Origin of the sequence: Paenibacillus montanisoli, from assembly GCF_003268025.1 — a bacterium.
Taxonomy (GTDB): Bacteria; Bacillota; Bacilli; order Paenibacillales; family Paenibacillaceae; genus Paenibacillus_Z; species Paenibacillus_Z montanisoli.
On the sequence record NZ_QLUW01000004.1, the window covers coordinates 519,044 to 634,386 of the forward strand.

Sequence of the window (115,343 nt, forward strand, 5' to 3'; positions counted from 1 at the left end):
GTATAGAATTCCTCGCGGTACCGCGAAAGATTGTCTTCTTGATCCAGTTGTTCAGCGTAGTCCGCTGTGGGTTGAAACGCTCCTGTTGGCATAGCTGCTCCCCCATTTTCCAGTCATAGTCACGTTCTGTGCCGATCATATCAATGAATATGACATCGTGTCAACATTATAGTTTTGGCATCCTTTCAGCGCACTTCCTCATCTTATGTATATGGCTCAGAATGCCCAGCCGCACCGCCCGCCTTCCATTTTGCCGGAAATTCTTATATGCTATCATGAAACAGACAGAGGGGGATTGTCGATGGGCACAGAAGCCAAAACGGAAGATAGACGCCACTTGCGGTCGGCATTGACTCGCCAGAAGCTGCTAGCCTCCGCCAAGAAGGTGTTTTTGGAGGAAGGATTTCAGAAAGCGACCATTTCGCAAATGATTAACGACGCTAAAATAGGATACGGAACCGCTTATGTCCATTTTCAAGGCAAAGAGGACTTGCTTCGCGTATTGATGGAGAACGTGATGGAGCAATTTTACGAAATCGCCGCCATCTCCTTCACGCCCCAAACGAAGGAAGAAGCGCTTCGGACGATCCGGCATCAAACCTTGGCTTTTCTGAAAATGGCGGAGGCCGAGCGTAACATGATGCGCATCTTCGAGCAAGCCATCGGGGTTTCAACCGTCATTGCCGATAAATGGAAAGCGATCCGAGAGCAGTTTATCGAAAGTATCGCATGCGATATCGCCTATTCCCAGCAGCATGGGCTGGCTAGGAAGGATCTCAATCACCTGCTAGTCGCGCGCGGCTGGTTCTATATGAATGAAATGTATCTGTGGGAAATCGTGCGGGACGAGCAGCAGAGCACAGTTGAAGAGATCGCCGCTACGATTACGGAGCTGTATACGACAGGGCTCTATCTATAACCATATAAAAAGGCCTCTGCACATTGCAGAGGCCTTTAAGCTATTGAGAAAGTCTCGAGGGTCTAGCCCGAAACGTCTAACGGACATGGATGTCCGTTAGAGTCCTACATGCCTATCGACGCCAGCGAATCGTCGTGAAAAACCGGCGCAGTTCGTTGCGATGCGTGTAAGCGAAAAACAGAAAATTGATCCACCCGAACAGCAGGATGGTACTGGAGTACCCGACATAGCCCAAATAGATCATGAGCAGCAGCATGCCAAGCACCACTTGAAAGCCGTCCATATCCGAAGAGGTAGGCCTGCCTTTGTTCAGCCGCCGGGCTGCAGCCAGCAGCAGCGCCAAAATAATGGCGTAAACCACAGCCGCGGAAAATGCCGTGAGCGCGCTCCACACCCCAAAGGATACCGCGATCCCTTTGCCTCCCCGCCCTTTCATGAATGGAGAAAACGCATGGCCGAGAAGCGCGGCTGCCGCGGGGAACACGACCCACAAGCCAGGCAGAGCCTTGGTCTGCACGAGCAAGAATACCGGCACATAGCCTTTCATAAAATCAAGCGTGATGCCGACCAGCCCATACGTGTAACCGGCCGCCCGCCATAAATTCAAGCCGCCCGGGTTGCCGTCGCCCACCTCCTTCAGATTGTGGCTGGTCAGCAGGCCGAGCCAGTAGGAGAACATAAGGGAGCCGGATAGAAAAGACAGCAAGGTCCACCACAGGATGTTCATCGCTTGGACCCTCCCCCGACATCAATCCGCCTTCCCTTCCAGGCGACCCGTCCGAACACGACAACCTGATAGACCGAATACAGCATGATATAGAGAAAAAAAGCGGTGCTCAGCAGATGAACCGCCGGCAGCCATCTTCCGAAACTGCCGGTATATCGGATCAAAAAATAGAGCTGCGCCGTATAGAGCACATAACCGGCCGCAAGCGGCAGCGCCCATGATGTGCCGATGAAGAAAGGCGCCGACTCCGCCGCAAGCAGGCCGAGGAGCCAGACGGCGACGAGCAGCGTTGTGCCGATGCTCAGCTTGCTGGTGCTTAGTACCGCCCCTTTGCTAAAGCCCTCCACTTCGCTGCGGATGCCGCCCGGGTACATCCGGAAGGATACCGCGCCGTGCCCGATGAAGTTGCGAACCGGAATACCGGCCGCCATAAATTTGCCTCCGAGGTTCAAATCGTCCAGCAGCTCGCCTTTGATCCCCTCGTGGCCGTTAACCGTTTCATAATCCGGCCTTGCCGTGACGATGCAGGAACCGTACATCCCTTTCGCGGGATTCGTCCGTTCGAGCGGAGATGTAAACGCGAATAAGCCCAATACATTCGGGATGAGCGCCAATCGCTCATAGAACCGTTCCGCCTGATGGTAGGGCACGACGGAGACGGCCCCTCCCGCTTCCTCTCTCGCAGCGAGAAGATTATGCAGGGCATGCGGGGCAAGCCGGACATCGGCATCCAGAAAGGCGAACAGATCGCCGGTTGCCGCTAAATAGCCGTTCCATACGGCCCAGTTTTTGCCTGTCCATCCTGACGGAAGTGGCGGGCTTGCAATGACTTTGACTCCATAGCCCTCTGCTACCGCCCGGGTCCGATCCTCGGAATGATCGTCCACGACGATGATTTCGATGGAACCAATCGTTTGAGCTTGAAGAGAGCTTAGCAGGTGAGGAAGATTGCCTTCCTCGTTGCGGGCCGGAATAATAACGGACAGCTTTCCGGGGATTGAGGGGCGGTGACGGCCATCCGGAATCGTATTCCGGCGAAAAAGGAACCATCCCGCCGCCCACGCGGCCAACAGCAGAACGAAAATCAGCATTCCCGCGCACCTCCGCAGCATTATGATCGTTAACCGCCTATATGTAACTATATGGCTCCGGACTCCCGTTCTATGATCCAGGCCCATCAAAAAAACCACATCCTGAAAGGAATGCGGTTTTTTGGACGGGCCTGAATGCAAGCTCTGGCGTGCCGCCTCCAGCTAACGAACCGTATAGTGCTTATTTGCACATAATCGGCCGAAATTCGGAGCTAACGAATCGCAGCGACGCTATTTGGTTGTTTCCGGGTGCCTTTGACCTGATTCACATCAAATAACGTTTCTGGAGTTCGTTAGATCGCAGGAACCGGTTATTTTGTTGAAATAGCGCTGTTATGGTTCGTTAATCGAACAAGCACTGGTCTACAGTCCACTACAGGCAGCACTTCTTAAATTTCTTTCCGCTTCCGCAAGGACACGGCTCGTTTCGGCCGATCTTCGCGGATCCGGCGGCCGGAAATAAGACTACGTTGTCCTTCGGAGCGGCCGGCTTCGGCTGCGGGTTGAGCTCGGCAGGCGTAAAGCCGCGATTCGCCCATGTTCTCGTGTGAGCATAAACGTTATAAATAAGCGGCTGGAGCTCCTTCAACTGCTTCTGGCTCAAGCGGATGCCGCGGCGGTCAAACTCGCCTATCAGAGCATCAAGCGGCTCTTCCATCGAGCACGCAAGCTGCACGTCATCCACAATCGCGTCCGCAAGCTGCTCCACTTTGCCCAGGCTCTGCATGATATAGCGCTTCAACGCCTCCAGCTGAGGCGTCATTTCGAAATAATCGATATCCGCGTACTGCAGCAGTTCTTCTTTCGGCGGTATGTAGTATGGCTTGTCCTTTACGCTTTCCAAGAACGCCCCAAACTCATCCACGCTTTCCCCGTTCAGCGAATCGCTAAAGAGATATCCGTCCTTCACTTCCCAGGTGCGGACTTTCTCGGCAACTGACGCGCAGATAGCGCCAAACGCCTCCTCCGTCAGGCCGTCCCCATTCTGAGCGTTGTAAATCTCGATCAGCTTCTGTACCGGGCAGATTCCATATAGAGAAACCGCCGCTTCTATATATTGAAGCACCAGCTGGCTGTAGCCGCGCTCTTCATGGAAGGCGTGCCGGTCAAGCTTCCGGTAAATGTCCTTGATTTCCTCCGGGATCACATAGTACAGCTTGTCCTGCTCCATAAAGCTGTACACCAGGCCTTTATCCATCAGGAACAAATAGGCATCCGGAAATACCTCGTCGTCCTGAACGTATGGGGCTTCAAGCAGCCGATTTACGAACGCCCACTCCTGCGGCTCCGCCGTAAGGAACGCCGCCCGTACCTCCTTCTCGTCCGTAATCCGCTCGTACAGCGCATCCGCGAGCTCCTGCTTCTTCAGCTTGGAACGCCCCGAAAGCGCGCAGCCCGCGGCAATGAAATTCAACCGATCCTTCGTCAGCCGAAGAAGGATCTCCTTCAAGCTTGTCGTAACCGCACCTTTAATCGCATTCGCGACATTCAGCTGCCGTATTTCTTTCTGTAACTCCAAATCCATACCTTAACTCCTTTACATGTCAAAAAAACCTTATACGATTGTACCCTAACCTGACCTGTAATTGAAGGGAGTGGGATTATTAGCTAATCCCGGGACTAATTGTCCTGCTCCAGCTCGACGCCGAGGCCAAGCTGCAGTGCGCGCTGCCAGTAGTAGCCGGCAATCGCGATATCAAATGCGCCTAGCCCCATCGGGTTGAAAAATACCGCCTCGTCGGCAGCGAATTCCGCCATCGCCCCCCGGCAAACGACGTCCGCGATCGTGCGCGCATCGGACTCGCTTAATCCAGCCTGCTCATGAAGCTTCTCGATGTCGGTGTTCTCGCGGCATACCTCCCGCCAGTCGTCCACAATAACCGCATTCACCTTTGCCACGCTTGCCGGCTTGTAATCGCGAAGGGACACGTTCAGCAGCAGCGCGCCAGCCGGCGGCTGTTCATCGATGTAGCGCTCCGCCGCTACCGTGCACGTAGCGGTTACATTGGAACCGCGGTATACCGCTCTCCAATCGGCGGCAATCTCCGTCCGGTCTCGCAGCTGCAGCGGTATCGTATCGGGATCGATTCCTTTTAGGTCATTAAGCATGACCTGTTTGAGGCGGTTTCCGAACAAGGCCGCGCACATCTCGAGATGGCGGCGGCCGATCGGCCCCCAGCCGATAATGCCGAGCCGCAGCTCCTCGGGCTGCCGCGCCGCCATATAGGCTTGCATCATAAGCCCGCTGACCGCGGCCGTACGCAGGCCGTTCAGCAGCTCGCTGCGAAGCAGCGCCACAGGACGCCCCGTAGCCGTATCGTTCAGAATGATCGTATTATGCGCCCGCGGAAGACCATGGCGGCCATTATCCGGATAACTCGCAATCCACTTGAGGCCGGCCAGCCCGAAGGAGCCGCCGACAAAAGATGGCATCGCAATGATCCGGTTTTTCAGGTCATGAAACCGCAAGTATGTCTTGAGCGGACTGACGGTATCCCCGGCGTCCCGCGTCCGTATGACCTGTTCGACAATGCCGGTAAGCTGTCTCCAATCCATCCCCATGTCGCGGATATGTCCATCGTGCAAGTAGATCATGTCTTCACCCTTCCTGCCAGGAGCCGGAGTCCAAACCGAGCTCGCGCCTGACCCACTCGTCGTTGTATACCGTATCCAAATACCGTTCGCCCCGATCAGGCAAAATCGCCGCGCACACTGCCCCATCCGGGATGCTGGCGGCCATCCGCCGAATCGCCGCCATGACGCCGCCTGAGGAAGCGCCGGCTAAGATCGCTTCGCTGCGGACCAGCTCCCGGCAGCCCTGCACGCAATCGGCATCCGTTATTTTGACCACAAGGTCTGCCATATCGTCGCGGTAAAGCTCCGGCACCCTCGCGGCGCCAAGGCCCGGGAACTTGCGCGGACCGGCCGCTCCGCCGAAAAGAATGCTTCCCTCCGCATCTACGGCAACGATCTTCGTCGGCCAGTTCCGGCTCCGGATATACTCCATGCAGCCGCGGATCGTTCCGCACGAGCTGACCCCGCAGAACAAATAATCAACGGCCCCTAGACGCTCCCCGATCTCAAGCATCGTCGTTTCCGCATGGGCAAGCGCATTGTCCGGATTGCCGTACTGATTCGTCCAAAACGCCTTCGGCAGCTGCTGCAGCAGCTCTTTCACCCGCTGGATCCGCGCCGGCAGAAACTCTCCCGTCTGCGGGTCCGGCTGCGTCACCAGCTCGATCTCCCCGCCGAAGCTTCGGATGATTCGCATGTGCTGCTCCGTCGTCCGCGGATCCACCACGCAGATGAACCGCAGCCCCAAATATCGGCACAGCTGAGCCAGGCTGATGGCCAAATTGCCGGAGCTCGACTCGATGACGACGCTGCCGCTAGTCAGCTCTCCGCGCTCGATCGCCTTCTTGATCATGTAGAGCGCGGGGCGGTCCTTCGCGCTGCCGCCCGGGTTCATCCACTCCAGCTTGCCGTATACCTCAAACGGCTCGCCGCGGAACAGCTGCCGCAGCCGAATAAGCGGCGTGCCGCCAATCGCATCGGAAATACCGCCATCCAGCTTCAAAGGCATGGGCATCTTCCCCTTAGGTGTAGTAAATTTTTTTGTTCTTCACCGAAGTTCGGCTAAGCGAGTCGTCAAACGGCTCGGCGATGACCCGGATGCCGTCCAGAACTCCGCCTTGAATCATGGCATGGATTTCGGGAATATAAAGCTCTAAATCTTCTTTGATGCGTCCCAGCACGTCGGCCGTTGCCAGAGGGCTGCTGACATGCACGCTAAGCGCGTTATCCGCTACCGATACGCGCACGCCTGCATCGCTTAGATGGCGGTAGACGATGTTGTCGATGTCGTAGATGCTTATTTTCTCGCCATGCTTCAAATCCGGCCCGATGCGCTTTACGATGCTTTGAAAGCTAGGCCTCAGCACGCCGTCCGCTTCAATGGGCCGCAGATCGCGCACGACATCGTAAGTGACGTAACGAAGCGCGGGGAAGGATTCCCTGACGGTCGAGGTCAGGACAAGCACCTGCTCTCCCTCCGACAACGGCTCCAAATTTGCCCCAAGCGCCTCTGTCCCGATGCCCTCGGGGATGATCCCCTCCGCGAACAAATACCGGCCGTGCCGGTGAGAAAAGTAGGCGATCGTGCCGATCTCGATGGAGCCGAGCGTATCCGTCACCCGATCCGGGCCGATGTTAAGCCGCTGCGCGACCCGAGCGATCCAGCCCGGCGAAGCCGTCTCGCCTACAAGCACCACATGCTTAATGCCGAAGGCAGCCGGATCTTCCGCGGCCAGCAGGATCCGGTCCATGATGGATGGCATCGTATACAGCACCTCCGGCTTGATCCGCTCCAGCCGTTCGATATGCTGCTCGATCGGAAGCCGAAACGAGAAGGAGTGGACGTCCATCCCGAGCTGGCGGAATACTTGAACGGCCGTCGCTTCCGCATGCCCCGTTCCCATGTCCGCGACGGCGGTCCGGTATCCGTACGGCTCCAGAATGGTTTTGAAAATATCCAGCTTAATGCGCAAATACGCCTCTTCGTCCCGCTCCGAATAGTAGATCGTTTTCCGCCTTCCGGAGCTTGTTCCCGACGTTCGGTAGCCGTACAAGTCCGTCCGCTCCGCCAGCGGATTGTCCGCCGAATAATAATGGGCTTCCAGCACGGAAGCCGTCATAAGCGGAAGGGCCTCCAAGGAAGGATCCCCCGACTCAAGCAGGCGCTCATACCAAGGGAAGCTTCGCTTCATCCCGTCGATTAGCGCCATTAATTCCGGCATAGGCATGACATGAACAGCCCCTTCTCCGCAGCTGTAATCGTAAAGCGTAATGCTATACGATATGTCGGCTTGCCATGCCGCGTTCTGGCCTGCGGCTGCCGCATACGATAAAATGGGTGCTCGCAGCGAGCTCATGTAGGCCATTCCCCGCGTATGATGAAGGAATACTTGCCTTTGATGACGAGAGATGAGGTGATGTTCCCCTTGGGGAAAAACAATCACGTTGATCGAGTGTCCAGCAAGCTTGCGAAAACGAAAGTCCTGCTGCAAAACCGCACTTTGGCGAAGTATGTTCCGACCACCCGGCCGTACTCCCCTAAACAATTGCTCGCTATGCTGCGGCAGCATGGCATGGTGTATGTCAAACCCGACACCGGCTCGCTTGGGATAGGCGTCGTACGGGTCGATCGAACAAAAAGAGGGTACCGCTACCAAAGCGGAACCCGCACCTATACGTTCAAAACATTCCGCGCCATGCGCCTCTCGCTCCAAAAGAAAATCTCCGGCAGGTGCTACTTAGTCCAAAAGGGGATCCATGTGCTGCGGCGTCAGGGACGTCCGTTCGACTTCAGGATCATGATCCAGAAAAATCCTTCCCGGCGCTGGGAATGCACCGGCACGGCCGGCCGTGTCGCCCACCCGAGCAAAATCGTCTCCAACGGCAGCCAAGGCGGCACCATTTATTCGGCTGCGGCGCTTATGAACCCGATTGCCGGCAAGAGAAGGACGGCTCAGCTTCAGCGCAGCATGAACCGGATTGCCCTTGCAACGGCAGCCCAGTTCGGACGCACTTATCCTGCCATGAACGAGCTAGGCCTCGACCTCGCGGTTGACCGCAAGTTAAAGCCTTGGATTCTGGAGGTCAATACGCGCCCCGACCCCTGCCCGTTCACCAAGCTGAACAATACGGCCATCATCCGCAAGATTGTCCGCTATGCGAAAGCGTACGGCCGCCGCTATTGTTTAACGTGCTCAAAGGCTAAGAAGGCGAATTAATAGAAAATACCGTCTGCAATCGTCATTGGACGCTTGCAGACGGTATTTTTGCTGTTCAGTATTGCCGCGCAAAAAGAGGCCGTTCCTTTCCCTGCCGTCATCAAGGCCTTGATCATGGCGATCGCCTTTGCTACTAACGCGATTTATTCTTGCTTCTTCCATGCCTTCTCGCGCACGCCGATACGAGGACGCGGCTGGTCAACTATACGGTCACATACTTCATAAATCTGTGTTCGCCAAGCCACTTCTGCATCCATCCAATACAAGGCCCCGTTAGCATGACCGCTAGCACGGTTACAATGCCTAAACTACCGCCTAGTAAAAGGCCAACAACCGTATATAACGTATCGGTTACGATCCGTATCCGCTTGTAAGGAACTTTGGTCGCTTCTGAAATCATCAGACCTACGCTGTCTGCCGGGCTAGCGCCTAACCGGGGAGCGATATACAGATAGATACCGAAAGCTAGCAAGAGAATACCCGCTGCTATGATGAGGAGCTTCAGATATATGGAAAGATCAGGCTGGATCGCTGTCCCGATCCATGCGTTGTAAAGATCGATCAACGGACCTGAAATACATAGCGATAGAAAGAGAGAGACATTCAGATACTTTCTCTTGGTGAACAATATAAATACAACAATGATACCATTCAATAGCATATTGGCTTGACCATAACTGATTCCCAGCTGCTTATGCACAGCTATTGCAAAGACCTGGTAAGGATCTGCCCCCATATTGATCTTATAGAACAGGGAAGCGCTGAAACAAGTAATGGCAATGCCTATGACGCTAGTCATAAATTTGATCCAATAGTTAGAGTCTTTCAACATGATTACCATATGAAAAACCCGTTATCTTTTAACCGTGTAATGGCCTCTAACAAGTAGTAATCCCCGTAAATAATCGGAACGTGCGTCTCCTCTTTTCGGTGGTAGGCAACGGTCCCCCCGCCAACGATACCGTCCGTCTCCACATTCCAGTCACAATAGTTAGCTTCGATCGCTCTTAAAATCGACATTGCTCCATTGATATAGAGCTGCTTTTCATACTCGCCTACATGCTTGCTGATCTCCAGCATGCCGCATGCGGCGCATACGCCAGCGGTTGTATCCCATTGCTCTGGCTCTGCAGGAGCTCGGAAATCGACTCGGGGAATTAAGCCTGATTGCGATACTTGAGCCAGGAAATAGTGGGCCGTTCGCTTCGCAATATCCAGATAACGCGAATCGCCCGTATGATGATAATTCAGCGCGAATCCGTAAACCGCCCAAGCCTGACCTCGTGACCATGAGGAACCGGAAGCATAGCCTTGTCCAGCCGGATGCTCCAGCAACTCGCCATTCATAGGATCCAGCACAGCAATATGATGAGCGGAACCGTCAGGACGGATTAAATAGTTGATCGTTGTATCGATATGGTTTTTTGCGACATGCAGAAATCTCGGATCTTGACTCTCCTTAGCTGCCCAATAAAGCAGGGGAAGATTCATCATACAGTCGATGATCATCCAGCCTGGACGATTCTCATTCCAGGCCGAGATATACCGGCCGCTGGCATTGTAGCGTCCCAGCAATAGATTGGCCGCGTGCATGGCGCGTAACTTGGCGGTTTCGCAGCCCGTCAAGCGATAATTCGCCACGGCCGTATGCAACCACATAAATCCTACATCGTGATGCAAGCCGTTAAATTCAATCATGGCCGCGTCGAGGCGCTGCTCCACAACTACCGCTGATTTTCGATACTTCTCCTCACCTGTTGCTGCATACAGCTGCCAGAGCATGCCTGCCCAGAAACCATTCGTCCAGAACGAAATATCTATTTCCCCATAATCGATATACGTGCCATCGATCGGAATATAAGGAATTTTATGTCCCATCCGATCGCATTGCAGCGAAAGTTTGGTTAGCAGTTTATCGTAAACATGATTGACCCATTCTCGATCTGTTAGTTTAATTGGATAAGACATACAGGCTCCCTACTCTTTGAAACAACGGATCAAATAGTTGCCAATATCGGCTACATGCGCTGTCATCGTTCTGCGAAGCTCAACCGGCAACGGGCTTGAAAAAGCCTGAATTTCGTAAGTGAAATCGCCTTTATAGTTGATTTCTTTAAGTACGCGCATCATATGGTGCCAATCTACATGGCCATAAAACGGCGCCAAATGCTCATCCGCAAGTCCGTGATTGTCCGCAATATGCGTCGATTTCAAACGCGATCCAATTTTGCGCAGCTCGGCAGCCTGGTCTCTTACGCTGAGATTGGCATGTCCGAAATCCCAGCATACGCCCACGTTCGGACGATTCAAAGCATCCACTAGTTCGGCAAGGTCTTCCCCATTGCATGCAAATACATAATTTTCGTCCCACTGTACCATGTTTTCAAGAGAAATTCCGTAACCCATCTTTTGCGCCTCATCCAGGATCGGACCAAAGAAATCCAGGTTGGCTTGCACATATTGCTGCCTCGAGTAATCCGGCCGATGCTGATGCAAGGGATGAGCGACTGCCCATTCTGCTCCAAGCACACCCGAGCAAACGATTGAACGATGCAGCAGCTCTTGTTCCCAGGCATGATCGGTAACCGAAGGGTCTTTCGGATCGTACATATGCAGGTGCGTTTGCGAGAACGTGACGCCCAGCTCATCAGCGAATTTCTTGAAGTTTACAATGTACTCGTACCAGTCGTCTTGGGCAATCGGACGGCCTGGTCTGCCTTGATCGCAGAAGTTAAAGTCAAATACCTTAAAACCCGCTTCCAAGCCTTGCTCCAGACAGCTTTCTGGGGAAATAACGCCAAAATCGAAATATACTCTGTCCAATAAGTTTGTTGACGTGGATAAACGCATGATGGAGTCCTCCTTTATTTTGACAAAAAAAGATGCGTACCGGACAGCACTTACCGGGTACGCATCCATTATCAAAAATATCGTCGACTCGAACAACCTTGAAAATCAATGTTCAATCACCATAATTATTCAATCTGCGCTGCTAAGCGGGAGATTGACCCGAATCTTCGTCCCTTCCCCTGGCTTAGACGTCATGCGAACCCCGTATTTTTCACCGTAATACAGCTTCAATCGATGGTGGACACTTGCAAGACCAAAGTGCTTTTTATTTACATTAATATCATATTGCTGCACATAATGGATCAATGCATTCAGCTCCCTCTCTTCCATTCCAATTCCGTCGTCTTCAACAACAAATGACAGCTCATCCCCGTCGATATCCCCCCGAATCGTAATATGTCCCTGCTTTCTGCCCTTGAACCCGTGCTTAAAGCAGTTCTCTGCAAGCGGCTGGAGAATAAACGACGGTACGTTCAACTGCTGGATCTCTTCTTGGAATTCGATATGAAACGAGATCAGATCGTCCTTCAAGAACGATTCCAGCTTACAATACGAGACTAATTCAGCCGACATGTCCGAGACGAGCATAAACTCTTTGTTTGCATGAAGGGTATGATGCAGAAAGGTCGAGAAATCCTGAATGACGTCGGTCACTTTCGTATAATCTTTAAACTTCATCGTCCACGTAATCGAGTCTAAAATATTGTAAATGAAATGCGGATTAATGCTATTGCGGTAGACGCGCAGCTGTGTTTCTTTTTTATACAAATCAGCCTTATAGACCTCGTCTATCAACTGATCGATCCGCTGAACCATCTCATCCAGGCTTTGGAACAAGAAGGAAAATTCATCTTTGCGTTCCGTCTTAAATCGGACCTTCTCATTGCTGTTCTTACGATACTTCCTGATCATCGCAGACAACAGATAAATCGGGGCCGTGAGATGGTCCAGCACCCGATACAGGAAGATCAGCATCACAACAAAAAATAGCAGGGCAACGATGAGCAGCATATGTCGAATCTCGTACACGCCAGAGAACACTTCTTTCTCCAGCAGCAGCTTGTTATATTTCCAGCCGTTTGTATCGGACTCACCGCTAATCACGATATAGGACCGATCGTCTATGACAACCCTTCCCCCTGGCCGTACGTCTTGAATCTTCTCCATCACGGCTGCTGGATCATCGCTGCCGCTAGTTGCGACAACCTGATTGTGCCGGTCGCTAATGATCTGAATCGAATTCGGATACACCTTATCTTTCACTACGATTTCTTTAAACGAATATTGAAGTATATTCACCGAAAGCAATGCCACAGGTTCTTCAAAATAATTCCGTTTCATTTGCCCGGCAAGCGATACGAAAGCAGCATCTCCTGTTGACAGATCCCGAGTATGGATCAGTCCGGGGTGCTTCAGTTCTTCCTCCGAGAATCCTTCGATCCAGAAGTCCGCTTTATGCCTCACAATGCTGGAATCATCAGTAGAGATAATGACACTGTTGCGAATATCTTTTAAATAAATGGAATGCACCTGGTAATTCGTCGAAAACAAGACCTTGTCCAGCATCGTTAATATGCGATGATAATTCACCTCTTCTGGCGCTTTGGACAATTCTCTAATGATATCCTCATCAAAGGCAATGGTGTAGTAGGCTAAATCCAAGTAATTAAACTGTTCTTCAATCTGCTTAATAGCAAAATTTATTTCCAAATTAGCGTTTTGAATCGCCTGTTTCTGCAAATCCGATTCGATAATGCGATAGACAATGCTTCCTGAAATCACCATCGCGATGGTGAAGAACGCAATAATGGTAAAGTAGGTTTTCCATTTAATTGTATGGAACACAGGCACTCCTTACTACTAAATCACGTTAAGTATATGTTTATTTTGATATTCTTTCGGCGTCTTCCCGACGTGCTTTTTGAATAAAACGTAAAAGTTTTTCTGTTCTAGCCCGACACGCGTACAGATCTCGCTTATTTTGGCGTGCGGTGAGGATAACAGCTTCTTCGCCAGTTCAATTCGATACAGATTCATATATTCCGTATAGCCAACCTGATAATCCTCTTTAAAAGCTTTGCTCAAATAGACATAGCTTGTATTTAATTCACTGGCGATTGATTTTAGACTCATCCCCACCTCTTCAATATGCTCCAAGGAATAGGACAGGGCCAGCTTGACAATCGGCCGGATTTTTTGGGATTTATGTTTCTTTACCTCGTCTGATATTAACTTCAGTTTGTCCTTCATATAGCTTCTAAGCTCGGCAAGACAAGTAATCAGTTCGAGCTCTGCCAATACATGTTCCGGCGCTAATGTGTCGGCATGGATCGACAGCTCTGTCGTTAATCTGGAGATGCTGTCGCTGCATTGATTGATCATATGCGTAATGTTGCTGTTGACGGCTTTCCACTTCGCTAACATCGTATTGATGTATGTTTCCGCCTCATCGTCCCATTCCGCTTCCACGCACTTAATCAAATACGACGTATCCATATAAAGGGTGTGATCCTTCTTCTTCTCTACATAAAGGTCTTCATCGATTCGTTCATAGAACGTAATCATGTCCAGGCTATGCAGAAAACCATAACGATAAGCATGGAGCGCGCTTGTATACGATTCCTTCAATTGGGCGGGATGATGCACTTGAATGCCTACGCCAATTCGAATCTTCTTGCTGAATTTAAAGATATGGTAAAGGTTCTCGAAATAGCGCTTATCCAGCTTCTTATCGTCAAATATAATCCCTGCAAGCAAGGTCCCGCATTGCAGCAGCATGATTTTCTTCCCGGATCTTATGATCTCTTCCTTTAATTTGGGCATCGAGATCCGCTCTCCATATCCACGAATAACAAACATGGTCGCCCGAGTAAAATCCAGCTTATTTTGCAGCGTCTCAAAGGCTTGCTCCAGCATGGATGGATCAACGGCTCTGTTCATCAAATGGGCTTCCAGCGTTGTTGAAAGCTCCTGCAGCGTCATGAGTGAAGCGAGTGCGTGCGCTTCGCGATCTTTCATGATTTGATGCGTGGCATCAGCCACACGGTCCAGCAGCTCCTTATCTGCGATCGGCTTAAGCACATAAGAAAAAACACCATACTGAATCGCTTGATGAGCATAAGAAAAACGCTCATAAGCGCTAATAATGATGATTTTAACCGCGGGCATATGCTCGTGAATAAATGCCGAAAGCTCCATCCCCGTCCCGTTTTCCATCTCGATATCCGTAATGACAATATGAGCGTTATTGTGACGCAAGAACTCGATTGCTGCCTGCCCGCTGTCAAAGGCTCCAATTACGCGTGCGTTTATAGAGGTCCAATCAATCAACTGAACAAGGCCTTCGCGAGTAATCTTCTTATCTTCCACAATTACAACCTCAAACATTACATACGCCTCCGATTAAATCCACTGATATGAACGTTGACAGAAAGATCCCTTCACTCCTGTCTGCTGCTTGTTCCTATCAAACCATACCTTTGTTATCGCAGTGTTACTTTTAGGTCAACATTCAAGTCGGTTGATTTTCAGGATATTACGCTAATGTTTTGGATTGTGAGCGCAAATTGCAATTTGTTAAGCTTCAAGTGAAGTTACGGGAAGCAACGCCCCATCAGAAAGGAGAATGGAAGTTATTCGTACAAGCAACTCAGCGGTATCCGGTCCAACGCTTTCGAGAACGGCTTCGATCCTTCGAAGCATCAGCAAACAACGTCAGTTATTTTTCATTCTTGTGATTCCGCTAGCTGTTTACTTGCTGTTTGAGTATTTGCCTATGCTTAAGCTGCGCTGGGCATTTACCAATTTCGGAGAAGTACCGCAGTCACAGGTTTCCTATGTTGGTTTGAATAATTTCATTCGATTAATCCACTCGGCATCTTTCATGAATGCATTCAAGAATACGCTCATTATTAGCGCTATGAAGCTGGTATTCGGTTTCCCGATTCCGATCATAATCGCGCTCATGCTGAATGAAATTAATGCGAGGCTGTTCAAGAAAACAGTACAGACCATTATCTACTTCCCTCACTTCTTCTCTTGGGTTGTAATCGGAAGTATTTGGTTCCTGATCTTGGCTCCCCAAAACAGTGTAAACTCACAAATCGCCACACTGACGGGAGTAGAACCGGTCTACTGGTTCGCAAGCAAAGAACATATTCGGGAATTGCTAGTATTAACGGATATATGGGCGGGGGCCGGCTACGCAGCTATTGTTTATCTTGCTGCCATAACTTCCGTTGATCCGACGCTGTATGAAGCCGCCAAAGTGGATGGAGCGGGGAAGATATCGCAAATCTGGCATATTACGCTCGCTTCCATTCGTCCTACAATCGTCATTATGCTGATCTTTGAGCTCGGTAAAATTCTGAACATCTTCGACCAAGTGCTCATCATGGCAGCGCCAGTCGTGTATGAAACAGCCGATGTTATTCAAACCTATGCCTACCGCACGGGGATCAGTGAAATGAAGATCGGTTACGGTATGGCGGTCAGCATCTTTAAGGCCGCAATTGGCTTCACGCTCGTATTGATTACGAATAGATTCGCAAGAAAAATCAACGATGAAGGTGTATTTTAGCAAGAAAGGAGCGTTTCGTCATTGCCAACTAAACAGACTCTTGAGGATAAGACTGTAACAACCCTATCCTTCCTCGCGATGGGATTATTCTCCTTAAGTGTGCTGCTGCCGATTCTGTATATTATTCAGCTCACTTTTTCAACCTCTTCCGATGCGTCATTCCGCATCCTTCCTAGAGGGTTTACGCTAGATCACTATAAGTATGTGCTGGAAAACGAGCTCATTCAGAGACCTTTTCTAAACTCCTTGTTCGTAACCGCATGCAGCGTGGTTGTATCGATGGTCTTGACCATTGGCATTGCTTATCCGCTATCCAGGAAAGAGCTGATCGGAAGAAAATATTTGAATTTCATAGTCGTCCTGCCAATGCTGCTTAGCTTAGGCTTTCTGCCAAAATATTTACTCGTCAAAGACTTGGGTATGCTGGATTCGTATGCATCGCTCATTTTCCCTGCAGCCTTGAACACGTTCAACATCCTGATCATGCGGAACTTCTTGGAGAACATTCCAGCATCCCTAGTTGAAAGTGCCCGCATCGACGGTTGTTCCGAACTCAAAATATTGTTCAAAATCGTTCTTCCTCTATCTACTGCTGCTCTGGCAACGGTTGGACTATTTTACATGGTAGGTTCATGGAACAGCTACTTGGAGGTCATCCTTTATATCAATGAGCCTTCCATGCACACCTTACAGGTTGTGCTGCGCACGCTTGTCATGGAAACGCCTATGGATTCGAGCAGTACGGAGCAGATGCTGTTGAAGAACATTCAGTACACGACCATTGTGGTTGCATTAATCCCCATTATGATAGTGTATCCATTTCTGCAAAAATATTTTGTAAAAGGTGTATTGATTGGCTCCATAAAGGGCTGATACAAATAAACGACAAAGGTGGAGAAGACTTGAAACAAATCAAGAGTAAGCTCGCAATTCTGTTATCCTGCACAACGCTATTATCCGCATGCGGTTCCGTCAATTCATCAGAGAAGCCTGCAGCAGACAACGCCGCGGAGGAAGTAAAGCTCACTTCCATCTCTTTCTTAACCAAAGACTATTATAAAGATCCGGAAGTCGCGCAGATGCTGTCTGATCAGTTCAAGAGCAAAACAAACATTGCGCTTGAAATCAAGCATATTCCGCAAAATAACTGGGAGGACAAAGTTACGGCTTCCTTCGTATCGGGCGATATGCCGGATATCGCTCGCTTGCCGGCTAACCCTTACCCTTATGTAAAGCAAGATTTCCTCGTGCCGCTAGATGATTTTATTCAGAACAATGCAAAAGTAAAAGCCATTCTCGATGCGAATCCGAATGTTGTCGAGCCATTCAAGTTCTTCGGAAAAACATATGGCATCTCGGTTACGAATCAGAAATACATGAGCATGTGGCTGCGGTCCGATTGGCTGAACAAACTCGGCGTGCAACAGCCGAAAACGATGGATGAACTCGTTCAAATTCTTACTAAATTCCGTGACGGCGATCTCGATAACAACGGGAAAGACGATACGATTCCGCTGACTCTCTCGGCTGTATTGAAGGATCAGGATATGTTCGCTGCTTATTTCAACACGCGCAATGAGATTTATATGAAAGACGGCAAAGCGGTCGTGCCTTTCCTTACTCCCGAATACAAGGAATATCTCGATTTCATGAAAAAGCTCTACAGCGAGCGCTTGATTGATCTTGAAATGCCAACCAATACGAGCTACGGCGCGGTCAGAACCAAGTTTATGAACGGCGAAGCCGGCGGCATTATTATGTGGGACGATGTTTATGACACGCTTAAAGAAGGACTGGACAAAAACTTTAAAGACGCAAATCTTGAATTTATCAAACCGTTCGAAGGCGATAAGGGCGTATTCGGACTTTCCTACTACGAAGCCGACTCCCCAATCGGGATCACAAAAGCAAGCGAACATCCGAAAGAAACATTCGACGCTTTCTTCACTTGGCTGCTGACAGACCCGCAGGCCGTTATTTCCACTAGCCGCGGCATAGAAGGCTATCACTATAAACTGGTTGACGGCAAGCTCCTTCCAATTGAAGATAAAGGAGGCGTTGGCTTCCGTGGACAATCCTTCCCGCCACTGGATCGGAACTTTAAATACCCGTTCACATTCGACGAAGAAACGCAAGGTGAATATGACAGCATTATCGAAATCGCAAAGCTTGGCGAATCTTACAAAGATAAAGTGGCAACAGATCTGCCATCCAGTGAGTTTGCGCTCTATAGCAACGTTGTAGACGACCTGAAAACAAAAGTAACGGAGCAGTTTCACAACTATGTCATTGGCAATCTTGACTACGATAGCTACGTAAAAAACTTTACAGCCTATGCGAAGGAAATCAACCTTCAAGCTGCCATTGACGAAATCAATAAGTAAACGGAGTGGGAAGGACGGCTGATTGAAACAAGCCGTCCTTCCCATCTTCTTTCTACACATGGAGGCGAGAAGCAGTATGCTAAAAGAACTCATTTATGAGGTAACCAATACAGGTCAGATACGAACAAAATCATTTCCCGTGCGTTCCTTAAAACAATTCGCCCCCTTTCTCCGTTATGAGCAGCGAGCGAAATGGGCTGCGATCGATGAGCGAATCCGAAATCTCGTTCTAAGACAGGCAGAACCGTACAAAAACTTCGCATACCCCATGCTTAAAGCAACCGACTATAGAGAGTATTACCTGAGCGGCGATCGAGCGATCTATGAAACGCCGTACTTTGCCCGCCGACATGCGCTTGCTGCGTTGACGCTCGCAGAATGCTTCATTGGCGACGGCTCCTATCTGGACGATATTATAAATGGCATTTGGTGCATCTGTGAGGAAAGCTCTTGGGTGGTCTCTGCGCATAATTTCATCTATGAGCCTGAACCTGTTAATGGTGAACGAACACTGCCCGATATGGATATCCCTACACTCGATATCTTTGCCGGCGAGACCGGGATGACGCTTGCGCTGGTCTTTTACCTGCTTAAAGATCGTCTCGATCAGATCGAGCCGCTCGTTTGCCGCCGCATAAAGCGAGAGCTCAAACGCCGCATTATCGATCCTTTTTTAACGCGCTATGATTACTGGTGGATGGGCTACAGTGATCGGCGAGATATGAATAACTGGAATCCCTGGTGCGTCGTAAACAGCCTGACCTGCATTCTATTTTGTGAAGAAGACGATGATCTTAGAAAAAGAGGCATTGTCCGCGCTATGGATATGCTGGACTATTACCTGCAAGGCATTGACGAAGACGGCGGCATCGATGAGGGAGCCACCTATTGGGGAAGATCCTGCGGCATGCTGCTTGAAGGATTGTCTTTAGTCGATTATGCAACGAACGGTACGATTCAAACCTATCAGGAGCCTAAGCTCCGCAACTTCACCGATTACATTCGCAAGCTTTATATAGGTAAAGATTATGTCGTCAATTTTGCTGACGGCAGTGCCAGATGCAATCCAGCTGCCGAGATCATCTACACCGCTGGCATGCGGATGAACGATGCGCGTCTTGCAGGCTTTGGGGCATTTTGCTTCAACTATCAACTGGAACAGAACATTTTCCCGACACAATCCCTCTCAAGAGCTATGGCTTCGATCGGCAATGCGGAACACCTATTGCTTAAAGCACAGTCCGTTCAATTTGAAAGGGAAACATTCATCGAGAGCTTGGGGATTATGGTCGCACGGGAATCTGAACAGGCGGATAAAGGGCTGTTCCTATGTGTGAAGGCCGGAAGCAATGGGGACAGTCATAATCATAACGATGTTGGGCATTATGTCGTTTTTTATAATGCCCGTCCGATCCTCATAGATATCGGGGTAGAAGTTTATAGCCGAGAGTTTTTCGGACCAAACCGCTATGATATTTGGACAATGAAGTCGCAATATCATAATCTGCCAACCATCAATGGTGTGACGCAGCATGCAGGAGCCGAGTATCGTGCTGAGCAGGTAGACTATCATGCAACTGCGCATATAGCCAGTCTTTCGATGGACATTAGCAAGGCTTACCTGGCAGAAGCTAATATGAAACACTACAATCGCCATGTATCGCTCGACCGTACGAGACAACACATCATCATTCATGATCAATATGAGCTAATTCAGAATCATAGTTTGACGCATCATTTGATCACGCCTTGCGAAGTCAAGCTTACGGAGGAAGGCTTGTTGTTCTTATCGGATGATGATCGGGTAAAAATGAAATTCGATACGAGCAATTTCGCCGTTCGGTTCGAAGAAATCCCGTTAACGGACAGTAAACTCGTATCCAGCTGGGGCAGCAAAATCTATCGCATCGTGCTGGAACAGAAGCAGGTTCCAAAAAGCGGAGATATATGGTTTGCGATTGCAAAGGCCGATGACTCGGCATTATAGATCATGCTTTTCTTCAATACCTCTTTGTAAGAAGGCGAATTAAAAAATACCGTCTGCTTGCGATATCGCTCGCTAGCAGACGGTATTTCTTCGTATTGCAACGTTACGCTAAAGCGCCATGCCGGCGCAAAACCTCGAAAACATCCTTGGACCCCGATGCCACCTGGGGAACCGCCGAACCAGCCTTAATCAGTGCTTCCACAACCGCGGCATGGGCGCCTTTACGGCTGGTCGGACAATGCAGGGAGCCGTGGATCGCGCTGTTCAGCGGCATTCCGCCATAAGCGTTGGTCGCCGTCAGGGAAGCGCCGTGCGCGATAAGCACGCGGACCGTTTCGATATGTCCGAACCATGCCGCGAAATGAAGCGCGGTTCCAGGCTCCTTCTTGGCCGTTATGTCAAATCCGGTCTCCAGCATCAGGTTTACGGATTCGGCTTTATTCATCTCCGCAAATTCAAGCAGCATCAACCGGTCTTTGCGGGACATCGACGCAAGAAGGCCGGGTTCTTGCCTGAGTATTTCGCGGACCGCGATTTCGCCCGAAACTGCATATGCGCCGAACAACTCGTCTATGCGCTCGGCCTTGGCAGCGGCTCCGTGAATCCGCAGCATGTCGGCAATGTCCGTTCTTCCATAACGTACAGCCATCTGATAAACGGTCTTGCCGTCCGCCCCCGCTGCGTTAACATCGGCCCCATATTGAATGAGAAGCTCAATGATGGAGGCTGACCGACCGCGAAAGATAGCCCAATAAAGCGGCGGTCCAAGGGTGCCAAGCGTCAGATTCGGATCCGTCCCGTTCTCCAGAAACAGCCTCACGCCAAAATAATCCTCGAAATCGAGCTTACGCATAAGCGCAGGCGTCGCATTCGCATCAACTCCGTACTCGAACAGCAAGGTCAGGCATTCATGACTTGGCCATTCCGCCGCATGGTACAGCGACTCTCCATCATTGGGGTCGGCTCCCGCCTCCAGCAATATCTTGCCTACGGCTGCGTTGCCCGCTTGCCCTACCGCACCATATAAGGCGCTGAGCCGGCGTTCATGCGGATCGTCCTTTTGCGGGAGCGAAGCGTTGACGTCCGCGCCGTGCGCAATCAGCAGCCTAGCCGTCTGGACGAAGTGCTCCGTATACTGGGGATTGCTCAAAAAGCAAGAGAAGGCTAAGTACAACAGCGGCTCCCCGTTCGCCGGACCGCCCGGCTTCGCGGCAAGAGCGGCATCCCCCTGCAGCAGCAGACGAACGCTCTCCGCATCCCCAAGCGCCGCAGCCGCATGGATGCTCCTGCGGGGAATCTCCTTGTCCGCCGCCAATACCGCCCTTGCTTTGTCCTCGTTTCCGTTTACGGCCGCCGTCAGAAACTCATCCTGCCAATCCTTATTCGTTTCCAACTCAATCACCTCAATGATCGTTTTCAGATTTTCCGCATAGCCGTCCTGTTCTTGCCCGGCAATCCGTTCCGCTCCCTTAATGGCATTAACGACCCTCTGCATATGAGCGATTTTCTCTTCCATCCACTCCCGCTGCATGGCAAGCATCGAAGCGGCGTTCACCGACCGAAGCTCCAGAATGCCCTTGATCTGCTCCAGCGGGAATCCGATAAACTTCAAGGTTATAATTTGCTGCAGCCGCGCCAGATCATCGTCCGAATATAATCGCTGTCCCGCCTCGGACATCTCGGCCGGCTTCAATAATCCGATCCGGTCATAGTAGCGCAGCGTCCGCGTGGTAACACCGGACATTGCCGCGAATTGTCCCGTCCGGTAATACGAAGAGCTCATGATTCGACCTGCCTCCTTATTCGCTTGAGTATCACGATAGTCATCGTAACAGATGACGTAACGTCAAAGGCAAGCCTAAGCCAAAATCCGGTCAAGCTCCTGTTCGCATTCGGCGGCCGTGCGCCATTTGCTCTCCAGCAAACCTTGCACAAAAGCTTTTACCGCCGGCTCAAGCGCCAGCTCCTCCTCCCAGCCCCGCTCCTCCTGCCCTTCAAGCGGCTTGTAGCCTGCGTACATCAGAAACAAGAAGAGATGGCCAAGCCCGTACAAGTCGCTTGCCGGCTCGGGAACGCGCATCCGATGCTTCACGGCGCCCCAGCTGTCCGCAAACCCGATCGGCTCCCCTTCTGCCGCCGCTTCTCCAATTCGGCAGGCTAAGCCGACATCGATCAAATAAATGCGGTCGCCGCTAGCAAGCACATTGGGGATACGCACATCCCGGTGCACATAGCCGGCTTCATGCATATGTCTAATAGGCCGCAGCAATTGCCGGACAAGGTAAAGCGCCTCCTGCTGGGTGAACATCCGCCCCTGCTCCATAATCGCATGCTCGAGGTTATCGCCCTCGACAAGCTCCATGACGAGCACTTCCTCTTTCCGATGCGCGGCATAGTCCAGCCACTTCGGAATTTGCGGATGATCCAACCTTTGCAGCATATCGCTCTCCCGCTTCAGCATTTCTCTAGCGAGGCCTCGCTTGCTTGGCTTTCCCCGCTTCATGAGTACCGGCAATCCGCTCGACAGATCGATGCAGCGATAGGCTTGGCCGTAGCTTCCCATGCCAAGGAACCGTTCGACCCGGTACTTGCCCGCGTAAACCGCCCCCTGCCGGAGGGGATAATCCACCCAATTCTGCCACCGCTGCCGAAACCTTGTACCCAGCATTCCAATCCCTCCCTGCCTTCAACATACGGCCTTCGCAGCGTCGCGGTTTCTTTTTCACGAAGCCTGAAAATGGGTAGAATATAATGAAACCTTATTTTTGGAGCCGCGTACTATTGTATTAGACTAAGCGCTTTCACACGTAGGAAGCCTAACTAATCTGAGGAGGCCCTGTTTATGATAAGACACCTTCTGCAACGGCTCTTCCACTCTTTGCTTGGCCGCAAGCACCACGGACACGGTTATCAAGGCCACTATGGCCATAGCAGCAGCGATTATAAGAAAGGCAACTATTACCCGCCGCATCATTCCAATTACGGCCATGGGCACTATAAGAAGAAGCATGGCAGCTTCAGCAGCTAAGCAACCATAAAAACCCGACCATTACCGGTCGGGTTTATTTGTTGCCTTCAATATAGCAATTCGACTTTAATCTCTTTCTGCCTTCGGCAAACCGATATGTCCGCCGCAATGCGGTTATTCACCGAAACTTCCATATCGTCGTAGATGTGAACTTCCAGCACCGGATCGTACAAGTCGACCGGAGTGAGCGTGAACTGCTCGCAGAATCGGCCCTCTTCATCCGGGGCGTATACTAAGTTGCCATCGTATCGTTTACCGTGAAGCTCTCCGATGAGTTCCGCTTTCCAACGCGAGAAAAAACTAGATTTGGAGCTGTAATACACCATCCCGATGTCACCGTCATCGTAATTGATCTTCTCATATTTCACTTCACTCACCCTTTCAAGCTATTTTCCTCTATTATTGACGGATTAATAGCCATGTATTCGGGCAAAAGCAAACCCGGCCCTCGCAGGGACCGGGTCTTCGTCCTATTAATCTCGCAACAACGCATTCGCGATCAGCAAATCGAACTTGCGGACATCTACGCCTCGCTGCAGCTTCACTTTGATATGGCCGGCCCGGGTCCACAGCTCAACCTCCGCATTGAAGTCAAGCAAGCCTCCGGCATTTTCCGTAGACCACATATTGATCGAAGAATAAGGCAGGGAGTAGATCTCTACCTTTTTGCCCGTCAAGCCTTGCGCATCTCGAACGATCAGCCGCTTATTGGTGAAGATAGCCGTATCCCGAAAGGTTTTATAGGCCGCTACCGCCGTTTCTCCCGCCACGAGCAATGCGTTCACGTCTTGAGGGACGGGACATTCGGACACCAACGTCCATTCTAATATAGCCGCCATTCGCGCATAGCCTCCTTAAGCTGATTGTTGTTCAGTCTCCTGTTTGCGATCCAGTGTTCGGATTGCCGGGAGGAGCAGACCGAGAATTGCAATTCCGATAATCATTAGACCCGACAGCATGAACCACCGGTTCACACCGATTTGATCGGCAAAAGCACCGCCAATAACAAGACCGAGGGGCATCGCCAGCGCCATGACGCTCCCAAACAAGCCAAATACTCTTCCCAGGTATTCCGGTTGGATTTTTTCCTGAAATAGAGCAACCTGAATGCCATTATAGAATGGCCCGGATACCCCCATTAAGGCGCAGCAAGCCAGAAAAACGAGAAAGCCGGTTGCCGGCAATAGGCCAGCTATCAGCAGCGCGGCTCCCATGGCCAAGAGGGCGGCGACGATGGTGAGCGAACGGTTCTTGAAGCCTCCCCATTTGCCGAGCCATAAACCGCCGAGCAGCATGCCGACGGCAAAAATAACTTCCGCTGCCGACGCCTCTTTGATCGTGCCTCCGAAATAGTCCATCGTCATTAGAGGGAACAACGCGCTGATCGGCATAAAAGCAAAGATGAACAGACCGCCAATCCAAAGAAGTGCCACTAAGCCTTTGTGATGGCGAAGCGCCTTATAGCCTTCTTTCAGTTCCGCCGCAAAGCCGCTCTGCGTATCCGGCTTCTTGGCTTCCGGCCTTGGAATATGGACCATCGTGACCGCGCAGCAAGCCGCTGCGGCGCCAAGCGCATCAAGCGCAATCACCGCGTTCAAATCCCACATGGAATAGAGGAGGGCGGCGGCCGCCGGACTGATGATATAGCTGACCGATTGCACGGACTGGCTGTATCCGGCGCATTTGGCCAGCTGCTCCGCCGGTACGATCAGCGGCGTACTCGCATTCAGCGCGGTGGAATGGAATGCCGTACCGATACTGCGGACAAACAGCACAAGCATGATTACCCATACAGGCAGCTCCATATAGAACGCTACGACAGCCAATACCGCCGCGGCCGCCGCCACAAGGCCGTCAGCCAGCATCATCATGGTTTTGCGGCTCATGCGGTCTACCCATACGCCGATCATCGGGCCGCCGAGCGCCTGAGGAAGAAAGCCGGCAAGCGTCGCCATGGAAAGCACCATGGCTGAGCCTGTTTGGGCCGTCAGGTACCAGATGAGGGCCATTTGAAGAATGGCGCTCGTTATAATCGATATGGCCTGGCCCGCCCAGATGGTAAAGAACGGACGCTGCCAGTTTGTTTGATGTTGATTCATATTTATTATCTCCCCGCATTTTTTATTGGTCGTTTATTGATTTTCGGCAATAAAAAATGCAGGCCTCGGTCCATATTAATGGGCTAAGGTCTGCATTACCAACGAATAGGCATGGGGAAATAAAGGTATAGCAAAAGGAGGCCTGCTATTCCTGCTTCATCTATCCATGTTTGATCCCATTTCGAAAATAAGCACAACAAAAAAGCCCATGAAAATATGGAAAAGCCGCTTTTTTATTGCCTACTTATCTCCAGCGAATGGAATGCATGGATAGACAAACCTCCTTTGAAAACATCCAGATTCTTTATCATCCTATCATCATGGCATTTTGAATTCAAGACCTGCCGTAAAGCTGCCAGCGATTTCCGTGAAGCTGAAATTGACGGATGATTGATAGGTTCCGGTGTCTTTCACGCGAACCAGAATTGGAACCGGCGTATGGCCAGGCGGCGCATAGACGGCTGTTACCCGATAGGTGCCGACCGGGAGGTCGATCCCCAATTCCTCATAGGATTTCTTAATAGCAGCCCCCTCGTTGCCCGAGTTAATCGGAGTAAGGGTAAGGATCACATTTTTCTCGTAATCCCAATAGCCGTTATCAAATGCATCCTGGATATCCCAATACAAGGCCAAGGTTCCTCCCTTGCTTGATTCGGATGGACCTGGAGCCGGTGTTTCCGTACCGGGATTGGTGGAGCCGGATTGTCCGGACGGCGCTTGCCTCTTGACCTCGATCTCCGCCCTTTCGATGCCGGGAACGAACTCGCTGAACGTAAATACGGTTGATGCCATGTATTCCTTCGTATAGCGTACCCGAACTAGTGCTGGCTGCGGCACTTCACCCTCTGGCGCGTACTGGGCCGTTATCTTGTAGGTGCCAGCGGCAGAAAGCTCCTGCAATCCAAAGCCGCCCGGGAAGTTGTAGCCGCGCTTGGTGATCGGCTTTCCTTCCTTGCCGCCAACGATCGGGGTAACCGTCAACATAATATCCGATTCGCTGAAGTAATCGCCGATGTCCGAGTATACATACAGCTCGCCGATACTCGTTTCAGGATTCATGACGAAATTTCGGATGGCGCCGGTGTTTCCGGCAAATGGTTTATCCGTAACGGATTCCAAGTCGATCCGCAGCACCTTGCTGCCGGATTTAAGATTATAATAGCCGCCCATATTCCACGTGGTGGCAAGCAGCGGCAGTTCGATCCGGTAGTACCCTTGAGCATCCGTAACTACCGTAAGATTGCTGTTATAGATAAGCTGGTTATCGGCGAATACTTCCGCGCCTTCAACCGGTTTGCCGCTAGGGTCGACGACCCGTCCTTTTACCACATAGGGTTCAGCTTTCTCGCTGGTTCCGGAGCCGCCGGAGCCGATCGTAATGGTCGATACCGACCCTTTCGTCGTAAATGCGACCGTATTGCCGCTGTTCTCCGAGACGAATCGGAGCGGCACCATCGTGCTGTTCTTAATAATCTGAGGAGGAACGTCCAAGGTAACGATTTTCCCATTGACCTTTGCCTTATTGCTGCTCATCTTTAATTCAATCTTGAGGCCAGCCTTGGTGCCGGTCGCCTGCTGCAGGGAGCTGTTCCAATTCACTTGAAAGCCAAGGACTTCGAACAGCTTGCGGAAGGGAACCAGTACGCGTCCGTCTTTGATGACGGGCTGCGCGTGATCAAATTGAAGCTGCTTGCCGTTAAATACAACCCGCACCTCCGCAGCCGCATGCGCGGTTTGCTGCGTGAAGGACATGAACGCTAGAGCACCCATAACAATTGCCAAAAACATTGAAAGCCGTCTTTTTGCCAAACCGTATCTCTCCTCATTTCCATGTTAGATTTACGTCCCTATGTATATGAGCTTAGCTTGAGAACAGAATTTCCCGCAAGCTCTTTAGGGAAAATTTAACAAAACCACATCCTCATTCGGATGTGGTCTCGGCGGTGGTCATCGGTTGTTCTATATTCTATGATTTTGCAATAGAAATAGGACTAGAGTTGCTTCAATATCCAGTATTTAGGGTAATAATAACTAATAGTCTGTCTTGAGAGGAGTAATGATCATGTTCTTTCTATTCGCCTATGCCGGGGTGCTAAATATGATCGACGGATGGCTCACTTATATCGGGCTTAGCCAGGGGCTCATCGAAGAGTCGAATCCGCTCATGCGGAGCCTCTTTGAAGCCAACTCTCACTATCTGTGGGGATATAAGCTGGTGATCGGGATTCTGGCGATAGTTCTTGGTATCTTTTTTAAGCCTAAAAAGCCTTTTTTCTGGAGAATCGCGCTATCCTTCTGCTGTCTGCTCTATACGGGCATTATGGGTATTCATGCGTTCTGGCTGCTTCAAGTATAGGCCGGTTCCGGCCGCTAGCTTGCGGAAGAAGGAAGCAAAGGATTGCTCTTATTGGCCGGTTTCGGATATTCGACCCATGGCAGTCCGTTCTTTAATTCATCCATTTGCGATACATAGAAAGTGGATACCGTTACGGTAAATTTCATCCCGCTCCCGCCGGGTACTGCGCCGGCCGATTCTTGACCGCCGGTGAAGGAGAAGGAATCGATTTTGCTGACCCGCTGAAGCTCTTCCAGCTTCTTCACAAACTTCAGCATGTGACTGTAGTCCGGCGTGTTCACGCTTAAGCTGAACGTCAGCCTCTTAACCGCACTCGCATCGGGTGTCTGTTCCGCCTGTGGTTGCGCCTCTTGCGTCGTCCCCTGCGCTTCTTGGTTCCCGCCGGTGTCGGTTTGGACGTTTGCTGCTGCGGCAGCATTCGGATTCGCAAACAACGCAGCCGCATCTCCCTCGCTGATGCCAATGTTTTGCAGCTGGCTGCCCGACAACAATTCGACCTTCTCCAGATCAAGCAAATATTGATCGATTAACGGCTCCACCGGCAGCTTGCGCTGCAAGTTCAACGTGCTCTGCAGCTCGCCCTGCTGCTTGACCAACCGCTCGTCGACCGCTGCCAGCAGCTGCTTCTCCTGCTCCAATTGCTGCTTGGTTTGCTCAAGCTCCTTGCTGGGAGCGTGAATAACGAACGAGTAGGTCATGGCAAAAGCAACCCCAAGAAGCACAAAGAGGAGCGCCAGTGCCGCATTTCGTTTCTGTATACGTCCAACAGCCATTTATTTTCCCTGCCCTTCCATGTCCTTGAACGTCTGCTTATTCAGCGCAATCTGGAACGTCGTTGTGTATTTAGGCACTTGCTGCGCCGTGGATTCAACCGTCCCTTCGCTTCCTGCCGCAACCCCCGGGATGACCACGCCCTCCACCCAATCGGCGCGGTTCAGCTGGTTTAAGTACGCCGAGGTTTCTAGAAGCGTATCGAACTGCACCGTCATCGTGGCGGCCCCTTCACTGTATTGGTAATCCAGCACGAATCCCCGCTGCGGCAGCAGAGCCACGAGCCGATTGAGCACGGAGACCGCGGATACCGGCACTTGTTCCACCAATGGAATCATGGCGCTAAGGCCGCTCGCGGCGGAGCCGACGTTCCCTTGGACGATATTTTTCTCCTTCGCCGCATGGAGCTTCTTCGTCATATCGAGCTCTTGCTGAACGCGTTCCAAGCTATGAGTCACCGTGTAATATTGGATTCCGAGCCATGCCGGACCCAGAACCGCGCAGATCAGAAGAGCCGAAGCCGCCGCCTTGAAGGCATACCCGATCTTCTCGCGCCTCGGAAGCAGATTGATCTCCATTAATCTTGATGAGCTCATGCTTGTACCCCTTTCATGGCCAGACCCAGTGAGGCGTAATGACGGACCGGAAGCGCCATTCCTTTGGCTGTTTTCAGGCCGTGTTGATGCAAGGATTGCACGGGAACCTCCGTATTCGCCTGAATGCGTTCCTGTATCCCCGCAAGCTCGTAATGATCCCCTGTCAGCAGCATCTTCGTGATTTGATCCCTTCCCTGACTGAAGGTGTAGCGGTAATAGCTCATGACGCGTTCAATTTCCACGATCATATTGTTGATTTCCGCGATCAAGTAATCGGCATCGCCTGTCCAGATCAAGAACTCGTTGCCGAAATGATCCTTCTCCTTCTTCCATTCCCGGAGCGGTACGTTCATCTTCATCTGCCGCATGAACACCAGCTTGTTGTCTTTAAAAATACTTGCCGTGACATACTGGATGTCAAACTGCACGAGAAGCACACGGTCCGCCGCCTCTACCGTATCCAGCCGGTGAAACAGCCGGTATACCGCCAACGGGGAAACCTCCGCCGACACCGGTTCCAGCTTTAACGCCTTAAACAGCTTCGTGTAATCGTTCACTAAAGGCTCCGGCGCGGCATACAGCATGATATCCCTTTTCTTGTCATCGCGAGCCAGCGTAATGAGGTCGAAGACCGGCTGTTCGATCGGAATATGAATGCTGGTGCCCAGTTCCATGTAAATGTGGCTTTTCAGCTCGCGGTCCTCTACCTCCCCCGGAAGCTGCACGTTTCGTACAACGACCGCGGAATCGGGAAGCGTAAGCCGGATCTCCCTATGCTTGATGCCCCATTGCTTGACGCGCGGCTGCAGCAGCTGCTGCAGCTTATGTATGTCCATAATCTTCCCGTCGGCGATGAGCCCTTCCGGAAGGTAGCATTCGTCGAAAATTTTGATGGCGTCCACGTCCCGGCCTTCAAGAAACCGGATCACATGATCTTTGATCACCAAATTGGCAATGTCTTTCTTCTTTAATCCCCATTGAAAGCCCATTAGGAACACCCTCCATATGCCATCAAAAAGCGATAATAGTATAATACCAATGCAGAAACCGTTCGCCGAAGAAATATGCCGTCAACGTCCCCATCGCGATAGCGGGAGCAAAAGGCATCGGCTTGCCTACCCGCACCCTGCCTGCGATCATTCCGATGAGGCCCAAGATCGTTCCATAAAACGCAGCAATGACAAACGCGATCAAGACTAGCTTCCAGCCTAAAACCCAACCTAACACAGCAAAAAGCTTAATGTCCCCGCCGCCCATGCCTCCCTTGCTGAGGATGGCAATCAGCAGCAGCAACCCGAATCCGGCGGCGGCGCCTGCTAGCGGCTCCCACCAGGCAACTGCCGGTTGAACGAAGAAACGAAGAAGGATGAAGATCGTACCGAAGAAGAGCAGGATCTTATCCGGTATGAGCATGTAGGCAATGTCGGACACGGTGATAATGGTCAGCAACGAGATGAGCAGCCAAGCAATGGCTAATTCAGAGGACCATCCTAGGATGATCGGCGCTGCCACGAACAAAGCAGCGTTAACGAGCTCGATTAGCGGGTAGATCGGCGAGATGCGGTGGCCGCAGCCTTTGCATTTCCCCTTTAGGAAGAGGTAGGAAACGACTGGAATGAGCTCCCCTATCGTCAGCTTCCGTTGGCAATGACTGCAGTGCGAACCTGGACGGACAATTGATTCCTTCTTCGGAACCCGCAGGCCGACCACGTTGTAGAAGGAACCTGCAATAAGTCCGATCAAGAATGAATACGTGTAAAAGATGGCTGCCATTGGATCAGTCCTTTAAGGGAGGTGGGGGGACAACCCTCGGGGGAGGGTTGTCCTTTGACTTTCAAATTTATTAGTTAACTGCGCTGCGAGTAAGGTTAGCTTCCGCAATTGGATTACCGGCAGAAGGGCTGCCTGTTTGAACTCCACGGCCAGAAGAAGGAACTAATTTCACGTCATAGGTGAATTCAGTCGCTGGACTTGCAGCAAGGGATACCTTTACATACGATCCCGTAGGAACTGCACTTGTACTAACAACGTCTGCAGTTGGGGAATTATAGGTACCACCATCTGGATTCTTCAAGGCATCTAGATTGCCAGATGCACCTACGAGATAGTTAAGTGGAATATATACTTGACTGCCGTTACTTGGGCGAAGTGTAGCATCCCCTCCGGCAATTAACAATTTCGTGCTGTTAATCATTTGTACAGCATTTGCAACATGGGCGTCTTTCTTTGAGTTGTCAATGATTTTACCGATACTAGGTACTGCAATTGCAGAAACAATACCCAGAATAATTACAACAGCCAGCAGCTCAATCAGTGTCAAACCCTTTTGATTTTTCAGCAACCGTTTCAACATGTCTCATTTCTCCTTTTATAATTGTATTAATTTGTATAAGATCGACTTAGCGAGTAGCAGAATGATTAGTTAACCGCACTGCGAGTAAGGCTTGCCTCAGCAATTGGATTACCAGCAGAAGGGCTACCAGTTTGAATCCCACGGCCAGAAGAAGGAACTAATTTTACGTCATAGGTGAATTCAGTCGCTGGACTTGCAGCAAGGGATACCTTTACATACGATCCCGTAGGAACTGCGCTTGTACTAACAATGTCTGCAGCTGGGGAATTGTAGGTACCTCCATCTGGATTCTTCAAGGCTTCCAGGTTTCCAGATGCACCTACTAGGTAGTTAAGAGGAATATATACTTGACTGCCGTTACTTGGGCGAAGTGTAGCATCCCCTCCGGCAATCAACAATTTCGTGCTGTTAATCATTTGTACAGCATTTGCAACATGGGCGTCTTTCTTTGAGTTGTCAATGATTTTACCGATACTAGGTACTGCAATTGCAGAAACAATACCCAGAATAATTACAACAGCCAGCAGCTCGATCAGCGTCAAACCTTTTTGATTCTTCAACAACCGTTTCAACATGTCTCATTTCTCCCTTTATTATTATTTTTTATGTATTCTTTCTACTGCACGTGTTGATAGATATCAAACATCGGAACAACAATCGATAACACGATTACACCTACGACCCCTGCCATTATGACGACCATAATCGGCTCGATTAATGACTTTAATCGGTCAGCGGCCATGTCGACCTCGGTTTCATAGAAGTCGGCCACTTTGGAAAGCATGGTGTCTAATGAACCCGTCTGCTCGCCGATGCGAACCATCTGCGTGACAAGCGGAGGAAAAATCCAATGCTTGTTGAACGGCTCGCTCAGCATCCCCCCTCTCTCTAAAGATTGTTTGGACGTCTCCAGGACGTTTGCCATCACTTTGTTCAAGACAACCTTCTCCACGATCGTAATGGCTTGCAATATGGGTACAGAGCTAGAGACTAGAGAACTTAGCGTTCTTGCCATTCTAGCAATGGTTGCCTTCCGTATCAGCGCTCCGAATATAGGCATTTTCAACAGTGCATGATCCAAGTAATAAGAGCCTTGGGGATGTTTCTTCGCGATCACAATCGCAGCCACGCTCCCTGCAGCAAAGAGAAGGATCAGCCACCAAAAGCTTTGCATCCAATCGCTTGCTCCCATTACAAACTGCGTAATCTTCGGCAGCTCGGCATCAAAGTCCGCGAACATGGAAGCGAAGGTGGGCACGACGCTGGTCAGCAAATAGATCGCCGTACCTGCGCAAGCAATTGCCAGTATGATGGGATAGGCTAAGGCAGATTTGATTTTCTGTCGGGTAACGTGCTGTTTCTCGAAGGTTGCCGCGAGATTGTTCAAGGACTCGTCCAAGGTGCCGCTAAACTCGCTCGCCCGAATCATATTAATGAACAACACCGGAAATACTTTCGCATGCTTCTCCGCCGCATCGGAGAACGCCGTTCCCCCGCGGATGTCTTCCTCGACCTGCAGCAGCGCCTTCCTCAGTGCCTTACTCTCGGTCTGCTCGGCAAGGATTTTTGTGGAGTCTACGATGCTCACGCCGGCTTTAATTAACGTAGCGAACTGTCTGCAATAGGTGACGAAATGCTCCAGCTTCACCGGGTTCCCTATCGTGATATTGAGCTCTTTATTGAATAGATTGGTTTGCGCTTCCTGAAGGTGAGTAACGGCTATGCCCTTCTCCCTTAGCTTCAGGACGGCTTCCCTCCGGGACTCGCTGATTAACCTGCCTTTGGTTATCCTGCCGGTACGATGCCGGCCCACATATTGAAACTGCGCCATGGCTATACCGTCATCTCCCGCAAATAAGGTTCAGCGACTTCTCTGGACACGATGTAGTTCTGCATCAACTCGCGAAGCGACATTTCCAGGGTGTGCATCCCTAATGACCGGCTTGTTTGCATCACGTTAGGAATTTGATGCACCTTCTCGCTGCGGATCAGATTGGCCACGCCGGAAGTATTCACGAGAATTTCGGTAGCTGCCCGCCGCCCGGTGTGGTCGATGGTCGGCAACAGTCGCTGAGACAGTACGCCGATTAGTACGGAGGCGAGCTGGATGCGGATTTGCTGCTGCTGTCCCGGCGGGAAGACATCGATAATCCGGTCGATCGTGGACGGCGCATCCGTCGTATGCAAGGTGCCAAGCACCAGGTGTCCGGTTTCCGCCGCCGAAATGGCAGTCGATATGGTGTCCAAATCGCGCAATTCGCCGACGAGAATGACATCCGGGTCCTGCCGGAGCGCTGCCCGCAGCCCATTCGCGAAGCTTCGCGTATCCGCGCCGACTTCGCGCTGATCGATGATGCTTCGGTCATGCTTATGCAAATATTCGATCGGATCTTCGAGCGTGATCATGTGCTTTCGCGTGGTCTTGTTCATATAATCCAGCATCGATGCGAGCGTCGTAGACTTCCCGCTCCCCGTAGGGCCGGTTACCAAGAACAAGCCTTGCGGTTTCGTGCATACCTTGTGCAGGACATCGGGCATTCGAAGCTGCTCCAGCGAAGGAATGACGCTCGGAATGATCCGGATTGCCAAGCTGATATCTCTTCGCTGTGTGAAGACGTTAACGCGAAATCGGCTGATTTCCGGGATTGAGTAGGCCAAATCAATCTCGCCTTTTTCTTGAAACTGCTCCCACAGCTCGTCCGGGATCATGACTCGCGCTATCCCCTCCGTCTCCTGACTGGTGATCATTTGATCTCCGTGGTCCCGCAGATCGCCTTGAATCCGGAATATCGGCGGCGAGCCTGTGGTCAAGTGGATATCGGACGCTTTCTTATGAAAGGCCGTAAGTAACAGCTCATCAACCATCTCTTTCATCCGATCATCTCCTAATCCCCGATTGCCACTTGGAACACTTCTTCCGTGGTGGTCAACCCCTGGGTTACTTTCATCAGTCCATCGTCCATCAGAAAAATCGTTCCATTGCTCCTCGCATACTCCTGAATAGCCGAGAGCGAACTGTTGTCCATAATGAGCTTGCGTACGAAATCGTCGATCACCAAGACCTCATGGACGGCAATTCTCCCCTTATACCCGGTCATGTTGCAGTTTCCGCAGCCCTTTCCGCGAAAAATGCGTTCCACCTTCCGCCCGCGGGCGGTAAAGATCTCCGCTTCTCTGGCCGATGGCGGGTGAGGCTGACCGCAGTCGCGGCATACCCGGCGGACAAGCCTTTGAGAGACAATGCCGGCCAAAGACGCTGCTACGAGGAAAGGCTCAATCCCCATATCGATCAAGCGGGTGATCGTACTGACGGAATCGTTCGTGTGGAGAGTGCTGAGCACGAGATGGCCGGTCAAAGCTGCGCGCGTGGCGATTTCCGCCGTTTCGGTATCCCGGATTTCCCCGACCATCATGATGTTCGGATCCTGCCGCAGCATGGCCCGAAGACCTGCCGCGAAGGTTAAGCCTACATTGGCGTTGACCTGGACTTGAGAAATACCTTCCAGCTGGTATTCAACTGGATCCTCTACGGTGATGATATTGACTTTTTCGGTGTTAAGCCGGTTCAGTGCAGCGTACAGCGTCGAGGATTTCCCTGAACCTGTTGGCCCTGTAATGAGCACAATGCCGGTCGGACGTTCGATCATTTTCAGAAAGCGCCTGTAATTGTCCGGGTGAAAATCCATCTTGTCCAAATCCTTGACCGTGCTGTTCGCATCGAGAATCCGCATGACGACTTTCTCGCCATATATTGCAGGAAGCGTAGATACGCGAATATCGATGGGGTAACGCTCCAAGTTGAGCTTAATTCGCCCGTCCTGCGGGATGCGATGCTCAGTAATATTCAAGTTGGACATGATTTTAATGCGGGCGACGACCATGCTCTGCATCTGCTTGGGCAGCGTTTTATCCGTCACCATGGTACCGTCGATGCGGTATCGAATGACCACCTTCGATTCGTGCGGATCAATATGAATGTCGCTGGCTTTATGGGCGACGGCATTCATCAGGATCTGGTTGACCAGCTTCACAACCGGCGAATCATCCTCCAAAGCCTGTTCATCCCGCAGCTCTTGACTCGGCTGCGCATCCTCGAGCAGATGTTCCATCGTGTCGTCGTAGCCATAATATTTATTAAGTCCTCGAATGACGTCTTCTTTGGTGGCGAGAGCTCGCTCGATCTGATAGCCTGTGGCCATGCGCAGATCATCTACCGCGAAGAAATCCAGCGGGTCCACCATCGCGACATGGAGCTTGTTATTTTCGATTTTTAGCGGGAGGAGCAAATAGCGCTTGGCTAGCTGCTTGGGCACCAGACCCACTGCTTTTTTGTCGACAGCATATTGGTACAAGCCGACATACGGGATGCCCAGCTGCCGCTCGAGCGTACTCATCAACTGCCGCTCCGTAATGTAGCCATCTTGAATCAGGAGTTCGCCGATCCTTTGCGTATCTTTCTTGGCTCGCAGCGCTCGTTGTACTTGTTCCTCCGTAACCAATCCCGCTTCAACCAGCAGCTCTCCCAATTTTCTTCTTTGTTGTCTCAAGGTGCCTCACCCTCTTCGTCATCATTTCGCCACTACGGAAGTCTCCGCTCCCACTGCGATCCTGTGAACCGGTGCGTAATAATCCTCCGAGATCCATTCCTTTTTTACCACTTCATGCTTTGCATTCAATGTCTCCCGGTAAATCCGTACAAAAGCACCTGGGCTTCCTTCAGTGGCCTGGGCAGAACCAGTCTGTATAATCGTTCTTGGCATGATCGACTCTTGATCTTCTTTTACGATACGATATGTATCCACAGGGTCATGACTAGCCGCATACATATAGAGAACGCCGTCATAATACTCCATGTACAGCTTAACCGGTTCTTTCGCCGAATTACGAAGGACGAGGTCTGTTTCACCCGGGACCACTTTCGCTTCATAACCGAGCACGGCATAGGATGGAAGCGTTCTTCCTGTAAATCGCTCCACAATGTCCAGGCCGCCATCCAGCGCGACCGTATACAGGCCAGTGGCTAAAACATCCAAGCTTTCGCTCTTATCCGGTTGAAGCTGTTTATTCTTCATCGCGCCTAGCAGCGAGAAAGCCTGTCCAGGTGCCAGCTCGGTTCCATTTAACTGCTTGGTCCAGTTCTCCAATACACGAGCCTGATCCACGTAGGCGATGGCTGTTTGAGCAACCAGCTTTCCATTAAACGCTGCAGACAGCTCTAATAGATTTCTGAGATAGTCTTCCTGTTCACGAATGTCCGTGCCCTCTGCAAGCAAACCGCTGATGACGTCCTGCGTTCGCTTGAATTCGCTAAGCTGAAAAGCGTCTACCTCCTGAAGCCGTTTCGAGTTCTCCTCCATTTTCTTCTTCACTTCAGGAGAGGCCGTATCGTAATTGGCTCCGCCATTGCCGACTTTGTCCGCCATGCCAATGGTTGAAATACTGAGCGATAAACATGTGCATACCGCCACTGCCGAAAGCGCTTTCTTTAGTCTCATTGACCGTATACCGCCCTTCCATACTCCGTTATTTATATTTGATTACGCTGTAGCCATTCGTTCCTTGTATATCCGATGCTGCATTCATGATTAGGAGTTCCGATTGAATATGGTAGCTTTGTGTAGAGGTTTGTCCGGTAATATCGAAGTTTAACAGCTTAGGGTTTGTCGCATTTTTGGAAAATACGATAGTGAACGATCTGGATCCGCTCATATCCTTGACAATTTGACCCGTTGAGAAACTGTTCGTAGAGGTGTTGTATACGATATGTTTAATGGAGTGGTCCGTGTTGTCGACACAGATGTAGTTGTAGCCGTTTTGAAGCGTTGTGGGGCATTGATTCACCGATTCCATGCTGGCCTCTGCTGCATATCGGAGCGTCTTTGTTACGGCAAGTGAGGCAAGCTGGACTTGATCCTGCAGGCTGCTTCGCGATTGGCCCTGACCATACGACTTCATGCCAAACGTAAGAAGCGGATAAGCAAGTGATAAAAGCAGGACTAGGATCATCACTGCGGCGAGCATTTCCATTAACGTTAACCCTCGCTGGTTGAAATAGTTGCGGATCATATATGCCTCCCTCCTTTATGTCGCGCGGGCTGGCGCACGCTTAATTGGGGACGAACTCAGTAAGTACCTGGCCTCCTTGGATGACGCTTGTTACCAAATTGCCGGGGATGTTGATTTCTGGAAGCCCTCCGGATATCCCATACTTAATTAGAGGCGCTGGCGTAGTGCTTATGTTGGTCTTGCTCTCCAAGTTCTGCTGTGCCGTATACAGATTCTGTCCTCGTGTACCGGTTTTCGTAATCGTATCCGTTCCTCGGATAAAGTACCCTATGAACGCCATAACCAGAACGGCCAGGATAACTACGGCCACAAGCACTTCCATTAGAGAAAACCCTTGCTCTTTGTTTATGTAGCTCATGCGTAGCCTCCCTTATTGGCTTCCCCAGCTGCCAGTCTCATAGGCGGGGACTTGGGGTATAGACTCGGTAAAGGCGAAGAAGTTAAGCGAATCCGCTGAGGAATGCCCTACCAACGAAACCTTTTTGGCGATAATAACGCCGTTAAAGTCTACTCCGCCTTTGAATAAAATTTCTGAATTCGGAGCGTATACGGAGACCTTCGAAAACACCGTATGTCCGCCTGCATCCAGCTTCCCTTTGAAAAACACAACTGCTGAATTGGCATCCCCTGTTACCGAGAAATTCGTACCGCCATTCGTATCCAGCGTATTGAAATAAATGAGAGCTTTGCCCGTTTTGGTCGGATCAGCCTTTACGACGTTTATCGTTAAGGAGGCTTGTCCTTTGAGAGCGTTAAATTTTGTCAGATCCACTTGAATGTCTTGGTTGCCACTGACGCTGATTGTGAGGGTAACTGCGTCACTATTATTTAGACTCGTATCTTTATAGCATTTATCTGCAGTGATCGTCTCCGATATCAAATTGTTATCGCAGCTTGCCAAGCTCGGATAGACCGCATCCGGATAATGCCGATTTGCGTTGTATTCCTTACACTTGGTTTTGTCTGGTTCAATTGTCCCGTCTGATCTAAAACAGCTAATGTCAGGGACTGATATGGGATCAGACGATCCTAGCGATGAATTTGTAGCGACGTTTCCTTTTATACTGGTATTTCCATTGCCTTCAATTGCCTCACTTGCAAAGATGGTTTCTTTGCCGAATTTAAAGCTTGTCGTGTTTAGGAGCAGCGTTGCCTTTTCTTGGACCCCGTTCACTTTACCAGTCGATACAACCTTCAGCGTTTCGGTGGTACTATTCACTTTACTTACTTGAACCTTAAAGGAGCCGGCCCCGAGAGGAACATCCTGATTGAGTTGCGCGTTCAAGTCAACCAGACTCACCTTCCCTCCCGGATTAAACGTGGTGTAATTGTAGTGATTCTTAATATACCCAGCCACCGCATTTGCACCCGACTTGGCGAGATAGTAGGCCTGCATCTTCTTCTCCTGATAGCCCTCCCGCTTTAACCCGTTGGCACTAATGCTCAGCAGCGACATCCCCACTATGATCAATACGGTCACGGTCAGGAGTACTACCGGTAAAGCGACTCCGCGTTCGTTCTTTAGCACGATCACCAGCTCACCTTTCTTATGACAGCGTTAGATCCGGCTTTTCTGCGTTAGATTCATTTCGACGGTACAAAGCTACAAAATTAGGTCTATTGGACTATTGAACTCTGTGCCTTTTGCCTTACAATACCGATTGTATCACAGTTTTTGGCAGATTGCTACTATCTGTAACAATTTTTTTTATGAAAACTTTAGGTCAATAAAAAAGGGTGGCAACGGTCGGTTCTTTCGCCGTGATGCGCTTCACTTTAAGAAAAAATTTACATTCCGTTTTTATAGATCAAGTAGGAAAGGAAACCCTAATAAAGAAAGAAATAAGAAATCCAAAAATGTGGGAGGATGTCATGGGAAGATTAATTTATTTCGAAATTCATGTCGATGGCATGGAGCGCGCGAAGAAGTTTTATGGCGAGGTATTTGGATGGACCTTTGAGGATTGGAGCGAATATGCGGGAATGCCCTACTTTGGAGCGGTGACGGGCGATGCCAACGAAATGGGCATCAACGGCGCTCTGATGCAGCGCCATGGCCCTGCCCCGGAACCGGGCCAGGCCGTGAACGGTTATGCGTGCACAATGGGTACAGGTGACTACGACGCTACGGAAGCTAAAATTCTTAGCCTAGGCGGCAAGGTCGCCCTGCCGAAAATGGCACTGCCCGGCATGGCGTGGCAAGGGTATTACATCGATACCGAAGGCAATATCTTCGGCATTCATCAGCCGGATGAGAACGCGAAATAGAGGCAATCAAGCAAAAACCACATCCCCTTGCGGATGTGGTTTTTGCTAATTATAGATTGGGCTTAGGCATTCTTCCAGACCGTATTTACCGGCTCAGGAACGCTTCGGGTCGATATCTTAACGCTTATTGAAGGCTTTGGCTCTCCTTCGAATTTACAGCTGAATGAAATCGTCTGCCCTCCGGCACGAACAATGGGCGGTATTGACGATGCCTCTACCGTGCGCAAGACATTCCAATTTCGATCCATAATCCGTCCACTACGGTCCCCGTCGCATACCAAATACTCCCCAGCGCGCACTTCCGTTTCGAACGTCATATATTGGCCGCCCACGCAGAACGTTGGTCGCTTTATATAGCCATCCTCATAGCCATATGCCGGGGTAACACGCATACAGAACCTGAAAGGCTGCTCGTTATGCTTGTTGAAGAATGGCCAATCCGCGCCACCCGGCTGGCCTGGCTGCAGTTCTTCCGGACTGCATTCCAAGGGAGCAGAGATACTCATGGCATATAAGCTCCAGCGATCCTCTTCAAGCTCCTCAAGATGCCAGTCGCTTCTCGGATCCTTCATCTTTTCGCGCTGCTCCGGAGTAAATGCTCCAATCTGCCGCGCCCTCTCCCAGCTGCGCACGCTCTCAAGCAAACGATCGGTATTTCCGTTCCGTCTCAGCACAGCCATATCGGCGGACAATGCGAAGCCAGCATTAAAGCCCGCCGCCTTTGACAATACCCATTCAATCTCGTCCAGTGTCGTGGCCTCAAACCGATTCGAGGCCGAGCGAATCAGAAACCAACCTATCATCGGGGGGATGAAATTCCTTTCGAAATAGCGCTGGTTGCTTAGCCGCCATTCCAGCTGACCTTCGCGTGTCGCAGCTCCCCATGGCTCGCCCCAATTGAATCTCGTAAAGATATGCCACGCATAATTGGATACGACAATGCTCGCATCGTTTATAACTTCCTTGCTCCAGCCGTCATAGCACCGCTTTACGAAACGGTTGACGCCATAATCGTCTTGACCGGTCGCGTAACAACCCTCCAGTCCATCGAAGGAAATTTGTTTTAAGCCCGTGAAGCGGAAAAGCTCGCCAATTCGATCACTGTATTGGTCCTGCAGTTCTAGATTCGGAAAAAATACATGATAAGGATGATCCCATAAGCGGCCGATTTCCGAGCCGCCTGTATGTGCGGCAGCCGCCGTTCCGTGTGCGCCTCTCTTAACGCCGAGGAGCTTCCATGGCTCGCTTTCCGATACAGAGTCGTATTCGATGAGTTCATTGCCGATGATTGCCGTTTTGCCATGAAGCTCTACTTGAAACGGCTTGGCGTTATCGATAACTAGCTCACCGGATTCCGATTCGCTTACTGCTTCCATTAAGCGGGCCGTGCCGACGGTTTGCAGCCTATTATCCGGTAAGGGCGTTACATACGAATCATTTAATGTCGTAAAATTGGATAGGGTATGAATGCCGACGTGCATGCCTGCCGATTCAGCCGCTTTAACGCTCGCCCGAAGCCCTGCATCTCCGTTCGGAAAGCTCTCCGGCTTGAGCGTGAAATGTCCCCATTGCGCGAACGGATCCGGATGGTACACATAGTTCAGTCCTGCCCGCTTTGTGTACGTGATTGCTTCAGCGATCGTCGCTTCAGTAAAATCGGTAATCAAATACGATTGATTTGCAGCCGGAGATACTTTGCCCCACACCCCCTCAATCGTTGGATGCGGCAAATTTTCGCCTAGCTCAATTGCCTCGATCGTTTCCAGCACATGTTCTACCGCACATCCGAACAAAGCCACTTTCGATCCGATAATTGCGGCATCTTCATTGTTTAAAGAAGGCACTTCAACATCATGGATGCCCCAAACCGGTCTTGTTCCGCCCTTGGCGCGGTTTCTTGCATACGCCTGCAGCAAACTGCCTTTCGCCGTCGGCCATGCCGTGCTCATTCTGTATTCGAACTTTCCATCTGCAAAGGGGGCTTCAGCAAAATCCAAGGCTTTCAACTCGGAAGGCCATCCGCCGATCGTTTTGGCATTTAACGAAAGGAGACCTGCCGCAAATCGATGATTATGGACGACCCCGACGGATTCTCCGATCGAACCGGAAATCATGGTCTCATACGGCCCCCAAATCACCGCATCGATCTCGCATTTTCCATTTATTTCGGTTATTTCTGCGACTTCAAACGTTGCGTAAAGCTCCTTTAAAACGATCTTTATATGCACCCACACGCCCATGTTTTCAAAATGAAGCGATATCTTGTTCTCTTCATCGTCATATGCAGCGCAGCATGGCCGTTCAATTTCTCCGTCATTTACAATTCGAAGCAAGGGAGAATCTTTACCGGCGTCATACATCGTGTCATGAGCATCCGTAAGGCGCGTTAAGTTACCTACTTCGTCAATCCAAAAAGACAATGAACCCGCATTAAACTGGACGCCCACTAATCCTCTCTCCTCTCAAAAAGGGCGAAAATGGGTTGTTCCATTTTCGCCCCGCTATAGCTTATCCGTTCGACTTCAAAGTCAGACGGAATCTGTACTTCATATCATCCTCGAACCACATTACGAAATTTGTGCCCCATACATTGTTGTGCAGATTAAAGTGGAACCCTCCATCCAGCGGGGCAAAGCGGTTGTCGAACTGAAGGATTCTTCTTTCTCCCGGACAAACGATAGGGGTATCAAGCGTCTCGATGACCGCCGTGCCGTCCGCGCCCGCGTAGTACAATCCGGACTGAACCCCATGCATATTGCGATTGCCGTTCTTGACTACGGAAAGCGGCGAAATATGACGTCCCAGTTTATCCATTTGCCATAGATTCGGATTGTCGACTAGCGGCGAGAAGGATAGCCAGCTCGCCTCAGGCAACCGGCTTGCGAGCTTCCCTTGCCATTCCAGTTGGGCCTCGAGCTGAGGAGTATCGCGGTAAAAGGTATACAGAAGGCTCAGCTTTTGCGGTGCCCCATGATGCTCGCATGCATAATCCGGAAGCATTAGTTCAACGCTTACAACGTCGCACTCCGGCTTTCTGTCCAGCTCGATCTTCTCTACTCTTGCCTTAAACAGTCTGTGCTCCGGCTTCGGATCGACAAACTCAATTCCCGGCTTGCCTAAATCCGCATCGGCCCAGCCATGATGGATCGGTAAATTGGTTACATACTCTTTAAAATAGCGGTCATAGCTCTCTTTGCTGAACGTCTCATATCCGAAGCTGCCCAGCTGATGCTCTTCATCCGCCCATACTTTCCCGGCCATATCGATTAACGAGCAAATGGACCCCTCGGAAGAGAACGTAACGCGGAATGCCCCTAGCTCATACGATTTACCGATCATCACAGGCTCAGCCTGATTGGATACTTTGCTTTCCGCAGAGGGATAAAGCCGCTCAAGCGCATTTGCAGCTTCTGCTGCCAAAGCTCCAGGGAGAGCGGAAATGGCCATGGCTAAATAGACGCGCTGCTCTTGCCATGAATGCTCAACTTCACTGAATCGGCGAGTTGGATTCGCCAATTGGCGAAGATAATCGAACTTTCTCCACTTCGCGTCATCAATCACATCCCGTTCTCTCGCTGCAGCCAGAGCGGTTGGCGAATAATTGCTGAAGTCAACCAGATACACGGACTCGTTTAAGCCCCATGTATGTTCGGGAATCAGCATCAGATAATCACAAAACCGGGCATAAGCTTCGCTTTGCGGATCCAAAGCGCCAGCGCTCAACCATTTATCGCGCAATCGAAGAAGCTCACGGTAACGAGCGATTTTCCATGGATCAGAGGCGATGCCGTGAATCCAAGAATCTCCGATTTCTTCCGTCACGACTGGCAAGAGATGCTTGATTTCCTGCAGCTTCTCGGCATATGCATCCATTGTCGATGCAACGATGTCTGCACCCGGATAATCCCGCTGAAGCTTCTCATACAGCGCTCGCACATCCTCCAGCGTAGGCGGGCCATCATTATCGCCCGTATGCGCGAAGTACAGCGCATCTTCCATCCCGTCCATATAGAAAGGTCTGCCGTAAGCATCGGCATAATTCACGATCATCTCCGAACCGTCTGCCGCGCGCCAAACGAACAGCTTCGGAACCGCCGGATTTTTACTGACCGGGTTTACGCCAAGGTGCAGATATTGAATGCCTCTCCGGGCCATCGGCGGAATCATCGCAATGGTATGGCCGGGAACGTCCGTCATTTTGGAAGCGATGGTTGTGCGGCCGTACGTTTCATCCAGCTCCTTCGCCAGTGAAAGCCCGTATTCAAACAAGCGCTCATCCATGATTTCCGTATGGGTTGTAAAGGGTAACCCGTGCCATACGATGCGGCCTTCTCGAATGCCTTCTTCCATACGCGCGCGCATGGGTTCTGAAGCGTTTTGCAAAAATTGCTTGATTAACCACGAGCCTGTCGTCCATACGAATTTGACCGGCCCCTCCTCTTGAGCAAGCTTCTCCGACAGCTCCAAAGCCTGCGGAATAAAGCTGTTCATATAGCGATCGATCACATCTTGCGCCATATGCGTAAATCCAATATCCAAATGCGTTTTGAAAATAACGTGGACTCTCTTAATTGGATTCATCCCGATCTTCCTCTCCAATGCGCCAAACGGTCAATCCTGCGCTCATGGTATGGCAATGTCCGATTGCTTCAGTAGCCGACTTCACATTCTCGCTCCATTCAAGGCTATAGCGAAACTCGTAGAAGCCGCCCAGTGTTGCTTTGAAGTTCGTTTCCCAGTAATTCGTCATCGCCCATATGTAGAGCTCAGGCTTCATATCTTCCGATTGCTGCGTATGCAACAGACGTTTGCCATAGTGCAGCGTACCAAGCTGCAAGAGCGGCGTATCCGGCGTGGCCAGCATAAGCGATCCATAATCGCCGACATAAGCAAGCCCTTCTTGGATGCATGTGTAATCAAGGAGAGTGCCCGGCAGTTGGTCTACCCACGGACGGACTAGCGCGCCCGCTTTATCAATCCATAACGTCTCTTCGTTATCCAAGCCGGATGTAAAAGGCAACGAAATATAGACATTTTCCGGTTCCCAAACCGAATCCTTATGCAGCCGAACCGCCACATCGACACGATTCATGGTCGCGTATACCTTTAAGAACAACGAATAATAGCTTACGCCGGGAAGCTCAAACTGCAGCTCTACCGCGCCGAACACCGGTCCGTTATCCAATTGCTTCGCTTTCACGAGCCGGCCTGCCGAACGGCGGACGTTCATCCCTTTCCGGTTTCTTCCCATGGAGCCGCGAGCCGCAACGGCCGGCGTCACTTCATAAACAGGCGTGAACGCTCCATGCTTCTTGTCCTTGCGGATGAGCTCCTCACCCGTTTCCTTGTTGATCCAAGAAACAATGCCTTCCTCTTCAGTCCAGCTGATTCGTACAAACGGCGATTCAATCGAATGCTGATTTGCGGTTACGGCCCCTTCCGTTCTGCCGCTTGGAAACATGTCATTGATGTCGTCAGCGCTATCTACGGCATACAGCTTGAAGTTATTCGTCGTTTTCGCCTTCGATGCCTTGGCCGGACGAAGCTTAAACTCTTTCTGCTCACCAGGCTCAAGAGCCACCTCGACCGTTACGCTTTGGTAACCGGGCTGATGAGGAACGACTTTTCCCGTACGTTCATCGACGACTTCCACGCCGTCCTTGAAGATTTCGTTCTCGAAGCCTTCCCATTCCATTTCAACAAGCTGCCTTGCAACCTGCGGCTCCGTATTCGCGACGCGGTAACGGAATGCGCGTCCAGGGTGAAGAAGCGTGCCTCCCAACGCATTGCGCACTTTGTCTAATGCGGAGTGCGCCAGACGGCTTCCATTCGCGGCATAGGCAAGCTTCCGCACCTCAAGCATTTGAACATTCCAATGCCATGGCTGATGGACGGAGGTGTGAAAGCCCCAGGTATGCTCCGCGTACATCACAAGCTCGCGCTCGATGTCTTCAAGCTCCTGACGGCTAACGATCCGCTGCTCCGGATCAAGCCGTTTTACTTTGCGGAGCGTGCGTTGACCGTCCTTGAATATTTGCGTATGCATCGGAGTCGAGCCGACGCCATCCGACCACCAATCCGGCCAATCCCCGGCATGGACCGGGATAACAATCGGCTGTTCTTTCAAATGACGGAAAAACTCGCTTAACGTCGCCATTTGAATTTGCACCCGGTCCCCATGCTGGGCGTTCCATCTGTTAATGACGTCCATAATCGCTCCGTTCGGCGCCCCGTTGTCCGTCGACAGACCCGAGACCGTCACTGGAACGAAATCATACGGATAATTTTCTTGTTCAAGCAAGCTCAAGTAACGATCAATTCGAGTCAGCATGATTTCATCGTGATTGCCGACAATCGCCGGCGTATGGAACTCGTCGCGAATGATATAGCTGCCTACGGCATTCGGACACATGCCTAGCTCATTGCCCAAGAAATAATGATCTCCGTTCCATACGAGCAATTTATCTCCGCTTGGCGTCTCCCACCAAAAAGGCGTTTGCTTCTGTCCCAAAGGGAACATGCCGTGATGCGTATGAACGCAGGAGAATAAATGCTCCACGCCCGCATCCAATAAGCTTTGTCCATAGCCCCAGCTGTAGCCGTTAATATCGGCCGTCATGGCCGAATCCACGTGACGGCCTATGCTTCGTCCGTATTCGGCAGCCTTGGCGTGAATGGCGCGCAGCAAATCGTAATCGGCGAGCTCCGTCATATTCAGGTAGGTTCCGGACAGCTCGATCTCGCCGCTGCGAATGGCTTCCGCGAAATCACGCCTTTCCTCCACGCTTGCTTCCTCTAAGAACTTCTCGACGGCCCAGAACGTTTCGCACGTCCACTTAAAGCCTTTCCACTCCGTTTTCTTCCCTTGACGGATTTGTTTCGTAATATGGAGCGCTTGCCGGATAAAATCGACATGGAATTGTTCAATGCGTTCTTGTCTTCTTGTATAGCCGATATCGGTATGAGAATGATGAATCACGAATATGCGCCAGTTGCGGCTTAGCTTTGCCATGTGTCTATACAGTCCTCTCCACTAAAGAATTACGGGTTGATCGCTACTCTTTCACGCTTCCCACAACGATTCCCTTTACAAAGAACCTTTGCAGGAACGGATACACAAGCAGAATCGGCAAGGAGCCGACGATAATTTGAGCCGCTTTCGTCGTACGGTCGGAAATTTCGGACATGTGCTTCGCCTGCAGCATGCTGATTTTATTGAAATCGGGTTTAATAATGATCGTCTGCAAATAGGTAGCAAGCGGATACTTATCCGGCGACTTCATAAGAATGAGTCCGTCAAACCATGAGTTCCACTGACCGACAAACGAGAATAACAGGATTGTCGCAATGGAAGGCATCGAAATCGGTACTAGAATCCGCCACAAGGTCGTCCAATGCGAGGCGCCGTCAATGAAAGCCGACTCCTCCAGTTCCTTCGGCAGGCCGCGGAAGAAATTAAGCATGAGAACGGCATTAAATACTTGAACCGCTCCTGGCAGTACCAAACCCCATATCGAGTTGTCGAGCGACAGCATCTTAATCGTCATATACCACGGAATGAGTCCTCCGCCGAACAGCACCGTAAACATGAAGTACCATGCGTACAAGGTCCGAAACCGGAAATCCTTCATTTCCTTGGATAAGGGATAAGCAAGCAGGATCGTAAAGAACATGCTGATCGATACGCCAAGAATGCAGCGCTCAATCGAAATGAGAAACGACTTCACAAACTGGGAGTTCGATAAAATAAACGAATACGACGCCAATGTTGCATCGACAGGCCACAGCTTGACCAGCCCGGCGGACGCGGCGGTGCTGGTACTGAATGAAATCGCGAGCACATGCACCATAGGAGCCAGACACAAGAGCGATAGAATAATGAGAAAAACATAATTAAATACGCTAAATGTACGGTATTTAAACGACGGACGATGAAACATAGCGTTGTCCCCCTAAAATATACGATAGTTGGATAATCGGTACGCGAGCCAATACGAGATGCTGATCAGGATCAAAGATACAACGGATTTAAACAGTCCCATCGCCGTAGCAACGCTGTATTGCGCATTGACGATACCGGTTCGATAGACGAGCGTATCCAAAATATCGCCTGTTTCGTACACGGTCGCATTGTATAGGGTGAAAATTTGATCGAATCCCGCATTAAGCACGTTGCCTAAGCTTAACGTCATCATCAGTATGACAATTGGAAAAATGGTCGGAATCGTAATATGCCTGGTTTGCTGCAAGCGCGTAGCGCCATCGATGACAGCCGCTTCATATAAGGACGGGTTCACGCTTGTAATCGCCGCTAAATACACGATCGTACTGAAACCGAACTCCTTCCAAACATCCGATATAATGAGCACGGGCCGGAACCAATCGTTGCTGCCCAAGAAGAAGATCGGCTCAAATCCTAAGCTCTTTATGATTTGGTTGACGATCCCCGTTTCCGGAGACAGAATATCAATCAATATGCCACCCAAAATAATCCACGATAAAAAGTGAGGCAGATAGATCAGCGTCTGAATGCCGCGCTTAATGAGCGCGTTTCGAACTTCATTCAATAGCAGTGCGATCGTAATCGGCACGATAAGGCCGGCAATGATCTTCAAGGAGGCAATAATGAGCGTGTTTTTAATCGCCAGCATCGTATCCGGCATCATGAAGATATAATGAAAGTTATCAAGTCCGATCCACTTGGAATTGAAAAACCCCATCAACCCGTTGCCTTTAAGGCGAACAAACTTTTGGAATGCAATCGTGACACCCACCATAGGGAAATAACTGAAAACAAGAGCGAAAATAAAGCTCGGAAATATCATGGCATGCAGCGGAAATTCCTTCTTCAGCCTTCTGTACATTAGAGACACCTCCTAATTTCCCTATAAAGAAAGAGAGAGGGGAGTGAGGGACTCTCCTCTCTCTTTCTATTCACTTCCTATTGCTGCTTCGAGAACCACTCGTTCACTTCTGTTGTAATTTGGTCGCCGCCAAGCTTCTTCCATTGCTCGACGAACTTATCGAATTCATCGACCGGCGCAGCGCCCATAATGATTTTTGTAAAGGTTTCATTTTGCAATTTGTCCAGCACGCCTTGTTTTTCAACCATCGTCGGCGTATTGGCACCCAGATAGCCCGTTGTAAGCAAGGTATCTTTATAACCGGCCAATACTTCGAAGGAAGATTCCGTCGGACCTGCTTGACGGTAAGTAGCCCACTGCTCTTGATCCCCGTTCAAGAATGCGGTGATTTTTTCGAACAGCGATTTTTGCTCCGGATTCAGCTTAGACGTATCTTTAGAATCCACCGCCTCTTTAACCGCAAGGTAGTTATCCGGAACGTCCTTGTTAGGAGCGAATACTTGGAATATCGGGTATTGGAACAGCTCGGTTCCTTTCGCGGAAACGGAGTACTTCGCCCAATCCGCCGTCTCGCCGTAAGCGCGCTCCAGCCATAGGTTAAGCATCTTCACGATCACTTCAGGATGTTCGAAGCCGTCTTTGGCCACATAGTATTCGTATACAGGGAATCCAACCCCCGGAACTGCCGGCTTATCATCCGCGGATACGATCGGGAACGGCTTCCATTCCATGCCTGGATTTTGCTTTCTGGCATCGTTGAATGGCCAGTACGAGTACCAGTTTGCTCCGAAATAGATACCTACCTTGTTCTGCGAGATGGATTCAATGACCTTGCCGCCATCTTTCACGGCAAACTCTTTATCCAAGTAGCCTGCTTTATACAGCTCTTGCAGCTTACCTAATGCCGTTTTCATTTCCGGGGCGATGTTTCCGTTTACAAGCTTGCCTGAATCGTCTTTCACCCAAATGCCCGGATAAGCGTGGAATCCGTTGTAGAAGCCCGTCAAGCCGCTAAGCTCCTTGCTGATCGCCAAGCCGAATGTGTCATTCTTGCCGTTACCGTCGGGATCCTTGGTAATGAACGCTTCGGAAATCTTAAGCAGCTCGTCCATCGTCTTAGGCGGCTGCAAGCCTAATTTATCCAGCCAGTCCGTACGAATCCACAAAATATCTGCGCTGGTAATGTTGCCGCCGAATTTCGGAATCGCCATCAGCTTGCCGTCAAACGTGGCCGCTTTGAGCGCAAGTCCTCCGTCTTGATTTCCCAATTCCTTCAACGCTGGCGAAGCGTATTTCTCCCATACCTCGGTCAGGTCTTGAATCTGCTCTCCTTCTACCAGCTGGTTCATCTGCTTCGTGTTGACGCCGAATGCGTCCGGAATGTCATTCGATGCGATGGAAATGTCCATTTTATTGCTATCGCCGCTTGGATCGCCCAGCCAGTCATAGACGAGTTTGATGCCAAGAGCGCTTTCATACTCTCGCGTCCAAACGTTATTCTCGTTTGTATCGCCATTCTCAAAGCGATCATCCGGGAGGGCCATGCGGACGGAATGGACCGTAATAGGCGGATCGTATTTGCCGAATGGGTCAACCTTGTCATCTGCACTTGTGTTAGTCGCAGTTGTGTTTGTATTAGTCGTGTTTGTGCTTGTCGCTTCACTATCCGCGGACTGCGAAGCTTCATTGCCCGCATTATTATTTCCACCGCATGCCGATAGCATAAGTGACGTTGTGAGTAAGCTAGCAGCTAGAAGCGTAACCCGATTCTTTTTTGCCATTTCGTAACCCCCATGGTTGAATGTTCTGCTTACAAATTGATTATAAGTTGACGAAACGGCAGCCATCTATTCGCCTTTCTTTACTTTGCGCTCGCATTTCTAGACGTGACGACGCTTTCCCGATATTCCTGAGGCGTCATTTGCAAGGCCTTCCGAAAGAAGCGATAGAACGATTGCTCCGATAAGAAGCCGACAGAAGCCGAAATCTCATGGATTTTCAGCCGATTCTCCTCCAGCAGCTCCTTCGCTTTCTCAAGTCTCGCCGTCATAATATAATCGGACAAGCCTTCATTGGTGACTTGCTTGTACAGCCTCGATAGGTACGAAGGATTGTGTCCGACGACATCACCAATGCGGTTAAGCGTCAAATCCCCGGCTAAGTTCTGCTGAACATAGCGCTGCACCATTCGAATCACATCATTCTCCTGGCTTCCTTTGCCAGCCTGTTTGTGCTCGAACAACGCCTCCGCCAGCCTATAGAAGTAATCGACGACTTCCTTCCAGTTGTTGTGACAGTCGAGGATCGTCATTTTGCCCAAATTAAAACGGCTGCCAACTTCATGCTGAATTTCCCAACGGTTAATATAAGATAAGAAAATAGAAACCAACGTAAAATAAACTTCCGTTTTGATCGAGTTGTTTGCCGCGGAACGTTCCGTTAACACTTTCATGATACCGGCATATTCGGTCATAAACGGGGCCTTCTGCCCGTTCTCCAGCAAGGTATGCAGCAAGTTCAGCTTCTTGAGCTGCTTTCGTTGATCGTGCTCTAATTGCTCCGCCGAGGCGATATCTATGGTTTGTTCGATTAGCAGCTGCTGCTGACCCAACCCCAGCCCCCGGTTTAGAAGCTGCTGCAGATGCTCGAACTGCTCCGATAGCTGGTCCCATTCCTTGAACGATGCGCCAATGGCCATGGATAAATTGAGCTTTAGCAAGACACTGCAGGAGTCTTGGATCATTTCTGCCGCTCCCTTGAGAAAAACAAGACAACGCTGTCTTAGTCCGGTAACCTCGGCGGCTGACAAGCCTTCCGTTCGCTCATTCGGCTGCATGAGCCATAGCAGCTTCGTTTTTTTCTCGAAATCAAACGAAAGCACTTGTACTTTGGCTGATACATATTCCTGGGCAATGTTCTGGATCGCAAATAGATACAGGGATTTGTCAAAGGGCCGAGTTCCTTCCTTCCAGTCATCGACCCTTCCAATCATGGCAACGACGGGTTCAGAAGGCGCAAGTTCGATGCCCACTTCCTCGAAGCTTTGGCTGAGCACGCCATGCACAGACGAATCCCCTTGAACTAGCTCCCACAGGAGCTCTTTTTGCAATAACGGGGTAATCGCTTGCATCTGCTGCTTCGATTTCGCAATGTACTCTTCAATGGCTACAGCCTCCGATAGAGCCGTCAATGCTTTCTGAACGGATGCAACGATCGCCTCGTCTCCTTCTGTCTTCAATAAGTAATCCACGCCGCCGTTGCGGATGGCTTCATGGATATAGTCGAAGTCGTTGTAGCCCGTTAGAAAAATAACCTTGCATCTCGGCCAATATTTCATGATCTCGCGGTGGAGCTCTAATCCGCTCATGCCAGGCATTCGAATATCCGTCAAAACGATGTCGATTTTGACGGTTTGCATGCAGCGAAGCGCTTCCGCCGAAGAGTAGGCGCAGAGCAGCTCCAATTCGGGAATCGCCCGTCTTTCAAACAAATCCAGAACGCTTTCTACGATGAAGGGTTCATTATCAACAATCAGCAGTCTATACAACCTTCTCCACTCCCCTAGTAGATAATCTCATCTCAACCAGAACGCCTCCCGCTGTCCCTCGAGATACAGAAAGCCCGTACTGCTCGCCATATCTTAGCTTTAGCCGCCGATGCACGTTCAGAATGCCGGTTGATTCTTTACCCAGATCATGGGTTTGGATACGATATCGCAGATCCTTCAGACCTGCTTCCGAAATGTTCTCCCCGTTGTCCTCTACTTTAATCACGAGAACGCCGTCCGCTTCTTCAAATCTGATCGAAAGGATTCCATCCGAAACTTTATCTTCCAAACCATGCACATAGGCGTTCTCAATAATGGGCTGCAGGATGAGCCTAGGAACAGGCAGCCTGCGCAACGTTTCCGGCAGTTCCTCCCACTCCACGCTGATCTGTCTGGAGAAGCGCAGCGTCTGAATCTCCGTATAGGCCTTCGAGTGGTGGACCTCTTGATCGAGCGTGACGGTCTCATTTCCCGTTCGAGTAATGAATTTGAAATAGTCCCCCAGGTGTTGAATGAGCCGTTCCGCCGTTTGAGCATCGCGCATCCGGACAAGTCCTTGCAGCATAAAGAAGCTGTTGTAGAGAAAATGCGGATTAATTTGAGACTGCAGCTGCTTAAGCTCCGCTTGCTGGGAACGGATGCGCTCCTCATATACCTCGCCGATCAGCTTATTTAATTGGCTGACCATTGCATTGAATTGTCCATATAGATACTTGAACTCATCGCTGTAATTGTGATGTATTTCGACTTGCAGGTCCCCTTTTTCCACTTTGCGGAAGGAAGTGACCAGACGTTTGAGCGGCCGATGAATAAGGCGGAATATCCAGTAAGAGAAAGCCACGATGATAATCGTGGAGATAATCGACAACAGCCATAGAAATTTCCGATAAGTGTCCAGCGGGCCCAGCACTTCATTCGCAGGAATATAGACAACCAGATAAGTGTCCAGAAGCTTCGAGTATTCATAGGTAATTAAATAGTTCATGCCCTTAATGCTTAAACTGCCTTGACCGCTAGGTTTGCCGTTGATATCCGGGTTATTTAGAAACTTCCTCAATTCAGGTAAAACTGAATCCTGTTTTCCGTCCGAAAATGACCAGTTCTGTTTCACATTGATAAAGGAGGCACCCGCTCCATCCAAGTCCACGATTTGACGGAGCGTGTCCTGAAGCTTCTTCGTGGATAAGTCGACGCCAAGCGCAATCGATAGAGGCAGCTTCTGGAACGGATCCGGATACATTTCGCTCAGAAAAAGCCCCTTCTTCCAGTACGTGATCCTCGATCCGGTTTTGCCGGACATCTTTAAAGCTTCCAACTCATCCGGTTGAATGTGATTGTCATAGCTGTTTGAGAATATCCCTCTCTCCATCGAAGGAATGTACACCTTGACGTTGTCGACATATAAACTCGATGTCTTCAGTAAGTTCAACCTGTCTTTAACGTTAAGAATCGTTTGCACTCTGGTGTAATCGTCCATATCCGCAGCGATGGTGCGTATTTTTTGAAAATCCTCGTTGAAGATGAGCTCTTTGTTGATTTGGATAATGCGCGCCATTTCATTTTCGAACGAACTCATGTAGAAATGAACATTGGTTACAACCGATTTCGACAGCTCTTCGCGCATGTTCTTTTCGGCGGATTGAATGACATAGATGCTAATGCTGAAGATCGGAATAATCACAATAAAAAAAGATAAGATCAACTTTGTAAAAATACCCGCATTCAGCCGCTTGAATATAGGCATACCTATCCCCCATGCTCATTGATGTATCGTAATCCAACCTAGAATCATTCGATACGCCTTGATACATTCCTTCCGCGTTTCCAAAAAGTATTAATGCCATTAAATAACAAAAAAACACTCCCTTTTATGGAAGTGTACACACGCATTGAAAGCGATTACTGATTAGCCGTCATATTTTTAGTGGTGCAAGCCATAGATATAATTCGTGGTTCATTTTACATAGTAGGAGGATGCTAATGAGTCAAATCGTAGCTTTGAGTCCGAAGCTGGAGAAGTTTCTGCAGGGAACCAAGAAATTATTTATTAATGGGGAGTTCGTCCCCTCCGCTTCGGAAAAAACGTTTATTACCTACAACCCTGCAACCGGTCAGCCGCTCGCAACGCTTTATGAAGCGGATGCCGAAGATGTAGACCGCGCCGTAAGGGCCGCGAGATTTGCGTTCGATCATGGTCCGTGGAGCAAATTGGCCGCCGCCGAACGCAGCCGCTTGATTTACAAGCTTGCCGATTTAATAGAGGCGAACTATGAAGAATTCGCGCAGCTGGAGTCCTTGGATAACGGCAAACCGATCAAAGAAGCACGTGCGGCCGATCTGCCTTTATCGATCGAGCATTTCCGGTATTTCGCCGGCTGGGCAACGAAAATCGTCGGGCAAACGATCCCGGTCCAAGGGAACTATTTAAACTATACCCGCCACGAACCGATCGGCGTTGTCGGACAAATCATTCCATGGAACTTCTCGCTTTTGATGTGTGCTTGGAAGCTGGGCGCCGCCCTCGCCACAGGTTGCACCGTGGTGCTCAAACCGGCGGAACAAACGCCATTGTCCGCCCTCTATTTAGCGGAATTGATCCAGCAAGCCGGATTCCCTGACGGGGTCGTGAATATTGTCAGCGGTTATGGCGAAACGGCCGGCCAAGCGATCGTGAATCACCCGCAAATCGATAAAGTCGCTTTTACCGGCTCGACGGAGGTCGGAAAGCAGATCATGCGCCAAGCCGCTGATTCCTTGAAACGCATCACTCTCGAGCTAGGAGGGAAATCGCCGAATATCATCCTTCCGGATGCCGACATGTCCCGTGCCATTCCCGGAGCGCTTGCCGGAATCATGTTCAATCAAGGTCAAGTATGCAGCGCTGGGTCCCGCTTATTCGTTCAGAAAAAAGTGTACGACAACGTCGTGTCAGATCTAGTCAGCTACGCCAGAAAAATAAAGCAAGGGCCTGGGCTTGATCTGGAAACGGATATCGGGCCGCTTGTATCGGTCGAACAGCAACAACGAGTGTTGGGCTATATTGAGAAGGGTAAACAACAAGGGGCCGAGATATTGGCCGGCGGGAACAATCCGTATCGTCAGGGATATTTTGTGAGCCCGACTATTTTTGCCAGCGTGAATGAAGAAATGACGATTGCCAAGGAAGAAATCTTCGGACCGGTCGTCGCCGCGATGCCTTTCGAGGATCTGGATGACCTCATCGAACGCGCCAACAAATCGGAATACGGATTAGCGGCGGGCCTTTGGACGGAAAACCTGAAAAACGCGCATTATGTTGCAAACCGCTTAAAAGCCGGAACCGTCTGGGTCAACTGCTATAACATGTTTGACGCGGCATCACCGTTCGGCGGTTTCAAGCAATCTGGCATCGGGCGCGAGATGGGCAGTTATGCGCTAAATAACTACACGGAAGTGAAGAGTGTCTGGGTGAATTTGAATTAAAATCGGGAAGCCCTCGCTCACCTGAGCGAGGGTTTCCTTTTTACGGTGCTAGTTCTCCCGAGACTCTTTCAACAAGCGCTTCGCCGCATTCCGGTCCGCCACCTGCAGCTTATTTAGAATGGTGGTTATATTATTCGCAACCGTTTTGGCGCTGATAAAGAGTCGCGAAGCGATTTGCGCGTTCGTCTCCCCTTCGGCAATACGCTCCAGAATGTCCATCTCCCGCTTGGACAGCTCGGCCAAAGCCGGATTGTCCGCCTTAACGTCTGCCTTGGGAGCCGCGAAGTAGTGAATCATCCGCGCTGCGATGTCCGAGCTGAACACCGCGCCGCCGCTTCCCACCATCCGGATGGAGTGAAGCAGCTCGGTCTCGTCCGCATCCTTCAGAACGTAACCCTTTGCCCCGGCCCGCATGGCCGTGAATACGGATTGATCATCCTGAAACATCGTCAGGATTAACACCTCCACGCGAGGGAACCGCTCCTTGATCAAACGGGTCGCTTCGATTCCGTTTAATCCAGGCATGCGGATATCCATTAAGATTAAGTCCGGTTGCAGTGCGGCCGCGAGCTCCAGCGCTTCATCCCCGGATGACGCTTCTCCCACAACTTCCAAGTCCTCCGTAGTTCTGAGCAAATTCCGAACGCCGCTTCGAAATAACGGATGGTCGTCAGCGATGACAATGTTCATGCCAAGCTCCCCTTTGCAAATACTTAAAGCGGTAAAACAGCGAACACCCTTGTTCCGCCGTCCTCCAACCGCTCTATCCCGCACTGTCCGCCAAGCTCAGCCGCCCGTTCCCGGATCGATTGCTGGCCGATGCCCCCTTTACCGGCGACGGAGGCTGCAGACGATACGCGGCCGGCTCTCCCGTTGTCTGTAATTTCCACGGTAAGCTGATGCGCGGAATTGATATCCAGTCTTACCGTGCATGACGTTGCCCGCGCATGCTTGATTACATTCACGATAGACTCGATGACGATCCGGTAAGCCGCGACTTCTACCGCGGCAGGCAAGACTGGCAACGGCTGCGGCGCATCCAGCCCAATCCGCAGAGGCTTACTCCCCTGCTCCTCGGCAAGCAGCTGAGCCGGCTTGGATAGCCCATGAATCCGCTCTTGAATGGCGCCGATCAGCCCCAGTTCATCCAGGGTTGGCGGACGCAAATCATGGACCATCGTCCGGATCTCGCTCACCGTAGAACGGATGACCTGCCTCAGATCGGCCAGCATTTCAATGGCGGTCTCGGGTTCTTTCACGACGTACTTCTGCGCCGTCGCTGCATTCAGAGCAAGCGCCGCAAGTCTTGGGGCGAGGTCATCGTGCAGGTTCTTGCGGATTTGGCGGCGCTCTTCCTCCCGGGCCAGAACCAGCTTTTCACGGGAGTCCTGTAAATCTCTCGCCAGCAGCTTCATGCCCAGCGTCATGTTTACGTTCTCGACGATCGGACCGGTCTGCCGCAGCAGCACGTCGAGAAACTTTCCGTCCTCCGGAGAGAAGGCTTCTCCTGGCGAACGGCTGGCAATCACGAGTGTGCCGAGCTCTTCGCCTCTATGAATAACGGGGAAGGAATGCAGCTCGTTCACCGGCTCCCCTGCTGAAGCTACCAGCTTTTGTTGGCCGCCAACACCGATGGAAATGCCCGTATACGGGAGGCGCAGCGCTTCTTTAACGGTTCTGACGACGGCATCCAGCATGGCTTCCGGCGCAAGGGGCTTAATCAATTGATTGCCGAGCTCCAGGAGCACCGCATATGGATCGTCGTGCCGGCCTCTCATAACCCGGTTAATTTGGCGCTGAAGCCACACCTTGATCGGTGCGAACGCAACGGCAACCATGGCGGTGGCCAGCAAAGAAACGATGAAATTGTCCTTCGTTTGAAAGAGCTGGCTTAAGTAGAGAACGGCAAAGGTATAGAGCAGGACAACGCATACGGATAACGCCGCATAGACAAGCGTCCGATTAACTAGAGGATCGATGTTCCATAGCCTCTCGCGCAGAATCGCCAACGCAAGCGTAATCGGGATGGCCGTCAATGATAAGTTAAGGATCGCGTTCAAGTACACATAGGTGATGGCCGAGCCGTCGTTTAAGCTGGGATCGAACAAGATGCTCATACCGACAAAGCCGACAACGCCGATTGAAACGCCATAAACGACCCATTTGGTTTGCTGCCTCTGTACGGGCTGGGAAACCTTGCGGAACCGGTAGACCTGCGAATAGATGAGGATCACTGTAGAGCCGACATACCATATCAATTGAACGAACTCCGGCACGCCGAGGCGATCCCACATTTGACCGTGATAGATAAATTGAAGTCCATCCACTGCGACAATGAGGAGAAACACGAACCGGGTCCATTTCGGAACGAAGAATCCATCGGGAAACAGAAAGAAAAAGAGCGACAACGATATCCAGCCCAGCATCGAGACAAGCAAAAACCAATTTTGCGCGAAAAGGCTGCCCTCCGATGCGACTATCGTTAATGAAGGGAATGAAGTGCCGAAGGAAACCATGGCTGTGGCAGCCAGCAGGCCCATCGGTTCGCGGAATACCTTCCAAAGCATGACAACGGACGTCGCATAAAACACAAAAGTAAAGACGCAATCGATCAGCACGAACAAAAGGGCATAGTCCTCTATAGTAAGTCCGTGCTCCGGGATCGGCATGGCGGGAACCGAATTTCCGCAGCCCTGAACGATGCAAGTGTTAACCAAAGCCTTATAATAGCGCGGAATGTTGCTGACATACATCGCCATCGTAATGACGCAGAACGTCAAGACCAGCAGCTGCAAGCTCGCCAATCTCCATTGTTTAGACTTGCGGACTTCCGGTGCCATTCCTTCACGCCTTCCTGAACGGTTCATAATAGCTAATTATAGCCGTCACCCCAAAGATTGGATACGGATTAAAATGATTTCCCGCCTGCCTTCCGCCCTTTTCCCGAAAATGGCCTCCCCGCTTCCCGGCAATTCGGGAATCGACCTCTCTGGCGTACGGGAATTCCCGCCCCTTATGCTAAGTACATGAGAACACGAAACCAAGTTGGAGGCTGAGAGAAATGAATGAAAAACAGATTATCAAATGGCTGGGCATGATTTGTATCCTTGCGGGAGTTGCTCGGATAGGCATGACGCCAACCTCGATCATTTGGGGAACGGACAGTCCCCAAGAGCTGACGTTCGGATTAATCGCTTGCATTCTGATGTCGGTCGGCACGATCGTCACGTACTTGGTGCAGTCCCGTGAAACCGGCGTAACGGGCTTCATTACAACACTTGGCATCATCATCGGAAACATCGTGACGACCGCAATGGTCTGGTCTCAATTTGCCGCAGGCGCAGGCGCCCCGATGCCGGAAGGCACGTTAGTGAACATCTCCAGGGCCATCATGATGATCGGTATGATGGCGGGATCGCTCGTATTCGCGTTTATTACCTTCAGGGCCAAAGTGTTTCCCCGCTGGGTTCCGGCACTGCTTGTATTGATGATCCTAAACATTTTTCTTCCGATTGAGGACAACAAATACTTCGCGGCCTTCTGGGGATTGGCCTATGTAGGAATGGGCTATTGCGTTTGGGCTGGGAAGCTAAATCGTAAACCGGCGGCAAAGAGTGCCGAATCTTTGAGCGCTTAACTCCATTCCATTGTCGCTTGTAATGATTGCTGCCGCGATTAGTATTGGAGTAGCCATTGTATCCGGCATGCGCCCAGCGAAGCTCGCTACCGAGATTGATGTATTAAAGGCACTGCGACGCGATATTTAAAGCTAATATTCGCACTGAAAACCCAGTCCTTACGCGGACTGGGTTTTTCAGCACGCATCATCCTGCCGCTGTTCATGTACAATTTTGCAACAATGAAGGAACGTTTGTATCTCTGACGAATATTACCTTTTAAGTTTGATTGTGGTTTCCCATCAAGGCTTAACAAGATAATGGAGGTAGAAGCTTTTGGCTAAAGTGCTGACGAACGAACAAATCGAACATTTCATGGAAAAAGGCTGGGTTAAAATCGAACAAGCTTTTCCCAGGGAAGAAGCTCTAAAAGTACAAGATTTCTTGTGGGATCGCCTTGCGGAGCACGGAGTGGACAGAAATGACGAAAGCACGTGGACCAAGCCGATCGTTCGGCTAGGCAACTATACGGATTCCGTCGCGGATGGATGCAATACCGATAAGTTAACGGGTGCCGTTGAGGACTTGATCGGCGAAGGCAGATGGATGGAGGGCAATAAGAAGCACAACGCCATGTGGGGCGGATTTATAATCAATTTCGGGCCGGAAGTCCCCGGAGGATGGCATTATGACGGCAGCCATTTCCGGCATTACTTGGATAGCTGGCAGCAAGGACTGCTGTTCATCGGCGTCTTCTCCGATATTCGGCCGGGCGGCTCCGGGACGCTCGTCGCTGAGGGCTCACACAATATCGTGGCCAAAGTATTGGCGGAGCATCCTCAAGGGCTCGGTTTAGGCGAAGCGATCAAGCTGTGCAACCAGCATCCTTGGTTAGCGGAATTGATCAGCAGACAGAATCAGAAATCATCCGATAACATTTACTCCGATGAGGTCGCTGCAGACGACAAAACGGCGAAGAAAGCGCATCTGGCGAAATTTATGAATACGACTTACCACGATCCGAACGGTTATTCCTTAAGGGTAGTGGAAACGACCGGTTCGGCGGGAGACGTCGTGCTGTGCCATCCTTTCCTCTACCATGCTCCGTCCGACAACGATTTGGGCATTCCAAGATTTATGTGCAATCGCTGCACCCCAACGATGGATCCCATGAATTTCAACCGGAGCAATCCGCAGGAGTATTCGGTCGTGGAACGGATGATTCGAAAATCTCTAGGTTTACAAGAAGCCGAGGGCTTCCCCTTTAAGCGGGAAGAGTTATCTGAGAAGGCATAAAAAAGGTGCGGTCTGCTCATTGTACATGAGTCAGATCGCACCTTTTTATACGATTCAACGGAGAAGGAATATCCGCCTTAGATAGCATAAAAAATTAATGTCCTTAAAAGAAGCCATTCGCTTCGTCAGATCGTGAAGCTCCCATTGGTTCGCCGCTAGATGCTTGTTTAGTTCGGTTATCTCTTGCTCAAATTGTCGGAGCTCGTTCGTCAGGTTCATTCTGGCGGTATCTTCTTCCCTCTTTAAGAAGTCATGCTCCGGGCTATATGCCTGCCTGATGTGAGAGATCTGGTGTTGCGCCCTGTTTTTATACGCTTGTTCTGCGCTATTCAATGCGGATTTTCTGTTCGTAAATTTGGATGTTATGGCTGTCATTTCGCTGCGAGGGAGGGCCTGAGGAATTTTAGGCTTATATTTGCGTTCAGTCCTTTTTTTCCACTCGACCAACGTTTTCGCTTGGGAAGGGCTCATGCCGACATGAACCGAGCCACCGCTTTTTAGAACCAGATAAACCTTTTCGATTTTTTTGCTGCCATAGGACTGAAAAATCGTAATGTCCAAAAAATCGGCTGCTGTACGAATTCCGCCGGAACCTAGCCGCCGTTTCATTTCATCGTCGATATCCGGAAATTTTTCTTTGCTAATTCTATGCTTCATTAATTGTTCGTCCAGCCACGTTTTTTTGAAAGCAGCCAAAGCGCCGGTCAGCTCTGTTTTTTCCTCCTGATCAATGGTTTGTCTTTCACCTAAGACTTCGCTTATATGACCCTGGAGTTTCTTTTCCACTTCTTCTATTTCATTCGTTTCCCGCTCCGACACTTTCCCTTGCCTTCGCAATAGATCGTCTAGCTTCTCTTCCTCCATTTGCTCATGCTTAAGCTTGATATCGTTAATGTGGTTTAATTCAATTGTCAGACCGGAAACGGCATCTTCTAGCCTCTTTATTTTATCTGACACGGCTCTCTTTTCTTGAACAACGGAAAGGTTCAAATAGCGCCGGTTTAAAAAGGCCATTTCACCTACACCTAATGCCGTGCAGAATAGGAGCGCTGTAGAAGGCGCATTTCCGTATGCAACAGCTGCCACCGCTGCGATGGATACAACCAGAAACGAAACGGTTCTTTCCAGTAAGAACCTGTCCGTTGACCAAGGCTTGGAAGGTACAGCTTCCGTTTCGAGATAATCCAGTACCCAAGAAGAACCAGTAGAATACGAAGATTCCGGTTGTGAGCGGATGGTAACCGCGGGTGACCGCATCTTCTTAACGAGCCATTCTTTGAAGGCTGCTGCGAAGGAAGCCATTAATTTCGTTGCGGCGGAGATCGAAACAGATGCGACTGAAAGCTGTACGGCATCAGCCTTTAATTGGGGATCAAAAGGCCGGGGTACCTTCGTCACCTCTTCAGACATGACTTCACGAAATGAGCGTATTAAGGAACGCAGCGCCTCATCGTCAGCACGCTCCAGACATTCAAGAGCCTGCGATGCGTCCGGCAGGACAAAATCATTCTGTCGAAAGAGGAGCCTCTCATCAGCCTCTCCCGCGCCGAGCGAATGCCATAAGGAAGCATCCGCACTTACGGCTGCGATTGAAATGAAGATGACCCACGCCGAAAAGTTATCGATATAAGGCCCGAAATGCTCCGGATTTCTTCCGGGATGCTGATAGTTTCTGTGCCCGAGCTCGTTGCTTGGCATGCCGTCTAAGTCCGGTACATACATGCCGTCATAGTCGATCAGAATGATTTCATCATTGTGAATCAAAACATTGCCATGCTGCAGGTCACCGTGCGCAATGTTTGCCTCGTGCAGCTCTTGAAGCATTTTGAGCCATTTATTGCCCAGTTCCCTTAATATTTCGGCGTCATGCAAATGCCGCTCGATATAATGCAGCAGAGATTCCCCTTCCACCCACTCCATTTTTACGATCGGGTACCAGTTGCCGTTTATTTTAATGCCTTCGGAGAGGTACTCGAAATGGACCATATAGGGGAGCTTAACGGCGCTTAAATGCATGCTGATGGCGTCATAACGGATCTTTTGATCCTTCACGTTATTGGTGAAGCATCTGACCGCCCATTCTTTCTCCCCGCACTTCATTTTATAAACGGTGGCGAAACTGCCCGAGATGGGACGAGGCAGCCCTAGCTTATCCATTTCAGGGAACCCGGCTTGAAGCTCCGGGTCCCGGAAGCACATTTTCGGATTTTGGATCGCTTCCCGATAATCCTGTGGGGTGGGCCAGAACAAACGCCTCACCCCCTTATAATAGTTTTACTCGAATGAAAGTCACATCGTCATTTCTAAGATAAAAGCCGCCATCACGGCTGATCGACTTCCTCTCCGCATGAACAAAACGAGTAAAGTCCTGCTCGGAGGCCAGCCCGTATAGTTTCTTTATTACGCTTAAGTCTTCCTCGTAACGAGTCAGCAGCCAGCATGCCAGGGCATCGGTCATTAACAAGAAGGAGTCTCCCGCTTTGGCGATTCCGCTCCATGTTCTGACGAAATCTTTAAGCGGACCGTTATTGGCTGCGTTGCTCGAAATAAGGACAGGCCTATTATGAAATTCATCAGCGGAACTCATAGGAAATGCGGCGATCATTTTATCATTCCGAATTTGAAAGATGCAGCTGTCGCCGATGGCGACCGCATCAAATGCTGTAAATGAAGCGTCCGTCAAACGAAACGTGATTCCGGCTATCGCCGCGAACGCCCCGCTGCTCAGCTTCTCTTGCGCATACCAGGGAAGGTCCTTTCCCTGAAGCTTTTTCTGCCAGACTCTCGATAATTTAGAAATAGACTTCTGGAGAGGCCTATCATCAAACTTTCCATTGCAATAACCGCTTGCGAGCAGCTTCGCCCAGAGGTCGGCGAACGATGATTCGCTGGCCCCATCCGCTATGGCAAATCGATAATTGGTCGTATCTTTGTTAATTTGAATGCTGCGATTGAAGGCATCTTCATATTCATCTTGGCGGTTTCCCGCCTTCGGCATTGAAAAACATTCGCTCTCGATTCGTACCATAGCCGTCCCTACCTAAGATTCGCCGGACGCGTTCCGATGTCAAGCGCCTGGATTACAAGGGTTAAATCGGCATTCAATACGAATCCTCTTGCGCCATCCGAGAGATCCAAATCGTGCTCCTGATTGGCCACCCGGATCATAAAGGGCGTCAGCAGGCTTGAGCCTTCGTAAAGCATTCTCGAATAGGGGTCGGGCAGTCCATCGGAGGTTTCCGGAAAACGCTGCTCCACCGCACTCGGACTATCGGAGATATGCAAGTTAAACAGCAATACATTTCCATCGTCCGTAGCCAGTTCTCTTAATTTTGCCATTTCGGAAGTCGGGTCACCGTCGGTGGATTCCCCATCCGTGATATGAATGACGACCGGCGGAAAACTAGGCGTATATTCGTTGATCCATTGATTCAATATGGTATGGGCCGTATTCACGGCCTGGCACATTGGCGTTCCGCCGTTGGATACAGGCTCAAACCAGACAGGAAACTTGACAAGCTGATCGGCAAGCCCGCCTGCCCCATCCGGAACTTTCTTAAGACGCTTCTCCAGCCTTGACGGATTATCGGCAATTTCGCTGATCGGCACTAATTCTTTTCCAGCCAGAACTCCGCCGAACGCCGGCCCTACGCTAGCGCCATAGCCAATCACGCCAACATGATAGTAGTCACGTATGCCTTCCGACTTCGCGCACTTTATAATCAGATTTTGCAATAAACGGTTTATCGCATCGGAAACGCTCTCGGCTTTCGAACCGGCTCCGTATGGGTCGGACATCGATCCGGACTGGTCAATGATAAACAGAAAACACGACGGATTCGAACGGCTGATTTCTGCTGAATACATGGTTTCACCCCTCAAAAAAATAGGTACATACTTCATTCCTATTCCGCTGAGGTCAAAGACTTGTACGTTTGGACAAAAAACATGAATTGGAATTTTAGCAGCGGCATTTCAAATTCAAGCTGACCCTCTGTTTCCGAAATGACGCGCCCGCCTTCTGCTTATAAGCACGCAAACGAACATAAACGGGATATAAGCGTAGATAAAATAAAATCCGACCGTTGAGTACAATTCGGAGACCCGTTCAACGCTCCTATGGTCCGCAATGAAATAATTCAACGTCACCATAGCAATTAGAATACCAATCAAGCTGTGTCGCTGTCTCATGCGAAAAGCGGTTTTTATTCCGCGGCAAGCCACCCATAAGTAAATACAAATTCCCGCTATCGTTTTTATAAACCATAATGAAATGAAAAAGTATTCAAGCCTCTGAAGAAGCGGCACTTCAAATATGCTGATCATATCGATTGTCGGCCATATGGAATGCCGCAGCTCACCTTCACTGAAAAACATTAAGGCCATTAATAAGAGGATCAAATATAACAAGGTAACAAACATAACGATCATATGCGCCCATTTTTGAGACTTTGCAGGCGTTTTTATAAACGGATAAAAGAAGAGAAGCGTCTCGAACCCCAAAAACTCAAACACCATGCTTTTTGAAGAAAGGAAAATATCGGTTGCCGAATGGTTCAACAGCGGCAGCAAGTTTAACGGATGCATATACGGCAAGGCAAGTCCAACTTGGGGAATAATAGAGGCGAAGGATAAAAACGTAGCCCAAACGCATAGTCCGGTAACGGACCGGAAGCCGCCGGACACGGCATAGTAGATAAGAAGAACCATGACGATGCTGAGCGGCAAAATGTTCATTCCCGTAAAAAACCAAACTTCTATCAATTCAATATACACTTTAAATTTAACGAATGCCCCGTAAACAAAATACAGCACAACCGCAGCATTCAGTAAATGGCCAAAGACGCTTCCGAAAAGCGTATGGTTAAGCGTAATAATTTCTTGACCAACACGGTTAAAGGATGTGATCTTATAAATCATCCACAAAATGAGATGAATGCTGATACCCGTCAAAATAACGGATATCCATGCGTTATAACCGGCATGCTCGATTAATGTTCTTTGAAAAGTCAGCACGCCGACTCCTACCATGCTTACATATAGAGGAAAAATGATGAAGTAAGGAGATATCCTGTACTCTTCGCTGATTTCATTTCTCATTCATATGCCGCCTCCCCAAACTTGCCTTTCCTACCCTTATTGGCCTGCACTGGTCTGGACAATCGTAACTTTAACGCTTACCGTTGCTTTTAATGCCCCGTAATGATTTTCAAAATCCCGGGCATCCCATTTATAAGACTTGCTTCTTACTAAATCGCCAAAGCCTACCGGGTCGACGTTATTGATTTTGCATAACGATACAAACCTTTGAATTTCTTCTTCGAAATAGGCCTCCATCGTTTTCTCAAGCGATGCAAGCTGTTGCTCCGATGTTAAATCTATCCAGGTAGGAGTGTCCCTAACTTGTGCTTTTAATTTCAAACGGATTGAAACGGATGCCGGAGGTCCGGTACGAATGACTTTAAATGTCGACTTGGAACCTAGGCTGTTCATTAAGAAGAAATCGGCGCGTTCTTGATTGGATCCTTTAATAGGTACCATAATACTTCCATTCTTCGAGTTGTTCAGCAGCATCTTCAATAGGAAGGCATCCCTTATACTGATTGCGGTTTTAAATTTATCGCCTTTGAACAAAGCCAAACCGTCGATTTTTATCTCTCCGCGCTCCATTGTGAAATATGGCAAGAAGACATCCCGTCCCTCGCCGAAAAAGTTAAAAAACGCGACGTGAAGGTTCATCACCGGCAAATTTCCTCGCCTTATATTATTCTCGATCATATCGAATAAAAAATAAGGATCGCGTTTGCTTTCGGTTACATTCAAGATGTCCAAAGCGTCTCTGTCCGCAACGCCCATATGCATTCTGTACGATATTACCGGATGGCGGATCAGCGTGCTGATTGCTATCCCGATACCTCTTCGCGCGTACGTTTCTCCAAACAACGCCATCCTCATCTGTCCATGTTCAATCGGGAAATCAAGTTTCGTTTGCAGCCTTGGCAAGCTATCATAAACGGTATTCGACTCCGTCACGTAAAATTCTAGCTTCGATTTTCCCGTCTCTTCGTAATTGGCAATAATCGAGGCGTTTCGCATTCCATCCCCGACGGCATCGTAACCAACGGTTTGGACAAGTTTGATATCATTAACAATACTTTGATTGCCACACGCGGAAATCAACGTACTTAGAAGAATTAGTAGAAACGTTTTTCTCACATTCATCCGCTTTCTCCATCACCCATCGTCAAAATCATTCTTCTTCCGCCTAACCGGCTTAGGTTTGTACCTGATTAAAGAATACGGCCTCAAGTAAGGAGACCTATGATTAAGGAATTGAAACGACGGACGTATAAAGCCGTCCCGAAGAGCCTTCACCCGGAAAGGATAGATTGGCACCGTATATGGAGTGCCCAACGAGGTCAACCGGGTAATATGGATGATCAGAAAACCAATCCCGATACACATGCCTATTCCGCCCCATATGGCTGACATCACGATCATGGGGAAACGCAGAAACCGGATCGCATTCGACATCTTATAAATCGGCGTCGCAAACGAGGACAACGCCGAAAAAGCGACGATGATGACGAGAATATTGCTTGTCAACCCGGCCATTACCGTAGCTTGTCCGATAACAATACCGCCCACGATACCTAATGTTTGACCGATTTTCGAAGGCAATCTGGCGCCGGCCTCCCGGAGAAATTCAATTGTGATTTCCAGGAAAAGCACCTCAAACAAAGGGGGGAACGGGACATTCTTTCTGGATAAAATCAGAGGCTCCAACAATTCCCTCGGGATGACCTCGTAATGGAAAGTGGTTACGGCGATATATAATGACGTTGCGAACAACGAAAAAACAACCCCGAAAAGACGAATCATCCTAAAAAATGAACCCAAAATCCAAGGCAAATAATAATCTTCCGGGGAAATGAAAAAGTCAAACAATGTTGAGGGTCCCGTAACAAAATAAGGCGACCCGTCGCTAATGATCGCAACTTGCCCGCTGATCAGGGCATACACGACCCGGTCTCGGCGTTCCGTAGTCAAAAATAACGGAAACGGCGTGGACGAATTATCAGAGATGAATTGGTCCAATAGGGATGAATCAAAGATCACGTCAACATCGACTTGCTTCAGTCTTTGCTGCGCGGTTCGAACGATCTCTTCATTGGTCACCCCGTTGATGTAAATGACGGCGACTCTTGTTTTGGATGCCGATCCAATCGTCATTTCTTTTACAATCAAGTTTGGGATATTGATTTGCGCCCTTAACAAGCGAATGTTCGTGTCAAGGTCCTCGATAAACCCAACCTTGGGTCCGACAACGCTGAACTCGTTCTCGGTATTGTTATCTTTTCGCAACCCCTCTTTATTCGCAATATTGACCATCGCGCATTTCCGATCGTGATGATCGATCTGAATAATCGCGTATCCTTTGAATAGTTTCGATTGAATGTCCTCGATCTGATCCGTTATCTCTACGTCGTCAATCGGAATCGATTCTTTTATATCCTCAAGCTGGCAGAGCTCAGAGAGAGATGCGCGGGTTTGCACCGGAAACATCACATTGGATTGGAGAAGGTCATGGTCGATTAGCGTTGTGAAATAGGAGACGCTTACTTGTTGACCGGCAGTATTTATTTGTATGGATTTAAAATCGCTCGATTGTTTAGTCAGCTTCTTTAATTGATCGATGTCCGTGAATTCCGTTTTCAGTTCATTCATAAGATTGTCAGCCCGTAGTTTGAATTTAATGATGGTATCTTTTGCATAATGACCGGAATTATTCCATGAATGATGAAGGAAGGCTCTTAGGGGAGCTGACGTTTGCTGACTTTGACGGTTGAATAAGGTTTAATATTTAATTAATTCAGTAATTTCTTTAGTTCTTCTAGTAAAAGATTTTTTTGAAACGCGCTATAGTTAATTTCCGGGAGGTTATAGGGGGCATGCCCTAAAATGTAAGCGCTTATATTACATACTAATTCAGGAGGGAACAACCATTGAGCAGAATGTTTAAAAGGGCCATTACGTGCTTACTCGCTGCGGTTTTGCTTATTCCGGCAGGCAGGCTCGCTCCGAATGCGGAAGCCGCCGCACCTGATGATGTCTCGGATACGGTAATCGTATATCGTGAGTCCTTTACAGGCGGTAAAGGTGCCGCTGCGCAATCGGGCAGCGCTATTTTGACGCCTGTCACCGGCAAGGCTTTTGAAGGCAATGCCGACGGGGCAGCTCTATACGTAAGCAATCGAGCAAACTCATGGGACGCGGCCGATTTCAAATTCACCGACATCGGACTTGCAAACGGCAAAACCTACACCGTAACGGTTACCGGCTATGTTGACGCTGATGCGGTTGTTCCTGCCGGCGCACAAGCCTATCTTCAAACGGTAAATAGCTACGGCTGGCTGGCCGGCGCGAATTTTGCAGCCGGACAAGCTTTTACGCTCACGAAAGAGTTTACGGTCGATACCGGCAAAGATTCGGCTCTTCGCGTTCAATCCAGCGATTCCGGAAAAACGGTACCATTTTACATTGGAGACATACAGATCACCGAGAAGGCAGCCGCGGGAGGCGGTAACGAAACGCCTAGACCACCGGCTTTGCCATTCAACGCCATCACCTTTGAAGACCAAACGGCGGGCGGCTTTGCAGGGAGAGCAGGCACTGAATCGTTGACCGTCACCAATGAAGCCAACCATACGGCCGGCGGCTCATACGCTTTGAAAGTAGAGTCCAGAACTCAGACTTGGCACGGGCCAACTTTACATGTAGAGAAGTATGTTGATAAAGGATACGAATACAAAATTTCGGCCTGGGTGAAGTTAATCTCCCCTGCTAGTTCACAGCTCCAGTTGTCCACTCAGATTGGCCAGGGAAGCAGCGCCAGCTACAATAACGTTTTAGGTAAAACCATCAGCACGAGCGACGGTTGGGTGCTGTATGAAGGAACCTATCGTTATAACAGTGTAGGCGACGAGTTTTTGACCATCTATATCGAAAGCTCCAACAATAGTACGGCTTCTTTCTATATTGACGATATCAGCTTTGTACGCGGCTCGGGACCGATTTCCGTACAGAAGGACCTGACACCGATTAAATCCGTCTATCAGAACGACTTCCTCATCGGAAACGCGGTATCGGCGGCAGATCTGCAAGGCGCCAGACTCGAGCTGCTGGGCATGCATCACAATGTTGTCACATTGGAAAACGCGATGAAGCCCGATGCGATGCAGCCAACGAAAGGCGGCTTTACCTTCGCCGGGGCCGATGCGATTGTCGATCAGGCACTGGCCGAAGGTCAGAAAGTTCATGGACACGTACTGGTATGGCATCAACAGACGCCTGCATGGATGAATACATCGAACGGATCTCCATTAAGCAGAGAGGAAGCTCTTGCAAATCTCAAGAGCCATATCCAAACGGTCATGGAGCATTACGGCAATAAGGTGATTTCGTGGGACGTTGTCAACGAAGCGATGAACGATAATCCGTCTAACCCTTCGAACTGGGAAGCGGCGCTGCGTCGATCCGCTTGGTATAATGCCATCGGACCGGATTATGTAGAGCAGGCTTTCTTGGCGGCGCGAGAAGTGCTGGATGCGCATCCTGAATGGGATATCAAGCTTTATTACAACGATTATAACGAAGATAACCAAAATAAAGCCGAAGCTATCTACAGCATGGTCAAAGCAATCAATGACAAGTATGCGCTGGCGCACTCAGGCAAGCTGCTCATTGACGGCGTCGGGATGCAGGCGCACTATAGTCTGAACACAAACCCGGATAATGTTAGACTGTCCTTGGAGAAATTCATTTCCTTGGGCGTTGAAGTAAGCATTACCGAGCTTGACATCCAGGCTGGAACGGATGCTCAGCTTACGGAGAAACAAGCGAACGCTCAAGGCTACCTGTATGCGCAATTGTTTAAGCTCTACAAGGCTCACGCAGCCCATATCGCTCGCGTCACCTTATGGGGATTGAATGATGCCGCTAGCTGGAGAGCGTCCGCGAGTCCGTTGATATTCGATAAAGACCTGCAGGCCAAACCGGCTTACTACGGCATCATTAATCCGGATAAATATATGCAAGAGCATCCGCCTGTTCTGGCAAACGCCAATCAGTCAACCTCCGCATTTGCAACTCCGATCGTTGATGGAACTGTAGACGCGGTCTGGAGCGGAACGCCCGAAATGCCGATAAGCCGCTATCAAACGGCTTGGCAAGGCGCAAGCGGCGTCGCAAAAGCACTCTGGGACCAACAGAACCTTTACGTGCTGATCCAGGTTAGCGATGCGCAGCTCGATAACGGAAGCGTAAATCCATGGGAGCAGGATTCCGTTGAAATCTTCCTTGACCAGAACAATGCCAAGACATCGTTCTATCAAGATGATGACGGCCAATATCGAGTGAACTTTGCAAACGCAGCTTCGTTCAATCCGTCAAGCATAGCAGACGGCTTCGCATCGGCAACCAAGGTTACCGGAACCAATTACACGGTTGAAGTGAAGATTCCTTTGAAGTCGCTTACACCGGCCAACGGCAAGAAACTGGGCTTTGACGTACAAATTAACGATGGTAAAGACGGCGCCCGTCAAAGCGTTGCCGCATGGAACGATACGACCGGCAACGGATATATGGACACTTCCGGTTTCGGCGTGCTCACTCTCGTCGGCAAGGACGAAATCCCGCCAACGGCATCGATAAGCTACAATCACGAAGGGCCGACAAATCAAGACGTCATCGCCACGATTACGCCAAGCGAGCCGGTTACGATCACGAACAACGGCGGCAACGCGAGCTACGCCTTCACGGCGAACGGAAGCTTCACCTTCGAATTCGTCGATGCGGCCGGCAACGCGGGCACGGCGACGGCGGTCGTCTCGAATATCGATAAGACGGCGCCTGATCTGCAGCTTTTCTCTGATATCGACGTCTTTACGAAACCGAATCACAAGCTCGTTCCGATTCGTCTGTCATGGAAAGCGACCGACGATGCGGCTGGCATCGCATCCGTCAAGCTGGTCTCCGTTGTGAGCAACGAGCCGGACAACGGACTCGACGATGGAGATACGGCAAACGATATTCAGGACGCCGAGATCGGAACGGCCGACGAAGAAATCAGGCTTCGCGCGGAGCGTGCCGGCAACGGGAACGGAAGAAGCTATACGATCGTTTACGAAGCAGAAGATCTGGCCGGCAATAAAAAAACGGCGGAGATTACGGTGAAGGTTCCGCTTAACGGCAAGAAATAATTAAAACTGACCGCAATAACAAGCCCCAAGCCGACCTGCGCAGCAGGATCGGCTTGGGGCGCAACTTTTCCAGCAACTTCCTCGTAATAAAGAGACGGCTCTTGAAAAAGGAGGAATTCAATTGGTTTTTGGAAAAGGAGCAAGGCCTTCTAAGTTTGCTCTTCTGGCGCTCATTCCCGTAGTCGTGGATGGATTATCGATGCTAATTGGCATGGCGATGCATGGCTTCAGCGGGAGTTCACACCTATCCTTTAAGCTTGCGCTCCAGATGGGACTTCCTTCGATCAGCGCGGTCACGGAGCAGGGCTTCCTGCCGGGAACCGTTCAACTTTCCACCTCGGGTGGACTTAGCGAATCTGCCTTACTCGGTGCCTTACTATCGCTTGTGCTTTTTCTCGTCGTACAGTCGTTCCTGCAGAGCGGGTACATCGGACTGCTCCAGGATGCCGCTGCCGGACATTCATTGTCGATGAGAAGTTTCGCCTCTTACGGCTCGCGCTTTTTCGGGCGATTCTTGATGCTTAACTTGCTGGTTATGGTTTTCCTGCTTGCGCTCGGCGGGGCTACGGCATTCTTGCAATTGCCCGGGGCTATCCTGATGATCGTTGTATTTCTATGGCTTCGGGTACTATTTCTTTATCTTGAATATACGATCATTGCCGATGACTGCACCATTGCGGAAGCATTCTCCCGTTCACGGGAAACGTTCCGACGCCGCTCCCCCGCCACCATGTCTCTTGTCATCCTGATGTTTATGATCAATATCGTGGCCGGCTTTCTTGTGAATTATCTTTGGTTCCCTCTCTTTTTCCTTCTATTCCTGGTTGTGTACGACATCGTATCCTCTCGAATGCAGCTCGCATTCATGCATGACTTCCGCAACATCCGAGGGCTGTAGGAATTATCCCTTGTATGCCCTCTGTAATTCCGCCAGATCGAATTTCTTCATCTTCAGAAATGCCTTCGTTACGCATGCAATTTGCTCCGGCGTGCCCTTGCCCATCATCTCGTCCATCTCTGTCGGAACAATCTGCCAGGAGACTCCATACTGATCTTTCAGCCAGCCGCATTGTTCGGCTTCAGGAACAGCAGAGAGCTTTTCCCAGTAGTAATCAATATCTTCCTGCGTGTCGCAATACACCATAAAGGAAATTGCCTCATTAAACCTGAATTTATGCTCGTGCGCGCTGTCCATTGCGGCAAACCACTGATTTTCGAGCATGAAATCAGCGAACATGACTGTTCCTTCTTTGTTAGGCTCCATGCCTGCAGGGTAGCGGGCAATAAGTCCTTGCTTTGCATTCTTAAATACGGATAAATAAGAACGAATCGCCTCTTCCGCCTTGCCGCATTGATCGCCGACAAACAAAAGCGAAGGTACGATCGCAGGGCGTTCTTCACCTTCCGGATTGGTAAGGATCAACTGCCACGACACGCCATACTTATCCTGAATCCAGCCATACCTCTCGCTGAACGGATACTTATCAAGGGGCATTAACGCTGTGCCGCCATCGGATAATTTGTTCCAAACCTCATTTATTCGTTCTCCCGCGTCCTTGTCTCGAGACGGGTCGAAATTAACGATGAACGACACCGACGGATTGAGCTTGAAATAAGGCCCCGCGCTGATTGCCATGAACTTCTGTCCCCAAACTTCAAAAGAGACGATATCGCTTTCGCCCGACGGTGTATTTTTGAGCGTCGTTACATTCGTAATCTTTGAGTCCGGGAAAACGGAAGCGTAAAATTCGGCTGCTTCCTTTGCTTCCTTGTCAAACCATAAATGCGGAACGATGATTTGGTTTGTTCGTGACACAATTATTCCTCCTCAGTAAGCCCCCTGTCCTTCGCGAACAGGAGGCTTTGTTTTTTAGCAGAACTAAAACCTATGTGCTATTGCTGCGGTTGCTCCCCCGGGACATTCACTTGGAAAGTAACGCCGTACTTGTCCTTTACGATGCCGTACAGCGGGCTCCAATCCGTCTTCATAAGGGGCATGACGACTTCTCCGCCGTCTTCCAAAGCGGCGAAGATTTCTCTCGCTCTTGCCTCTTCTCTGGGGTGGATGGCAATCTGAATCGTATTGCCTGGCTGATAAGGCATGCCTGCGAACGTATCGGAGAACATGAGTTCCGAGTCTCCGACCTTCAAGTGCGCATGCATGACGCGATCCTTCATGTCATCCGGCAAAGGATGGTTCGGATCTGCCGGCGCGTCACCGAACGTCATGATGCCAATTACTTTCCCGCCCAACGCTTTCTCGTAGAAATGGACCGCTTCTCTCGTATTGCCGTCAAAAACCAAATACGGATTCAAACCGATTGACATCATTAAACAGCTCCCTTGGAACAATTTGGACAATCCCCTACATTATATACCAAAATCGAGCTGCGCAAACCGTTTTTACGAACAAATATTCGTATTTTCTTGAGGTGCTTCAGAAGTTAGGATCCGAGCATAGCAAAAACCCCACCTTATGCGGTCGGGTCAGGCTGTAGAGTATCCCACCATCGTTTTTTTATATGGTAAGCATGTGTGCGTAGCATGAGAGAGCGCCAGAATATTCTAACGGATGCTCCAGCGCTTATTTGCGCAAATATAGCAATTCTTAACATCTAACGGTTGCCAGAGAGGTTATTTGGACCAAATCGGAAGAATTCGCTGCCCCAATCGCCAAATAACGTTGCTGAGAACCGTTAGGATTTCAAAAGGGCTATTTGAGGCTAAATAGCGTGCGTGGCAACCGTTAGCGAAAACGACAAACAAGCCTAATGTCAATCAAACATCCGGACTCGCGATTGAACCTTATTTCTTTTTCGACAGCCTGAACCCGACCTTATGCAGTCGGGTTTTTCGTTTCTTCCATTTGATTAATGCCACGAACGATTTCAGCTAGAAAAACGGCCTGATTATTCGCTTCATCTTTCGCCGAATACAGCAGCGTTACGGTGCCTTCTTCTGCCCACTTAAGCAATTGTTTTAGGAACACAACCTTAGTCTCATCCGTGAGTTCTTTCCGATACCGTTCCTTAAACTCGTCGAACTTCGCATGCTCATGAAACCACTTCCTCAATTCGTGGCTTGGCGCAAGCTCCTTTAACCACTCGTGAATCCCCGCCTTCTCCTTCGAAACGCCTCTTGGCCAAAGCCGATCCACTAGAATCCGCTTTCCGTCGGATTCCTGAATCGGATCATAGATGCGCTTTACGCGAATCATCCTTTTGTTCACCCACTCTCTCGTACTAGTTTACACATCCAACAAATATCGCGCAGCCGGAGATATGCGGTCGTATACGGATTTGCGCATCACTTCTTTTTGCAGAGGAATCTGACCCTCATATTCTCTTGTGCTGTAGTAAGCCGATATTGCGCGCCGTGGCCGATCCGTACGATTCTGTGTGCCTCCGTGCCACATATGACCGTTAAAGATAACAACCGATCCAGCCGGAGCGGTAATGATGACTTCATCAGGGTGCGGATCCTTCGGATCATTCATACATTGATCCGGATAGGTTTCCCATTTATGTGAACCTGGGACCAATCGAGTAGCGCCATTTTCCGGAGAAAAATCGTCTAACAGCCAAAACGTGTTTACGACAATGTACTGCTGATTCACCTTGCTGTCATCTACATGCAGCCCCTAGCGGCCTTGTCCAGGCAAAGCATCCCGGCCGTTTAGAACGGCCAGTTTGATCTCGCTCTTCAACATATAATGAACCGCAGCCAATACCTTGGGGTGGATGTACATGCCATCAAATACTTCCCCTTTGTTGACCAAATCGGATAAACGCCGCGTTCCCTCCTCTTGTTCGTATTCTTCGCCCGCAGTGCGCCCTTCCTGCTCCATTAATTCTTCATACCTGGATCGCAGTTGAACAAGCCAATCGGATGAAATGACATCAAGAAATAGGACGTAGCCGTTTTCATCCAGCGATCTCTTTTCCTCCATAGTGAGAAGTTGTTCCGATGAACCTAATTGTTGCAGCGCTTCTATTGTTGTTCGAACTTCCTGTTGGTGCATATGCATGTTTCTTTTTCCTCCAAAACCGTAATTTTTCGAGCGCTACCGCTCCCGGTTAATCATATAATCCAAAACAAGCCTGAGAAAATCGCAACGGCGAGGCAGCTGACCGAGTGCTTCCACAGCGAGACAGTAATGCGACCACATCTGTTTTCTTGCGTCCTCCTGGCCGAGAACGGTTACGAAGGTTGACGTATTGTTCGCTGAGTCCTGCATGACAGGCTTGCCGAGCACTTGTGCCTCGCCTTCTTGATCCAGCAGATCATCCTTGATCTGGAACGCGATTCCCGTATGATAGGCATACGCTTTCAGCACCGCGATTTCCTGCTTGCTTGCCCGGGCGAGAATCGCAGGCATAATCAAGGCCGCCTCGAATGCCAGGCCGGTCTTGTGGAAGCAGATCGCGTTTAGTTGATCAAGCGTCAACGCCCTGCCTTTCGATGCCAAATCCATCGCTTGGCCCGCGCACATCTCTTCCGCCGCCTGGGCTGAATATTGGATCAAGGCCAGCACCGTTTCAGCATCGAACTCGAGTGATGCCTGCTCCTGCGTCGAACGTTGGATCAATAACAGGCCGGTCAGTTCCGCAGTGGCGCTATTATGCACCTGGTGAAGCGCAAGCCGCCCTCTCCTCATAGAAGCGTTATCCTGGGTCGGCAAATCGTCGAAAATGAGCGACGCGGTATGCATGTATTCCAGCGATCTCCATAAAGGCACAATCGAGGATGCGGTCAGCCCGTAATATTGTACGCCCATAAACCAAGTCATTACAGGTCGAAGCCGTTTGCCATCTCCGGCGAGGCTGTAGTTGGCCGCATCGATCAGAAGCTCCTTCATCGGCAAAAGCCCTTCGGTCTTAGTAATCGGCAGTGATTCGTTAATCTGTTCGCGGGCTGCATGTACCGTATCGTGGAACTCTTGCTTTAAGCTTTGATCATCGCGTAGCATGCCAACCAATCGGTCCCGAAGGAGCTTATCAAAAAAATCTACATTCTCCGCCTTATCCACCATTTGCTGAAGAAGCCGATGGAAAGCAGAACCGCCGAAGGCGAATTGCTTCATCAGTCTGCCATATTCCTCTGAGCCAATCCTCTCTTTGCATCGTCTCAACCCATTAATCGCACGATCGAGAATAACCTCGCACGCTTTGCCGTCGTCGCGATACACATGCTGGATAAGATGAAATATAACCGTCCAATATAATTCATAGGGATTTATGAGATCTGGCCGCTGATCACGGTGAGTCAAATAATAGGTGTACGGCGTCACCGCGCCGCTGGCTTTATCGGTCTCCATATCCGCAAAATCGTCAGCCAGCTGGTTGTAAATGCCATAGTAGAACGTATGCTGCTCAAACTCTTCATCGTGCGAAGCCGCAAGGATGGAACGAGCAAGCAACCGAGAGGAGGCGGACTTCAAAATAATCGGTACATACAGGTCTTCATTCGAGTAGGATGCATCGGATAAATCCTTCGCTCTGTCCAATTCCTGAGCATGAAAGAACACAAACGCCTGCTCGAAAAACAGAGCCTGCTTCTTCGGCGGCTGATGCCGCTTGATGTACGAAAAAGCTTCCCGCAGCTCCGATTGCGCAAATTGCAGCAGCAATCGGTTCATTCCCTTCCACTCGCCCATAGCCGGTACCGTACCGGTCAACAGTGTCGTCCGAATCATCTGTGAATACAGCGTTTTCTCATGATCTGTCAGCACCTGAGCGTCCAGAAGATCGTCAATAAACGGATACGTCAGCCCGTAGCAATAACCTAACCGAATGGCCTCATCGAGTCTTCGTGCCCGCTCCGCCGGCAATTCATCGCCGTTCATCTCCTCGAGCGCATGCAGCACGACGCCAACGATAATTTTAATCAGCTTGCGCTGCGCATGCTCGGCACTCATCCCCTCGGGAATATGGGCTGCTACATGCTTCAACTTGTCGATGGCCCATATAATCGTCGTCTCAACGGACTCCTTCTGAGCCCACCTATACAAGCTCGCCAGACTGATCAGCTCCAGATTTCCTCCTGAAGCCGCAGAATTCTGCAGCCAGCGCTTGATATCCGCTGCCGTCCGTTTGATTTTGGCCTGTGTATTCGATGAACTTACCGATTTCCCCAAATCCCTCATAAACATGTAGGACACGCTTCGTTCCAGGTAATCATCCAATTTGCCGTTACGCTGCAGCCACTGGATATAGCGGTATCCGTCTCCTGCATGCGGCCTTTTCGACTGCCATGCCAGCATCGATCGCCATGCAGGGCGGCGGATACGCGTTCGTTTCCACAGCTGGATCGCGCTTGTCAAAGCGGGCACATGCGCCTGTTCTACCACCTGCTTGTTCAGCAGATCGAAATAGCGGGCGGCCTTCCGCTCCGCCTGCCGATAACCGTGATCGGCGTCAACGAGTAAGGTTTTTACCATCGGCGATTTCCCTCTGCTTCTATATGATGTCGTTCACAACTCTGTATTCTTAGTTCTACATACGAATAAATACGGCTCAGGTTACGGTGTCGGCTTTGTCTCTGCTTATGTGTATCTCTCCATAGTTTAAGGAAGTTAATGATCCAATAACAAATGGATTCTATACTTTACCTATACCGTCACGGAATTCATCTAACGAAAGGAATTCACAATATGGGCATTCATGCGTATTTCCAATCGCTAACCGATTTAGAGCGAATTATCCGATGTCCAGGTAAATTCAAATTCCAGGAGCATAGCGTATCCGCCCATTCCTGGAAGGTCGTTCAGTATGCCAAAACATTGGCGGATATCGAAGAAAGCCATGGAGTCGTCGTAGATTGGAAGAAGCTATACGAAATCACAAGCAGCCATGATTACGGTGAGATTTTTATCGGAGATATTAAAACGCCTGTGAAGCACTATTCTTTGGAGCTTCGAGCCATGCTGCAACAGGTAGAAGAAGGCATGGTCGCCCATTTCATTGACGAGCATATTCCCGAGGAATTCCAACCCATCTTCCGCAGACAACTGCGGGAAGGCAAAGACGATTCGGTAGAAGGAAAAATATTGGAGGTTGCCGATAAACTCGACCAGGTCTATGAGGCCTTTGCAGAGCTGCAGCGCGGGAATACCGAAAAAGAGTTCATCCTGATGTATCGAAGCGCGCTTATCAAAATTAAAAGCATTAAGCTTCACTGTGTAGATTATTTTCTTCAACATATATTAACCGATATCGTCAGGGAAGGATCAAGATCTCCCATTGATATTGAAGAAATCACGAAGGAAGCGTTAGCGTCATAAAATCTTATTCCATATGTGGACTGTGACCTGCAAGATGGGCGCTTTTTTCAAAGTGTCCATCATACGGGTCACAGTTCATACTTTCGCATGCGTACTTTCCTTTACGTTGTTAAATTACAAGGGCTTACTTTTGGTCAGATGCCTGCTGTGTTGATAATATATCTACAATTTGATCAAGCTTTTGAATTATAATCCGGTCTGAGGGATTGGTATTGATGACATAATATCTATTAGCAATAACACAAGAACTTACTAGAATACAAATACCAAGAAAAATGATTGCGCCCTTTAATGTTGTTTCAAATTTCTGATTTTTATTTTGCATATATACCTTCCTTATACGAATTAAAAAAAAGCTTTGCTGGCAATGTACCATGCAAAGCTGATTTAAACTTAAACTCTATTCAATATTAGTTGATGTATAATCAACTGTCAATATTTTGTAATCCTGCAAAGTGTTTTTATCTCATCCTCTTCCGGATATGGTTCAAAGTAAAGGACCCCCCACCAGGTTCACGGTAGTGGATCCTAACTGACTTCACCTAATTACCCTAAGCACACTTCATTTCTTCGCACGGAGCATCATAGCCAAAAACGAAACGGCAATGATTACAGTACCTGAAGCTAAATATAGTATGGCTATCCCTGAACCAGCATGATCACCGACGACTGAGAGCAACCAAGGAAGCTCTCCTATTGCGGCGGCAGGCTGCAGAACTCGGTCAACTAGCGGGCCCAAAGCAAAGAATGATAACACAGAAGAGGTTAAGTTAATTTGGTGAAGGAAGGCAAATACTCTTCCTTGTAGTGCAGCGGGCACTACCGATTGGAAGTGGGAGCTTAACAATGCGTTGCCAAAGGGCAGCGGTATCATCAGCAACAATAACGCGATTCCAAGCCAAATCGGGCTCCTAGCCGTCAGTTCTCTGGCCGCTTTCAAAAGAGGTATCGATGATACCAATGGCATATAGTTGTCTACTTATGGAATCGAAATCCACGGATTTAAGTCGCTAGGGCTGTCTGGATTAACGCCCTTTTCCATAGCGCGGAAGTTTGCGAGCAGCTGCGGAACAATCAGTCCGACAAGCGCCCGTTCGAACTCGTCTTCAATGCCAGGAATCGCAACAAAATGGTCGCATTCATATTCGCGCTCTGCTTCAGGCTCGCCAATGACGAGTACTTTGGCGCCACGTTGTCTCAGATCGCGGATGACTCGCCGCTCATGTTCGAGCATATGGTTCGATTGAAATACGATAGCCAGCGTTTCAGAGGAAGCGACGACATTCGGGCCATGCGCAACCTCCATCGTATGGTAGAAGTTCGACTGTGTTTCGGACATTTCGATCATGATGAGCGCACTTTCGCAAGCCAAGCCGAATGCCTTCCCTTGACCGGCTGCGAGCAGGTTGCTCCAGCTGCGGTCTGCTGCAAGTTGCCGCAGCTTCTCTTCATAGCGTTCGATCAGCTGTCGTCCGGCTTCCGGAATCGCAGGAAGCAAACCTAGCGGCAACCCGTACGCGAGTCGATATACGGCTGCCTGCGCAGCAATCAGACTCGTAAACGATTTGGTCTGACAGACGCTTTCTTCGTTTGCCCATGGGAGTGCAATGCTCAAATCCGACATCTCTCCGACAGCGGACTGCTCGTACACAACAACCGACAACAACTTGATGTCGGCGCGCTCCTTCGCAATCTCCAGCGCCTTCTTGATTTCTCCCGTCTGACCTGAACGCGAAGGAACGATGACGAACAACGAATCGCCGGCGCCGTAATAATTCTGTGCATTGACATAAAACTCACCGCCTGTTACCGTCTCCACCGGCTGACCGGCCGCTTCCCGAAGCACCAGCGCCGTACTCCGCGCTCCCCAATACGAGGAGCCGCAAGCAACCATCATCGTCTGACGTCCGCGCGTCTCCCGAAACAGCGCCTCAATAGCCGATCGATGCTCTATTACACGCTCAATCGTCTTTTCCCATGCCTCCGGCTGCGAGACAATTTCCTGATAGGACAAACTTGCATTTTTCGTAGTCATCGTAGGTATCTCCTTATTACTGAATCACGACTAGTGGTTTATTTCATATCGGACAAAGCGGCGCCTTTCATAAATTGCCGTTGGAACGTCAAGAAGATGACTAAGCTCGGAATCATGATGAAAAAGGCGACGGCCATCGTCGCGTTATAATTGACCGCGCGTGAAGTGGCGAACATGCCAAGCGCTAGCGGCAGTGTCATGCGCTCCTCTCCGCTCAGGACGATAAGCGGCCACAAATAATCGTTCCAGCTCGCGATGAAATTAAAGATCGCAAGTGCAGACAAAGCCGGGACAATCTGCGGAATGATGAGCTTGAAAAACGTATAAAACTCGCCTGCTCCGTCGATTTGCGCCGCTTCGGTCATATCGGACGGAATAAGCTCGATATACTGCTTGCACAGAAAAATACCGAACGGACTGACGACAGACGGAAGTATGACTGCAAGCAAATTGTTGATCAGATGCAGCTCCTTCATGATCAAATAAACGGGAATCATCGTGATCTGGAACGGCACCATCAGACCCGCCAATATGAGAATAAACAAGAACGAGCGGCCTCTGAACCGGAACTTGGCGAAAATATATCCGGCAAGCGAGCTCGTAAACAACGAGCCGGTCAGAACGATACCGGTAATCATGACGCTATTTTTGAACCAGATCATGATCGTGCCGATTTTGTCCCACGCCGCGCGAAAGCCGTCTAGCGAAACATGCTTCGGCAAAATCGACACTTCTCTGGAAATAATCTCAAAATTACTGCGGAATGCTAACGATAACATCCAAACAAACGGAATGAGCATGATGACGGCAATTACCGCAAGCGCAACGAAAAACAATATATAAGCCGATTGACGGGCTAATGTTCTATTTTCCATGGCTGTTCTCCTTAATATTCCCACTGACTTTTGCCAATCTTCAATTGAAACCATGTGATGCTAAGCATGATTGCAAACAGCACCATCGCCATCGTAGACGCCACGCCGAGATCAAAATATTTAAACGCCGTGTCATAGATTTGAAGGGAAAGCACGCGGGTCGAATTGCTCGGACCTCCGCCGGTCAGCACCTTGAACTGCGTAAACGCTTGAAAATAAGACAGCACCGTCATGACGGCCACGAACAGCGTCGTGCGGCTGAGCAGCGGCAGCGTAATATGCCGAAATCTGCGAAACCGTCCTGCCCCGTCAAGCTTTGCCGCTTCATAGAACATGTCGGGGATGGAATCGAGCCCGGACATAAACAGTACAATGTTGTACCCGATGTCTGCCCACAGCACCATCAGGATGACGGAAATCATCGCCGGCTTCGTCTCCGTCAGCCAATGGACCGGTTGTAAGCCGACAAATTCAAGCAGCATATTAAACAATCCGTGATCGTAATTGAAAAACGTTTGCCATACCAGTACAGAACCGACAAGCGGCGCGATTACCGGCACGAAAAATATTGTACGGAGCAAGTGCTTTAATTTGGCATTGCGAACTTTGTTAATTGCCATCGCGAGCAGCAGTGTAATGGCTATATTGAGCGGCACTGCCAGCAGAACGAAGCGGAACGTGTTCCAAATCGCCATGCGGAACAGCTCGTCGTTTAGCAATCCGCGAATATTGTCAAACCCATTGAAATTTAGCACGCCACGCAATCCGTCGTAAGAGCTGAACGCAAGGACGCAAGCCATCACGATCGGAAGCAGCGTAAACGTAATAAACAGCAGCATAATCGGTGTAAGAGACACCGCAATAAACATCTTCTTGTTCCGATGGTCCGGCCGTTTGCCGTATTTGGAGCGAGCCATCCGCAGCACCTCACTTCCTTGCGATTTTGCTGGAAAGGAGAGATGCACACTTGCTCTGCCCCTCTCCCGCTCGTGCTTTATTTGCTTCTTTCTTTCGTCAACATGTCGTTGATCGCTTGCTGCGCATCTTTCAACACTAGGTCAACGGGAGCGCCCACTTTAACGGCTTTCTCGTAGTTGTCGTAAATTTGCTTGAAGAAGAAATCGCGGTTCTCGATCGGACCGATCCATGTGCCGTTTTTCAGATCCTCCAGCGAAGGCTTCAGCGCCGGGTTTTGACTCAAATACTCCGGATCCTCGGCAACGGCTTTATAAGCCGGAATTGTGGATGACGTCGCGTTCCAGTAACGGCTGTTTTCTTCGTTCGTAATAAATTGCAGGAAGTCGAGCGCAACATCTTTATGCTCGCTTGATTCCGAGACGATTTCTCCCCATCCGGATTCGGCTGCGAATGCGTCTGAAGTGCCTGTGAAAGACGGCATCTTAATGTACTTGAAATCAGTCGTCTGATAATCTTTGCCTAGCGCATTAACCCACGGTCCGACGAAAGTCATCGCCGTGTCTCCTTTGAATGTATCCTCGTAGCTGTAGGTCGTACGGGACAAATCCGCAATTTTCTCTTTTGTCTTTATGTCTACAACCGTTTGCAACGCTTTAGCAGCTTCCGGCGTGTTGAAATCAACCATATTATCGTCTGTCCAATATTTCCCTCCTTGCTGAAGGATCAGCGACAGGAACAAGAACGTAACCGAATCGCCGTAGAAGTCGAAGCCGAAAATTTTTGGTGCATCGTTCTCGTAAACCGTCAATTTCTTTGCCGTTGCCATCAGCTGATCCCAAGTGGTTGGATCGGACGCTTCCTTGTACAGCTTCGTGTTTACAAGAATGCCGCCGTTCTCCAGGTTGAATTCCCCCGGCACGCCATACAGCTTGCCATTCAGCTCATAAGCGCCGAGTGCGGCCGGATACAGTTCTGCATCGTATTTATCCTTGTTCGGAACTTCCGCAAGTAAGCCGGCTTTGGAGAGGGCGGGTACCCATGATCCAAATACTTGGGCAATATCCGGCGCTTCATTGCCAATGTAAGCGGCTTGGATTTTCTGTACGTAATCATCCCAAGGGAACGATTCGATGTCGATTTTTACATTCGGATGAGCTTTTTCGTAGTCTGCGATCAGCTTCTTGTTGGCATTGATGAACGGATCGGTCTGATACATCCAATACTTCAGCGTAACCTGTTCTTCGTTGCCGTTTGCGGAGCTTGTCGAAGATTGATTCGTTGCATTGTTGCCGCATCCTGCCGCCACACCTGCAAATAATACAAGCGCAGTTAAAGCTGACACCGTTTTCTTCATCTTAGCCGGCCTCCCCCAATGTTTTTAGGAGCCGCCGAAGCAGCTCGTCTTCCCGAACTTGACCCGCTACACCGCCGGGCTTCGATGTGCTCATGCTGCCGCAAATACATCCGATTTGCACACTTGTTGATACATCAAAACCTGATAAATAACCGTAAATAAACCCTGCATCGAAGCTGTCCCCTGCTCCGACTGCATCAATAACGCCGACTTTTAGCGGTTCGGCCGGATAGGCCTTCCCTTGCGAGTAAGCGATTGCCCCTCTCTCGCCCTGCTTTAAGACGGTAATCGGGACGACATCATTTAGCAGCTCAAGCGCTTGCCCGACTGTCGGCTGCTTTGTAATCCGTTTCAGCTCATTTTCATTGGGCAAAAAGATGTCGACATACGGGAGCAGCTCCCAAATGCCGCTGTCCCAGTTCTCGTCGGGATCCCAATTCGTGTCTAGACTGACCGTCATGCCATTAGCCTTCGCCTTGCGTGCCATTTCCACGAAAGACGGCTGCAGCTTCCGCATTAAATAGTAGCTGCCGATATGAAGGTGCCGGGCTTGCTGAAACAATTCCTCCTGCACGTTCAAAGCGTCCATGCGATCGATCGATCCTAAGTAGGTGAGAATGGCCCGATCATTGTCCTTGCACAAGGCGACGCCTATGCCGGTTTTCACGCCTGCATCAACCGTGACGTAATCCATCAGCATGCCGGATTCAGCGAGCTTGGCTCGGACGAAATCGCCGAACGCATCTTTGCCGACAACGCCGATACCGGCTGTCCGCAATTTCAGCTTGGACGTTTGACTGCCGAAAATGCTTCAGGAGCCGCCAAGATCTACGCAGTAGTTGTCCAAGACTTTCTCTGTTTGACCGAATTGCGGGACAACGTCGCCATACACCATCATATCGACGCATAAATCCATATACGTAATGACATCAATCGGTTTTTCGGTCACATGCCTTCTCCTTATTGAAATTGTGGTAAGTATTGAATTTGTGCTTCAATGAGCTCATCCACCATGCGCGCGACCGCGCTTCTGTCATTCAAATAGCCGCCGGCAAGCACCGCTTCGACAAACAGATTGCGGTCCCCTGTTAGCGCCGCGTCTACGGTCAACTCGTGGATGGCGATCGGCTTGGCAAGGAGCTGCGCCAGTACGCTTGGGAAATCATTCATTTGCAGCGGAGCGAATCCGAAGCCCGTTGCCGAGGCAGGCACTTCGACGACAGCATCCTTCGGCAAGTTCGGCACCGTGCCGTTATTTGTCACATTCACGGAAAATACGGCGCGTTTATCGTTCTCGATCGAATCGATAATGTCCATCAGCTGCTCATGCTCACCAGAGAGCTTATCGAAGAAGTCATCCGGCAGCGGCCCTTCGGAGTGAGCCAGCTTATCCATGTCGGCATAAATGTTGTCGCCGTACTCTATGACTTTCTCGAAGGAATAGCCATCGATGCCGAACGTTTTGCCGTAATAGTTGCCTCCTGGGAACTGTTCCGGGAAAAACTCGCAAATATGCCGGTCGCCCGGTGCGGCAAACGCGCCGTACCGATCGAAAATTTCCCAGGCAAAAGGATCGCCGAGCTTGGGCGTCTCGCCGCCCATCTCCGCAAACACATGGCCAAGCTTGGCATAGTCCTTCTCAAATCCGCCTTCGGCAATAAACGTCCGGTACTTCTCGCGAAGCAGCGGCAGCGCGTTTTTACCTTTATGAAAAAACTTATACATGAACGTCAAATGGTTGACGCCAACCGCATAAGACGTAAATTCGTTTCGTGGCACGCCGGCAAAATGCGCCAGCGCTTCTTCCGAATAATTGACGCCGTGGCAAAGGCCGATGACAGGCATTTCGGTCGCTTTCTTAATTGCCCGGCAAATGACCGTCATTGGGTTCGAATAGTTGAAGAAGTAGGCGTCCGGGCATATCCGCTGCACATCGCGGACAATGTCCACCATTGCTGGTATCATGCGCATTGCACGCGAGATTCCACCCGGCATCGCCGTGTCGCCGACCGGCTGATATACGCCGTATTTGCGCGGGATAAATACATCCTGCTCCCATGCTCTTCTACCGCCGACACCGACAGTAGCGACAACGTAATCAGCCCCCGGCAATACATCTCTCCGGTCTGACGAGCTCGACAGCTGTACATTTGATTGCTTCGCGTCAATCATTTTCCGGCATAGCGCCGTAATCGATCGCAGCGCAGCCGGATCGGTATCGACCAGCGCCAAATGCCACTCTTGCCGCTCAGCGGTTCTGAGCAAATCGGCTACCAAGCCTTGCGTAAACATGGCGCTTCCCGCGCCGATCAGTACGATTTTTTTAGCCACTTGCGCGTTCCCTCCTTAATCCCCTTAAGTCTGCTGCATTCTGTACTTTATCCCGCATAAAACATTCATAATGACGTATGCACCGGTCTTGACGGTTATCAGATGGCGCGGATCGCGTGCCGGATCAAGGCAGACGATATCGAGCGCCGCCGTCCTCGGTTCTTGGCCCGCAATATAAAGCGCCTCCAACAACTCCGATGACCACATCCCGCCGGGTGTTGAAGCAGGCGCCGCAGGCGCAAACGCGGCGTCCAGCACGTCGATATCGACGGTTACATAGATAAGATCTACCTGCTCACGAAGATAGGTAAGCGCTTCCACCATGACATGTTCGATGCCCTGCTTGCGCACTTGCCGGAGCGTGTAATAATTGACGCTGTGTTCATCGGCATATTTCTTATAGGCATAGGCGTTGAAATACCCATGCGGTCCGATATTAACGATATGACGCCCTTCTATCGTGCCCGATTCGATCAAGCCGCGCATCGGCGTGCCGTTGCTCGGTCCGCCATCCTGCAGGTTCCGCAGGTCAAAATGCGCGTCGAACTGGAGAATGCCGATTGTTTTGCCGCTATGGTGACGCTGGAATCCTTTCACCAGCGGGCAGGTGATGGAATGGTCACCTCCGATGGAGACCGGGAAATACGCCGGATTTCGACTCAGCGCTTCCACCATCGCTTCTTCAATATTGTGATGGCAGCGCGGAATATCCGTCACATGCATCTTGACATCGCCCAGATCGGCAATGCGCAAATCAGCCAGATCGACATCGTAATCAATGTTGTACGTGCCGAACGATTTCCAGATGGAGCGGATCGCGTTCGGATTGTCGCTTGCTGCTGATGCGGTAATCGAAGACCGGGACAGCGGAACGCCAAGCAGCCCGACGTCCAGCTGCTGCCCCGCCGTATGCTCGCCGATCAGCTGGTTCATTTTCAAATCGTACCGGTCGCCCGGCTTCGCCGCGTACCGCAGCTGCGGCGGATCGATATAGGTATAACCGCTATTCTCCGTCACAGCGAATGCCTCCTTGTACGACGATACGGCCGTTCTTGATTACCGTATCGACCAGATTGACACCAAAGTTGTATTGCAAATAAGCGTAATTCGGTGCATCAAACAGCACGAGGTCGGCTTTCTTGCCCACCTCGATGCTTCCGATCTCCGCCGCTCTGCCGATGGCATGCGCCGCATTAATCGTACTTGCCGTAATGACTTCCGCAGGCGTCATGCGCATCATCAGACATCCGAGATTCTGAATAAGCGGAAGCGACTCCGTCGGGCAGGAACCAGGATTGCGGTCTGTCGACAGCGCCACTGCTACACTTGCTTTAATCATCTCGCGGGCCCTTGCCGGCTCTTCCCTCAGGTAGAGGGCCGTGCCCGGCAGAAGAACGGCAATGACACCCTCTTCCGCCATTCGCCGGATTCCTTCGTCCGATGCTTTAAGCAGATGGTCTGCCGAGATAGCGCCTACCTTCGCCGCGAGCTCCGCGCCTCCGAAGGAGACGATTTCGTCAGCGTGGATTTTCGGGATAAGCCCATGTCTTTTGCCCGCTTCCAAGATCCGCTCCGACTGTTCCACCGTAAACACGCCCTGTTCGCAAAACACGTCGCAAAAATCAGCCAAGCCTTCTTCCGCTACTTTAGGCAGCATTTCTTCGATAACGATCCTTACATATTCATCCGGGTCGGTCTTATACTCAGCCGGTACGGCATGCGCCCCCATAAAGGTCGATACGATATCAACCGGATGCGATTCATGGAGCCTGCGTGCTACCCGGAGCTGCTTCAGCTCATCATCGGTCGTCAAACCGTAGCCGCTCTTGGCCTCTACCGTCGTTACCCCATGCAGCAGAAACCGGTCAAGCCGCTTCTCAGACTGTTCTGCCAGCTGCTCTTCCGTTGCTTTCCGAGTCTGCGCCGTCGAGTACAGAATGCCGCCGCCCTGCTGTAAAATCTCCATATAGGTAGCACCTTGCAGACGCATCTCCAGCTCGTGTTCCCTTGTACCGGCAAAAACCAAATGCGTGTGCGGGTCGATCAGCCCCGGCAGGACAATCTTGCCCGCCGCATCCACCGTATGAACCTCCACTGCCGGGGAAGCTTGAATCCGGTCGCGAACGAAAGACTCCGCCTCCGGGACGGAACCAACGAAGACGATAAGGCCGGTATCGCCGTCGACGACGACGCTCCCGCATGCGATGACGCCGATATCGTTCATCCCTGCGCCGGTTTTCGGCTTGCCGCTCGCACCCGCTACCGTCACGACTTGGGCGGCATCCTTCACGTATAACAGCGCTGCCGTCATTTCGGCTGAACCTCGCTGCGCTTCATCATCGGCACATGAATGCCGTGCTTCTCAGCGGTTTCGGCAGCCAGCTCATAGCCTGCATCCACATGCCGCACGACGCCCATGCCCGGGTCAGTCGTCAGCACCCGCTCCAGCCGGGCGGCAGCTTCCGGCGTTCCGTCGGCAACGACGACCATGCCGGCGTGCAGTGAATACCCCATTCCCACACCACCGCCATGGTGAACGGATACCCAGCTCGCGCCTGAAGCGGTATTTACCAGCGCATTCAGAATCGGCCAGTCGGCAATCGCATCGCTGCCGTCCTTCATCGCCTCCGTCTCGCGGTTCGGCGAAGCGACCGAGCCTGCATCGAGATGGTCGCGGCCAATGACAATCGGCGCGGACAACTCGCCGGATGCGACCATGTCGTTAATGATCTTGCCGAACTTTGCCCGATCGCCGTAGCCAAGCCAGCAAATTCTGGCCGGCAGCCCTTGGAAGGCGATCCGCTCTTGCGCAAGCGAAATCCATTTGCACAGCGGTTCATTATGCGCGAATTCTCGCAGCAGCGCTTCGTCCAGCTTGTAAATATCATGCGGATCGCCGGATAGCGCAGCCCAACGGAACGGTCCTCTTCCTTCGCAAAATTGCGGTCTGATATAGGCCGGTACGAACCCCGGAAAATCAAACGCGTTGGCAACGCCCTCATGAAGCGCGACTTCGCGGATGTTGTTGCCGTAATCGAACGCGATCGCTCCGCTTTGCTGCATGTTCAGCATCGCCCGTACATGCACCGCTATACTCGCTTTCGCCAGCGCCACAAATTGCGGCGGATCGGATTGACGCATCGCCTTGCCTTCTTCCAGACTCATGCCCGCCGGCAAATAGCCGTTAAGCGGATCATGCGCGGATGTTTGATCCGTCACAATGTCAGGGATGAAGCCGCGCCGTATCATCTCCGGAAGCAGCTCGGCGGCATTGCCGAGAAGCCCAATCGACAGCGCCTTTCCCGCATGCTTTGCATCGGATGCCAGCCGGATTGCTTCGTCAATCGTATCGACCATCAAATCGCAATATTTCGTCTCGATTCGCTTCTGTATGCGTGTCGGGTCTACCTCGATGGCGATGCAGACGCCGTCGTTCATCGTAACTGCCAGCGGCTGCGCGCCGCCCATGCCGCCGAGGCCGGCTGTCAACGTAATCGTTCCGCGCAGACTTCCTCCGAAATGCTGCCTGGCGCATTCCGCGAACGTCTCGTATGTTCCTTGCACGATGCCCTGGCTGCCGATATAAATCCAACTGCCCGCCGTCATCTGGCCGTACATAATGAGCCCTTTGCGGTCAAGCTCATGGAACTTTTCCCATGTCGCCCATGCGGGCACTAGATTCGAATTGGCAAGAAGAACCCGTGGCGCATCCGAATGGGTGCGGAAGACGGCGACCGGCTTACCGGATTGAACCAGCAGCGTTTCGTTCTCTTCCAATTGCTGCAGCGTCTCGACGATGCGGTTGAAGCTCTCCCAATTTCGGGCCGCTTTCCCGATGCCGCCGTAAACGATCAGCTCGTCCGGATGCTCCGCCACTTCCGGGTCCAAATTGTTCATCAGCATGCGAAGCGCGGCCTCCTGCACCCATCCCTTCGTCTGTAAAGTCGTGCCGCGCGGCGCTTTTATTACCCTGCTGCCATTGGCGCTCTGCTTCATCGTCGTTCCTCCTGCACCGCAAAATCTATTGTTGCAACCTATAATTGTCCGATTTGCTCTTCCAGCCGTTCAACCAAGTCGGCCCGTTCGACCATTGCAATGATTTCATGCAAATCGGGATAAAATACCCGGTCTTCGAGCCAGGCCGGTATATGGGACCGAATCCATTCCGCCATCGCTCCGGTCCCTTGGCCAAGCCGAAGCGGTTTATGAAATTCAACCGCTTGCGTGGCGGCAAGCAGCTCCACTGCGATAATCTTTTGCGAATTGCTCACAACCCGTGCCGCTTTAATCGCCGCAGGCGTTCCCATGCTGACGTGATCTTCCTGAAAAGCAGATGTGGGAATCGAATCGACGGATATCGGATGAGCAAGCACTTTATTTTCAGCCACGAGCGACGCCGCTACATACTGAGGGATCATAAAGCCGGAATTGACGCCGCTCTTCGCCACGAGAAAGGCCGGCAACTCGCTAAGATGCGGATTGACCAGCCGATCAAGCCGACGCTCGGAAACGTTTGCAAGCTCCGAAACGGCAATTGCAAGCATATCCATCGTCAACGCGATCGGCTCCCCATGCGCATTGCAGGCGGATATCGCCTCGCCGCCCTCTTCATCCGCGAAGATAAGCGGATTGTCGGTTGCCGCGTTAAGCTCTATCGTCACCGTTTCAAGCGCATGCTCGATTTTGTCCCTGCAAGCCCCGTGAATTTGCGGCATCGAGCGGATGCTGAGCGCATCCTGTACACGGTAATCTTTATATTTTTCAGCGACTTCGCTTCCTTCGACCAACCGAAGCAGATTAGCCGCCACTTTGCTTTGCCCTTTAAACGGTCTCGCCCGCTGCACTCTCGGATCAAAGGCATGGCGCGTTCCTTTCAGCGCTTCGAACGACATCGCTCCCGCGATATCCGCCCACTTCGCCAATTGCATGGCATCGTAGACGGCCAGTGCGCTAATGCCGGTCATGCAGACCGTACCGTTCACAAGCGAAAGACCTTCCTTTGCCTGCAGCGCAAGCAGAGGAATACCCGCCCGGTTCATAGCCTCGCGACCGGAGAGCAGTTGGCCTTCGTAATACGCCTTTCCAAGACCGATCGTCACCAACGCGATATGCGCCATATGTGTCAAATAGCCAACCGAGCCTTGCGAAGGCACCCAAGGGACGACCTGCTTATTCAGCAAGTCGAGCAAGACATTTACCGTTTCCAGCCTGACGCCCGATCGACCTTGGCAGAAATTCGCAATGGCAGAGAACAGGATGCTTCTCACTTGATCGTGAGCCAGCGGTTCGCCGACGCCGCATGCATGGCTCATGACGATGTTCCGCGACAGCGTTGCCGCTTCCTCCGGCGAAATGCGGGTCTTGCACAGCTCCCCGATGCCGGTATTGACACCGTATACGGTTCGTTGATCGTGATCAAGAGAATCGACCCACGCCCGGCTTCGCTTAATGTTATTCGCGACTCCGTCTGTAATCGTCACTTTCGCGCCGCCTCTGGCGACTGCAACCAGCTCTTGAACCGTCAGCTTATGTTCATCCGAAATAACAACCTGCGATATCGCCATAATAACCTCACTTTCGAATCGGGAAACGCACAGCCCTATAGGCGTCTTGGTTCCATTAAAGAAAGCCCTTACATGCCCTTATATTAACGATTCATTCTTCTATTGGAACTAGCTAGAATTGCTATTTTGTAGCACTATATTGCTATAGGCGTGTCCTACTTTGGGAAGCGCTTTCACAATTCAACCTGAAAACCTTAGATCTATTCGTCGAAACTCATCTAAATTGAACAAAAAAGACGGGCTTCCGAAAGCCCGCCAGCCCGCCTGACATTATATCCTCCCTGCAATGCGCTTTGGCCCATGCTCCAACAGCTCCAGCATCCATGCCCAAAATGCATCCAAATCGACATCGACCGCCGCATCAACGTTTGGCTGCTTATTCATAACGTCGTTAAAATCGGCCACCGTCATCCCCCGCGTACAACTGCCGGCCAATTCAACCTCGATATAATGCGGCTCGGTTTTGATCAAATCCGGCCTCACCACAACAGCCATCGCCAGCACGTCATGCATATGGGCCGGATCCAGCTCCACGCTGCCATACAACGAGACCCCGGTGAGACTGTTTCTACGCATCATATAACTAAACACGTCCGCTGCCAGCGAAGCGAACGGATTGTCCATCGCCCGCACCTGCTCATACACATATTGCGGTAGCTCCGTCTTCAGCGTAACGTCTAGACCAACCATAGTCAGCGAAATACCGGAACGGAAAACGATGTCCGCCGCCTCCGGATCGACCCAGATGTTGAATTCCGACGCCTGGGTCATGTTTCCGCCTCTCAGCGCCCCGCCCATTATTGTTATTTTCTCAATCAAGCTTGTTATCGCAGGATAGCGGGTCAGCGCCTTTGCCACATTCGTCAGCGGTCCAGTCACAAGCAGCTGCAGCTTGCCTTCGCATTCCACTGCGCAGCGATAGATCATATCCACCGCGTCCATTTCTTGAAGAGCCCGCTTCGCTTCCGGAACAACGACATCGCCGAGCCCGGACGTTCCGTGGCTTATCGCGACGTACAGCTCCCTCTGCAGCGGTGCCTCCGCTCCGCGTATAACCGGTATTTGAGATCCAAGGCTATCTACAATGTTAAGCGTGTTGCGGCTCGTCTTGTCGACTTCGACACAGCCTGCCACCGTTGTTATCGCTTTCAAATCCAGCCGATCCTGGCTGAGAAGCGCGCAAATTAACGCAATCGCGTCATCCATTCCGGTATCGCAATCGATCAAACAAGGGATTTTCGCCATGTACGTCCCACTCCTTGAAGCCATATATACTTTCAATCGACTTTATCATAGCGAATGCGCTGCTATCTGCATCTAGCAGATATTGCGATACGCTAGCACAATTTTGCTGCGCGATATTCAGACGGACTGCAGTTCATTAACATTTTAAATTTACGTGCAAAATAGTTAGCATCGTGAAAACCCGCCCTGCCCGCAATTACTTGAATCGAGAGCTCCGTCGTTTCCAAGTAATGAATGGCCTTTTCAATGCGCATTTTATTCAAGAAATCAATGAAGCTAATGCCGACCTCTTTTTTAAACAAGTGGGCGAAATGGTACGTGCTGATAAAACAATGCTGAGCGACCTGCTCTAGCGTTACTTTCTCGCGCAGATGGCTTTTCACGTATTCAAGCGCCGAACGAATAGCCGGAGACACTTCCGCCGCATGGTCTCTTGCAAGCTGGGCAGCAAGCTTCCGCCAGTAGTCGCATACTTTGAGTACGAATTTATCGTAGCGTATCGTATGGTACAGGTCCTGAATAACGCGTGCGTTCTCCGCAAGAATTTCCGCCGCTTCTCCGCCCATCTCCAGCACAAACCGTGACATCGTCATAAGCAGATCGAACACTTCAGACTTGAACATATCTACATTGTGAATGTAAGCCTGTGCCAGCTGCTCCATCATAATTTTCAAAAAAGCGACTGCGCCTTCCTCATCGCCGATTCGAACGCGGGCAAGCAGCTCGGCCTTCTGTTCCTCCGAGACGATCTTTTTCCAAGATTTACCTCCTGTCTTCCGCTTCTCATAGTGAAAAATAAGCCGGTTGCCTTGAAAGAAACGATCGAGCATCGATTCATTCGCCTCCTGATACGAGTAGTGCAGCATATACGGGTTGTCGTAATAGTGAGAGCCGATGCCAATCGATACGGAAAAACCTTTCGTATCCACCACTAGCTGCAGCTTTTTCGCGATCTCAAATGCCCTTTCTTTATGCGGCTTCGGCGGCTCGGCAGCCTTTTCCTGCGGAAGCTCAACAAGCAGCGCCAAAATCCCTTCCGCTTCCCATACCCATAGATAAGGCACGACAACCGCCTCGGAAAGTGCATGGACTAGCTTCTGACCAATTTCTTCCCGCCACGCGAACGTTTTTCCAAGCGAAAGATCGGGATACCGGTCGATGGAGACAATCATGACGAGGTGTGGATAAGTTTGAATGCCAAGCCGCCTTTGCATTTCGGCAAAGCTTGCTTCGTGGACTAACGTTCCGGATATGAGCAGATGAGAAAATGCGGCTTGCGTAACGTTGAAAGACACTCCAAACTCCCCCTGTCGTATAACACCATCAGTACAGTCACCTAAGTAGTCAATGTTATTCGACAAAATAAGAGAGATTCCTTGCAAGCGAACGAATCGACGAAAGACATCGATGCATTTTTGCTATTTTACTTGATGTGACCTGCCCTTGCCCACGGCTCAACCTCCACAGAAGCGTTAAGAAACCCGCCCCCGTTCTCTGTGAACCATATCCTCTTCGGACCAGGGTGCCCCTCTCGTTTCTCTCTACAAAAAACTCTGACCTCATGCGGTCAGAGTTTTAATGGTGGAGGCGAACCATGCCTGTGCAAAGGAGTAGGTCTGTTTACCACTTCATTTTATTGCCTTTTCGAAATCTTGATAAAATAGCAGCTCTTCTTTAATAAAAGCATCATATTTTTTGTCATCTTGACCCTTTGCAGTTGAAGTATCAAGAAACTTAATTACGATTAACATGCCATTCATAGTTATGTAATAATCATCTAGGTGTGGCCTATCGATGGTTTGGTATTTCTCTTCTATATTAGTATTATCTTTATTGTTAATTGAACTTATAGTGAGAAATGAATCCTCAATAACATTAGGCATATAAATGAAGTCTACTTTGATTAGCATAGAGGACTGGTTTGATTTGTAATAGTTTTCAAGTCTCCTAGGTGTATTAATATCATTATTGATTGCATCTATTTTTGAGCTCCCAAAATGATGATGAGGAAGAGATGTAGTTTTTAGATTTACTTCTTCTGGCGAAATACTAATAAAATTTGATGAACTAAAATTCTTCTTGAATTTAAGAAAGGAATCTTGAAATTGTTCATAACTGATACCATTCCCAGTTTCAAAAACAGGCTCTTGAACAGTCTCCTGTGTTTCCCGAGATACGGCATCAAGAATTAGATCAAGTTTTATCTTGGTTTCGGGATCAGTACTGATGACATTATTTGTAGTAGCAAAAGTACAAGAACCATATATAATACAACAACCAAGAAATATTATTGCACCTTTTAATGTTGTTTCTTTTTTATTTTGCATACAAAGGATGTTCCTCCTAAGGGATAATCATGCATGCCTACGGTCCCCTAAAAACGTTTAAGTTCCTCTACATAATAATTAATGTAATATAGACCACTTAGAACTGCTCCACCTATCCAAGTTATTACTCCTATCACGGCAAATATCAATGGTTTGTTTGACTTTAGCTTCATAAAAGTTAGCCTATTGAAATGTAATAAATGACTGAACTTGAAGCAACCCCCATGATAAAAAGGACACACAGTACCCAATAAGCTATTGTTTTTACTTTATTGCTTCTTACCATTTTTTTAATTCCAAACAATAGTAACGAATAAAAGATTGCAAGAATAACAAAAGTAGAAACTAAACCTGTTACTGTGTCCATAAGCACACCTCTCATTCAATACGCGGTAAGTCCAAGAGCCCTGGCTATTTCATTCATAGTAGGCTTACTAGCAAACCTCATTATCCGAAGATTCTCGTTAGTTCACCCTCGGGCTATTAAGTATTCATACAGGGCATCTGTTGGTTCACCTTGAAGATAAACATATTTTGTCACTCGTTTCCCTTCATCAATTTTCGATTTTACATACAATTCCTTGAAATGGTTAGAGCAATTGTTTTGACTTCTGATTGATTAATGACAGACATTCTAGCAATTGAAAATCCTTTATTATTTTTGTCATTAGGCTTCAAATTGACCTTGTCCTCCCCAAGTGCGCTTGTGAGAAAGACATTATTCGTGAGAAGATTATTCTGCATTGTAGGTTTCGCAAGATTCTCATTCTTTTTTTTTCAGCTTATCAATCCCAAAATAACTAACAATCATTGAAAGTAAAAGAGCCGTTAATGGTTGATCGGTTTTTAGATTGATCCAATTTTTAGCACCTTAATTTATGATACAATTCTTCCACCACTTGTCCGCTGCCAGTAGCGAAGTTTTTATTTCTTCTTTTTTATCAAATAAATCAGGGCACCAAGAGCAAATGAGGTATGAATCAGAATTATAATTAGAACGCTTAATATCTCATCTTCAGTTCTACTGGCTCCCATTATATATTGCAGTATCATGTTGACAATGAGAGATAAAATTAAGATGATGGTGCCTGATACTAATGCAATTCTCATAATATAAACACCTCCAGAGATGGGAAGGTAAGGAGAACTTACTCCTTACCTTCCATTAATCGGCAAAGCCCCAGGAGAATTTGCGCAGTCCAAAGCGTTTAATCAGCGCCATGCAAGGCAGCGTGATATGGATCGCCTGCTTCCACTTTCCCGCTCCGTCCACTTCCGCCGCTTTGTACAAATTTGAATTAATGCCGACGATCGCCGCCAGGAAAATAATCATAAAACCACTTTATTTTCTTGAAGTAAATCAAAAAGCATATACAGGAGCAAATTAAGAATATTAACACAAATAAGTTGTCATTTATTGAATACTTAGGGTATAATGGAGCACTTCCAACTATCTGACTAGCTGCAAGTTGTTGAACCCACGAATAGTATGCAATAAACCGTTCAACCGTAAAGATTACACCACTCATAATTAAGAACAGAACCCCAGAAACAAAAACAATACTTCTCTCCAAGACGCTCTCCTCCCTCGCAAATATGAAGCGAATTAATAGATTAGTGCTCATTTGATACTTAATAAAATAGGAAGCGCCTTAATTGACGCTTCCTATTTGTTCTAGGCACTGAGGCATGTTGCCTCAAATTAACAATGAAATGAGCAGGGGAGAGGCTATACCTCTTCAGCGCTGCTTACAGGAATCGTAGGGGGAAAGATGGTAAGGAGAACTTACTCTCCTTACCTTCCATTCTAAATGTTTACCGTGGCTCTCATTTAGTATTGGTTATTTACTATATTGTCAGTCGGTTTGGTCATACGAACGATTGATGAACGGAGGCACTTCATCTATGGTTTTGTTTATTCCCTTTTGCATTTCTAATGGTAATTCAATTATTCTCTTTATTTCATCTGCTTGAACTATAATCGGCCCGGGGTTTATTATTTTTATTTGAATGGGTTCAAGTTCGAAGTAATCGGCGCCCTCATAAAGAATTCTTCCAATAATCTGTCTATTATCGGTTGTATATATAAGGATTGATTTTTTCATTCTACACACTCCTTGTCTTGAATTATTTGTTTATTGACCAATCATCAAGAACTGTATTTTTAGGAACCAACTTCTACAATTTGTTGAAAGGTGGTTTTGATTTTTAGTCTACCATTTTCTAATGCAAGTAGATCCTCATAAATTAACCTTTCTCTATTATTTAGGATAATGATGTACTGTTTTATATCCTCTTTATATATATATGGATCAATCGATATTGATTTCGAACTGTTTTTTTAATTTCAATATCCTCGCCAATTAGTATAGAATCTCCATTTTCATTTACATATAGCAGGTCAATTTCAGTATCAAAAGGTATATTGCTAATAAGAAGTTTATTGTATTTACTTAGTGATCTGTCGTTGGAGTCAGGTGAGTTCATAATGCTGTTTCCGTATCTGTCTACCCAAACTAAAGATGGAATATAACCATGTGAATTATTATTTGTATTAATGGAGATAGAAGTATCAGGAGATTCATGCCCATTGTTTATATAATATCGCATGACACCACCAACACCGGAACCTGAAAAGGCATCGTTCAACTTGTCAGGTATGGGTAAGATAATCAATTCATCACTCTCATTCAGTTTCCACTTAATATAAAAATTAAGAATGCCCCGGGAATTGTTCACAACAGGTTGAACTACTGAGAGATACCACTTTTTTTTATCTAAACTCACATGAGTAATATTATTACCTTGTAAGATTAGAAATTTTATTGAAGTATCACTCAGCATATTTTCAATGTAGACGCTAGCCATTAAACTGTCTGTCTCTTTTTGTAATATTGTATAATAAGGGGTTCCATATTGGAAATTCATGTGCGTATTACTTCCAACAAGACGAAACTCCATGAAAAAGCCAGATATTCCTTCAGGTATTATTCGTTCGGAGTTTATTGATGTTAAAGGGGTTGTTAAATTAAGATTCTTATTGATATTAGAGCAACCACTAAGTGTGATTACTAGTAATATAAAAACAACAATAAACAGGATTTTTTTATTACTCATATGATCCTCCGAATAATTAATAGACCCCTTAAGGCTTAAGGGGTCTATCTCTTATTTAGTTAACTGAAAAATTTTGCGATTGCTGCGTTTCAGTTACATATAGATATCCGCTCCAAGAAACTGAGTGTTGACTATGTGCTCTCCAATACCCACCAGCTGCAGATGTTACAGAAGCTAATCCTAGAGCATCATTCCCCAAAATTGCAGAATTCTTTCCACTAGTATCCAAAATTGCCCAAGTACCATTTTCATAGTGCTCAAGATTTGTAAGAACTGAGACCGTGTACTGCCAGTTATCCGGGCTTGTCTTCCCTGCGGCAATATAAGTCCACAAAGGTCCCGATGGAGAAGTATAGGCCAATGTACGGCTGATTGTCGAAGATCCTGTAGCCATATCATCAAATATTGATCTAAATGATTGAGAAGGTGTAGTACCAGGTGGGAGATGGCCAAAACTTACATGAGATATTTCATTCTCTACATCGGGTGGTGTCTCAGACGAAGCTAACGCAGTACCATTAAATGCAACGGCTACGAGTGACATTGTGAGCAGAGTTTTCTTAAGATTAACCATTCTATAACCTCCAAATAATGTTGATTTTCTTGCAGCTGGCCAGCTACATATATCTCTACTAACTAGAGGTAGCTATATTGGCTTAGGATATATAGTTTTCTCTGTTAGAATAGATTCGATTTATGGCAATTTTCTTCCAATGGAACAGGCATCACAAATTGATCTTTAATCAACTAATAGTTTAATATTAATTGATTTTAAATCAACTGTCAATATTTGATAGTTTTAAAAGGTATTTCTATTAAAATTAAAAGAGTTATAAAGGAACTACTTGAAAATTAAAGGGTAGGTTTAACCTACACCCTCACCATGAACAGAAGCCGAGGATCAAAAACCGTATGAAATGCAAAAACCCGACCTCATACGGTCGGGTTACTCATTTGGTGAAGCGAACCGCGGCTATATAAAACCACAATTCGCCGTCAAATTATTAGTCCAGTGCTGGGGAGACGGCTCAGCTCATTCCATTCTGCATGGCGCACAACTTAACAAACGCACGTTTTCTTCTTCTTCCCAAGCCTACCCGACTCCAAAACTTTTTGGATATAATCAAATGCAAGAGGCACCTTGCATGCGGTTTGTCCAACATTGACATCAACTTTACCGATCTTCTCGGCCACTTGGCACGCTTCCTCGTATAGAGCGGGACAATATGAACCAACTACAATCACGAAGCTGTTCATGTTGTACCTAACCCTATTGCGTTCCTTGTGTATCGTCTGTTCCACCTGGTTCAAGAGGCTGCGAATTTCATCAAGTACCAGCTTGTCGTCCGGCGTAATCGAAATATAGTTGGCATACGCGCTCCATCCGCAGGTGGCGATCATCTCGTCCGGAGACTGCATCCATTCTCTGGCCAGTTCCAAGGCATACGGGCTCTCTGCGGCAATCCAGGCCACCGTATATTCGGCCGGCATATACCAATAAGCGGATCGTGCCCAGCTCTGAAGCATCTCCTTAGTAACCAGCTTCGGATTTACGGTGAGCCCGGCTAAATACATGGCATCGCAATTCCCGGTATCGTACAATGCTCGAGCCAGCTCTTGATCTTTCTTTACGTCCTTAACCAACTTCTTTAAATCTCCTATTTTCACTCCGAAGACCGGCTCCCTCGCTCCGTGCCGAATGAAGGTTTGCTTCGTCTGTTCCGTTCCAAGCTCCTCGAGCTTGCTCATGACTTCCTCTACCGTTAGCGCCATTATTACACCTTCTTGTCCATTTTCTGTGATTGTATCATGTTTTCGAGATCATGGGCTGTCGAAGCACAGAAAAGAGAGTACCATAGGCGGTACTCCCTGAACATGAACATCGTTAACGTGATTAGCTAATCCATTCCAGCTTCGGCAAAATGTCTTTCTGCAGCTCGCACATCTCGTCAATCATCGCGCAAGCTTGATAGTAAGTCGGCGCTTGAGGATCGAGAAGAATCGCCTGGAGCAGCTTGGTCTTCGAGTTTTCCAAGTAGGCTTCCAGCAGCAGCTTATGAATCATGCCTTGGATGTGGATCGTGCCGATGATCGCCGTCGGCAGCTCAACCGACATCGGCTTAAGCGTAAGACCATCGCCGTTTACGATCGTTTGCGTCTCGACCACCATATCGTCAGGCAATCCTTTGATAGCGCCCTTATTTGGAAGGTTGGCCGCATTGATCTGAATTTCTTCGTTGAAGAACACGGCTTCAATAATCGGAATGGCGTATTCCCCGCTGCAGCGCACGTCTTCTTTATTGAACTTGAATGCTTTCTCTTCCCCCGGCTCTTCTGCCGCTTTGTCAGGGAACAGTTTGCGGTCCAAGCTGTATCCGCCCGCGCTATAGACGAACTCCGGCGTTCTCGAGCCCTTCTCCCACAGCTTCTCGCTCAGCGGATCATAGCGATACTGCAGCGCCAGGCCCGCATAGAAATCTCCGGCCCACGAAATATATTCGCCGCAGTGGTTCGTACCCGGATACGGATAGTAGCCGTAGGTGCGGTACATCGTACGGGACAACGCCATATGGTCGAAATGCGCCAGCGGCTCGGCTTTCTTCTCCTTCTCTTTGAACAGCGGGTACAGATCTTCGCCCGTTTGCTTGTTCCAAATCTTCGTAAAAAAGCCGAAATGGTTGAGGCCACCGCCTTCGACAGCGATCTCCTTCTTGTCCATTTCCAAAAACTCGGCAATTTGGTCGATGCCCATATCAAGGCCGTGGCACAAGCCGACGATCTTGATGGACGTCCACTTCGAAATCGCTTCTACCAGCTTCGCTTCCGGATTCGTATAGTTCAGGAACCATGCATCAGGGCACACTTCCTCCATCTTACGGGCGATTTCGAGCATCGGACCCAAATTTCTCAGCGTATGGAACATCGAGCCCGGCCCGCCGTTCTCGCCGTAAATTTGTTTGCTGCCATAGCGGCGTGGAATATGGAAATCTTGAGACCAGTAGTGGTAACGGTTCACCTCGATGGCCACGATGACGAAGTCCGCCCCCGTAAGCGCTGCTTCCAAATCGGTCGTTTTCCAGATCGAAGCGCCATGCTCGAACGCCCCGAACAGCTCTTTTGCATAGTTGTACGTTTTAGTTACATGCTCTTCTTTAATATCCATAAGTGCGATTTCGAGCTCTGTTCTGCTTCTCAGCTTCTCGGACAAAACAAGATCGTGCAAAGCGCCCAGCGCAAAAGCCATGCTTCCCGCACCGATCAATGAAACCTTCAGCTTTTTCATCTTCATCAAGCTCCTTTGAAATGGTTTAATGCCGCATATCCGGCTCCTATGACGCCCGCATCGGGTCCGAATGCCGGCATGACGGCATGAATCTTCTCTTTCAAATGGTCCAGCACTTTGTTGCGAGCGCTTTCGATCACTTCATCTATTAACCATGGGTTATGGTGAATAACGGAGCCCCCGATGACGAAGATCTCCGGATCGAACATTTGCATGAACGACGCAATGGCATTGGAGAAGCGTTCCACCCACAAGGCAACGACCCCCGCAGCTCTTGCGTCCGAGGCTCGGTATCGTTCGAACAACATCGGAGCCGTCGCTTCTTCTCCAAATAAGAGCCGGCTTGCTTTCTCCAGCGCTTCTCCGCTGCACAACGCCTCCAGCGTGTTGTCGGAAACGATCAGGCCGCCGACCTCCCCGGCATACCCGTTCGCGCCATGAAAAATATCGCCGTTGAGAATCAACCCGCTTCCAATGCCGGTGCTGACGGTGATATACATCGAATGCTTGCGCCCTTTCGACGCCCCGTGCGCCGATTCAAGCAGCGCAATGACATTGACGTCGTTTTCAAGTACGACCTGGTGCCGCGGAAAATAGCCCTTGGCTTGCCGTACGCTCAGTCCTTCCAAACAAGGAACGTTTGTCGAATCGACGATTCGCTCCGTTCCCTCCCGCCATGGCACCGGCAGCGCGATGCCGATCTTGCGGGCACTGCCCTCCGGATCGACGACGGCGATCAAACGCTGGACCAGCCCGAACAGTTCGTCCACGCTCCTGAAGTCCCCCGTTAAAGCGGTTTCCTTTCGGATCAGCTCAAGCCGGCCATCCAGCAAACCGACCCGAATATTCGTTCCTCCGATATCTACGCCGATTACGCTTTCTCCCATGATGATAGCTCCTCCGCCAGCCTGCGATCGATATGCCGGGCCGCCTCCGCATCCAGATAGAAGTCAATATGCCCGTTGCCCAGCAAATATTGTGCCGGCAGCTTCGGCTCCCGGTTCGAGAAAATCTCTTTCGCAATATTCGCCTTCCGCTCGCCGGTAATCGCCACGACGACCCTCTTGCTCGCAATCACTTGCGCTAAGCCCAAGGTGATGCCCTGCTCCAGCGCCGTCTGCTCATGAAAATACTTCTGCGCCACTTGCTTCGTCGTCTCGGATAAAGACACGACGCTGCTGTGGCCCAGCACCGGGCAGCCGGGTTCATTTAAGCCGATATGCCCGTTCATGCCGACGCCCATCAAGCTAAACGTGATAGGCCGCTGCTCGATATAACGGTCGATTCGTGCGCACTCCTGCTGTAGATCGGGTGCCGTTCCATCGAAAAACTCAATTTGCTCGTCGCTTATTCCCGCGAGCGAGAACAAATCGTCATCCAGCATCCGGTAACAGCTGCCCTCCGACGACCGGTCGATGCCCACCCACTCGTCCAGACTGACGATGCCAAGCCTATCCAGCCGGCTTCCGGCGCCTAGGCTCTCGGCGAACTTGCGGTAGCTTTTCTGCGGCGTGCTCCCCGAAGCCAGACAAAATACGGGACGATCATCATGCTCAAGACTCGCCTTCATTTCATTGGCAATGGCCTCGGCCACTTCTTCTTCACTTTCAAAAATGCGCAGCATAACGCTCACCTCTTTCGGATTATGACTCGGAAATGACCTTCATGATCTCTTGCTGCAAAATCAAGATAGCAACGCCAAGCGCCGTTGCATGCGCACTGGAACTGATCGAAATCGAAGGCGTCCATTCCGTGTATTGATTGACATACTTGCTGATGCGGCCTGCGATTCGCTCCGGAAACAAGCCCATCGTTTTTCCGCTGATCATGATCCGCTGGATATCCAGCAGACTGATAATGCTCGTAATCGACAATGCAAGGTGCCGGGCTACATAATCCTCGCAAGCCTCCGCTTCCGACGGGATACGAAGGTCGTACGCGTTCAGAAGACTCTCCATGCCGAGCCGGCTCTCCAGCCAACCGACCGAGGAAGGCGATTTCCTAAACGCCGGATCGAAGCACATATACTCCAGCTCGCCAGCGCTTGCATTGTAGCCCCTGTGCAGCTTTTTGCCGATGATGATGCCTGCGCCGATCCCGTCTCCAACCGCGATATGGACCAGATCCGTCGGCGCATCTCCGTCCTCATGCTCCAACTGGCGAAACTCGGCTAGCGTGGAAGCATTCACGTCATTCTCGAGCAGAATGGGCAGATCGGCCATCGCCTTAAGGCGTTCGATAATCGGCTCATAAGGATGGTCTTGCTCCTCGTTGTCGCTCGTCCGCATGCGAATCGTCTTCTTGCGCGTATTGATCGCGCCGTCGACGCCGATGCCGATGCCAAGCACCTCGCTGTACGTCTCCTTTGCCTTCTCCTTCATGCGGGCGATGACTTCCTCGAATACCGAAGTGAACGCATCGTCATAGAACGGAATGCGGGTCTCGACCGAATAGCTCTCGATAATCCGACCCTGCAGATTGACGAGCAGGGCCGTAACCGTTCTGCCAATCAGCTGAATTCCGATTGTGACGTAGCTGTTCTCGTTGAAGCGGTATACCGTCCGCTTCCTGCCCAAGCCCCCGGAGCCTTCGCGGCTTTCCCCCGTCGCGGTCAGCAGCCCGATCTCCTCGAAGAAGCTGACGATTTTGCTTACCGTCACAAAGCTCATCGCCGTCATTTCGGTGATTTCCACCTTGGCCAGCTCGGGATGCTGTAGCAAAATATCGTATATGATTTTGCGGTTCTCATCTTTAATATCATTCGGAAGGAACGATTTCACGATGTCGCGCCTCCTGTACGTTGGTTCACCCAATTATTTAATCTACTTTTTTAATAAAGTTAAATAAATGCTTGCACTACTGATTATACGCTTGCGCGCGAAAATAGCAAGAGAGGCTTTTTCGGCTTAGGGACGGAAAATTAAGTTTGAAAGCCCGGCCACATAAGGCCGGGCTTTCGATTGGTTCCGCCATCATTTCCGATATGATCGGCTATACAAGAAGAACGGTCGTTCCTTTGTTCGGCGCGCTTTGTAAATGAAGTCCGAAGTTTGGACCATGGAGATGCTGAATCTGGACAATACTGCAGGTCCCCACTGCCGCTACTTCGGCTATGACGCCATCCACGATCACGATATCCATCTTCCGGCCGCGATAATCTTTGCAATCTCGCCGAAAATGTATGCTCGTCCCCTGTCAAATTTTAATAGAGTTCATATATTGAAAGTGTGATTATTATTCTTACACTTTAAGTCTTGAATGATAATTATTCAAAAAAAGAGGAGGAGATTTTGAATGCCACTTGTAGCGAAACAAAGAATTACAAGTCAAACAAGTAATGTAGTATTCGCAGCTACTGAAGCAGCTGCTGTAACTGCAGCATTGACTGGTGTCGGTGGAAGTCCGGTGGTTGCCGTGTCCAATCCGTTTCCATTTTGGCCAACAATCCAAAAGTATGCTAATGATAATAATCCCACTTTTGGAGCAGCAGCGAATCCGGCATATATTTGGTCAGAAACACCGGCAGATCCAGGTGAATCTTTCGGATTCGCAGCGATATCCAATTCGATTCCAACATTATTTACAGATAATCAATACGTTATTACGGTTACGGTTTTTAGTGACAACGCACATACGTTGAGAATTAGCGCTTATGATGATGAAGGCCTGATACCGGCGACAAACCTTAATATTTTTTTAAACGATGGAGATACTACAAGTTTTAACCCTTCTGAAAATGGGATAAGTCCTCCTTATGGATGGCAAAATGTACGATCCTATACAATTAACACAATTGTAAGTGTTGGTATATTTGATAATGTAAGATTCATTATATCATTCACAGGAGTAAACTATGACTCGAATGGTCCTGAAAATCCTGCGGGGCTTGCATTTATCGCCGATATTTACCAAATGGTCACAAGCACCTGATAATGAAAAGAAATGATGTATTTAAATGCAAAAACCCGACCTCATGCGGTCGGGCTTTTCTTTTCATGTTGGAGGCAAGGCGCAGGGTTCCAAATCCGCAATTCGACTGACCATTGATAATGGCCTTCTAAAAAGCTGATCCCAACTGAAAAGTAGATAATGGAAGCCGGGCAGGGCATCATAGTGCCGAACCGACGCTCCGAAGCTCCTTTCCCCTCGTTCGCCGCGATTGCTTCTTCATTCGCCGTCTGCAAGGTGGCCACCTTCTGCGAGAAATCATAGCGATATATCGTCTGTGTCCCCTATCAAATTTTAATAGAGTTCATATATTGATATTGTGATTATTATTCTTACACTCTAAGTCTTTGAATGATAATTAAATTTAAAAAGAGGAGGAGAATTTGAATGCCAGCTGTTGCGAGACAAAGAATTACAAGTCAAACAAGTAATGTAGTATTCGCGGCTAATGAATCAGCTGCTATAGCTGCAGTATTGGGTGGTGCAGCCGGAAATACGGTTGCCGTGTCCAATCCGTTTCCATTTTGGCCCAAAGTTCAAAAGTATGTTAATGATAATAATCCGAATTTTGGAGGGGCAACGAATCCAGCATATGTTTGGTCGGAAACACCAGCAGATCCAAGTGAATCTTTCGGGTTCGCAGTGAAGTTCAATAATATTCTTACAATAGCCGAAGATGCTGAGTTCGTTTTTGCGGTGGCGGTTTTTGGTGATAATGCACATTCGATGAGAATTAGCGCCTATAATACTGATTCTCTGCAACTGATACCGACTCAAACAAATCTCAATTTCTTGTTAAATGATGGAGATACTACAAGCTTTAACCCTCCCGAAAATGTGACGAGTCCTCCTTTTGGATGGCAAAATGTACGATTCTATACAATTAACGCATCAATAGGAGTTACTGTTTTTGTTAATGTAACATTCGTTGTATCATTCGTAGGAGTAAACTACGCCACTAATGGTCCTGAAAATCCTGCAGGACTTGCATTTTTCGCCGATCTTTACCAATGCGTCGTTCCAGCAACATAATGCAGATCGCGGTGGATACCGATGCCGTGCTCATCCGATTCGCTTCCTGTCATAGCGCAAAAGAAAAAGGAGACTCATCTATATGAGTCTCCTTTTCGTTTGAAGTATTCTCTGTAAATGTTGCTAGTTTTGGCGGTCTACTTACATCGGTTTGTTTGACGATGGTTATATTTAGCTTTAGTGATGCGGTAACAGAGCTTTAAATGATTCGGCACTAAAAATGCCTTTTCTAAAAGATAAGAGAACGCCGAACGATTTCCACGTTTCGTGTTGCATTCCATGCAAGAAGCGAGCAAGTTTTGGGGAAGATCCGAGCCGCCTTTGCTTGAGGGGACTATATGATCTACAGTCGTTGCGGAACGCCCACACCACAAACAAGTATAATGATCCCGTTTTAATGCGGCTTTTCGATAGTCTCTATATAAAAATGGGTTGTAAAGTAATTGGATTGTCTGCTCGTCGATCCAGACGGCACGGGCTCGGTTAACTTCCCTCCAAGCTCGATCAAGCACACATGGGGTTAGTTTTTGGCCATCCAGATTAATCACTGTTATTAGCGGATCTGGGCCTGATAGACACTCGGGGAGCTCTAGGTGTGAAATCTGCATGATCATTCTCCTCCCTATAAAATTGTCTACAATTTCGGGCAAAACAAAACCCAGTCCTCATGCAGACTGGGTCTTGATGGTGGAGGCGAGGGGATTTGAACCCCTGTCCGAAGACAACGCCACACAGGCTTCTACGGGTGTAGTCACGGTATTGATGTCACCCGAACGTCGTCCCGTAACCGACTACGTTTTGGGTCAGCCTGATTATCTTCTTCCGTCGACCCCAGGCGGAGACCGATCGGCGTATCCCACTAAAGGTTAGCCCCTAGCCTGGCACATGGGCGATGCAAGGTAGAAGCCGCGTCACAGGTTATTAAGCTGCGAAAGCGAGTTGTTGTTGTTGTTTGCCATTTAATTGGCTTTAGCGTTGATGAAGTGGACGCGTCCCCACTACCCGCAACCCATGCTCGAACTATCCCCGTCGAATCCATAAACGCCCCCGATATCGCATAAACGGCTCCATACGTTCCGTTTAGCAGGTCAAGCGCTCAAGCCGACTGTGCTGCCGAAGCAGTCCGTTCAGTTGATGAGCATGTACTTCGTTCGTTGCTTACTTAGTATAACACAGGTTCCGGCTTCGTGTAGCCATGTCTTTCTGGAAGCACTGGCGCCGTTCGCCATCGTTGCCAAACAGCCGAAAAGCCGTTATCTGGCCACCTTCTGCTTTTCCTTCAATGCTCGCTGAATGTCGCGCTGCGCATCTTTCTTCGCCGCCGATTCGCGCTTGTCGTACTGCTTCTTCCCTTTGCCAAGACCGATCAGCAGCTTCGCGTACCCGTTGCGGACGTAAATCTTCAGCGGCACGATCGTGTAGCCTTCTTGCTTGGACTGTCCAAGCAGCTTGTGGATCTGCGACTTGTGCATGAGCAGCTTGCGCGCGCGCGTTGGGTCGGTCGGATTGCTGCGGTTGCCTTGCTCGAATGGACTGATATGCAGGTTGTTGATGAAAATCTCGCCATTACGGATGGTCGCAAACGCATCGTTAATGTTCGCTCTGCCCGTTCGCAGCGATTTGATCTCCGTGCCCATCAGCACCATGCCCGCTTCATAGGTTTCCTCGATGAAATAGTCATGGGAAGCCTTCTTATTTTGCGCGAGCTGTTTCCCCTCACTCTTCTTCGCCATTTCTATCCCACCTCTCCCTAGTAATAAACGGACTCCTAACCATAGCTAGGAGTCCATTGTATCAAACTTTACGCTTTGAAATCAAGATTTGGTAAAGCCAAACGAAATCATTGCTTACGAACGTTTTTTCCGGACGAAAGCGGCCGTCGAATTGCCGTTTTTCTTCTTCTTGCGCGGCTTCCGGTCACCATTGCCCGGACCTTCGGTTCCGGTTGCCGCAGCGCCGGCAGCCTTCTTCCGGCGAGAGCCGGTTCCGCCGCCGCCACCGGCTGCACCGCCGCCTCCGTTGCGAGGCGCACCGCCTCGGTCGGGGCCGCGTCCGCCGCCAAATCCGCGGTCACTGCCGCCGCGTCCACGACCACCGCCTTCGCCGCGGCCGCGAGGACGGTACGTATCCGAATCCTCGCCGGTATCCTTCAGCGAGCCTGCATTGTAAATCGGCAGCCCCCACATATCCGTACGGACGGCTTTGCGCTTGCCTTCGCCGGCCGATGTGCCGGATTCACCGCCACGGTCGCCGCCGCTGCTGCGGTCATTGCCGAGAAGCCGGTCGAGGTTGTAATCGTCCTCCGGCTTCCAGGCACGCTTATCGCGATCGCGCCTCTCCGGCGCTGCACCCGCGCCAAGCGCCTCCGAGCCGCCGCCGCCGAACCCGGCTTCGCCGCCGCGGCCCTTGCGCCGGCGCTCGTTCCGCTCGCGGTCGCCGCCGCTGCGCTCCCTCGCCGCGCCCGGCTCCGCCGCTCCGCCGCGCCGCTGGCCGCGCCCGCGCGGACCCACGCCCGCGCTCGCCTCGCGCGCCGCCGCCGCTCCGGCCGCGTTGCCGCCGCGCCCGCCGGCTTCGCCCCGGCGGCCGCCGCCGCGGCCATCGCGCGCGGCTGCGCCTCCGCGCCCGTTCGCGCTGCGCTGCGCGCCGCCGCGCTCGCGGCCCCCGCCGCTCCGCGCGCCGCGGCCGGCTTCGCTGCGGCCGCCAAACCCAAACTCGCGTGCCCGCTCCCCGCTGTCCGCGCTATGATTCTGGATCATACTGAAATCAATCGTATGCTCATCCATATTGACCCGCTCCACGCGGATTATCACCTCATCGCCGATCCGGTACGTGCGTGACGTCCGCTCGCCGATGAGCAGCATATGCTGCTCGTGGAAGTGATAATAATCATCCGACAGCTCGCTCAGGCGAATAAGCCCCTCGACCGTATTCGGCAGCTCCACGAAGATGCCGAAGTTCGTCACGCTGCTGATAATGCCGTCGAACTCCTCTCCGACCTTGTCGAGCATATACTCGCATTTCTTCAGCTTCTCCGTGTCGCGCTCCGCATCCACCGCGACGCGTTCCCGCTCCGACGACTGCTGCGCGATGTCCGGCATCCGCGCGGCAAGCGACTCGTGCCGCGCCTCGGACAGCATGCCGCCGCTCTCGATCACCTCGCGGATAATACGGTGAATGACCAAATCCGGGTACCGCCGAATCGGCGACGTAAAGTGCGAATAGAACTCAGCCGCAAGGCCGAAGTGGCCCAGGCTTTCCGCGTCATATTTCGCCTGCTTCATCGAACGAAGCATGACGGTCGAAATAACGGTCTGCTCCTTGGAGCCGCGCACGTCCTCAAGCAATGTCTGCAGGGCGCGCGGATGAATCACGCTGCCGCCCTTGCCTTTGACCGTGTAACCGAAATTCGCCGCAAACTGCACGAAGTGCAGCAGCTTCTCTTGGTCCGGATTATCGTGCGTCCGGTACAGGAACGGCACCTTCAGCCAGTAAAAATGCTCCGCCACCGTCTCGTTGGCCGCAAGCATGAACTCCTCGATAATCGATTCCGCGATCGAACGCTCGCGCTTGATGATGTCGACCGCTTTGCCGTTCTCGTCCACGATCACCTTGGACTCCACGAAGTCGAAATCGATCGCGCCCCGCTTCATCCGCATCGCGCGCAGCCGTGTCGCAAGCTCTTCCATGAGCTTGAACGTATCGACCAAATCGGCATAGCGCTCCTTAACCTCAGGGTCTTCGTCCGCAACGATTTTGCGCACGTTCGTATAGGTCATCCGCTCTTTCGTCTTAATGACGCTCGTAAACACATCATGGCGCACCCGCTTCAGCGTCTTCGCGTCAAATTCCATCTCGCAGGAGAGCGTCAGCCGGTCAACCTTGGGATTCAGCGAGCAGATGCCGTTCGAAAGCCGGTGCGGCAGCATCGGAATGACGCGGTCCACCAAGTACACGCTGCACCCGCGCCGGTACGCTTCCTGATCAAGCGCCGAATTTTCCTTCACGTAGTAGCCGACATCCGCAATATGCACGCCGAGCACATAGTTACCGTTTTCAAGCCGCTCCACATTGACCGCGTCATCCAAGTCCTTGGCGTCCTCGCCGTCGATCGTCACGATGACCTTATTCCGCAAATCACGGCGCCCTTGACGGACGATCTCATCCTCCGTGATGGAGTCCGGCGCCGCTTCCGCTTCCGCCATGACGTCATCGGGGAAGCCCTCCGGCAGCTGATGCTTCCGGATAATGGACAAAATATCGATGCCCGGGTCATCCTTATGCCCCAGCACCTCAATGATCTCACCTTCGGCGGCCGATCGGCCCTCCGGATAAGACACGATTCTCGCAACAACCTTCTGCCCCGACACCGCACCATGAAATTGACCTTGAGGAATAAAAATGTCCCGATTAATCCGTTTATCGTCCGGCAGCACGAATCCGTATGTTTCGTGGTTGTCAAACGTCCCTACGATTTGCGTGACCGCGCGTTCCACGATCCGGACGACTTCGCCTTCCATGCGGCCGCCCGCCGCGCTGTGGGACGTTATGCGCGCCAGCACCGTGTCGCCGTTCATGGCGCTTTTCAAATCGTGCGCCCCAATGTAGACATCGCCATGTCCCTTATCATCCGGGATCAGGAAGGCAAATCCTTTCGCGTGCGCCTGCAGCCGTCCGCGCACCAAGTTCATCCGCTCCGGAAGCCCGTAGCGGTCGCTGGCATTCCGTACGATTTTGCCCTCATTCTCCAACTCGTTCAGCAAAACCAAAAAATTGCGGAACGATTCCGCGTTTCCTTCGCCGCCCAGCTGCTTATCAAGCTCTTGATAGGTCATCGGCTTGTACGCCTGCTCACGCATATAATCCAGCAGCTGCTGCTCTGTCACCATAACTTCTCACCTCATGTACCGCGATGCCGTCAATCCCATTTTGCTGAATGCTGAACGATCCAGAGGCTCATTCAAACCAATCAGCGATTATGCAGCAGTCGGTTGATAGATTGCCATATACTATATAGTATACACGAAAGGTATCGCCACCATCCGCGCCAGCCCGGTAAAATTAACAATTTTCGCCTGCATGGCTATATTGTAAACCTTTGCCACTTCCCATATGCAACAAAAAAAGCGAGCCTTATAGCCCGCTTTCCGCACTACTTATCCATTATTTAACGAGGTAAGCTACCACGAGCGAACAAATGAAGAAGCCCGCTGCCACACCGATTGTCAAACGCTGCAAGAACAGGTCCAAGCCGCGTGCTTTCGTTTTGCCGAACAGGTGCTCAGCACCGCCGGAAATAGCACCCGACAATCCTGCGCTCTTTCCCTTTTGCAAAAGCACAACCGAGATCAGAGCCAATGCGAAAATAATAAGCAAAATTTTAAAAGTAATTGCCATAGTCCCACCTCCTGCACAAGGAGCAAATTTTCGTTTGCATCGCCTTGCCCGAGGAGACAAGACCTAGAAACAGCAATATTATTGTAACATAGCAAGGAATTGAAAACAAGCTAGCAGATTTTGTCCTTTTGCCACCGGATCGATTCGTCAAACGGCAGGTAAGCAAACTGCTCGTTTTGCCAGTAATATTTCAGCTCCTCGCGCGTCCATCCTTCGTAGAGATCATCCCATTCGAAAGGACCATGCGGCAGCAGCGACGCATGCTCGATCGGCTCGCTGGCGGGCTGGAACCGCAGATCCAAGGACAGTCGCACGCGTCCCGGCTGCTGGTTAGGCAGTGCCTTATGCACCGTCAAGCTGTGGAAAATAACGATGTCTCCCGCTTCGTAATCCCCTTCCGCCCACTCATAGCCAAGCCCGCATAGAATCGTCTCCAGTCCGCCCGCGCCCGGATTCGCGGTCACGCCAAGCAATCCTGTATGATGGCTGCCTTCCAGAATGGACAACCCCCCCAGCGTCAATGGCACGTCGCCCATCGGCGCCCAGCAGGTCCATGTATTCGCGCTGCCCTGAATATGCAGAAAATCTTGATGCGGCGGCGTTACATTCAGCTTCTCGCTCGGCAGCATCATGCGGGCGATATTGCGCGGATGCGGGAAGGTGCGCTCGCCGAACAGCGTATCAAACAGGCCGATCAGCTTCGGGTGATGAGCCACGCCATGGAATGCCTCCAGCTTCTGGACCATATGATAGACCTTCTGCGTCGTGCCGATCCCGTGCCAATTGAGCTCTTCGACCGACATCGCATCGATGGCCGGCTGGTTGCCGATGCCCTCCATCAGCGGAGCGGCCGGATCAAGCAAGCCTTCAGCCTGCAGCACCTCCAGCAGCTGCCTCCGAAGCTCCATCACTTCCTCGCGCGTGAAAAAATGCTTGAAGAACAAGTAGCCTTTCTTCTCCGCTTCCCGTCTTAACGCCTCTGGCGACGCAAGCAGCGGCGTCGCGTCTTCGAACGCGATCGTTGCCGGTTTCATTGCCGGATCCATCGTTACCCCAACCTTTCCCATCCGCTGGATTTTGTCGATTGTCGACTTCATGCTTCCATTGTATGCTTAGCTGAGAAGGATGTATTTATATCCGCTCGACACCTTTTTAACTTTTACCGTTATCCTAAGGAGGTAAGCAGCGTATGACGCCTTCGCCCCATCACCCGGTTCCCTCGCTGAGCTGGCAATCGCTTCAGCCTGCCGTTTGCTACGCCAATAAGCTGCAATGCGTGCCCGGCTTCTCCTTCGGTCCGAGAGTCATCGACGAGCACCAATTCATCTTTGTAGCCGCCGGCTTCGGTACCGCATGGATTCAAGGGGAGCGGTACAACGCCGAACCGGGCTGCCTGTTCTACTATGGCCCGGATACCGTACATCATTTTATTGCCGATGAACGCGCCCCCTTCCTGTTGTACGGCCTTCACTTCAGTTGGGTGGAACATTACCCGGAAGCAAGGAGCGCCGGCATTCAAATCCGCGAGGCTAAGTTCGATCCCAACGAACCGGGGGCAAGGCGGGATAACCGCATGCTGCTCGGTGACCCCGGCCGGCCAGCGGAAAGTCTGCTGTTTCAAGATGTGCAGCAGCTGCCTGTCGAACGATTCGAGCCGCGATTCGCCAAGCTTGCGGCATGCTACGGGGACGAAGTCCGCGACTATACGCAGCCGTTGCTGCGCGGCCTGCTGCTGGAGATGCTTGCCGCCATGAAGCAGCAAGAGCGCCGCTCTACGCCTGTAACGCCTCTCATCAGCTCGATCGCGTCGCAGCTGAACGAGCATGCCCGCGAACGATATGAGCATGGCTGGCTATCGGAGTGGAGCGCCTATCACGCCGACCATATCGCGCGGCTCTTCCGTGCGCAGCTTGGCATGACGCCCTACGATTACTTCATGAGCCGCAAGCTGCAGCTAGCCAAGGAGCTTCTCGCGCACTCCGAGCTGACGCTGCTGGCTATCGCTGAAGAGCTGCAAGCCGGATCGATCCACAATTTCACGAAGTGGTTCAAGCAGCATGCCGGTATGCCGCCAGGCCGGTACCGTAGAGCATCGCGTTTTATTTGAAATAAAAAAAACCTGCAGCCCCTCAGAAGGGACTGCAGGTTACTGCCTCTTACAAATAACCGTTCTCGCGGAAGAATTCCAAGCTGATCTTCGCGCTTTCCAGCGACGAAGAAACGAATTGCTCCTGCTCTACGAAAATGTACTGAATCCCCGATTGCTCGGCTACGTCCAGCACGCCCTTCAAATTTACGATGCCCTTGCCGACTTCCGTATCGCTGCGGCCTTGGCCGAAGTCTTTAAAGTGCGCCAGAGGCAAACGGCCCGCATAGCGATTCGCGTACTCAACCGGATTTTGCCCGCCCATATGCACCCAGCCGAAGTCAAATTCAGCGATCAGGTACTCTGCAGGCACTTTCTCCAGCAGCAGGTCCATGACCGGCTTGCCGTCAACCAGCTTGAATTCGAAATCATGGTTATGATAGCCGTATGTCAGGCCGGCTTCCTTGACTTGCTTGCCTGCCGCAGTCAGAATGTCCGCCAGCTTGTTCACGTCATCGATAGTCGGGTTCGCCGGCAGCGGCGCCCATGGCGTAACGATATATTGAAGGCCGATTTCTTTCGCGTATTGGATCTGCTTCGCCAGATCGGCTTCGATCTTCTCCGGCTCTCCGAAGTTCA

The 115,343-nt window shown here is 50.2% G+C and carries 97 protein-coding genes, 1 other RNA gene and 2 pseudogenes (2 of these 100 running past the window's edge); 18 read left to right on the top strand and 82 right to left on the bottom strand.

Annotated elements, in window-relative coordinates; all coding sequences use genetic code 11:
• Window positions 1-92, bottom strand: partial view of a kynureninase gene (gene kynU / locus DL346_RS22010; RefSeq protein ID WP_112884506.1) — the start only. Its footprint begins 1,195 nt before the window's first position; the window shows 92 of its 1,287 coding nt (coding positions 1-92); the start codon lies at window positions 90-92; its stop codon lies off the left edge, out of view.
• Window positions 93-301: 209 nt separating this feature from the next.
• Between kynU and DL346_RS22015 the strand changes: the two genes are divergently transcribed.
• A complete protein-coding gene (locus DL346_RS22015; protein ID WP_112884507.1) occupies window positions 302-919 on the top strand; it encodes a TetR/AcrR family transcriptional regulator in 618 nt (205 codons plus the stop codon).
• 112 nt (window positions 920-1,031) lie between these two features.
• Here the strand turns inward: DL346_RS22015 and DL346_RS22020 are convergent, their stop codons facing one another.
• From DL346_RS22020 to DL346_RS22045, 6 genes are all read right to left on the bottom strand, one after another.
• Window positions 1,032-1,646 carry a glycerol-3-phosphate acyltransferase gene (locus tag DL346_RS22020; protein WP_112884508.1) on the bottom strand — a complete coding sequence of 205 codons (615 nt, stop codon included), beginning with the start codon at window positions 1,644-1,646 and terminating at the stop codon, window positions 1,032-1,034.
• Window positions 1,643-2,737, bottom strand: coding sequence for a glycosyltransferase family 2 protein (locus tag DL346_RS22025; RefSeq protein ID WP_112884509.1), 1,095 nt, complete (start codon window positions 2,735-2,737; stop codon window positions 1,643-1,645). Before DL346_RS22025 ends, DL346_RS22020 begins: the two co-directional genes overlap by 4 nt.
• Before the next feature lie 373 nt (window positions 2,738-3,110).
• Window positions 3,111-4,262, bottom strand: a complete 1,152-nt coding sequence (locus tag DL346_RS22030; RefSeq protein WP_112884510.1) for a YecA family protein — start codon at window positions 4,260-4,262, stop codon at window positions 3,111-3,113.
• A 95-nt stretch (window positions 4,263-4,357) separates the two neighbouring features.
• Entirely contained in the window at window positions 4,358-5,332 is a 975-nt protein-coding gene (locus tag DL346_RS22035) for a 2,3-diaminopropionate biosynthesis protein SbnB (RefSeq protein ID WP_112884511.1), read from the bottom strand.
• Between the two features lie 4 nt (window positions 5,333-5,336).
• Window positions 5,337-6,320 carry a 2,3-diaminopropionate biosynthesis protein SbnA gene (gene sbnA, locus DL346_RS22040; RefSeq protein ID WP_112884512.1) on the bottom strand — a complete coding sequence of 328 codons (984 nt, stop codon included), beginning with the start codon at window positions 6,318-6,320 and terminating at the stop codon, window positions 5,337-5,339.
• A gap of 13 nt (window positions 6,321-6,333) precedes the next feature.
• Window positions 6,334-7,668 (bottom strand): phenylacetate--CoA ligase family protein, encoded by a 1,335-nt coding sequence (locus DL346_RS22045; RefSeq protein WP_240633353.1) that lies wholly within the window; start codon window positions 7,666-7,668, stop codon window positions 6,334-6,336.
• Between the two features lie 69 nt (window positions 7,669-7,737).
• On the opposite strand from DL346_RS22045, the gene DL346_RS22050 reads away from it, so the two are divergent.
• The gene (locus DL346_RS22050) at window positions 7,738-8,529 is read left to right on the top strand and encodes a YheC/YheD family protein (protein ID WP_240633354.1); all 792 of its coding nucleotides are present in this window, start codon (window positions 7,738-7,740) and stop codon (window positions 8,527-8,529) included.
• A gap of 202 nt (window positions 8,530-8,731) precedes the next feature.
• On the opposite strand, the gene DL346_RS22055 is transcribed toward DL346_RS22050, so the two are convergent.
• From DL346_RS22055 to DL346_RS22075, 5 genes are all read right to left on the bottom strand, one after another.
• Window positions 8,732-9,370, bottom strand: a complete 639-nt coding sequence (locus DL346_RS22055) for a YczE/YyaS/YitT family protein (protein ID WP_112884514.1) — start codon at window positions 9,368-9,370, stop codon at window positions 8,732-8,734.
• Window positions 9,364-10,497 (bottom strand): glycoside hydrolase family 88 protein, encoded by a 1,134-nt coding sequence (locus DL346_RS22060; protein ID WP_206098567.1) that lies wholly within the window; start codon window positions 10,495-10,497, stop codon window positions 9,364-9,366. Before DL346_RS22060 ends, DL346_RS22055 begins: the two co-directional genes overlap by 7 nt.
• A gap of 9 nt (window positions 10,498-10,506) precedes the next feature.
• Window positions 10,507-11,379: a sugar phosphate isomerase/epimerase family protein gene (locus tag DL346_RS22065; RefSeq protein ID WP_165822622.1), complete on the bottom strand. Its 873-nt coding sequence runs from the start codon at window positions 11,377-11,379 to the stop codon at window positions 10,507-10,509.
• 129 nt (window positions 11,380-11,508) lie between these two features.
• Window positions 11,509-13,224: a sensor histidine kinase gene (locus DL346_RS22070; RefSeq protein WP_112884516.1), complete on the bottom strand. Its 1,716-nt coding sequence runs from the start codon at window positions 13,222-13,224 to the stop codon at window positions 11,509-11,511.
• A 15-nt stretch (window positions 13,225-13,239) separates the two neighbouring features.
• The gene (locus DL346_RS22075; protein ID WP_112884517.1) at window positions 13,240-14,766 is read right to left on the bottom strand and encodes a response regulator transcription factor; all 1,527 of its coding nucleotides are present in this window, start codon (window positions 14,764-14,766) and stop codon (window positions 13,240-13,242) included.
• A gap of 238 nt (window positions 14,767-15,004) precedes the next feature.
• On the opposite strand from DL346_RS22075, the gene DL346_RS22080 reads away from it, so the two are divergent.
• The 4 genes from DL346_RS22080 to DL346_RS22095 are packed head-to-tail and all read left to right on the top strand — an operon-like array spanning window position 15,005 to window position 20,329.
• The gene (locus DL346_RS22080; protein ID WP_112884518.1) at window positions 15,005-15,958 is read left to right on the top strand and encodes an ABC transporter permease; all 954 of its coding nucleotides are present in this window, start codon (window positions 15,005-15,007) and stop codon (window positions 15,956-15,958) included.
• A 21-nt stretch (window positions 15,959-15,979) separates the two neighbouring features.
• Complete coding sequence (locus DL346_RS22085) at window positions 15,980-16,831, top strand: carbohydrate ABC transporter permease (protein WP_112884519.1); 852 nt, start codon at window positions 15,980-15,982, stop codon at window positions 16,829-16,831.
• A 29-nt stretch (window positions 16,832-16,860) separates the two neighbouring features.
• Window positions 16,861-18,342 (top strand): extracellular solute-binding protein, encoded by a 1,482-nt coding sequence (locus DL346_RS22090; RefSeq protein ID WP_112884520.1) that lies wholly within the window; start codon window positions 16,861-16,863, stop codon window positions 18,340-18,342.
• Between the two features lie 22 nt (window positions 18,343-18,364).
• Window positions 18,365-20,329, top strand: coding sequence for a heparinase II/III domain-containing protein (locus DL346_RS22095; protein ID WP_112884521.1), 1,965 nt, complete (start codon window positions 18,365-18,367; stop codon window positions 20,327-20,329).
• A gap of 103 nt (window positions 20,330-20,432) precedes the next feature.
• Here DL346_RS22095 and DL346_RS22100 read toward each other — a convergent pair whose 3' ends face one another.
• Window positions 20,433-22,112 (bottom strand): ankyrin repeat domain-containing protein, encoded by a 1,680-nt coding sequence (locus DL346_RS22100; RefSeq protein ID WP_112884522.1) that lies wholly within the window; start codon window positions 22,110-22,112, stop codon window positions 20,433-20,435.
• 75 nt (window positions 22,113-22,187) lie between these two features.
• On the bottom strand, window positions 22,188-22,997 hold the full coding sequence (locus DL346_RS22105) for a serine/threonine protein kinase (RefSeq protein WP_112884523.1): 810 nt from the start codon (window positions 22,995-22,997) through the stop codon (window positions 22,188-22,190).
• A 174-nt stretch (window positions 22,998-23,171) separates the two neighbouring features.
• On the opposite strand from DL346_RS22105, the gene DL346_RS22110 reads away from it, so the two are divergent.
• Entirely contained in the window at window positions 23,172-23,357 is a 186-nt protein-coding gene (locus DL346_RS22110) for a hypothetical protein (RefSeq protein ID WP_112884524.1), read from the top strand.
• A gap of 47 nt (window positions 23,358-23,404) precedes the next feature.
• On the opposite strand, the gene DL346_RS22115 is transcribed toward DL346_RS22110, so the two are convergent.
• From DL346_RS22115 to DL346_RS22130, 4 genes are all read right to left on the bottom strand, one after another.
• The gene (locus tag DL346_RS22115) at window positions 23,405-23,725 is read right to left on the bottom strand and encodes a hypothetical protein (RefSeq protein WP_112884525.1); all 321 of its coding nucleotides are present in this window, start codon (window positions 23,723-23,725) and stop codon (window positions 23,405-23,407) included.
• A gap of 105 nt (window positions 23,726-23,830) precedes the next feature.
• Entirely contained in the window at window positions 23,831-24,196 is a 366-nt protein-coding gene (locus DL346_RS22120; RefSeq protein WP_112884526.1) for a PH domain-containing protein, read from the bottom strand.
• A gap of 15 nt (window positions 24,197-24,211) precedes the next feature.
• The gene (locus DL346_RS22125; protein ID WP_112884527.1) at window positions 24,212-25,456 is read right to left on the bottom strand and encodes an MFS transporter; all 1,245 of its coding nucleotides are present in this window, start codon (window positions 25,454-25,456) and stop codon (window positions 24,212-24,214) included.
• 318 nt (window positions 25,457-25,774) lie between these two features.
• A complete protein-coding gene (locus tag DL346_RS22130) occupies window positions 25,775-27,265 on the bottom strand; it encodes a stalk domain-containing protein (protein WP_112884528.1) in 1,491 nt (496 codons plus the stop codon).
• 253 nt (window positions 27,266-27,518) lie between these two features.
• Between DL346_RS22130 and DL346_RS22135 the strand changes: the two genes are divergently transcribed.
• The gene (locus tag DL346_RS22135) at window positions 27,519-27,812 is read left to right on the top strand and encodes a DUF5658 family protein (RefSeq protein ID WP_112884529.1); all 294 of its coding nucleotides are present in this window, start codon (window positions 27,519-27,521) and stop codon (window positions 27,810-27,812) included.
• 14 nt (window positions 27,813-27,826) lie between these two features.
• Here DL346_RS22135 and DL346_RS22140 read toward each other — a convergent pair whose 3' ends face one another.
• From DL346_RS22140 to DL346_RS22200, 13 genes are all read right to left on the bottom strand, one after another.
• Window positions 27,827-28,585, bottom strand: a complete 759-nt coding sequence (locus DL346_RS22140; protein ID WP_112884530.1) for a hypothetical protein — start codon at window positions 28,583-28,585, stop codon at window positions 27,827-27,829.
• Window positions 28,586-29,179: a hypothetical protein gene (locus DL346_RS22145; protein ID WP_112884531.1), complete on the bottom strand. Its 594-nt coding sequence runs from the start codon at window positions 29,177-29,179 to the stop codon at window positions 28,586-28,588.
• On the bottom strand, window positions 29,176-30,168 hold the full coding sequence (pilM, locus tag DL346_RS22150; protein ID WP_112884532.1) for a type IV pilus biogenesis protein PilM: 993 nt from the start codon (window positions 30,166-30,168) through the stop codon (window positions 29,176-29,178). The genes DL346_RS22145 and pilM overlap by 4 nt, the downstream gene beginning before the upstream one ends.
• A 22-nt stretch (window positions 30,169-30,190) precedes the next feature.
• Window positions 30,191-30,952 carry a prepilin peptidase gene (locus tag DL346_RS22155; protein ID WP_112884533.1) on the bottom strand — a complete coding sequence of 254 codons (762 nt, stop codon included), beginning with the start codon at window positions 30,950-30,952 and terminating at the stop codon, window positions 30,191-30,193.
• A gap of 70 nt (window positions 30,953-31,022) precedes the next feature.
• Complete coding sequence (locus DL346_RS22160; protein WP_112884534.1) at window positions 31,023-31,532, bottom strand: type IV pilin protein; 510 nt, start codon at window positions 31,530-31,532, stop codon at window positions 31,023-31,025.
• 65 nt (window positions 31,533-31,597) lie between these two features.
• Window positions 31,598-32,107 carry a type IV pilin protein gene (locus DL346_RS22165; RefSeq protein ID WP_112884535.1) on the bottom strand — a complete coding sequence of 170 codons (510 nt, stop codon included), beginning with the start codon at window positions 32,105-32,107 and terminating at the stop codon, window positions 31,598-31,600.
• Window positions 32,108-32,148: 41 nt separating this feature from the next.
• Window positions 32,149-33,363: a type II secretion system F family protein gene (locus DL346_RS22170; protein ID WP_112884536.1), complete on the bottom strand. Its 1,215-nt coding sequence runs from the start codon at window positions 33,361-33,363 to the stop codon at window positions 32,149-32,151.
• A gap of 2 nt (window positions 33,364-33,365) precedes the next feature.
• Window positions 33,366-34,406, bottom strand: a complete 1,041-nt coding sequence (locus DL346_RS22175; RefSeq protein ID WP_112884537.1) for a type IV pilus twitching motility protein PilT — start codon at window positions 34,404-34,406, stop codon at window positions 33,366-33,368.
• Between the two features lie 11 nt (window positions 34,407-34,417).
• Window positions 34,418-36,079, bottom strand: coding sequence for a GspE/PulE family protein (locus DL346_RS22180; RefSeq protein ID WP_112884538.1), 1,662 nt, complete (start codon window positions 36,077-36,079; stop codon window positions 34,418-34,420).
• Window positions 36,080-36,100: 21 nt separating this feature from the next.
• Window positions 36,101-37,027: a VanW family protein gene (locus DL346_RS22185; protein ID WP_112884539.1), complete on the bottom strand. Its 927-nt coding sequence runs from the start codon at window positions 37,025-37,027 to the stop codon at window positions 36,101-36,103.
• A gap of 28 nt (window positions 37,028-37,055) precedes the next feature.
• Entirely contained in the window at window positions 37,056-37,598 is a 543-nt protein-coding gene (locus DL346_RS22190) for a prepilin-type N-terminal cleavage/methylation domain-containing protein (protein ID WP_112884540.1), read from the bottom strand.
• A 40-nt stretch (window positions 37,599-37,638) separates the two neighbouring features.
• A complete protein-coding gene (locus tag DL346_RS22195; RefSeq protein ID WP_112884541.1) occupies window positions 37,639-37,956 on the bottom strand; it encodes a prepilin-type N-terminal cleavage/methylation domain-containing protein in 318 nt (105 codons plus the stop codon).
• Between the two features lie 12 nt (window positions 37,957-37,968).
• On the bottom strand, window positions 37,969-39,126 hold the full coding sequence (locus DL346_RS22200; RefSeq protein ID WP_133257560.1) for a hypothetical protein: 1,158 nt from the start codon (window positions 39,124-39,126) through the stop codon (window positions 37,969-37,971).
• Window positions 39,127-39,470: 344 nt separating this feature from the next.
• On the opposite strand from DL346_RS22200, the gene DL346_RS22205 reads away from it, so the two are divergent.
• A complete protein-coding gene (locus tag DL346_RS22205) occupies window positions 39,471-39,866 on the top strand; it encodes a VOC family protein (RefSeq protein WP_112884543.1) in 396 nt (131 codons plus the stop codon).
• A gap of 62 nt (window positions 39,867-39,928) precedes the next feature.
• Here DL346_RS22205 and DL346_RS22210 read toward each other — a convergent pair whose 3' ends face one another.
• From DL346_RS22210 to DL346_RS22245, 8 genes are all read right to left on the bottom strand, one after another.
• Window positions 39,929-42,313, bottom strand: coding sequence for a hypothetical protein (locus DL346_RS22210; protein WP_112884544.1), 2,385 nt, complete (start codon window positions 42,311-42,313; stop codon window positions 39,929-39,931).
• Window positions 42,314-42,374: 61 nt separating this feature from the next.
• A complete protein-coding gene (locus DL346_RS22215; protein WP_112884545.1) occupies window positions 42,375-44,447 on the bottom strand; it encodes a DUF5054 domain-containing protein in 2,073 nt (690 codons plus the stop codon).
• Entirely contained in the window at window positions 44,434-46,878 is a 2,445-nt protein-coding gene (locus tag DL346_RS22220) for a glycoside hydrolase family 38 N-terminal domain-containing protein (RefSeq protein ID WP_112884546.1), read from the bottom strand. The genes DL346_RS22215 and DL346_RS22220 overlap by 14 nt, the downstream gene beginning before the upstream one ends.
• Window positions 46,879-46,921: 43 nt before the next feature.
• Complete coding sequence (locus DL346_RS22225) at window positions 46,922-47,806, bottom strand: carbohydrate ABC transporter permease (RefSeq protein WP_112884547.1); 885 nt, start codon at window positions 47,804-47,806, stop codon at window positions 46,922-46,924.
• A gap of 12 nt (window positions 47,807-47,818) precedes the next feature.
• Window positions 47,819-48,730, bottom strand: coding sequence for an ABC transporter permease (locus DL346_RS22230; RefSeq protein ID WP_112884548.1), 912 nt, complete (start codon window positions 48,728-48,730; stop codon window positions 47,819-47,821).
• A gap of 77 nt (window positions 48,731-48,807) precedes the next feature.
• Window positions 48,808-50,511, bottom strand: coding sequence for an extracellular solute-binding protein (locus DL346_RS22235; RefSeq protein ID WP_165822623.1), 1,704 nt, complete (start codon window positions 50,509-50,511; stop codon window positions 48,808-48,810).
• Window positions 50,512-50,591: 80 nt separating this feature from the next.
• Entirely contained in the window at window positions 50,592-52,277 is a 1,686-nt protein-coding gene (locus tag DL346_RS22240) for a response regulator transcription factor (protein ID WP_112884550.1), read from the bottom strand.
• Window positions 52,270-54,021, bottom strand: a complete 1,752-nt coding sequence (locus DL346_RS22245; RefSeq protein WP_112884551.1) for a sensor histidine kinase — start codon at window positions 54,019-54,021, stop codon at window positions 52,270-52,272. Before DL346_RS22245 ends, DL346_RS22240 begins: the two co-directional genes overlap by 8 nt.
• A 236-nt stretch (window positions 54,022-54,257) precedes the next feature.
• Here DL346_RS22245 and DL346_RS22250 point away from each other — a divergent pair, with 236 nt between their 5' ends.
• The gene (locus DL346_RS22250; protein WP_112884552.1) at window positions 54,258-55,739 is read left to right on the top strand and encodes an aldehyde dehydrogenase family protein; all 1,482 of its coding nucleotides are present in this window, start codon (window positions 54,258-54,260) and stop codon (window positions 55,737-55,739) included.
• 48 nt (window positions 55,740-55,787) lie between these two features.
• On the opposite strand, the gene DL346_RS22255 is transcribed toward DL346_RS22250, so the two are convergent.
• Together DL346_RS22255 and DL346_RS22260 are read right to left on the bottom strand one after the other, a co-directional pair.
• Window positions 55,788-56,429: a response regulator transcription factor gene (locus tag DL346_RS22255; protein WP_112884553.1), complete on the bottom strand. Its 642-nt coding sequence runs from the start codon at window positions 56,427-56,429 to the stop codon at window positions 55,788-55,790.
• 23 nt (window positions 56,430-56,452) lie between these two features.
• Window positions 56,453-58,579 carry a GAF domain-containing sensor histidine kinase gene (locus DL346_RS22260; RefSeq protein ID WP_165822624.1) on the bottom strand — a complete coding sequence of 709 codons (2,127 nt, stop codon included), beginning with the start codon at window positions 58,577-58,579 and terminating at the stop codon, window positions 56,453-56,455.
• A gap of 221 nt (window positions 58,580-58,800) precedes the next feature.
• Here DL346_RS22260 and DL346_RS22265 point away from each other — a divergent pair, with 221 nt between their 5' ends.
• A complete protein-coding gene (locus DL346_RS22265) occupies window positions 58,801-59,376 on the top strand; it encodes a hypothetical protein (protein WP_112884555.1) in 576 nt (191 codons plus the stop codon).
• A gap of 316 nt (window positions 59,377-59,692) precedes the next feature.
• Window positions 59,693-60,652 carry a phytanoyl-CoA dioxygenase family protein gene (locus DL346_RS22270; RefSeq protein WP_112884556.1) on the top strand — a complete coding sequence of 320 codons (960 nt, stop codon included), beginning with the start codon at window positions 59,693-59,695 and terminating at the stop codon, window positions 60,650-60,652.
• A 54-nt stretch (window positions 60,653-60,706) separates the two neighbouring features.
• On the opposite strand, the gene DL346_RS22275 is transcribed toward DL346_RS22270, so the two are convergent.
• The 6 genes from DL346_RS22275 to DL346_RS22300 all read right to left on the bottom strand — a co-directional run bounded on the left by DL346_RS22275 (window position 60,707) and on the right by DL346_RS22300 (window position 68,380).
• Window positions 60,707-62,851 (bottom strand): protein kinase domain-containing protein, encoded by a 2,145-nt coding sequence (locus DL346_RS22275; protein WP_338066322.1) that lies wholly within the window; start codon window positions 62,849-62,851, stop codon window positions 60,707-60,709.
• A 64-nt stretch (window positions 62,852-62,915) separates the two neighbouring features.
• Window positions 62,916-63,650 (bottom strand): protein phosphatase 2C domain-containing protein, encoded by a 735-nt coding sequence (locus DL346_RS22280; RefSeq protein ID WP_165822625.1) that lies wholly within the window; start codon window positions 63,648-63,650, stop codon window positions 62,916-62,918.
• A 38-nt stretch (window positions 63,651-63,688) separates the two neighbouring features.
• Complete coding sequence (locus DL346_RS22285) at window positions 63,689-64,519, bottom strand: vWA domain-containing protein (protein WP_112884559.1); 831 nt, start codon at window positions 64,517-64,519, stop codon at window positions 63,689-63,691.
• A gap of 114 nt (window positions 64,520-64,633) precedes the next feature.
• Entirely contained in the window at window positions 64,634-65,752 is a 1,119-nt protein-coding gene (locus DL346_RS22290) for a GerAB/ArcD/ProY family transporter (protein ID WP_112884560.1), read from the bottom strand.
• Window positions 65,753-65,788: 36 nt separating this feature from the next.
• Complete coding sequence (locus tag DL346_RS22295; protein WP_112884561.1) at window positions 65,789-66,874, bottom strand: Ger(x)C family spore germination protein; 1,086 nt, start codon at window positions 66,872-66,874, stop codon at window positions 65,789-65,791.
• Window positions 66,875-66,886: 12 nt separating this feature from the next.
• Complete coding sequence (locus DL346_RS22300) at window positions 66,887-68,380, bottom strand: spore germination protein (protein ID WP_112884562.1); 1,494 nt, start codon at window positions 68,378-68,380, stop codon at window positions 66,887-66,889.
• A 287-nt stretch (window positions 68,381-68,667) separates the two neighbouring features.
• On the opposite strand from DL346_RS22300, the gene DL346_RS22305 reads away from it, so the two are divergent.
• Window positions 68,668-71,913: an endo-1,4-beta-xylanase gene (locus DL346_RS22305; RefSeq protein WP_112884683.1), complete on the top strand. Its 3,246-nt coding sequence runs from the start codon at window positions 68,668-68,670 to the stop codon at window positions 71,911-71,913.
• Between the two features lie 121 nt (window positions 71,914-72,034).
• A complete protein-coding gene (locus DL346_RS22310; RefSeq protein ID WP_112884563.1) occupies window positions 72,035-72,811 on the top strand; it encodes a hypothetical protein in 777 nt (258 codons plus the stop codon).
• Window positions 72,812-72,814: 3 nt separating this feature from the next.
• Here the strand turns inward: DL346_RS22310 and DL346_RS22315 are convergent, their stop codons facing one another.
• The 5 genes and pseudogenes from DL346_RS22315 to DL346_RS22335 all read right to left on the bottom strand — a co-directional run bounded on the left by DL346_RS22315 (window position 72,815) and on the right by DL346_RS22335 (window position 78,352).
• A complete protein-coding gene (locus DL346_RS22315) occupies window positions 72,815-73,729 on the bottom strand; it encodes a VOC family protein (RefSeq protein ID WP_112884564.1) in 915 nt (304 codons plus the stop codon).
• Between the two features lie 77 nt (window positions 73,730-73,806).
• A complete protein-coding gene (locus tag DL346_RS22320; protein WP_112884565.1) occupies window positions 73,807-74,241 on the bottom strand; it encodes a VOC family protein in 435 nt (144 codons plus the stop codon).
• Between the two features lie 508 nt (window positions 74,242-74,749).
• Window positions 74,750-75,130, bottom strand: coding sequence for a DUF488 domain-containing protein (locus DL346_RS22325; protein ID WP_112884566.1), 381 nt, complete (start codon window positions 75,128-75,130; stop codon window positions 74,750-74,752).
• Window positions 75,131-75,160: 30 nt separating this feature from the next.
• Window positions 75,161-75,940, bottom strand: a pseudogene (locus DL346_RS29590) (phytanoyl-CoA dioxygenase family protein).
• A gap of 36 nt (window positions 75,941-75,976) precedes the next feature.
• Window positions 75,977-78,352: a polyprenyl synthetase family protein gene (locus DL346_RS22335; protein ID WP_112884567.1), complete on the bottom strand. Its 2,376-nt coding sequence runs from the start codon at window positions 78,350-78,352 to the stop codon at window positions 75,977-75,979.
• 213 nt (window positions 78,353-78,565) lie between these two features.
• Between DL346_RS22335 and DL346_RS22340 the strand changes: the two genes are divergently transcribed.
• Window positions 78,566-79,195 (top strand): YfbR-like 5'-deoxynucleotidase, encoded by a 630-nt coding sequence (locus DL346_RS22340; protein WP_112884568.1) that lies wholly within the window; start codon window positions 78,566-78,568, stop codon window positions 79,193-79,195.
• A gap of 979 nt (window positions 79,196-80,174) precedes the next feature.
• Here the strand turns inward: DL346_RS22340 and DL346_RS22355 are convergent.
• The 23 genes and pseudogenes from DL346_RS22355 to DL346_RS22460 form a co-directional block, all read right to left on the bottom strand.
• Complete coding sequence (locus DL346_RS22355) at window positions 80,175-81,230, bottom strand: SIS domain-containing protein (protein ID WP_112884571.1); 1,056 nt, start codon at window positions 81,228-81,230, stop codon at window positions 80,175-80,177.
• Between the two features lie 38 nt (window positions 81,231-81,268).
• The gene (locus DL346_RS22360; protein ID WP_112884572.1) at window positions 81,269-82,105 is read right to left on the bottom strand and encodes a carbohydrate ABC transporter permease; all 837 of its coding nucleotides are present in this window, start codon (window positions 82,103-82,105) and stop codon (window positions 81,269-81,271) included.
• A gap of 11 nt (window positions 82,106-82,116) precedes the next feature.
• Entirely contained in the window at window positions 82,117-83,022 is a 906-nt protein-coding gene (locus DL346_RS22365; RefSeq protein ID WP_112884573.1) for a carbohydrate ABC transporter permease, read from the bottom strand.
• Window positions 83,023-83,099: 77 nt separating this feature from the next.
• Window positions 83,100-84,377, bottom strand: coding sequence for an ABC transporter substrate-binding protein (locus DL346_RS22370; protein ID WP_112884574.1), 1,278 nt, complete (start codon window positions 84,375-84,377; stop codon window positions 83,100-83,102).
• Between the two features lies 1 nt (window position 84,378).
• Window positions 84,379-85,155: a carbohydrate kinase family protein gene (locus DL346_RS22375; RefSeq protein ID WP_165822626.1), complete on the bottom strand. Its 777-nt coding sequence runs from the start codon at window positions 85,153-85,155 to the stop codon at window positions 84,379-84,381.
• Between the two features lie 33 nt (window positions 85,156-85,188).
• Complete coding sequence (locus DL346_RS29175) at window positions 85,189-85,326, bottom strand: hypothetical protein (RefSeq protein WP_165822627.1); 138 nt, start codon at window positions 85,324-85,326, stop codon at window positions 85,189-85,191.
• A gap of 11 nt (window positions 85,327-85,337) precedes the next feature.
• Window positions 85,338-86,708 (bottom strand): family 4 glycosyl hydrolase, encoded by a 1,371-nt coding sequence (locus tag DL346_RS22380; protein ID WP_112884576.1) that lies wholly within the window; start codon window positions 86,706-86,708, stop codon window positions 85,338-85,340.
• 24 nt (window positions 86,709-86,732) lie between these two features.
• Window positions 86,733-87,725 (bottom strand): agmatinase family protein, encoded by a 993-nt coding sequence (locus DL346_RS22385; RefSeq protein ID WP_240633356.1) that lies wholly within the window; start codon window positions 87,723-87,725, stop codon window positions 86,733-86,735.
• Window positions 87,712-89,019 carry an imidazolonepropionase gene (gene hutI, locus DL346_RS22390; protein WP_112884577.1) on the bottom strand — a complete coding sequence of 436 codons (1,308 nt, stop codon included), beginning with the start codon at window positions 89,017-89,019 and terminating at the stop codon, window positions 87,712-87,714. Before hutI ends, DL346_RS22385 begins: the two co-directional genes overlap by 14 nt.
• Window positions 89,016-90,704 (bottom strand): urocanate hydratase, encoded by a 1,689-nt coding sequence (gene hutU / locus DL346_RS22395; RefSeq protein ID WP_112884578.1) that lies wholly within the window; start codon window positions 90,702-90,704, stop codon window positions 89,016-89,018. The genes hutI and hutU overlap by 4 nt, the downstream gene beginning before the upstream one ends.
• A 38-nt stretch (window positions 90,705-90,742) precedes the next feature.
• A complete protein-coding gene (hutH, locus tag DL346_RS22400) occupies window positions 90,743-92,272 on the bottom strand; it encodes a histidine ammonia-lyase (RefSeq protein WP_112884579.1) in 1,530 nt (509 codons plus the stop codon).
• Between the two features lie 270 nt (window positions 92,273-92,542).
• A complete protein-coding gene (locus tag DL346_RS22405) occupies window positions 92,543-93,517 on the bottom strand; it encodes a nucleoside hydrolase (protein ID WP_165822628.1) in 975 nt (324 codons plus the stop codon).
• A gap of 92 nt (window positions 93,518-93,609) precedes the next feature.
• Window positions 93,610-94,812, bottom strand: a complete 1,203-nt coding sequence (locus DL346_RS22410) for a helix-turn-helix domain-containing protein (protein ID WP_112884581.1) — start codon at window positions 94,810-94,812, stop codon at window positions 93,610-93,612.
• Window positions 94,813-95,145: 333 nt separating this feature from the next.
• On the bottom strand, window positions 95,146-95,844 hold the full coding sequence (locus DL346_RS22415; RefSeq protein WP_112884582.1) for a hypothetical protein: 699 nt from the start codon (window positions 95,842-95,844) through the stop codon (window positions 95,146-95,148).
• Window positions 95,845-97,063: 1,219 nt separating this feature from the next.
• Window positions 97,064-97,177 (bottom strand): annotated as a pseudogene (locus DL346_RS22425) (sugar ABC transporter permease); the annotation flags it as partial.
• Window positions 97,178-97,700: 523 nt separating this feature from the next.
• Complete coding sequence (locus DL346_RS22430; protein ID WP_112884585.1) at window positions 97,701-97,949, bottom strand: hypothetical protein; 249 nt, start codon at window positions 97,947-97,949, stop codon at window positions 97,701-97,703.
• 181 nt (window positions 97,950-98,130) lie between these two features.
• Entirely contained in the window at window positions 98,131-98,961 is an 831-nt protein-coding gene (locus DL346_RS22435) for a hypothetical protein (protein ID WP_112884586.1), read from the bottom strand.
• A gap of 55 nt (window positions 98,962-99,016) precedes the next feature.
• The gene (locus DL346_RS28830) at window positions 99,017-99,535 is read right to left on the bottom strand and encodes a hypothetical protein (RefSeq protein WP_133257561.1); all 519 of its coding nucleotides are present in this window, start codon (window positions 99,533-99,535) and stop codon (window positions 99,017-99,019) included.
• 485 nt (window positions 99,536-100,020) lie between these two features.
• Window positions 100,021-100,734, bottom strand: a complete 714-nt coding sequence (locus tag DL346_RS22440) for a DNA alkylation repair protein (protein ID WP_112884587.1) — start codon at window positions 100,732-100,734, stop codon at window positions 100,021-100,023.
• A 121-nt stretch (window positions 100,735-100,855) separates the two neighbouring features.
• Window positions 100,856-102,244, bottom strand: coding sequence for a family 4 glycosyl hydrolase (locus DL346_RS22445; RefSeq protein ID WP_112884588.1), 1,389 nt, complete (start codon window positions 102,242-102,244; stop codon window positions 100,856-100,858).
• 5 nt (window positions 102,245-102,249) lie between these two features.
• Window positions 102,250-103,131: an ROK family protein gene (locus DL346_RS22450; protein WP_112884589.1), complete on the bottom strand. Its 882-nt coding sequence runs from the start codon at window positions 103,129-103,131 to the stop codon at window positions 102,250-102,252.
• Window positions 103,116-103,868: a 6-phosphogluconolactonase gene (locus tag DL346_RS22455; protein ID WP_112884590.1), complete on the bottom strand. Its 753-nt coding sequence runs from the start codon at window positions 103,866-103,868 to the stop codon at window positions 103,116-103,118. The genes DL346_RS22450 and DL346_RS22455 overlap by 16 nt, the downstream gene beginning before the upstream one ends.
• A gap of 19 nt (window positions 103,869-103,887) precedes the next feature.
• A complete protein-coding gene (locus DL346_RS22460; RefSeq protein ID WP_112884591.1) occupies window positions 103,888-105,024 on the bottom strand; it encodes an ROK family protein in 1,137 nt (378 codons plus the stop codon).
• A 514-nt stretch (window positions 105,025-105,538) separates the two neighbouring features.
• Here DL346_RS22460 and DL346_RS22470 point away from each other — a divergent pair.
• A complete protein-coding gene (locus DL346_RS22470) occupies window positions 105,539-106,174 on the top strand; it encodes a hypothetical protein (RefSeq protein ID WP_112884593.1) in 636 nt (211 codons plus the stop codon).
• A gap of 405 nt (window positions 106,175-106,579) precedes the next feature.
• Window positions 106,580-107,224: a hypothetical protein gene (locus DL346_RS22480; protein ID WP_112884595.1), complete on the top strand. Its 645-nt coding sequence runs from the start codon at window positions 106,580-106,582 to the stop codon at window positions 107,222-107,224.
• 137 nt (window positions 107,225-107,361) lie between these two features.
• On the opposite strand, the gene DL346_RS22485 is transcribed toward DL346_RS22480, so the two are convergent.
• The 6 genes from DL346_RS22485 to DL346_RS22510 all read right to left on the bottom strand — a co-directional run bounded on the left by DL346_RS22485 (window position 107,362) and on the right by DL346_RS22510 (window position 113,715).
• Window positions 107,362-107,838: an HNH endonuclease gene (locus tag DL346_RS22485; protein ID WP_338066321.1), complete on the bottom strand. Its 477-nt coding sequence runs from the start codon at window positions 107,836-107,838 to the stop codon at window positions 107,362-107,364.
• Window positions 107,839-107,909: 71 nt separating this feature from the next.
• Window positions 107,910-108,273, bottom strand: a transfer-messenger RNA (tmRNA) gene (gene ssrA, locus DL346_RS22490).
• A 204-nt stretch (window positions 108,274-108,477) separates the two neighbouring features.
• Window positions 108,478-108,957, bottom strand: coding sequence for an SsrA-binding protein SmpB (gene smpB, locus DL346_RS22495; RefSeq protein ID WP_112884597.1), 480 nt, complete (start codon window positions 108,955-108,957; stop codon window positions 108,478-108,480).
• 114 nt (window positions 108,958-109,071) lie between these two features.
• On the bottom strand, window positions 109,072-112,110 hold the full coding sequence (gene rnr, locus DL346_RS22500; RefSeq protein ID WP_112884598.1) for a ribonuclease R: 3,039 nt from the start codon (window positions 112,108-112,110) through the stop codon (window positions 109,072-109,074).
• 274 nt (window positions 112,111-112,384) lie between these two features.
• Window positions 112,385-112,618 (bottom strand): preprotein translocase subunit SecG, encoded by a 234-nt coding sequence (gene secG, locus DL346_RS22505; protein WP_112884599.1) that lies wholly within the window; start codon window positions 112,616-112,618, stop codon window positions 112,385-112,387.
• A 110-nt stretch (window positions 112,619-112,728) separates the two neighbouring features.
• A complete protein-coding gene (locus DL346_RS22510; RefSeq protein WP_112884600.1) occupies window positions 112,729-113,715 on the bottom strand; it encodes a phytanoyl-CoA dioxygenase family protein in 987 nt (328 codons plus the stop codon).
• A 92-nt stretch (window positions 113,716-113,807) separates the two neighbouring features.
• Here DL346_RS22510 and DL346_RS22515 point away from each other — a divergent pair, with 92 nt between their 5' ends.
• Window positions 113,808-114,725: an AraC family transcriptional regulator gene (locus DL346_RS22515; protein ID WP_112884601.1), complete on the top strand. Its 918-nt coding sequence runs from the start codon at window positions 113,808-113,810 to the stop codon at window positions 114,723-114,725.
• Between the two features lie 49 nt (window positions 114,726-114,774).
• On the opposite strand, the gene DL346_RS22520 is transcribed toward DL346_RS22515, so the two are convergent.
• Window positions 114,775-115,343, bottom strand: partial view of a sugar phosphate isomerase/epimerase family protein gene (locus DL346_RS22520; RefSeq protein ID WP_112884602.1) — the 3' portion only. 199 nt of this gene lie beyond the right edge of the window; the window shows 569 of its 768 coding nt (coding positions 200-768); its start codon lies beyond the right edge, outside the window; the stop codon is at window positions 114,775-114,777.

What these genes read in the sequence shown, in the direction of transcription:
- DL346_RS22265 (WP_112884555.1), top strand. Translation starts at nt 58,801, where the DNA reads ATGAATGAAAAACAGATTATCAAATGGCTGGGCATGATTTGTATCCTT.
- DL346_RS22305 (WP_112884683.1), top strand. Translation starts at nt 68,668, where the DNA reads ATGTTTAAAAGGGCCATTACGTGCTTACTCGCTGCGGTTTTGCTTATT.
- DL346_RS22290 (WP_112884560.1), bottom strand. Translation starts at nt 65,752, where the DNA reads ATGAGAAATGAAATCAGCGAAGAGTACAGGATATCTCCTTACTTCATC.
- DL346_RS22080 (WP_112884518.1), top strand. Translation starts at nt 15,005, where the DNA reads ATGGAAGTTATTCGTACAAGCAACTCAGCGGTATCCGGTCCAACGCTT.
- DL346_RS22260 (WP_165822624.1), bottom strand. Translation starts at nt 58,579, where the DNA reads ATGGCACCGGAAGTCCGCAAGTCTAAACAATGGAGATTGGCGAGCTTG.
- smpB (WP_112884597.1), bottom strand. Translation starts at nt 108,957, where the DNA reads ATGGCGAAGAAGAGTGAGGGGAAACAGCTCGCGCAAAATAAGAAGGCT.
- DL346_RS22110 (WP_112884524.1), top strand. Translation starts at nt 23,172, where the DNA reads ATGATAAGACACCTTCTGCAACGGCTCTTCCACTCTTTGCTTGGCCGC.
- DL346_RS22015 (WP_112884507.1), top strand. Translation starts at nt 302, where the DNA reads ATGGGCACAGAAGCCAAAACGGAAGATAGACGCCACTTGCGGTCGGCA.
- DL346_RS22435 (WP_112884586.1), bottom strand. Translation starts at nt 98,961, where the DNA reads ATGAGTAATAAAAAAATCCTGTTTATTGTTGTTTTTATATTACTAGTA.
- DL346_RS22295 (WP_112884561.1), bottom strand. Translation starts at nt 66,874, where the DNA reads ATGAATGTGAGAAAAACGTTTCTACTAATTCTTCTAAGTACGTTGATT.
- DL346_RS22125 (WP_112884527.1), bottom strand. Translation starts at nt 25,456, where the DNA reads ATGAATCAACATCAAACAAACTGGCAGCGTCCGTTCTTTACCATCTGG.
- DL346_RS22185 (WP_112884539.1), bottom strand. Translation starts at nt 37,027, where the DNA reads ATGAGACTAAAGAAAGCGCTTTCGGCAGTGGCGGTATGCACATGTTTA.
- DL346_RS22440 (WP_112884587.1), bottom strand. Translation starts at nt 100,734, where the DNA reads ATGGCGCTAACGGTAGAGGAAGTCATGAGCAAGCTCGAGGAGCTTGGA.
- DL346_RS22445 (WP_112884588.1), bottom strand. Translation starts at nt 102,244, where the DNA reads ATGAAAAAGCTGAAGGTTTCATTGATCGGTGCGGGAAGCATGGCTTTT.
- DL346_RS22025 (WP_112884509.1), bottom strand. Translation starts at nt 2,737, where the DNA reads ATGCTGATTTTCGTTCTGCTGTTGGCCGCGTGGGCGGCGGGATGGTTC.
- DL346_RS22105 (WP_112884523.1), bottom strand. Translation starts at nt 22,997, where the DNA reads ATGCTGGGTACAAGGTTTCGGCAGCGGTGGCAGAATTGGGTGGATTAT.
- DL346_RS22320 (WP_112884565.1), bottom strand. Translation starts at nt 74,241, where the DNA reads ATGTCAATCGGTTTGAATCCGTATTTGGTTTTTGACGGCAATACGAGA.
- DL346_RS22275 (WP_338066322.1), bottom strand. Translation starts at nt 62,851, where the DNA reads ATGTGCTTCCGGGACCCGGAGCTTCAAGCCGGGTTCCCTGAAATGGAT.
- DL346_RS22155 (WP_112884533.1), bottom strand. Translation starts at nt 30,952, where the DNA reads ATGGCAGCCATCTTTTACACGTATTCATTCTTGATCGGACTTATTGCA.
- DL346_RS22325 (WP_112884566.1), bottom strand. Translation starts at nt 75,130, where the DNA reads ATGATTCGCGTAAAGCGCATCTATGATCCGATTCAGGAATCCGACGGA.
- DL346_RS22165 (WP_112884535.1), bottom strand. Translation starts at nt 32,107, where the DNA reads ATGTTGAAACGGTTGTTGAAGAATCAAAAAGGTTTGACGCTGATCGAG.
- DL346_RS22035 (WP_112884511.1), bottom strand. Translation starts at nt 5,332, where the DNA reads ATGATCTACTTGCACGATGGACATATCCGCGACATGGGGATGGATTGG.
- DL346_RS22145 (WP_112884531.1), bottom strand. Translation starts at nt 29,179, where the DNA reads ATGAGCTCATCAAGATTAATGGAGATCAATCTGCTTCCGAGGCGCGAG.
- rnr (WP_112884598.1), bottom strand. Translation starts at nt 112,110, where the DNA reads ATGGTGACAGAGCAGCAGCTGCTGGATTATATGCGTGAGCAGGCGTAC.
- DL346_RS22455 (WP_112884590.1), bottom strand. Translation starts at nt 103,868, where the DNA reads ATGCTGCGCATTTTTGAAAGTGAAGAAGAAGTGGCCGAGGCCATTGCC.
- sbnA (WP_112884512.1), bottom strand. Translation starts at nt 6,320, where the DNA reads ATGCCTTTGAAGCTGGATGGCGGTATTTCCGATGCGATTGGCGGCACG.
- DL346_RS22415 (WP_112884582.1), bottom strand. Translation starts at nt 95,844, where the DNA reads ATGCAAAATAAAAAAGAAACAACATTAAAAGGTGCAATAATATTTCTT.
- DL346_RS22340 (WP_112884568.1), top strand. Translation starts at nt 78,566, where the DNA reads ATGGGCATTCATGCGTATTTCCAATCGCTAACCGATTTAGAGCGAATT.
- DL346_RS22470 (WP_112884593.1), top strand. Translation starts at nt 105,539, where the DNA reads ATGCCACTTGTAGCGAAACAAAGAATTACAAGTCAAACAAGTAATGTA.
- DL346_RS22480 (WP_112884595.1), top strand. Translation starts at nt 106,580, where the DNA reads ATGCCAGCTGTTGCGAGACAAAGAATTACAAGTCAAACAAGTAATGTA.
- DL346_RS22230 (WP_112884548.1), bottom strand. Translation starts at nt 48,730, where the DNA reads ATGTACAGAAGGCTGAAGAAGGAATTTCCGCTGCATGCCATGATATTT.
- pilM (WP_112884532.1), bottom strand. Translation starts at nt 30,168, where the DNA reads ATGGGCTTTCAATGGGGATTAAAGAAGAAAGACATTGCCAATTTGGTG.
- DL346_RS22020 (WP_112884508.1), bottom strand. Translation starts at nt 1,646, where the DNA reads ATGAACATCCTGTGGTGGACCTTGCTGTCTTTTCTATCCGGCTCCCTT.
- DL346_RS22170 (WP_112884536.1), bottom strand. Translation starts at nt 33,363, where the DNA reads ATGGCGCAGTTTCAATATGTGGGCCGGCATCGTACCGGCAGGATAACC.
- DL346_RS22060 (WP_206098567.1), bottom strand. Translation starts at nt 10,497, where the DNA reads ATGTCTTATCCAATTAAACTAACAGATCGAGAATGGGTCAATCATGTT.
- DL346_RS22285 (WP_112884559.1), bottom strand. Translation starts at nt 64,519, where the DNA reads ATGTATTCAGCAGAAATCAGCCGTTCGAATCCGTCGTGTTTTCTGTTT.
- DL346_RS22195 (WP_112884541.1), bottom strand. Translation starts at nt 37,956, where the DNA reads ATGAGCTACATAAACAAAGAGCAAGGGTTTTCTCTAATGGAAGTGCTT.
- DL346_RS22430 (WP_112884585.1), bottom strand. Translation starts at nt 97,949, where the DNA reads ATGAAAAAATCAATCCTTATATATACAACCGATAATAGACAGATTATT.
- DL346_RS22365 (WP_112884573.1), bottom strand. Translation starts at nt 83,022, where the DNA reads ATGGCTCGCTCCAAATACGGCAAACGGCCGGACCATCGGAACAAGAAG.
- DL346_RS22255 (WP_112884553.1), bottom strand. Translation starts at nt 56,429, where the DNA reads ATGAACATTGTCATCGCTGACGACCATCCGTTATTTCGAAGCGGCGTT.
- DL346_RS22065 (WP_165822622.1), bottom strand. Translation starts at nt 11,379, where the DNA reads ATGCGTTTATCCACGTCAACAAACTTATTGGACAGAGTATATTTCGAT.
- DL346_RS22055 (WP_112884514.1), bottom strand. Translation starts at nt 9,370, where the DNA reads ATGGTAATCATGTTGAAAGACTCTAACTATTGGATCAAATTTATGACT.
- DL346_RS22450 (WP_112884589.1), bottom strand. Translation starts at nt 103,131, where the DNA reads ATGGGAGAAAGCGTAATCGGCGTAGATATCGGAGGAACGAATATTCGG.
- DL346_RS22405 (WP_165822628.1), bottom strand. Translation starts at nt 93,517, where the DNA reads ATGGCGAAAATCCCTTGTTTGATCGATTGCGATACCGGAATGGATGAC.
- DL346_RS22370 (WP_112884574.1), bottom strand. Translation starts at nt 84,377, where the DNA reads ATGAAGAAAACGGTGTCAGCTTTAACTGCGCTTGTATTATTTGCAGGT.
- DL346_RS28830 (WP_133257561.1), bottom strand. Translation starts at nt 99,535, where the DNA reads ATGGTTAATCTTAAGAAAACTCTGCTCACAATGTCACTCGTAGCCGTT.
- DL346_RS22245 (WP_112884551.1), bottom strand. Translation starts at nt 54,021, where the DNA reads ATGCCTATATTCAAGCGGCTGAATGCGGGTATTTTTACAAAGTTGATC.
- DL346_RS22135 (WP_112884529.1), top strand. Translation starts at nt 27,519, where the DNA reads ATGTTCTTTCTATTCGCCTATGCCGGGGTGCTAAATATGATCGACGGA.
- DL346_RS22120 (WP_112884526.1), bottom strand. Translation starts at nt 24,196, where the DNA reads ATGGCGGCTATATTAGAATGGACGTTGGTGTCCGAATGTCCCGTCCCT.
- DL346_RS22190 (WP_112884540.1), bottom strand. Translation starts at nt 37,598, where the DNA reads ATGATCCGCAACTATTTCAACCAGCGAGGGTTAACGTTAATGGAAATG.
- DL346_RS22205 (WP_112884543.1), top strand. Translation starts at nt 39,471, where the DNA reads ATGGGAAGATTAATTTATTTCGAAATTCATGTCGATGGCATGGAGCGC.
- hutI (WP_112884577.1), bottom strand. Translation starts at nt 89,019, where the DNA reads ATGACGGCAGCGCTGTTATACGTGAAGGATGCCGCCCAAGTCGTGACG.
- DL346_RS22045 (WP_240633353.1), bottom strand. Translation starts at nt 7,668, where the DNA reads ATGAGCTCGCTGCGAGCACCCATTTTATCGTATGCGGCAGCCGCAGGC.
- secG (WP_112884599.1), bottom strand. Translation starts at nt 112,618, where the DNA reads ATGGCAATTACTTTTAAAATTTTGCTTATTATTTTCGCATTGGCTCTG.
- DL346_RS22335 (WP_112884567.1), bottom strand. Translation starts at nt 78,352, where the DNA reads ATGGTAAAAACCTTACTCGTTGACGCCGATCACGGTTATCGGCAGGCG.
- DL346_RS22300 (WP_112884562.1), bottom strand. Translation starts at nt 68,380, where the DNA reads ATGAATGAACTGAAAACGGAATTCACGGACATCGATCAATTAAAGAAG.
- DL346_RS22360 (WP_112884572.1), bottom strand. Translation starts at nt 82,105, where the DNA reads ATGGAAAATAGAACATTAGCCCGTCAATCGGCTTATATATTGTTTTTC.
- hutH (WP_112884579.1), bottom strand. Translation starts at nt 92,272, where the DNA reads ATGGCGATATCGCAGGTTGTTATTTCGGATGAACATAAGCTGACGGTT.
- DL346_RS22160 (WP_112884534.1), bottom strand. Translation starts at nt 31,532, where the DNA reads ATGTTGAAACGGTTGCTGAAAAATCAAAAGGGTTTGACACTGATTGAG.
- DL346_RS22485 (WP_338066321.1), bottom strand. Translation starts at nt 107,838, where the DNA reads ATGATCATGCAGATTTCACACCTAGAGCTCCCCGAGTGTCTATCAGGC.
- DL346_RS22220 (WP_112884546.1), bottom strand. Translation starts at nt 46,878, where the DNA reads ATGGCAAAGCTAAGCCGCAACTGGCGCATATTCGTGATTCATCATTCT.
- DL346_RS22100 (WP_112884522.1), bottom strand. Translation starts at nt 22,112, where the DNA reads ATGAGCTCTTCGTATTACCGGACGGGACAATTCGCGGCAATGTCCGGT.
- DL346_RS22250 (WP_112884552.1), top strand. Translation starts at nt 54,258, where the DNA reads ATGAGTCAAATCGTAGCTTTGAGTCCGAAGCTGGAGAAGTTTCTGCAG.
- DL346_RS22355 (WP_112884571.1), bottom strand. Translation starts at nt 81,230, where the DNA reads ATGACTACGAAAAATGCAAGTTTGTCCTATCAGGAAATTGTCTCGCAG.
- DL346_RS22175 (WP_112884537.1), bottom strand. Translation starts at nt 34,406, where the DNA reads ATGAAAGAGATGGTTGATGAGCTGTTACTTACGGCCTTTCATAAGAAA.
- DL346_RS22075 (WP_112884517.1), bottom strand. Translation starts at nt 14,766, where the DNA reads ATGTTTGAGGTTGTAATTGTGGAAGATAAGAAGATTACTCGCGAAGGC.
- DL346_RS22030 (WP_112884510.1), bottom strand. Translation starts at nt 4,262, where the DNA reads ATGGATTTGGAGTTACAGAAAGAAATACGGCAGCTGAATGTCGCGAAT.
- DL346_RS22225 (WP_112884547.1), bottom strand. Translation starts at nt 47,806, where the DNA reads ATGTTTCATCGTCCGTCGTTTAAATACCGTACATTTAGCGTATTTAAT.
- DL346_RS22140 (WP_112884530.1), bottom strand. Translation starts at nt 28,585, where the DNA reads ATGGCTGTTGGACGTATACAGAAACGAAATGCGGCACTGGCGCTCCTC.
- DL346_RS22215 (WP_112884545.1), bottom strand. Translation starts at nt 44,447, where the DNA reads ATGAATCCAATTAAGAGAGTCCACGTTATTTTCAAAACGCATTTGGAT.
- hutU (WP_112884578.1), bottom strand. Translation starts at nt 90,704, where the DNA reads ATGAAGCAGAGCGCCAATGGCAGCAGGGTAATAAAAGCGCCGCGCGGC.
- DL346_RS22515 (WP_112884601.1), top strand. Translation starts at nt 113,808, where the DNA reads ATGACGCCTTCGCCCCATCACCCGGTTCCCTCGCTGAGCTGGCAATCG.
- DL346_RS22280 (WP_165822625.1), bottom strand. Translation starts at nt 63,650, where the DNA reads ATGCCGAAGGCGGGAAACCGCCAAGATGAATATGAAGATGCCTTCAAT.
- DL346_RS22235 (WP_165822623.1), bottom strand. Translation starts at nt 50,511, where the DNA reads ATGGCAAAAAAGAATCGGGTTACGCTTCTAGCTGCTAGCTTACTCACA.
- DL346_RS22510 (WP_112884600.1), bottom strand. Translation starts at nt 113,715, where the DNA reads ATGAAGTCGACAATCGACAAAATCCAGCGGATGGGAAAGGTTGGGGTA.